The sequence below is a fragment of the Peptoniphilus koenoeneniae genome (genome assembly GCF_030812875.1).
GTDB classification, from domain to species: domain Bacteria; phylum Bacillota; class Clostridia; order Tissierellales; family Peptoniphilaceae; genus Peptoniphilus_B; species Peptoniphilus_B koenoeneniae.
Window position 1 is genome coordinate 173,015 of record NZ_JAUSTN010000002.1, and the last position, 99,989, is coordinate 273,003.

Here is a 99,989-nt window from a genome sequence, read left to right on the forward strand (position 1 = left end):
CTCCAACTAAATGAGAGCCTATTTGAGTTGCCAGTCTTATTCTCTGTGCTTCACCACCAGAAAGAGTACCTGCCATTCTTGAGAGGGTTAAATATTCAAGACCCACTTTTTGTAAAAAGCCAAGCCTTTCTTTAATTTCTTTAACTAATTGTCTTGCTATTATTTGTTCTTTTTCAGAAAGTTTTATTTCATCAAAAAATTTAAGAGCCTTGGAAATTGAAAGATCTGTGAGTTCAAAAATATTCAAACCATTAACCTTAACTGACAGTGATGCCTCTTTCAGCCTTTTTCCATGACAAGTGGGACAGGGTTCATCGCTCATAAATTCAGCTATTCTTTCAATTATCCTGTCTGAACTTGTTTCAATGTATCGTCTTTTTAAATTTCTTACTACCCCTTCCCAACTGCCTCTGAAATCTTTTAACCCTGAAAACATTGAATCAAATTTAAAAGAAATAATTTTATTAGATCCATATAAAATAGCATCAATAAGTTCTTTGGGAGCATTTTTTATAGGCTCTTTAATGGAAAAATGAAAAGCTTTAGCAAGGGCTTTAAAAGTTTCCATGTAATAAGTTCCATCATTATTTGTATAAGCAGCTATAGCTCCATCAGCGATGGATAAATCTTTGTTGGGAATAATTAAATCCGGATCAGGTTCCTTTGAAAAACCCAATCCCTTACAATCGGGACAAGCTCCTAAAGGAGAATTAAAAGAAAAAGACCTTGGCGTAATTTCTTCAATGACAATTCCGCAATCTGGACAGGCAAGTTTTGTTGAAAAAGTAAATACCTCTCCATCAAGGACTTGAACATTTACAAGACCTCCTGAAAGTCCCACTGCAAGCTCAAGAGAATCTGTAAGTCTGCTTTGGCTTCCCTCTTTTATAATAATTCTATCTACAACAACACTTATATCGTGTTTTATATTTTTATCAAGTTCAATATTTTCAGACAGCTCGTGAGTTTCTCCATCGATTACAACTCTTACATAGCCATCTTTCAAAATCTTTTCTAAAACTTTTTTATGACTGCCCTTTCTCTGTCTAATGATGGGCGCAAGGACCATAAGCCTTGTTCTTTCCGGCAATTGGCTTAAATCATCCACCATTTGATCTATTGTGTAGGAAGTTATTTCCTTGCCACATTTAGGACAATAAGGATGCCCAACCCTTGCATATAAAAGTCTCAAATAATCATAAATTTCCGTTACAGTTCCCACTGTAGAACGGGGATTTTTACTTGTAGTTTTCTGATCAATAGAAATAGACGGACTTAAACCATCAATATATTCCACATCAGGTTTGTCCATCTGTCCTAAAAATTGTCTTGCGTAAGAAGATAAGCTTTCCACATATCTCCTTTGGCCTTCAGCATAAATAGTATCAAAGGCAAGAGAAGACTTGCCACTTCCTGAAAGTCCTGTAAAAACAATAAATTTATTTCTTGGAAGAGTAAGATCAATATTTTTTAAATTATGTTGTCTTGCTCCCTTTATAACAATATTTTCGTTCAATCAATCACCATCTTTTGTAACTGGGAAATCTTATCCCTAATTTCAGCAGCTCGCTCAAAATTAAGCTCTTCTGCACATTTATACATTTCCATTTTTAAAGCTTCAATCATAGAATTCAGTTCATCAATTGAAATATCATCATCAACTTCAAAACTCTTCTTATCTTCAGCCGCTATAGTGTTAGCAATAACATCCCTTATATCTTTAACAATAGACTTTGGAGTAATGCCATGTTCAATATTATATTTATTTTGAATTTCTCTTCTTCTGTTAGTTATATCAATAGTTACTCCCATAGATTTTGTAATAGAGTCTGCATACATTATAACCTTTCCGTCAACATTTCTTGCAGCCCTTCCGGAAGTTTGAATAAGAGAAGTTTCACTTCTTAAAAATCCTTCTTTATCAGCATCTAAAATTGCAATCAAACTTACCTCCGGTAAATCCAGCCCCTCCCTAAGTAAGTTTATGCCAACTAATACATCATATACCCCAAGTCTTAAATCTCTAATAATTTTCATTCTTTCAATAGTATCAACATCCGAGTGCATATAAGTAACCTTTATTCCCAGTTCCTTAAAATATTTTGTCAGATCCTCTGCCATTCTTTTAGTTAAAGTAGTTATTAAAGTCCTCTCTTTTTTCTCAGTCCTAAGATTAATTTCCTTTATAAGGTCGTCAATTTGATTTTTAATAGGTCTCACTTCAATAATAGGGTCTAAAAGTCCCGTAGGTCTTATGATTTGTTCCACAAAATTTTCTTCATGTTCCTTTTCGTAAGGACCAGGAGTAGCAGAAACATAAATACATTGATTCATCATGCCCTCAAACTCATCAAACTTTAAAGGTCTGTTGTCAAGAGCCGAAGGAAGTCTAAAACCATAATCTACAAGAGTTTGTTTTCTTTGCCTATCTCCATTATACATACCTCTAATTTGAGGAATTGTAGCATGGGATTCATCAATAATTGTAATAAAATCCTTGGGAAAATAATCAATTAAAGTATAGGGTCTCGACCCAGGAGCACGACCAGAAAGATGCCTTGAATAATTTTCAATTCCATTACAAAAGCCCATTTCTTTTAACATTTCAAGATCATACCTTGTTCTTTGCTCCAATCTTTGAGCTTCAAGAAGTTTTTCTTGACCCTTAAGCTCCCTTAGTCTTTCTTCCAGCTCCTCTTCAATAGTAACAATGGCCCTTTCAACTTTTTCAAATCCAGTAACAAAGTGAGAAGCAGGATAAATTGCAATATGATTTCTATATCCAATAACCTGTCCAGTTAAAGCATTAATTTCAGTAATCCTGTCAACCTCATCTCCGAAAAACTCAATTCTTATAGAATTTTCAGAAGAATTTGCAGGAAAAACTTCAAGAGAATCTCCTCTGACTCTAAAAGTTCCCCTTTCAAAATTTATATCATTTCTAACATACTGAATATCTACAAGCTTTGACATAACTTCATTTCTATCTTTAATCATGCCTGGCCTTAAAGAAACAACTAAATTTTCATAATCAATAGGATCCCCAAGACCATATATACAAGACACAGAAGCAACAATAATTACATCTCGTCTTTCAAAAAGAGACATTGTAGCAGAGTGCCTAAGCTTATCTATTTCATCATTAATTGAAGCATCCTTTTCAATAAATAAATCAGAACCAGGAACATAAGCTTCCGGTTGATAATAATCATAATAACTTACAAAATATTCAACGGAATTTTCAGGAAAAAATTCCTTAAACTCGCTGCAAAGTTGATAAGCGAGAGTTTTATTGTGGGCAATAACAAGAGTCGGTCTTTGAACTTTTTCAATAATATTTGCCATAGTAAAAGTCTTACCGGAACCTGTAACTCCAAGAAGGGTTTGATGTTTATAATTTTTTTCAAGTCCCCTTACAAGACCCTCAATAGCTTGAGGCTGATCTCCTGTAGGTTTAAATTTAGAATGTATTTTAAAATCCATTTTTCCCTCCCTCTTTTTAACTCTAAGATACAATTACAATTGTATAAGAAAATGAACAAACGTTCAAGAAAATAAAAAATTTTTACAAAGATAAAATGATTTGTAAAAATTTTCTTGACTTAACCCTTCAAGTTCTTGTATAATGTACAAGTTGAATAACTTATGCACTTTTAGCTCAGATGGTAGAGCAACTGACTCTTAATCAGTGGGCCCAGGGTTCGAGTCCCTGAAAGTGCACCATGACCTTGAAATTTTATAATTTCAAGGTTTTTTTATTTTTAAATAAAAATCCCTTTTATTGAAATTTATAAAAAGCAGTTTCAAAATCGTATTTTTCTAAATCTTTTATAATATTTTCCTCTTTATCTCCATCTATTAAAAGGACTTTTCTTCCAACACTATCTTTAAAGAAAAGATTCATATCTTTTTTTTCTTTTATAAATTCCAAAACTTCTTTTTCTTCTAAGCTACAAAGTGTAAGGTCACTTTGATCGCTGATTTTGTTTTCCATACCTTTTTTTAAATTGTTTTCTTGAGAAAAATCCTTGGCTGCCTTAATAATAAAAAATTTATAATCAAAAATCCCTGAAAAATCATCAAGAGGGAGTAAGAATCTTTCTTTGCTTCCTCCTCCTAAAATTACAAGTCTTTTATATTGGGAAGATTTTAAAAACAACTTACTTGGCAAAATTATTTCTTCAATGCCAAGACCTCTTGGAGCTTCCATTCCAAATGCCGATGTAAGAATTACCGGTTCATAAACTTTAAAATCTTCAATTTTATCTTCAAGCTCTCTTGCAAAAGCAAGAGCCCTATTATCATCTATATGACCTATAAGAGAAATAAATTCTCCACCCTTTAAATTTAAAATATCTTTAAGCATATTTCCTCCTAAGTAAAATTATAACATTTTATTTAAAAAATAAATTTTTAAGCTTTGTATGTAAATTTATATCTTTAATAATAAAAAATCCCAATCTTCAATAAGTATGAAAATTGGAATTTTTTATCTTTACTTTATCTTTGATTTTTTTCTTTTCTTTGTAATATTCTTTCGTTTAAAACTTTTGCAGGATTGTAGCCAAATTGTTTTTGCTTATAAGTTTTTGCTGCAACTTCTATTATAAGAGCCGTATGACGACCAGGTTTTACGGGAATTTCATATTTTACACAATTTATTCCTAAAATATTTTCGTGCAGGTCTTCAAGACCAAGCCTTACATATTCTTTTTTTTCATCCCAGGATTCCAGATTAATAACCATCTCTATTTGAATTTTTTCCATTATGGAACCAACACCAAATAATTTTTGCACATCTATTATGCCTATTCCCCTTATTTCCATAAAGTGTTTTGTTATTTCAGGACTTCTACCTATTAAAACTCCGTCCATAGCTTTTATTATTACTGAATCATCGGAAATAAGTTTTGCCCCTTTGGATATTAAATCAAGAGCTGTTTCGCTTTTTCCAACTCCACTTTTCCCCTCTATCAATACACCTACCCCATAGACGTCTAATAAAACTCCATGAATTCTTGTTGTAGGTGCAAGCTCCATGTCTATAAAGTTGGTTATTTTATTTATTATTTTTGAAGTTTTTTCTTTTGTGCTTAAAATTGTTATGTCATATTTTTTTGCAAGGTCCAAAACCTCTTTAAATATGGAATTTCCACTTGTAAATAAAAGGGCATGAATTCCATGTTTAAAAAGTTCTTCTGTCCTTTGATATCTCAAGGAATCTGAAAATCCTTCTAAATAGTACCATTCTTGGTTACCTATTATTTGTATTCTATCCGCTTGAAATTTTTCATAAAAGCCGCTTAATTGCAGTCCAGGTCTGTTAAGTTCTCTTTCTTCCATTTGAATGTCATAAAAATCTTTTGCTTTATATATTATTTTAAGATCAATTTCTCTAACTAATTTTGACAAAGTAAAATATTCCATTATTTCCTCCAGTGCCTGTATAAATTTTCTGCTGATTTTCTGTCCATTGCCTCTACTTGTAAAAGTTCTTCAAGACTTGCCGCTTTTATTTTATCAATTGATTTAAATTTTTTCATCAATTCTTTTTTTCTTTTTGGTCCTATTCCTTTTATTCCGTCAAGTTCCGATTTAAACATATCTTTACTTCTAAGACTTCTGTGATAATTTATGGCAAATCTGTGGGCTTCTTCCTGAATTTTATAGGCTAACTTATAAATTCTCGAATCCAGTTCCACATTATATTCCCTATTTTCATAAATTATTCCCCTTGTTGTGTGAAAATCATCTTTTACAAGACCTGCAACAGGAATCTCAACTCCCAGGTCTTGTAAAACTCCCAAGGCTATGTTTACCTGACCCTTGCCTCCGTCCATAAGTATAAGGTCTGGTAAAATTGTAAAGGAATCTTTTTTATTTTCCTTTGCCCTTTTAAATCTTCTTGTTAAAACTTCTTTTAAAGATCCGTAGTCATTTATTCCTTCCACATCTCTTATTCTAAATTTTCTGTAGTCGCTTTTTTTCTTTTCTCCATCTTCAAAAACCACCATAGACCCTACTGATTCAGCTCCACTTATGTTGGAAATATCATAGGCTTCTATTCTTCTTGGATTTTCTCTTAGACCCAGCAAATCTCTTAATTCTTCAAGGGCTATTAAATTTACGTTCATTTTATTTTTATAACTTTCAGAATATTTGCTAAGCATATCCAATGCGTTTTTTTGAACCATTTGTAAAAGTTTAAGTTTTTCGCCCTTTTGAGGAACAAAAAGTTTCACCTTTCTTCCGATTTTATCTGAAAGAAATTTTTCAATAGTGGAATCTTCATCAGTTTCAAAAGGCACAACTATTTCTGAGGGAATATAGGTTGCCCCTATATAAAACTGCTTTAAAAAAGTTGAAAGGATTTCATCGTCTGATGAAACATAATAATCACTCATTAAATAATGTTCTCTGCCTATTATTTTTCCCTTTCTTATAAAAAATATTTGAACTATAATTTGGTCTGTACCCCTGGCAAAAGCTATTACATCCCTATTTTCATCAATAGCTGCCCTATCTATAATTTGTTTTTCAAGAAGAGCTTGTAAATTATTAATTTGATCCCTATAAAGGGCCGCTTTTTCAAAATCCAAATTTTTTGAAGCCATGACCATTTTTTCTTCTATTTTTGCTAAGATATTTTTACTGTGCCCCTCTAAGAAGGCACTTATTTCATCAATGGACTCTTTATATTGACCCTCATCTATATGACCCTTACAGGGGCCTTTACATTTGTCTATGAAGAAATTTAAACATGGTCTAAAGTTTAAAGGATCCTTATTTAAATTTAAATTACAATCCCTTATTTTATAAAGGTCTTTAAAAATTTCTATAGCTTCATTGACTGCCATGGCATTGGGATAGGGTCCAAAATATTTTCCCCCGTCTTTTAAAACTTTTCTAACTTTTTCAACTTTAGGAAATCTATCGTAAACTCCGATTTTTATATATGGATATTGTTTGTCATCTCTAAGAAGAATATTATATTTGGGATTGTGAGCCTTTATAAGATTTGATTCTAAAATTAAAGACTCCACTTCATTTTCCACAATTATATATTCAAAATCTTTTATGTGACTTACCATAGATTCTACTTTTCTTGTAGATTTTCCATAGGAGCCGAAATATTGGCGAACCCTTTTTTTTAAATTTTTCGCCTTGCCCACATATATTATATTGTCAAAAGAATCTTTCATAAGATAAACTCCCGGGTCATCCGGGAGCATCTTTAATTTTTCTTTTAAATCCATTTTAAATTTCACGAGTTGCTTTCTTTAAAAATTCCAGTTCTTCTCCCTCTAAGTAAGGAGAAAGTTTTTCATAAGTTTTTTTATGATATTCATTAAGTTGATCTATTTCTTCTTCAGTTAAAAGATTTTTGTCAACTGCATCAAGTTCATAGGGTAAATAACAAAGACTTTCAAACTTTAAAAATTGACCGTCATCATATTTTCCATCATCCACTACAAGAAGAATGTTTTCAATTCTTATTCCATGCTTATTTTCTTTATAAATGCCGGGCTCGTCAGAAACATACATGCCTGCAACCATAGGCTCTGTTTTCCTTGATGGACTTATGCCATGGGGGCCTTCATGAACATTTAAAAAATATCCCACACCATGGCCTGTGCCGCACTTATAGTCCATATGGTGTTGCCAAATATTATATCTGGTTATGCCGTCTAAACTTACACCGTCAGTTCCCTTTAAGAAAATTGTTCTCTGAAGCATTAAATGAGCCTTTAAAACATAGGTATAATCTCTTATTTCTTCTTGACTTAAGGGTCCCATGGCAATAGTTCTTGTAGTATCTGTTGTGCCACCGTAATATTGCCCCCCTGAATCCACAAGGAAAAATCCTTTTTTCTCAAGTTTAGTATTATTTTCTTTGCTGGCACTATAATGCATCATAGCTGCATTTTTACCATAGGCTCCTATAGTAGCAAAACTTGGATATAAAAATCCTTCTTGCTCCTGTCTAAATTTTAAAAGTTTTTCTCCTGCCTCATATTCATTTACTGGATTTTCTTTTATCCATTTTATAAATTTTGTAAGAGCCAGGCAGTCTTTTATATAAATTTCCTTTTCATTTTTAGTTTCAATTTCATTTTTTACTGCCTTTAACATTTCCGTAGGGTTGGCCTTGTTTATAATTTTATTTCCTTGTAAAGAATCATATAATTTTTTATTTATGCTTTCCTTATTTAATAAAATATTTTTATCTTTTAAAGTCTTTGCATAATTAAAAACTTCTTCATAAGGATAAACTTGTGAAAACTTTTGTGTATAATCAAGGACATTTTTTATTTTTTCCCTATCTACAAAAAGTTTTGCCCCTTCTAAATCAACAATGGCATAGGACATAAAAACCGGATTTGCCTCAATATCCTTGCCCCTTAAATTATAAAGCCAAGCAATATCATCAAGTTTAGCAAGAACAAAGGTGTCTGCCCCTTCTTTTTTCATGGCAGATCTAACTTCTTTAAGTTTTTCCTCTGCAGTTTTTCCCGTATATTTAAGTTCATGAATGAAAATTTTATCTTGAGGAAGACTTGGACGATCTTTCCAAAGGGGACCAATTAAATCTGCATCTTTAAATTTTATTTCTCCACTTAAATTTTCCTTTAAATTTTCAAAAAGAGCTTCTGTATAATATAAATAATTAAAACCTATAGTTCCATTTTTTATATTTTGAGATAGCCATTCACTTAAAGTCGGATAATCAGGATGACCCATCTTCATTAATTTAAAGCCAGGATAAAGTTGATTTTCTGCTTGTATAAAATATCTTCCATCAGTCCACAAAAGAGCATTGTCTTTTGTAATTAAAACAGTTCCCGCACTTCCTGTAAAACCTGAAATAAATTTTCTTTCAGCATAATGATCAGGCAAATATTCTGATGCATGAGGATCTAAAGTAGGAATAAGATAAACATCAACATTTTCTTCTTCCATTAATTTTCTGATTTTATCTAAATTACTCATAAAAACTCCTTTACTTTTATAATTTTAACTTTTTAATTTTCAATAACATTTTACTACAAAAATATCAGATTTGTTATTTGGGAATTAAATGATAATTTTTATTGAAATATTTTTTTAAATCTTTTATAATTTTTCTTGCAAGTAATAAAATATATCAAATTGATTTTGATATACATAAATTTTTAGGAGGAAAAATGAAAGTAAAAGTAATTTATTGGAGTGGAACAGGCCACACTGAAAAAATGGCTCAAAAAATCGCTGAAGGTGCAAAAGCAGAGGGTGCTGAAGTTGATTTATTAAATGTTGCAAATGCCAGCATTGATGATGTAAAAGAAACTGATTATCTTGCTTTCGGCTGCCCGGCAATGGGTGCGGAAGAACTTGAAGAAGAAGAAATGCGTCCCTTTATGGATGAAGCAAATCCTCTTTTAAGTGGAAAACACGTTGTTTTATTCGGTTCTTATGAATGGGCTGACGGCGAATGGATGAAAACTTGGCAAGAAGAAGTTGAAGGAACCGGTGCAAAATTAGTTGCCGATGGTTTTGCTGCATATGATGATCCAGATGAAGATGCCCTTGATGAATGTTTCCAACTTGGAAAAGAACTTGCAAGAGCTTAATCAATAAATAAAAAGGCACATTGAAATAAATTCAATGTGTTTTTTTATTTTTTATTTTTTTTACGCTTTACGTGAAGCATTTTTATTTTTTATTTTTTACGCTTTACGTGGAGCATTTTTATTTTTATATTTTTTTTAAATTTATTTAATTCGTCTTCGCCACCGGACCAATAAATTGGTCCCTACATTCGATTGTGGAGGTTTTATTTTGTTAATCCTTTTCTCATAAATAAACCCCACATTCATGCGTGGATTTAAAATTATAATAAATTTATGCGTGGGATTTTGTGGGCTGTAGGGACCGGTTTACCGGTCCGCGTGTATGGTGTGGGAGAACAAAATAAATATTTGAATTAAAATTTTTTATAAATTATTTTTTTACGCTCTACGTGAAGCATTTTTATTTTTATATTTTTTTTAAATTTATTTAATTCGTCTTCGCCGCCGGACCAATAAATTGGTCCCTACATTTAATATCCGCTTTTTATTTTGTATTCTTTAACTTGCTATTTGTATGGGGCTTTCTATTTTTCTTGTATATATTTTTTGGAGTTCTTCTTCTGTAATTTTTTTTGCTTCTACGTCTAAGACTATTTGTCCCTTGTTAAGCATAATGATTCTGTCTGCATATTCTACTGCATGGCTTAAATTGTGGGTGATCATCATTGTTGTTATATGATCTTTTTTTATTAAGTCACGAGTTTTATCCATAATAAGCTTTGAAGTTTTCGGATCAAGAGCTGCTGTGTGTTCATCAAGAAGTAAAAGTTCCGGTTTTTTTATTGTCGCCATAAGTAGGGATAGGGATTGCCTTTGTCCTCCTGAAAGAAATTTAACTTCTGTTGTAAGTTTGTCTTCAAGACCCAATTTTAATTCTTTTAATTTTTCTTTTATTTTTTTTATGTTTTCTTTTTTTACAAGTTTTCTAAGGGAAAATTTTTCGCCTTTTTTTAAAGCTAAGGAAATATTTTCAAGAATGTTTAAGCTTGGTGCAACTCCCATGGATGGATCTTGATAAACTTTTCCTATGGATGCTGCTCTTTTTTCTTCTTTTTCTTTTGTGATGTCTTTTCCATTTAAAAGAATCATACCACCATCACTTGCAAGGGATCCGCTTATTAAGTTTAAGAGGGTGCTTTTTCCGCAGCCATTTGGTCCTAAAATTGCAAGACATTTATTTTCTTCTATTGTTAAGTTAAAGCTTTCAAATATTATATTTTCTTCCGGCTGTCCTTCGTAAAAAACTTTTCTTAAATTTTTAATTTCAAGCATTTTCCATCTCCTTATTTCTTTTTAAACCCTTTAAAAATTTTCCTCCTCTTGCGAGAGAATTGTTATAAATAATAAATACTATTACTATTATTGCTGTTATTCCTTTTAAATCTTGAGGATTTACTCCGTAATCAATGGCAAGTCCATAAATAATCCTATAAATAAGAGTTCCTATTATTGCTCTTGTGGTTCTCTTTAATTTGCCAGAGCTTTTCATTATTGTGTCTCCTATAATTATTGAAGCAAGTCCTTGAACTATCATGGTTTGTCCCATTGTTGAGTCTGCAAAACCTGCGTATTGTCCTTGTAGAGATCCTGCAAGACCTATTAATGCATTTGATAAAACAAGTCCTAACATTGTATATTTGTCTGGATTTTTTCCCAGGGCTTTTACAAGACTTTCATTATCTCCTGTTACAAGTAAAAGATATCCTTTTTCAGTTTTTAAAAATAAGTCCAACAAAATTTTTGTAATAAGAACTATAGAAATCAAAATTACAATTTTAGGTACCGGTAAATCAAAGATACTTTTTTCTTTTAAAAGTGGAACGTTATTTGTGTTCATAATTCTAAGATTTACTGTTATTAGAATTGTCATTGTAAGAATACCTGCAAGGATTGCATCTACTTTTATTTTTTTATAAATTACATAGGTTAAAAATCCTGCAAGACCTCCTGCTAGGCTTGCGCTTATCATTCCAACTATGGGATTTAGTCCTGATGTTAATATTTTTGCCAAGACAAAGGCTCCTAAGGGAAATGTTCCTTCAACTGAAAGGTCGGCTATGTCTAAAATTTTAAAGCTTATCATTATTCCCAAGGCAAGGATGGAAAATATTAAGCCTGATTCAATTGATTCTAAGAGTATATTCATTATTCACCTACTGTAACTGCATTTTTTAAATATTGGTTATTTAAATCTAAACCAAGTTTTTCTGCAGTTTTTTTATTGATTTTAATTTCATGATTTTTATAAGTTTCAACGGGAAGATTTTCAATTTTTTCTCCCTTTAAAACTTTTGCTGCCATGTGGCCTGCTTGTTTTCCTAAGTCTTCATAGACAACTCCATCTGAAATTAAAAGTCCTTTACTTACTTGTCCTTCTTCTGCACTTATGGATGGCAAGTTGTATTTTAATAAATTTTCAGAAACTATTGGAGCTGCATTTGCTACTAAGTTATCTGTAAGAGCGAAAAATGCGTCAATTTTTTTACTAAGAGATGCTATACTTTGTGGAATGTCGTTTATGCTTTGCACTCCCACGACTTCTAATGTAAGTCCCAATTCTTGACAAACTTTTTTAAGTTCTTCAACTTGTACCTGTGAATTTTGTTCTGCAATATTATAAATTGTTCCAATAGTTTTTACGTCCGGAAATATTTTTAAAAATGATTCCAATTGTTCTTTAGGTGAAATATAATCACTTACTCCACTTATATTTTTTTCCGGTGCCTTTTCATTTTCCACAAGTCCTGCTCCCTTTGGATCTGTTACTGCACAAAATATTATGGGAAGATCTTCTGTGCTTGTTTGTGCTGCTTGAGCTGCTGGTGTTCCAATGGCATATATTAATTGTGCTCCGCTTTTTCTTAAACTTACTGCAGTTTGATTGGCAATGGATATATCTCCTTCTACATTTTTATAAATAAGTTCATAGTCTATGCCATCTTCTTTTAAGCCTTCTTCAAAGCCTTGTCTTGCTGCATCTAAGGAAACATGTTCCATAAATTGTAAAACTCCCACTTTTATTTTTTTATCTGAATTTTCTTCAGAAGCTTTTTCGGCCTTTTTTTCTGCACATCCACTTAAAATAGAAAGCGCCAATAAACATACTAATAATTTTTTTAACTTTTTCATTTTTTTCCCTCCAATAATTTAGAAAATATAATAAAAAAAACCTTCACCCACATAGGGCGAAGGTTCGCGGTACCACCTAATTAAATACTCATTGAAATCGTGTATTCAAATAATTTTAGAATCCATCAATTCCTATCTAAAGTTAACGGTAGAATCCGTGGCAATCTACTTAAATTTGAACTGCCAAGCTTAGAAGTGAATATTACATACTTATTTTTGTGTCGGCTTTCACCTTTTCCGACTCTCTAAGACAAACTTAGGTATCTTTCTCTTCTGCACTGCTTTATATTTTTTAATTTTATATCAGTTTAAAGCACTTTGGTTTTTTTGTCAAGTTAATTTAAAAATATTTTTAAAAAATATCCAAATTTCTTTTGTGACTAGTATTTTTATGCATTCTGTCTATTTTTTCTTTTTTATTTTTATCTGCAATTTCTCCATTTAAAATATAATTATCCAATTCTTCATAGGTAAATCCCATTTCATCTTCATCAGTCTGTCCCTTCCAAAGTCCTGCTGAAGGTTTTTTCTCAATAATTTCTTTAGGAAGATTTAAGTGTTTTGCTATTTCAAAAATATCTGTTTTTAAAATATCTATAATGGGAAAAATATCTGCCCCGCTATCCCCATGTTTTGTAAAATATCCCACATAATATTCGCTGGCATTGCTTGAACCGCAAACAAGATAATTTAAAGATTGAGCGTAATAATATAAGTTTGTCATCCTAAGCCTTGGCTTTATATTTGATTTTGCCATTTTATTTTCCGAATCAAAGCTTGCCTTTATAAGTTCATGGTATGTTTTTGAAAGATCCACATACTCAACTTTTATTCCTGTATTTTCTCCTACAAGTCTTGCATGAATTTCATCTTCTTTTATAGAATCAATGGGCATAATAATTCCCAGGCTGTCATCTTTAAAGGCTCTTTTTGCAAGTCCTGCTATTACTGCACTGTCTATACCCCCTGAAAGTCCGAATACAAGTCCTTTTGCTCCTGCTTGTTTTACGGTATCTTTTAAACTTTCTACTATTTCTTCAATTTTTTTGTCATAATCAGTAATTTTTTTTACTTTCATGTTTTTCTCCCAATTCTATTTATAAATAATTTTCCCTTCAAAAGTCGGAAGAATTATTTTTTCTCTTTCTTCAATGGTTACTTTACCAGACGTAAGATTGTTTAAATCTTTTATTATTTTACTATCTTCTTCTGCTACATCAATTATAAGTTCTATTTTTTCCATATAATTTTCTTTTAAAATTATATAGCCCTCTTTCATAAGATAATTTAAAATGGATCCGTGAAAAGTATAATCATATATAAAGGACATTTTTATAAAATCTTTCATTAAAACTTTTTTTGCAGCTTCAATTCCTAAAGATGCCCCTTTTGTATACGCTCTTACAAGGCCTCCTGCTCCTAAGAGAGTCCCACCAAAATATCTCGTCACAAGGCACAGGGCGTTTGTTATGCCCTCTTTTTTCATTACTTCGAGTATTGGTATGCCTGCTGTGCCTGAAGGCTCTCCATCGTCGCTGTAGCGTTGCAGGGACATATCTTCTTTAAGTATATAGGCCCAACAATTATGAGTTGCATCTTTAAATTCTCTTCTCTTGTCTTCTAAAATTTCAAGAGCTTCTTTTTCATCTTTTATGGGACTGCAAAAACCTATAAATCGAGATTTTTTTTCTATAAACTCATTACTTTTCCCCTCAAGAACTGAAAAATATTCAGACAATAAAATCACCGAATTCTTTCTTCTCAATCTCACTTAAAGTTGCCTTAACCAAGGTTCCTTCTTCATTGTATTCTAAAATTTCTCCCTTAAAATTATTTAAAAATTCATTTAATTTACCTGCTTGGCTAAAGGGAAATAAAAGTTTTTCTTCAGTGTAAGATAGGCCTAAATTTTTTTCTATGGCTTTTAGTAAAACTTCCATATTTTCATCTTTTTTTGCTGAAATAAAAATCTTATCTCCTGGAACTTGTGGGACTATCATTTCTTCAAATTCAGCCCTGTCCATTTTGTTAAAGACAGTAAGAATAGGTCTATCCAAAACCTCCAGTTCTTTTAAAATGTCCATGGTGGTCTTATATTGGATTTCCAAATCAGAGTTTGAGGAATCTATAACGTGGACAATTAAATCTGCATTTTTTACTTCTTCCAAGGTTGATTTAAAAGCTTCAACTAATTTTGTGGGAAGCTTTGAAACAAATCCTACTGTATCAGAAATAATAAAATCTCTGCCGTTTAAGAGTTTTGCCTGTCTTATACCAGGATCAAGAGTGGCAAAGAGCATATTTTTTACAAATACATCTCTTCCTGTATTCTCCTTGATTCTATTTAAAATTGTAGATTTTCCTGCATTGGTATAGCCTACTAAGGCAACATTTGGAAGAGGCGATTCTCTTCTTTTTTTTGCAGCATTTTCTCTATTAAGTTCCGCTTTTTTAAGTTTTTTCTTAATGGAGTTTATTTCTCTTAAAAGCCTACGTCTATCTGTTTCAATAATTTGTTCTCCTGGTCCTCTTGTTCCTATTCCTCCTCCTGTTCTTGACCAACCTTTTATTCCTAAAAGTCTTGGCAATTGATATTCTCTTTGAGCAAGTTGGACTTGGAGTTTAGCTTCATAAGTATTTGCTCTCATTGCAAAAATATCTAAAATTAAATTTGTCCTATCAACAACTTTTAATTTTAATTCTTCTTCAAGATTACGCACTTGAATTCCTGAAAGTTCATCGTTAAAAATAACTGTTTCAACTTCCATGTTTTTTGCAATCTCTTTTATTTCTTTTACTTTTCCAGTTCCTATTAAATATTTAGGATTAAATTTTTCTATATTTTGCGTAACAACTCCCACAACTTGACCCTCATCAGCCTTTACCAATTCCCTAAGCTCTTCAAGACTTGAACTTAAGGTATTTGGAAAACTTCCAAGGTCAGTTGCAACAATGATTACTTTTTCTATTTTTTTTGTTGTTTCCATACTTAGATTATACAATAAGGCTTTAAAAAGACAAAATATTGAAGAGGTGATATAATAGGGCGGGAGGCATTATGAATAGAGACCTTAACAATTTTAAAGATTTTAATTTTAAAAATGAATATGCTTCTTATAAAAAATCCTATAAAAATTTAAATAAAAATAAAAAAATAGGTTTTTGGATTTTATTTGTCCTTTTAATTTTTATAACTTTAGGAGGAATTTTTTCAGCTGCCCTTTTTGGGGTTATTAAAGATTCTCCTAAGACAAATTTAAAAAATTTAAGTAACAGTTTCAATCAAACTTCGAGTATTTATGATGAAAAGGGCAATCTTCTTGAAAAAATAGAATCCCAAGAATATAGAACTATTGTACCCATAGAAAAAGTTCCCACTTACATAAAAGATGCCTTTGTTTCCATTGAAGACCAAAGGTTTTATTCCCATGGAGGTTTAGATTTTAGAAGTGTCTTAGGTTCCATTTACACAAATCTTAAAGCTGGAGCCTATGTAAGAGGTGCCTCCACCCTTACTCAACAACTTGTAAAAAATGTTTATCTTACAAACGAAAAAACTATAAATAGAAAAATTAAAGAAGCTTATTTATCTATGCGTCTTGCAGACAATTTATCTAAAGAAGAAATTCTTGAAGCTTATTTAAACAGGATTAATTTAGGTCAAGGCTCTTATGGAGTTGAAGCTGCAAGTCAAACTTACTTTTCTAAGGATGTATGGGATTTAAATTTAGCTGAGTCCGCTTTAATTGCTGGCATTGCAAAAAATCCTGGAGAATATTCTCCTACTAAAAGAGTTCTAAAAGAAAATTATAAAAGTGATAAAAATAAAATAGTTGGAACAAGTTTAATAAATGGCGAGGAATATTATGTAATTTTCAATCCTAAAAGCTTTGAAAGACAAAAAATTGTTCTTAAAAAAATGCTGGACCTTGGAAAAATAAAGGAAGCTGAATATAAAGAGGCCTGTGATTTTGATTTGTATTCTTCCCTTAAACCAGGTGAGAAAAAACATCACAACATGAGCTCTTACTCAACGGATTTTATAAAATTAAATGCCTGCCAGGAATTGGAAAATTATTACAAAATTTCAAGAGAAGAGGCTGAATATAAATTATTTACCGGAGGCTATAAAATAATTTCCGCTATTGATGAAAATCTTCAAAAGGAGCTAGAAAATTATTACGGAAGTCTTGAAGAAGCTTTTAACAATTTTTATGCTTCCGGCGGTTCTTCCATGCTCAATTTTTCTCTTGATGACAAAGAAGATATTGTTGATGAAAATGGAAATATAATTTTTATAAAAAAAGAAACTTATTTTGACAATGATTTGAATTTTATAATACCTAAAAATGAATTTTCCGTATCTGATTCCGGCGATCTTTCTATAAATAAAAAAATTTTTTCTATAAAATCAAAAATAGATATCTTAGATGCTTATGATTTTAATGAAAGTAAAACTTTAAGAACTTATTCCCTTGGCAATTTAAATATTCCCAAGGACTTTTATGAAGAAAAACTCGACTATATAATAATTGACCATGGATTTTTAAAAGATAAAAATTTCTTTACTTACAATAGTGACGGCTCCATAAAGATTTCAAAAGATTTTTACACTTATGATAAAGAACCTGTAATTCAACCGGAGTCAGCCTCTATTATTATAGACAACAAAAATTCTTATGTCAGGGCCATTGTTGGAGGTCTCGATGTAAATAGTAAATATCAAAAGATTTTTAACAGGGCAAGTGATTCTTATAGAAGCCCTGGCTCTTTGTTAAAGCCTTTTTCAGTTTACTTAGCAAGTTTAAATGCCGGAGATACCCTAGCCACAATAACCGATGATGTTCCTTTTTACTTTGACGGAAAACTTTGGCCTGAAAATTTTTACAGAGGTTACAGAGGACTTTTAACTTCGAGATTTGCCTTAGAAAATAATTCCAATGTTGCTGCTGCAAAAATTTTAAATAGGATAGGCCTTTATAAAAGTCTTGAAACTTTAAAAACTTTAAATTTAATTAATGATAAGGATGCTTTTATAAGCAAGAATGAAAATCCTAATTTTAATGATGAAACCTTAGACGGTCTTGCCCTTGGAAATCTACACTACGGCTTTAGTCTTCTTGATATGGCAACTTCTTATGAGGTTCTTGCAAGAGATGGAAATTATTTAAAGCCTACAGCTCTTATAAAAATTATTGATTCTAGTGGAGTTACCATAGTAGACAATTCTAAGAGAGAAGGAAAGCAGATAATTGATAAAAATATAAATTTTTTACTTAGAGATGCTTTAAGAACTAATGTTACAAGGGGAGATTTAAAAGGAAACGGTTTAAATTATTTTGATCTTTGTGCTATGCAAGGTTTAAATAAATATAATTCCGACTTATGGCAAAGTGGTTTTACAAGTCAATATACCATAGCTTCTTGGTTAGGCTGCGACAGTCCCAAAATTTCTTTAAATGTAAACAGCCAAATGATTGAATCTATTTTTAAAAAAATTATGAGATTCAGTCATAAGGGTTTAAATCCTGATAAATTTCAAGCTCCTCCAGAGATAATTCAAAAATTTATTTGCCAAAAAAGTGGTCTTTTAGGAAGTAAACTTTGCGAAGAAAGCTCTGACGGATATATGGAATATTTTATTAATGGAAGCCAGCCTAAGGAATATTGCAAAGGCCACAAAAAACTTTTAATTTGTAATTCTTCCGGCCGTCTTGCAGGAGAATTTTGTCCTAAAGAAGATGTAGAATACAAAATTTTATTTGAAAGAGATCCTAAATACATTTCTTCTGAAAACGGAGGTATTTATCCTGATGATTATGAATACATTCCTAGTAAAGAATGCAATATTCACACTGAAGAATGGTATCAAAAGATAAAAGAAGAAAGAATTAAAGAAAGACAAAGAGAAAAAAGATTAAAAAAACAAAGAAGCCAAAAATATAAAAAGAAATCTCCAAGGAGAAGATAATGAAAAAATTAATTTTAAAAGCTTTAAAATTTACAGCCCTTAAAAAAATAAAAAATATAAACAAGAAAAAAAGATTAAATCCAAAATCCTACTTTAATATTTATAGGGCAACAAGACGAATTAAAAAAAGAAATAAAGAATTATCAGAAAAAAATATTTGATATTTAATTTTCTTTTTGTTATTATAAATTGGTTAGCGGAGGTGCTGGAATAGGCAGACAGGCATGTTTGAGGGGCATGTGAGCTTTGCTCGTGAGGGTTCAAGTCCCTTTCTCCGCACCATTTTGCAGAGGTGCTGGAATGGCAGACAGGCATGTCTCAGAAGCATGTGAGGAAACTCGTGAGGGTTCAAGTCCCTTTCTCTGCACCATGTATATTTAAAATTATTTATGACCTTTAAAGGTCATTTTTTTATGAAAAATTTTATTAAAAAAAGCTCCCCTAGAGGGAGCTTATTTTATTTAACATATTCATTCATATCTTTTACCATGTAAAGTGGATTTGGCATTTTATCTGTTGTTATATATCCCGGTTCTGCGTTTATTAATGCTGGAATTCTATTTACCAAGTTTGAACAAGTAAGTCTTACTGTGTCTGGATTATCCATGATAATATTTGTGTCTGGTTCTCCTTCAAAGGTCCATCTGTTCATGTCAAAATTTTCAGGTCCGTAAACATAGCCTAAGTTATGAGTTTCTAAAGTGATACCTTCTTTTGTTTCTGTTGTTACTACAAATTCAGTTCCTGTTGCATCTCCTGCTTTAACTGTCATGTTAAGAGTTGATGATTTTAAATCTTTTTTATTTGTTACAGGAATGCTCTTTTGTGTTTGAGATGTAATTGTAAGTCCCAACTTTTCACAAAGCCATCCGTTTTGATTCCACATATAAGATGGAATAACTTTTCCTTCTTCTATAGCTTTTAAGGTTTCTTCATAGGAAAGATCATTATATTTTCCAAATTTTTCTTCAAAGTCTTTTTTGTTAAGACCTGCTCCGTGACCTTCTGCAAGAGCTATTCCGTAATCTTCTACGTTGTAGCTACTTACTCCTACAATTTTATTTATCTTAAAAAGAGATCCTGCAAGAGTATCTATAAGAACTCCCCAGTACATATCAGGATAACCACTTCCTGTAAGGGTACAATTATTTTCTTTTGCAAGTTTATCTAATTCTTTTGTAAGTTCTTTACTTGAATTCCATGGATATAAAGCTTCTTCGCAAGTACTTATGGCGTTTACTCCATGCTTTGCACATAATTTATAAACTTCTGATATTTCTTCTACTGTTGACCTTGTTGCAACTATACAAACATCAGGCTTTCCTTCTTTTAAGCATTTTTCAAAATTATCTGCACCTTGAACTTTAATGCCCTTATTTTCGCTTTCTATTATTTCTCCTATATCTTTTCCTTCTAATGCAGGATTCATATCAAAAGCTCCTATTATTTCTCCACCTTTTTCCAAAGCGTATCTCATAAGATATTTTGACATTTTTCCGCAGCCGAATTGTACTATTTTCACTTTTCTGTTCATAATGTCTCCTTTCATTTTCTTCTCGACATTCTTCCTCCTTCAGTATATCATTAAAACCTATTTTTTAAAGGACGAATTGTCAAATCAAGTGCAACACCTATGGTAAGAAACCAAAAAGTTCTTCTTTAGGTGTTTTATATTTTATACACTTTCTAGGTCTATTATTCATTAAACTTAAGTTATGATTTAAATCATCTATATTTACTTCTGATAAATCCATGCCCTTAGGATAAAATTCTCTTAAAAGTCCATTACTGTTTTCATTTGTTCCCTTTTGCCAAGCGCAGTAAGGGTCACAAAAATAAGTTTTACATCCTAATTCCTTTTCTATCTTCTCGAATTCGGAAAATTCTTTACCTCTGTCAAAAGTTATTGTTTTTACTAGTTCTTTTGGTAAATCTTTCAATGCATTGATTATTGCTGGTGTTACATTTTCTGACTTTCTATTTTCAAATAGGATTGCTATATAATATATAGATTTTCTTTCTGCTAGTGTTACGAAACAATATCCACTTTTTCTTTTATGATCTAATCTGCCTGATTCTACTGTATCTGCTTCCCAGTGTCCTAGTTCTTGCCTTTTGTATATTTCTTTTGGTCTATTTTTAATAGTTCTTCCTTTATCATTGAATTTTCCTCTTTTTTCTGCTGGTCTTTTAAATTTGCCTTTTCTTCTCAAATTTTCCATGCTAGTTTTTGGAAGCTTTTTTGCATGTATGAGCCTATATATGGTGGATGTTGATGGCACTTGCTTAATATCATTTGTACTTCTATTTGATATTTGTTCAGGTGACCAATGTTCGTTAATCTTTGCTGTTAAATAGTCAATAACATCTTTTGAAATTTTACTTTTTCTATGACATTCTTTCCTTCTATTTAGATATTTGTCGTTTGCTTTTAGTGGAAAGTACTTTTTACTGTTAACTTTTATTTTAGAAGAATTTCTTTTTATTTCTCGAGATATTGTACTAGGTGACCTTCTTAGCGCTTGTGCAATTTCCCTTATGCTCATTCCTAAATTTAAAAATTGATAAATACAAGATCTTTCTTCTATGGTAAGATGGTTATAGCTCATAGTTAATCGCTCCTTTTAATATGTTTTGTTTGGTCACTTACATATTAACACAGCTGATTAGCTATGAGTTTATTTTATGTTGCACTTGTTATGATAAATTATCAACTTAAATAAATATTACATTTATATTAAATAGAAATAATTTTTCAAACTGTTGTCTGATGATGTGATAAAATTAAATTAAGAATAAGTTGAAGGGGAGGGTTTAGATATGAAAAAAATGCAAAAGATTTTAATATTTATATTTGTATTTTTGATTGTTTTGGGAACAGGCAGTGACTCTTACGCATTTTCTGCAAAGTTAGAAAAAAAGGTAAAGCTTAATAAAAGTTCATTTCTCTCAGATATGGCAGTACATAAAGGCAAGCTATACTATACAGATGTAAAGATATCTAACCAGGAAAAAGACAGTAAGGGAAACCTTTTTGGAGGAAGCTGCGACGTTAAAGTGTATGAAAGGGATTTAAAGACAGGCAAAACTACTCTAATAAATTCTTATGACTCTTATACTTTAGTAGGAAAAGATATTTCATTTAAAGTATTAAGTGATGGGAACCTCTACATGATCTATCATTTAGGCGGAGGTGTTATGGGTCACGATATTGTCTACGGACTAACTGGACCTAATAAGGGCAAAAATATTTTGTCATACAACTATGGAAATGTTGAATTTGATAAGGACAAAAAATCTATAATCATAACTCCGACAGGACCATGGGACAATGGAAATATTGTAAGAGAGATGAATGGAAAGATATATTCCCAAACAGAGGTAGAATCTTACAGTGGAGTATATTTCCTTGAATATCTAAAAGGAAAAGGTAGAGTATTTAGCTATGCTGATAAATATTCAGCCCTTAGAGGAAATACTCTCTATCTAAAAAAAGATTCAGGCAAAGAAGATAATTTTAATGGGTATGATCTTATAGCTTTTGATCTTGAAACAGAATCTGAAACCTGGATAGCTGAGAGGATCCATTCCATGTTTATGGGAAAAGATGAGATCTACTTCTTAAGGGATATTCCAACTAAAAAAGATATTGCAGAGCCTCAAAAGATGCTTTACAAATATGATTTAAAGTCAAAAGAAACGACTCTTCTAAGCAAGGGGAATAATCCTTATTATGATGTTCTACCAATTGACGGAAATGTATTTTTCACAGATTTTAATGAATTTTCTGAAGATTCTAAAAAGCCAAATCTATTTATGGCTAAGGGAGATGGAAGTGGAACGAAGAAACTATACTCAAATGTGGATGAAGTTGTGTCAGATGGTGAAAGAATAGCTGTGGTCATCAGCAATAAAAAGGGATCAAATATAGATTTTGTAGATGGTCATGGAAAAAAACTTGGTAAAATCAGTGTTCCACAAACTCACGTAAGTGTGTTTTTGTCAGGGGATGAGTGCATAGTATGGTCTTGGCAAAACCGCTCTGTAAATTATTATAAATTGAATAAATAAAGTTTTATTTTGAACAGAGAATAAAAATATAATGGCGGCATATGTCGCCATTTTTTAATGCCTTGAATTTATAATCTAAGTGCAACAAAAATGATTCATAGTTTTCTGATAAAATAGAATTTGCAAATAAAACTAAAAAATCAGGAGAAACTATGAATCACTTTAAAAATTTTAATCATTATTTTTCTTTTTCTTTCTTGATGACTTTTTATTTTGTTTATTGCTGTCATCAGATTTTATTTTATTTTTCTTTTTTTTATTTTCTCTTTTGCTATCTTCATCATTGTTTGTATTTTTCTTTGAAGTCTTTTCTCCTTCGCCTATAATGACAACACGATTTTGAGAAATATAGTTTGAATTGGAAATTTTTTCGCTTTTTAAAACTTTGCCGTCTTTTATATAGTCTTTATAAGTTTCATAGTAATATCCCTTTGAACCTCTTTTTTCAACTTCCACTTCACCTTCAGGAATTTGATCGGAATACTTTGTAATACTTTCCGGTTCACTTACAGAAATCCTAACTGGTCTTAAATTAATTTCATAGGGAAGATCTCCCTTATTTCCAAAAACTAAAAATTCAAGTATCCTTCCATCTGTTGATGCATCAATGTAAATTGGATGGGAGAGATTATTTTTAAATTTTAAATCTTTAAAGCCAGTTGCTACGGCAGCATCTGTTCCCAGGTCTACATAATTAACAGGTCTCGAATGATTTGACCTTTCTAAAATTTCTATATCAGCCCTTGCAAGGGCGTTGTATAAAGTTGTTGATACTTGGCAAATCCCTCCGCCCAGTCCTCTGTCAAATTCTCCGTTGATAATTACTCCTGCATTTTTATAGCCTTTATCTTCAGATATATCTCCAATGATGCCGTTAAAAGATATTTCCTGGCCTGGTTTTATTAAAAGTCCCTTAAGAGATGAAGATGCTAAAGAAATATTTTCTTTTCTGTTTTTTTCGCTCCTGCTATAATCTGTTGAAAATCTTGACAAAAGTCCATCAATTCCAGAAAAATAATCTTTTTTTACTTTAGGATAGATGGGAAGGCTCTTTAAAACCAATTCCTCTTTTTTGTGAACATCATTTTTTAATTTTTCCCTTGCATCTTTTGCATCTAAATATCTTCCGTCCTTTTCTCCCTCAAGGGAAAAATTTCCTTCTTTAAATGAAAGACGAGCATCAAGGGCAGGTCTATAAACTTTATCAACTAAATAATTTATTGCATTTTCAACTTTTTTATCTTCAAAAGTTTCAGCCATATTTATATTTTTTTGTAAAATTGGAAGGCTTACCACCCTAAAAAAATTTTCTATACTTGATTTGTTTCTTCCTGTTTCAAAAGCTTCTTTTAAAGCTTTTTCCATATCTCTTTTATAACCTAAATCTTCAAGGGTAACAAAATATTTTTCTCCATCAAGATCAAAAGTTATTTTATCGCTTTCAGGTTTTGTGCCCTCAGAAAGTTTTAATTTTGCTTGTTCCAAGTTTAGGTTGGAAAGACTTATTCCAGAAACTTTAACCCCAGGATAAATTTTATCCGAATGGGAAATAAAAGCAAAATAAAATAGAGAGATGCCTATAAGAGATAAGATTAAAACAATTAAAATTTTTACATTTTTAGTCATTTTTTTAATCATTTTCCGCTCCACTTACATAAATTTTTTACAGGACAAATTAAACATTGAGGCCTTCTTGCACTGCAACATCTTCTTCCATGAAAAATGAAAAGATGATGAGCTTTTGACCATCTTTCTTTTTTTATTTTTTTCATAAGGGCAAATTCCGTTTTTTCAGGACTGTCCTCAGCTACAATTCCAATTCTATTTGTAACTCTAAAAACATGAGTGTCAACTGCAATGGCCTCTTGACCAAAACAATTGCTCAATATAACATTTGCCGTTTTTCTTCCCACGCCAGGAAGTTTTATAAGTTCCTCTAAAGAACTTGGAACTATGCCCCCATAATTATTTAAAATTTCAAAACTTGCCCCATAAATATTTTTCGCCTTATTTCTATAAAAACCACAGGATTTAATTAAAGGTTCAATTTTTTCCGGTCCAAGTTTTACAAAATCCTCAGGCTTATTATAATTTTTAAACATTTCGCCCGTAACCTTATTAACTCTTTCATCAGTACATTGAGCAGAAAGAATGGTTGCTACTAAAAGTTCAAAAGGACTTTTATGCTCCAGCTGACAATGGGCGTCTGGGTAAGTTTTTTCCAAAATATCTAAAATTATATCAACATCTTTTTTGCTTAAAGTTTTCATAAAATGATTATATCATAAAAAAATTTTTACCTTAATTTGCAATAAAAAAGTTTAAAAAAATATTTGCAATAAAGTTTTAACTGTTATACAATTTAATAAAATATATAACAGTTGTGTTGGAGGTGACTATGGAAATATTTTTAAATGATACGAAGGATCCTCTTTATTTAAAAATATTTTTTGCTATTAGGGAAAAAATAATGCTTGGCCAATTAAAAAATAATGAACAACTTCCCTCCGTAAGAGAACTGTCTACTCAACTTAACGTTTCAGTTCTTACAGTTAAAAAAGCTTATGATGAATTAGAAAAAAACGGACTTGCCTTTACTATAGCTGGCAAGGGTTCTTTTGTAAAAAATATTGGAATTGATTCCATTAAAGAAAATAAACTTTTGGATATTCAAAAAATTTTAGAAAAAATATTAGAAGATGCAGAAAGTTTTGGAATTACAAAAGATGATATTGAAAATATAATTAAATATTTGTGAGGTTATTATGTTAATTATTAAAGATGTAAATAAAAAATTAGGTGACTTTAATTTAAAAAATATAAATTTGGAACTTAAACAAGGTTTTATTCTGGGACTTATAGGAGTAAACGGAGGGGGAAAAACCAGTTTAATTAAGCTTATTATGAATATAATAAGCCCAGACTCAGGAAATATAGAAATTTTCGGAATTGAAAATTTAAGAAAAAATAACAAAGAGATAAAAGATAAAATTGGCTTTGTCTTAGATGAATTTCCCTTTAAAGAGTATCCCCACTTAACTCTTAGTGATATTTGTGATTTGTTTAAAAAAGTCTATTCCAATTTTAGCGAAAAAGAATTTTTAAATTTAGTAAAAGAATTGGATTTTCCCCTCTATACAAAAGTTAAAAATATGAGTAAAGGTCAACTTTCAAAAGCTCAAATAGCCCTTGCCCTTTGCCATAAGGCAGAGCTTATTGTTATGGATGAACCTTCATCAGGTCTTGATCCCTTAGTAAGAAGAAAATTTTTGGCATTAATAAGAAAATATGTAAATGAAAATAATGCTTCCGCCATTTTTTCAACTCATATAACTGAAGACCTTGAAGGTTATGCAGATTATATAAGTATAATTGATGACGGAAGAATTATAAAAAATTTGATGATAGAAGATTTAAACGACTATAAAGTTGTAAATCTGGAAAAAAATTCTCAAAAAAATATTGAAGATTTTTCTTTAATCGGTAAGGAAGATAAGGATTTTTATATTGAAGGCCTTGCTTACAAAATAGAAGCTGATCAAAATGTAAATGTTAGAAATGCAAACTTAGTAGATTTACTTTATTACTATCACAGGAGTAATCATGAAAAATAAATTTAAATTATTTGGAAAAAATATTATATTAATTATTCTTTACTGCAACCTTATGAGCACTGTTTTTATTATTAATAACTTTTCAAAAAATTATAGGGTTCTTTTATATGCTATAGCTATATTTTCCTCAATGATGATAATATTTAACAATTTTCATAAGATCTATCCCCTTCTACCTGTAAATATAAATTTATTTAATTTTTTGAAGGGTCAAATAGGTTTTTTAAGTATTTTTTATTTTTTATCATTTGGAATGCTACTTTTAAAAGAAAATTCAAAGCTCTATTTTTTACACAACTACCTGTCAATTATGTTTTTTCTTAATTCTTTTGCAGTATGCAATCAGTCAACATTAAAAGTTCCAAAATTTTTACAGGGAAACAGCTTTCTTTTATATTTTATTCTTTACGGCCTAATTATTTATTTTTCAAATATACCCCTTCTTTATTTAACTCTAGGTCTTTTGTTTTTAAATGTAATTTTACTCTTAATCTCAAATAAGCTTTATTTAAGTAATAGGGATAGCGACTTAGAAAAAAGTCCAGGAAAATATATAATTGTGGATGACAATTTTATCTATCTTAGATCTTTTTTAGGGATAATTTTATTTATCCTAGCTTTCACTTTAATTTTAAAAAAAGATAATATAATTTTAGCTCCTATTGCAGTCTCTTCAATCCTTTTATCCATGCAAATTTATGCTTATTCAATGTATAAAATGCTTCTACCCTTTGATCAAAAGAAAATTGTTTTGAAAAAATTTTTCCTTATTAATTTTTTTGGACCCTTAATTTTTTTACTTGCCCTGGGAATAAAAAGCGAAAGTCTTCAACATATAAGTTTTTATTTAATTTTTATTGAAATTTTCTCAAATTTTACATTTTTACTTTTAAATTTAAATCTTAAAGTTAATCTTGTAACTATTATTTCCTATTTTGTCGCCTTTATTTTCTTTCCCTTAGGAAGAGATTTTATATTTAAACCTGATTTTATAATAAGTCTTTTTGTTTTAAGCCTTGTCTTTTCCCTTTGGCTTTTTTATAGAAATTTTGAAGACCTTGATTATAGCAGGGAATTTTTGCTTAAATAAAATAAAAGTTTGAATTTGTTTCATTAAAAGAAATTAAATTCAAACTTTTATTTTTTATTTGTTTTTTAATTTGTTGTAACAATTTCTGCAAAGAGGTTCATATTCATCTTGAGCACCTATAACAAGTCTTTCTTTCTCTTTTGATTTTCTATGGGATACCCAAGCATCACTTCCACATTTAACACAAACTGCATGATGCTTATAAACATAGTCGGCCTTGGGCATTAAGTCTTTAACTATTTCAAAAGGCTTGGCTTCAAAATCCATATCCAGGCCTGCAACTACAACAGTTTTTCCACGATTTAAAAGTTCCTCAATAACTTCAAGAATTTTTTGACTGGGACCCTCTAAAAATTGAATTTCGTCTATTCCCACAACATCAGCATCATTTTCTTTAAAATAATTTATAATATCTTCAATTGAAACTACAATTTCCGCATCCATTGAAGTTTTATCATGGGTTACAATTCTTTTTACATCATACCTCTTGTCCACTGCCGGCTTAAAGGCAACTGTTCTATATTTTGCAATTTTAAATCTCTTTATTTCTTTTTCAAGACTCGATGTTTTTCCTGAAAACATTGAACCTGTATGTACAATTAATTTTCCTTTATATTGATGCATAAAAAACCTCCTTTGTAATTATAACATTTTACTTATAAATTTAAACTAATGGGTATGAATAATAAGAAGTTAAATTAATATTATTTTTGAAAGGAGAAAAAATGGAATATATAAAAAGTGAATCTGGTCAAGACTTTCCTATGGTAGGTTTTGGAACTTTTAAGATGAAAGATCCTGAAATTTTAGAAAAAATGATTGATGGAGCTTATAAAATCGGATACAGATTTTTTGATACAGCTTGGGTTTATAAAAATGAAGGAATGATTGGAAATATTTTGGAAAATTTAAAAATAAGAAAAAATATTGCCCTTGCCACAAAAATTTGGCCCAAAGATTTTAAAAAAGATGATACTAAGATGAGCATTGAAAGATCTCTTAAAGATTTAAAGACCGATTATTTAGATGTAATGTATTTACATTGGCCTGGAGATTTTTCAGATCAAGCTTGGAAAGTTATGGAAGATTATTATGAACAAGGAATAATTAAAAATATTTCCGTAAGTAATTTTACGCAAAAACATTTGGAAAAATTATCTTTAAGTGCAAATATAAAACCTATGCTCGATCAAATTGAGCTTCATCCTTATTTACAATTAAATGAACTTGTTGATTATTTAAAGAAAAATAAAATTATTCCCCTTGCTTGGAGTCCCCTTTCAAGAGGAAATTCATCTTTATTAAATGACCAAGTTTTGGAAAAAATCGGAAAAAAATATAATAAAACTTCTGCACAAATAGCCCTTAAATTTAATATTGAACGTGGTGTTATTGTAATCCCTAAAACAAATCATATTGAACGTGCAAAAGAAAATTTCGATTTATTTGATTTTAGTTTAACCAAAGAAGAAATGGACCAAATTAAAAAAATTGATAAAAATGAAAGAAGCGGCGGAGATCCTAATGACGATGAATATTTAAGAAATACTCAGTATTCAGACAGGTGGAAAGAAGTTTAAAAAAAAGAGACCATAAAGGTCTCTCTTTTTTTCCCGTATTTTATGTATTATAGGTTTAGGCTTACTCTAAGTGCCTTATCAATCTTAGTCATTATTTCATCGGGGAATGAGCCGATTTTTTCTCTAAGTCTTTTTTTATCAATTGTCCTTATTTGTTCCAGTAGGACAACTGAATTTTTAGGTAAGGCAAGTCCCTTTGCCATTACGTTTATATGGGTGGGAAGTCGTGCTTTATTCAGCCTTGATGTAATTGCCGCAACAATAATTGTCGGAGAATATTTATTTCCCACATCATTTTGTAATACTACTACGGGCCTTACGCCCCCTTGCTCTGAACCGATTACCGGTGAAAGGTCTGCGTAAAATAAATCCCCTCTCTTAATTATCATAAAAACACCTAACTTAATGCCATTATAGCTTGAGGTATGTACTCCACTATGTCCGAAGCGGTCATAGATTCCTGACCAAGTTTATCCTTTGCGAAATCTCCTGCAAGTCCATGAATATAAACTCCCAGTTTTGCTGCAAAGAAGGGCTCAAATCTGGAAAGTAATGCACTTACTATTCCTGATAAAACATCACCGGAACCTGCTGTAGCCATTCCCGGGTTGCCGGTTGGATTTATGTATATATTTTTACCCTCACTTATTATTGTACCATTTCCTTTTAAAATTAAAATCAAATTATAGTCTTTTGCGAAAGATTTTACAATATTTTCTCTGTCACTTAATATTTTTTCTATTGATAAGTTTGTTAATCTTGAAAATTCTCCTAAATGTGGTGTTAAAATTTTCTGTTTTGATAGAGGTCTTAAATTTTTTGAAAAAATTGTTAAGGCATCGGCATCTATTACCATTGGTCTATTAATTTTTATAACTTTTTCAAATATTTCTTCTGCCCTTTTATCTGTTCCCATTCCAGGTCCCATGCAAATGGAGGACATTTCTTTTAAACTTTCAAAATTATAGCCCCCATAAATAGCTTCAGGAACTTTTATTTGAAGAATGTTTTTTATTTCTTCCGGGCAATAATTAAAGACCATACCTGCTCCAGATCTTAAAGCGGCTTTACTTGCAAAAAAAGCACATCCACTCATATTTTCTCTTCCGGCAACTATTCCTACCCTTCCCATGTCTCCTTTATAAGCGTCTATTGGCCTTTTAAAGACTCCTTTAAAGTCATTAGGTATAATTACATCATTATTTTTTATCTTAGCTATAGAAACGGCTGTGGCTCTCTCGTGAGATATGGAAAGTTCAAAATTTATATTTTTATATTTACCTCTTGGAAGTCCATTTTTATGGATTACCTGCAAATCTTTAAAAGTTACCTTTCCTATTCCAGTTTTCATTGCCTTTGCCATTGCTTCTTTTGCGGCAAAAATTCCCGCCATACTTTCTTGTGGATATTTTTTTTTGGAAAAATATAAGATTTCATCCTCAGTAAAAACTTTATTTGTAAAACTTTCTCCATATTTTTCCAAAAGTCTTTCAATTCTTTTTATATCGACAATATCAATTCCAATCATAATTTTAAAGCCCTTTCATAATAAGTTTTAAGCTTATCTCCTGTAGCTTCAATGCTGTTTTTTTCCACAAGTTTATAGCCTTGTTCCCTTAGAGAAGGTAAAGTTTTCTCTATAATGCCACAAATTTTTTCTTCAAAACCGTCTATATCTTTAGCCTTATAAATTTCCTCTCCATCTTTTATATCCCTATAAATTTCAATATCTCTAATAAGAGAATCCGTCTTCATGGCAAGAGCTTCAAGAAGGACTATACCCTCTGTTTCTTCATAGGTCGGGAAAAAAAATAGGTTCGCTCTTGCATAGGCACTTCTTAAAAAATTTCTGTCCACATAGCCGGGAAAATGTAAGTTTGGAAGTTCAGTCTGCACTGCATTTTTTACTTCTTTGGGAACAAGTTTAAGGTCTAAATAACCGAACCAATAAAATTCATATTGGGGCAGCCTTTTAGCAAGCTCTACAAAATCGAGAATTCCCTTTCTTTTAATGTAAAGACCCACAGAAACAATAACTTTTTTCCCGTAACTTTTAAATTTTTTATCAAATTCATCAGCATAAGCTTTTTTATTTTGCCAAAATTCCAAATCAATACCATTGGAAATAGGATAAATTTCTTTTTTTATGCCGTAACTTTCAATTAGCTTTTTAGAATAATTTGTAGGAGTTAGTATTAAAGTTGAAGTTTTATAACATTTTGTAATCCACCATTTGAAAAAACCTGCCAAAGCATTGGAAAACAAAAAGGAATTTTTAAAATCTTCTTTTGTTGAATGAGCATGATAAACAACTTTTTTTCCTTTTTTCAATGCCTTTTTAGCAAAAAAATAAGATTTTGGGAAAATTGTATTTATGTGGACAAGGTCAAAATCTTCCTTGGGATTGTCAGTGAAATCAACTCCAACTTTTTTCAGAGCAATTTCCTGATGTTTAATAGCCTTTCCAACTCCGCTTTCTTTAATTTTTTCATAATTATCCTTAAAAAGTAGTACTTTCATCTAATCACCATTTAGAATTATAACATCAATCTTATAAAAGCAATTATTAAAAATTAAATAAGTTTTTCTTAGAAAGTTTTTTGAATTTAAAAACCCCGTATAAAACGGGGTTAATTATTACATCTTAAATTTTGCAACTTCAAAATATTCGCCCTTGTCTTCAAGGATGTTTTCCCATTTGCCTTTTACTCCCATGTATTTTGCCATTTCTTCAAAATACATTTGAATAACGCCGCAATCTACAAGACTTCTTGAATCTTCAAGACCCTTTACCATGTATAAATAAACATAAGCATCTTTAATTACAAATCTCCAAGGTTGTAAATTTTTATGATTGGGAACAAATCTTATACTTGTGAAAATATCAAAAAGTCCTCTTTGTTCAAGAGTTTCCATACTTGCAGGCTTTGTAAAATCACCTTCAAAAACAATTTCATCAACTGCTTTTCTTGGGCTTGCATTGTCAGGATCAAATAATTTTTTTCCTGCTGCATAGCCAAAGCCTATAAGATAATCTATGTTTTCTCCGCCTTCGCCGAAAGCAGCCTTGGCACTTGCTTCATCTACTTGATCAACTGTTATCCAACAAGTATCAAAATCTTCATTAACTATAATTGTATTTAGTTTTTCAAGAAAATATCCTTCTTTAAGTCTTACTTCAGATGATCTGTCTTTAAGTTTAAGTCCTATATAGTGGGGTGCATTAATCATAACTCCACAATATCCTGCTTTGCCTTTAAGGGAATCGGAAATAATTTTTCCGTTTTCAAACATTACAAAGCTTAAATCTTTTTCATTTTCCATTGTTTCTTGAGCTTTTTCTTTTATTAAACTCAATTTGCTTTTTGGAATAGTATTGACTTCAAAATCCCTTACAGATTTTCTCTTCTGTAAAAAATTTGTTAATAACATAATAACCCCCTGTTTAGAAATTTACACACCAAAAAAACCACAATTAAAGCAATGACAATTCCGCCTACAACATCTGTAGGATAGTGAACTCCAAGATAAATTCTCGAAATGCTTATTAAAATTGCAAACAAAATCAAAGGTAAAAAAGCAAATTCATAAAATTTACTTACAACTAAAAATATTATCCAAGCTGCATTTGTGTGTCCTGAAGGAAATGAATAATCATAAAGTTCTATTCCAAAGGATTCCACATAATCATCAAACCAAGAAGGTCTTGGCCTTTGAGCAAGCTTTTTAAAAATTTGGACAAAAAGTTGCGAAATTACCATACAAATTGCATTTACTTTGCCTAGATTTGAATTTTTTATTAAAAATAGGCCTCCGCAAATTATAACAATTGATATTGGGTCTGCAAGACGCGTAAATAGCGGAAAAAATTTATCCATGTATTTGTTTTTTATCTTGCGGTTAATTATTGATATGAAAAAATCATCAAAATTTTTTAAAATATTTTTCATTGTCTTTATTATAATACACAGTCTATTTTTATTAAAGTGTTTTATATTCAGCCTTTTGTTATAATAAAAATGATTATGGAACTATCAAAAGAACAAAACCTTGCCGTTAATTTTTTAAAAGGCCCTGCCTTTGTTCTAGCAGTGCCCGGTGCAGGAAAGACAAGTATTTTAATTTTAAGAACTCACAATTTAATAAATATGGGCATAGATCCTAAAAAAATTTTAACTATAACTTTCTCCAAAAAATCTCAAATTGATATGGAGAAAAAATATATTGAGCTTTTTAATGACAAAAGAGCAAAGTTTTCAACCATACACAGCTTTTGTTTCAGAATTTTAAGATATAACTCCAAATTAAATTCTAAGCCTTTAAAAATTCTCGAGGGTCAAAAAATTTCAAAATCAACTATTTTAAAAAATATATATTATGAATTTAATAAGACCGGTGTAAATGATGAAAATTTGGAAAAACTCCTATCCAATATTTCCTATATTAAAAATTTACTTTTAAACCCTCATGATTTTGCCAAGGAAAATAAAAATCTATGTAAAAATTTTTTAAATATTTATTTGGCTTATGAAAAATATAAATCAGATAAGGGACTTATTGATTTTGACGATATGCTTACAAAGACCTATGAACTTTTGCTTAAGGACAAAAAACTTTTAAAAAAAGTTCAAGATTCTTTTTCTTACATTCAAATTGATGAAGGCCAAGACACTTCCCTTGTTCAATATAAAATCATAGATCTTGTAGCAAAACCCCATAATAATATTTTTTTAGTTGCTGATGATGACCAATCCATCTATGGCTTTAGGGGCGCAAAAATTTCCGAGCTTTTTAAATTTAAAGATAAAAATAATCCTCAAGTTTTTATGCTTGAGGAAAATTACAGGTCCACAAAAAATATTATAAATGCAAGTTCTTCTTTTATTGCAAAAAATAAAAAAAGGTTTGATAAAAAAATTATTGCAACAAGAGATTATCAAAAGCCAGTCCATCTTATAAAAGTTAAAAATCGCCATGAGCAATTTAAATTAATTGCAAGTTTTTTAAAGGGCAAATCCAATGCCATTTTATATAGAAATAACATAAGTGCTATAAGTCTTATAGAGTTTTTAGAAAAAAATAAAATCCCCTTTAATATTAAAGAGGGAAAAAATACTTTTTTTAACTCTACAATTCTTTTTGATCTTTTAAATATTTTAAATTTTAGCAGAGATACAGGAAATTTAAATTTACTTAAAAGTTTTTATTATAAGATCAAAGGCTATATTTCAAAAAATATGATAAATTTTTTGAAATATAAAAAAACCGATAATCTTTTTGAAGAGCTTTTAAACTATCCTAACCTTCCAAATTATTATAAAGATAATTTTCATGAGCTTATAATTGATTTTAAAGTTTTAAAAAACAAAAAAATTTACGATGCTTTGCTTTTTATATTAAATGACTTAAAATATTTGGAATTTTTAAAAAGAAGTTCTGAAAATTTCGGCATGGCTTATAAAGATGCTCTTGAATATCTTGACACGATTTTATATTGTGCAAAAGATTTGGATTCTTTAGAAGAATTTTTAGGTCGCTTAAGGCATCTCCAATATTTAATTAAAAGACCTCAAACTTCTGAAGATTCAGTTTTTCTTTCCACCATTCATGGAGCAAAGGGCCTTGAGTTCGAAAATGTATTTTTAATTGATTTAATCCAAGGAAATATTCCATCCTCTGCTTCTCTTGAAGCCTTAGAAAATATGTCTTCTGAAGCATATGAAGAAGAAAGACGACTTTTTTATGTAGGTCTTACAAGGGCAAAAAATGACTTATATCTTTTTTATCCAAAATATTATCTTGATAAGGAAATGGAAATTAGTGAATTTTTTTCGGAAATGGAAAATTTATGATTTTGTAAAAAGTTTTTTCAGTGTTATAATAAAATAAATTAGGGAAACCTAAAATATATATATAAACCGGGAGCTTGATAACAGGCTGAGAGGGAACTGAGAGTTTCGACCGTACCTGATTTGGATAATGCCAACGTAGGGAAAAATTAGAAATAATATAAAACTTTCAGCTGCATTGTTAATCTTGTTTTCTCGGTAAGGAGATATTATGAAGTTTAAAACAAGAAAATTGACATTAGCAGCTGTTTTTATTGCAATTGGAGTAGTTTTCTCCTTTGTAAACATTCCTTTAGGCCTTGCTAAGTGCTACCCCATTCAGCATATGATTAATTTATTAGGTGCTGTTTTACTTGGACCTCTTTATTCAGTCTTGGTAGCATTTTGCATTTCTCTTATTAGAAATTTATCCGGCACAGGTTCTCTATTAGCTTTTCCCGGATCCATGATAGGAGCTTTTTTGGCAGGAATTTTATACTATAAGACCAAAAAATTATCCCTTGCCTTTTTTGGCGAAGTTTTTGGAACTGGAGTTTTAGGAGCACTTGTCGCCTACCCTGTTGCAAAATTTTTATTAGGCTCACAAGCTGCCGCTTTTGCTTTTATAATTCCCTTTGGAGTAAGCACTCTTGGTGGTTCAATTGTGGCACTTTTAATAATTCTTGCTCTAAAAAAGACAAATGTTAATGAATATTTAAATTCAGAAAGGACTCATGAAAAAAATGGATTTTAAAAAAGTTAAAACCGTCCTCACCATAGCAGGATCAGATTCCAGCGGAGGCGCAGGAATACAAGCGGACTTAAAAACAATGACTTCTTACAAACTTTTTGGTATGTCCGCCATAACGGCAATAACTGCTCAAAATACAGTTGGAGTACAATCCTCTCTTACTATTGAACCGGATATGCTAAAAGCTCAACTAACTTCAGTTTGTCAAGATATATTACCTGATGCGGTTAAAATTGGGATGGTTGCAAACACTGAACAAGTTAAGGTAATAGTTGAAATTATAGATAAATATTTAAAAGAAAAACCTATAGTCCTAGACCCGGTCATTACTTCTACCAGCGGATTTACCCTTGTTCCTGAAGAAACTATTGAATTTATGAAAAAAAATCTTTTCGGAAGAAGTATTGTAATTACACCTAACTTAATTGAAGCCGGATATTTATACAAGGAAAAAATTGATAACTTGGAAAAAATGAAAGAAGCTGCAAAAGCTTTGGGCGAAGAATATAAATGCGGAGTTTTAGTTAAGGGAGGCCACCTATTAAATTCAAAAGATGACGTTCTTTACTACGATTCCAATTTATATGTAATATCAGGAGAAAATGTAAATAATCCTAACACTCACGGAACTGGTTGTACTCTTTCCAGTGCCATTGCTTGTGAACTTGCATTGGGAAAAAATTTATTAGATGCTATAAAAGGTGGAAAAAATTATTTAACTGGAGCAATTAAATATGGTCTAAACCTGGGCTCAGGCCGAGGCCCCGTTTATCATATGTATAATTTAAAGGAAATTAAAAATGCAAATTAAAACATCTTTAATAAAACTTAGAAAACAATCCCCCCTTGTTCATGCAATTACAAATAGTGTCACAAGTTCCAGGGTTGCCGATATTATTCTATCCACAGGTGCAAGGCCTATGATGAGCGATTTTTCCATAGAAGCCCAAGAAATAACAAAAAATTCTCAAGCTCTTCTAATAAATTTAGGCATGCTTAATGAAGACAAAATGAAAGCTATAAGGCTTTCTTTAAAAACTGCCAATGAAAATAATATACCTGTTGTCCTTGATCCCGTTGGAGTGGCAAGCAGCAAAGTAAGAAGAGATTTTGCAAACGAACTTCTTGAAAATTATAAGTTTAATGTCATTAGGGGAAATTACAACGAAATAAATTATCTTGTAAATAAAGTGGAATTTACAGGAGTTGACTCTCAAAATGAAGATGAAAATTTAAAAGAAAAAACCTTTAAAGACCTGGCAATTAAACTAAACGAAAAAACAAAGGCAGTCATTCTTATAAGTGGCAAATACGAAATTATAGCCGACTCTTCAAAAGTTTTCTCAATCCCAGGAGGAAACAATCTTCTAAGAAAAATAACCGGTGCAGGAGATATGGAAACGGGAATAATAGCAAGTCTTCTTGCAAAACCCATTTCATCCTTTAAAGCTGCAACCATGGCAGGGATTTTTTTAAGACAAATTGCAAGTCAATGTGAAAAAAATAAAAGTATAAATCCTCAAGATATAATTATTGCCATGGGAAAGTTAGACGAATTTGAAGGCAAAGCAACAATTTTAGAATCTCCCTATGAACTTAAAGAAGGACTTGTTTATGGACTTGATCCAGGAAATAATCTTTTAAAAATAAAAAATGCCTTAAAAGGAGGCATGGATATTTATCAAATAAGAGATAAGGAAGCTGACGATGAAACCCTTGGAAAAAAAGTCTTAAAAATTCGTGAAATAATGAAAGACTTTCCCTGTCTTTTAGTTATGAACGACAACTTAAAAGTTGCAAAAAAATATGATCTTGCAGTCCATTTAGGACAAGAAGATGAACTTATTTCAACAGCAAGAAAAGAACTTGGAAGAAATAAAATAATAGGGGCAACTGCAAAAAATCTTAAAGAAGCCATAATAGCAGAAAATATGGGAGCATCTTACATCGGATCTGGAGCATTTTTTAAAACTCAAACAAAAGATGACGCACAAATAATAAGCCTCGAGGACTTAAAAGATATTATTGACGGAGTAACAATCCCCGTATATCCCATTGGCGGAATCAACTTAAAAAATCTAAGCTACTTCAAAGAGATAAAGTTATCAGGAGTCTGTATGTCCAGTGCCATATTTTCAGAAGATCAAAATAAAATCGAAAATATAGTAAAAAATATAAGAAAAAAATTGAAAAAGTAAAATCCAGAAAAATATTTGCCATATTTTTCCCATAGAGGCAGGAACAAAATCCTGTCTCTTTTTTATTTGCTCAAAACCTTAAAAAAAATATATAAAACTTTATCTTTTTAATATTAGTGTAACTTTTAAAAAATTTTTTTAGTTTATAATAAAAATATGAAAAAGATAATTATATTTATAGTTTTAAGCCTTAGCTTAATTGCCTGTGGAAGCTCTGAACCTAAGTATTCAAACCTTGGCGATGAAAATAGTAAAGAAATACTAAGTAAACTTTTTGAAAAAAATAAACTTGATAATTTTGAAATACTTTTAAAAAATATTGAAGCTTTCAACTCAACAAATGAAAAAAATATTGTAACTTCTTGGAAAAAATTAAAGTTTGGACCCACTGACCCATCACAATTCAATGAAGATTACACAAAAACAAACAATCACTTGAATTGCAGAGAAAGTGTCGCCCTTTCAATTTTAAACTCCATTGAAGTTAAAGAAGAATCTGAAAAAGGAACCTACTTAATGTTTGACAGTCAAGAAATTAAATCCTTTCCTGAACTTAAAAATATAAATCCCTGTAAATTTTTTGGACTTTTCAATGAAATTGACGCAAAAAACATTGAAGAAAAAGATTTAAAAACTTTTTTACAAAAAGCCCTTGACTCTAAAAATATTCATTTTAAAAATACAAATGTTAAAACCGTTTTTGCCTATATTTACGACAAGTATGACCAAGTTTTATTTGTTGGCCATGCCGGTATTCTTATGGAAGATCAAAACTCAAAGGGATTTTATTTTTTTGAAAAACTTTCCTACTATGAACCCTATCAACTCACCTATTTCAAAAATAAAAGTCAACTAATAAAGCTCCTAAAATCTCGCTATACCTTTAATGATGACGTAAAAGAACCTATTATTGTAATGGATGGACAAGTTTTGGAATAAAAATAGACACACAAAATTTGTGTGTCCTTTTTTTATAAATTTAAAGTCCTATTTCAAGAAGAATCGGAGCGTGATCTTGCCTTTCTCCGGAATCCACCACTTCCGATTTTTTTATTAAATCTTTTATTTTATCGCTCACTAAAAAATAATCTATTCTCCAGCCGGAATTATTTATTTTTGAAGTTTTAACCCTTTGAGCCCACCAAGTATAAGCCCCCTCAACATCTCCGTGAAGATATCTGAAAGTATCAACAAAACCTCTATTTAAAAGATTTGTAAATCCTTCCCTTTCCTGGTCTGTAAAACCTGCAGACATATGGTTGGAATCAGGACTAGCCAAATCAATTTCCTTATGAGCCACATTAAAATCTCCACAAGCAACAATAGGCTTATTTTTATCTAAAGCCTCTAAATAATCACCGTACTTTATATCCCAAACCTGTCTTTCCTTTAGTCTTTTTAAACCATCTCCCGCATTAGGAGTATAAACTTGAGTAAAATAAAAATTTTCAAACTCTAAAGTTATTATTCTTCCTTCCAAATCCATTGTATCCGGAGCACCAATTTTGGGAAAAGATGCCTTCACCTGTAAATCTTTTTTGTAAAAAACCATATTTCCCGCATAACCCTTCCTTGCCGGAGGACAAGAAGAAACAAAATAAAAATTGTATTCAGATAATTTTTCTTCTAAAATTTCCAAATGTTTTTTAGTTGGACCCTTATCAGAAAGTTTTGTTTCCTGTATAGCAATAATATCCGGATCCTCATCTTTTATTGTTTTTAAAACTTGCCTTGAAAGTGAAGCCCTGGGGGATTCTCCCGTAAGAGCCGCATTTAAAGAATCTATATTCCAAGAAATAAATTTCATCATTCACTCCTTTTTTTATTTTTTGTTAAATATCCTTACAATTAAAAATTGTAACAAAGAAGCTTTTTTATTTCAAACCATAATAATTATCAAGAATTTTCTTTTAAGGTAAATTAAAAACATAAAAATGCATATTTAAAAAATCTTAGAAATTTTAAAAATTTTTATTTCTTTTTTTGTTTATCAAATATTTCTGTTATTCCTTTTGCATTTTTGAATTTTCTTTTAAATACTCAATTCCCTTTGATGTAATTTTTATCTCATCAAAGTCCGACAACAAAATATAATCTCCACCCCAGGCTTTTTTTACCACTAAATTTTTTATATAACCATCTTCTTGCATCATTAATAACACTTCTATGAAATATTCTTCAGAAATGTCATTAATACCTATAACTTTATCAAAAGTCATCTTTTCAAATGAAATTTTTCGTTTTAGAACAGCGTAATAGTACAAAAGAACCTTAAATACTATTACATCATAATCATCTTTAGCTATATTTGCCTCCAATAAAAAAAGCACATCTAACATTTTGTCGTCAGTGTGCTGTTAATCTTCTATAATTTCAAATTTTTCTGGATCATATAAATAATCTTCACCCGTGTCATCGATTATCCTTATAAATCCTTTTTCAAATCCTAAAGATTCATAAATTTTATTTTTTGTAAGTGAGATTCCCTCACTCTTCCCCAAATATTTAACTTTCATCTTCAAAAATCCTCTTTAATTTAATTTCTTCTCTTTGACCATTTGCCTCATACCAATGTATTTCTGCCTTTAATGATTTTCCTTTAAATTTTATTTTTGTAGTACCACTAATTTTTTACCATTTATTTTTGGGATGCTTATAAAAACTTTCTAATCTTGGAGCTTCTCTTATTGGAGTTTTTACCTATAACAATAACATTTTCAACTTTCTGACTATCAAATTTAACATGATCTGAACCAATAAATTTTATAGGATAATTTTTCCCCGAACCTTTTTTAAACCCATCTCTAGACAAGACACCTTTAATCAAAGTTTTGGGATTTTCAGAAAAATCTATCCTTTTGCTTTTAACACTTGTATTATCATCAGTCCATTTTTTAGACCAAACATCTTGCTTCTTACCATCTCCTGGTAAATAGTCAACTGTGCAGTTGCATCTCTGGTGTCTTCTATAAACGTCTTTTGGAACATTAGTGTATTCGTATACACCAACAACTTCTTTACACCAGTCACAACAACTTCCAACTTCTTTTCTTACAATTTTAGGAGTCAGACCCGAGTTATATTGAAAGTCTGCATTGGTTTTAATAGTATCATCAAAATGTTAGACTCTTTATTTAAAACGTCTTACTATTTCAATACATCTTATGTTGTTGTTCAAGTTCTGTTAATCCAAGGTTATACAATTTTACATTCCTATTTCAATACATCTTATGTTGTTGTTCAAGGTGATAGTGAGCTTGATAGCTTTCACTAAGGCTACACCATTTCAATACATCTTATGTTGTTGTTCAAGTTTAAGGCTTGTAGATACCATAGCGTTTTTAAAATCATTTCAATACATCTTATGTTGTTGTTCAAGCTGAATATACATTGCCGTCGCTGTCTACTGCTACATTTCAATACATCTTATGTTGTTGTTCAAGGCAGATCCTTTTTTGTCTATAACTTCTGCAACTATATTTCAATACATCTTATGTTGTTGTTCAAGCCATCTCCATAAATTGACCATCTTTTCCCAAAAAAAATTTCAATACATCTTATGTTGTTGTTCAAGAAATGCCATGGCAAACGCAACAGTATTAACAGTCGCATTTCAATACATCTTATGTTGTTGTTCAAGCTATGCTACTTTTAATTTTAATGCTCGCCATCGTAGGATTTCAATACATCTTATGTTGTTGTTCAAGAGAATTGAGGGTAAGAAACTATAAGAGTTTTAACTGATTTCAATACATCTTATGTTGTTGTTCAAGCTAGAACTAGAAAATATTCAGTTATTCCAAACACATTTCAATACATCTTATGTTGTTGTTCAAGTAGTAGATGCAAGCATAACTTTAACCGCGCTTGAGTATTTCAATACATCTTATGTTGTTGTTCAAGAATTAAAAGTGATTTTAGTTTAAATCAATTTATCATATTTCAATACATCTTATGTTGTTGTTCAAGCAACGTGTATATTCATCCACTCCTGTTGTTCCGTAATTTCAATACATCTTATGTTGTTGTTCAAGGAACTCAATTTCTCTACTATTCATAGTCTTCACCCGATTTCAATACATCTTATGTTGTTGTTCAAGTGCTGCTCCATACAGTCCATCAAAAATTAATCTTCCATTTCAATACATCTTATGTTGTTGTTCAAGATTTGATGATTTAAAAATTAATTTACAAGTTGGATCCATATTTCAATACATCTTATGTTGTTGTTCAAGATAGAAGAAAGTGCCAAGATTTTAAAAGCTAAGTTATTTCAATACATCTTATGTTGTTGTTCAAGCAAAAAAAGAATATCAAGAGGAAGTTGGCAATCGATATTTCAATACATCTTATGTTGTTGTTCAAGAGACGTTGTTACAGAGATGGAAATTTACAAAAGGCTATTTCAATACATCTTATGTTGTTGTTCAAGAAAAATTCTTATGATGTTTGGAATAACTTCAGAGTAATTTCAATACATCTTATGTTGTTGTTCAAGTTGAACGTCTTCGTATCTTTCAAAAAGCATTCCGTCATTTCAATACATCTTATGTTGTTGTTCAAGACCAAAATAACCAAGCAGATGTGAGATAATATAAGTGATTTCAATACATCTTATGTTGTTGTTCAAGTTTTAAGAGCATATATGTAGAAGTTTACAATCCAGATTTCAATACATCTTATGTTGTTGTTCAAGTTAGGTAAATATGCTAAAAACAAAAACATCATAATAAATTTCAATACATCTTATGTTGTTGTTCAAGACTTTCTTTTTATGTTTCTTTGGATCTAGTACGTATTTCAATACATCTTATGTTGTTGTTCAAGCTATTCTTGGTGGTTCTTGTGCCACTACACCTATTGATTTCAATACATCTTATGTTGTTGTTCAAGGATTGTAAATAAGCCTTTTTATTTTTATACTTTGTCTGCATTTGGCTTTTTTACGTTTTTTTTATTTTTTTACCAAGCTTTTTATTTTTTTTATTTTCTCTATTTTTAGGGAGTTTTTTTATTCGCCTGGTACTTTTATATTATATCATCTTTGTCAGTGTCTATTTTATTTGGTTTTCCTATATTTTCTTCTTCAAAATAATTTTTGCTGTACAATTTTATAAGTGTTACAAAATCCTCTTCTTTAATGATAGCTTTTAATTCTCTTTTTAATGCCATTATTTTTGATGGTGTGATTTCACCTTTAAAAACTGATTTCTGATGATGGTTTAAATATTTTTTGCAAATTTTAAATATTTTGCCAACTCTTTTTTCTGACACATCATAAAATAAGAAAATATAATTAAAGTTTTTTGACATTAGTATTTGCTCCTTAGAGAAAAAGGAATGAAATTTTCACCTTCTAATATAAATTTTATAAGTTTGTAGCAGTCCAGTTTAATTTGAGTTCTATAACTTACGTTTCTTTTTAGTTTTTCATTTTTAAATTTGCTCTCTATTCGTTCTTCAAAGGCTTGCAAGAAAATTTTTCTGCCTCCTTCATTAAGTAGACAATAATTTAAATTAGATTCAAAGTGTTTTTCCACTTTTATTCTTTTGTTGTTTATTAGATCGAATATGGTTTTAAATACTATTACAGGTTTAAAAACTTCACATATGTCTAAAGACAAGCTGAATCTGGATTCACTTGGTTCGTGTAAATAACTTATGCTTTGATTTAAATGGGTTCTATATATGGCTGAAATTGTCTTTGTGTATAAAATTGAGTTGCCAAAAGAAATAAGGGCGTTTATTGGGTTGTCTGGAGGTCTTTTTACTCTTTTGCTCATTACAAAATCTTGATCTAAAAAATATTTAAAATTCGAATAAAATCTTTGCCACAATTCTCCTTCGTAACTCATAAGTTCAAAGATGTTTTCAGATTTTTCTATTTTTAAAATTAATTCGTTTTTTATATAGTCTAAAAAAGGTTTCACTTCTTTTTTGTCATGTTTATAGTAATGGTAGACCACTTCATAAATATTTATTAAAATACCTTTTACTATAGGGATTGCAATTTCCAATCTTTTATTTTTATAAGCTTCAACTTGAGATATTAAAAGTCTTCCACTTATATAGGTATCTCTTGGATAATATGTTCCGCTATAATTTCCATAATAGTTAAAAAAGTGTAAAATTACTTGATTTTGCGAAAGAAAATCTAATAATTTCGTATTTATACTTGTTTCATTAAGTAGATAAATTTCTTTTACATTTTCTATTGGAATATAAATGTTTTTATTATCTTTTCTAAAGCATAGAGAGTTGTCTTTTCTCTTTATCTCTCCTTCTGAAAGAATATATTTTGTAGTTCCCATAAATCACCTAAATTTTACAATATTCATAATAGGCACATTTACTGCAACCTTTAATTTTTTTAAATTTTGGAATTTCTTTAGATTTTATCAAAAGCTCAATTTTAGATATTAAATTTAAAATTTCTTTTTCTATATCTTCACTCAGTTCAAAATATTCTATTTTCTTTCCGCAACTATTTTCTACAAATTCTAATTTACCTTTTCTTTTTATTCCCTTATTTTTTAAAACATATAGATAATAATAAAGTTGCCATTTTGCAGCTTCTTTATCTGCGTCTGATTTTTTGGTTTCTGTTATATATTTAGATGTAATTTTATCAATTGCTATGTTTTCTATTTTTATTTCTGCATTTTCATCATTGATAGCTTTATCTTCATGAATTTCTCTTCCTATTTTTACAAGTTCGCTATTATCTTCAAAGTTCAATTTGTTGGCAAATAAATAGCATTGCCTTTTACAATGAAAATAATAATTAATTATTGTTCCATTCATAAAAAATCACCGCAAAAATTTAAATTTAAACGTCCATTTTCAAGATAAGCTTCTCCATCTTCTATATAAAATATATTTCCTCTGTGTTCGTTATATTGTCCAAAATATTTTTCAAATTCCATTTTTGTAACTTTATAAAGAAAATAGGACATGTCTAATTTGAGTTCTGAAAGTTTTACTATTTTTTCACTATAATCCATTTCATTATTTTCAAGTAGTGAACAATATTCTTTCCAAATTTTTCTTCCATCAATTTTTCTTTCTTCTGTTTTCGATCCATTATTCTCTTTTTTACATTTTATTTTTTGAGCTAAAAAAACTTCAATTTTCTCATCATTGTCAATAAGCTTCATATGTTTCGAAATTTTTTCAAATTTATTATTTGTTAAAGCTTCTTCAAATTCATCGTATGATAGGCTTTCTTTTCTTTCTTTTGATTTTTCAAGTTTAATTTCAAAATAATTTGAAAAATCTTTGTCTAATAAATTTGTTCTTCTCTCAGGATTTCTTAAAGTCAATTCGTTGTCTATGTGACCATAAATTTTATTTTCATCTGCCATGTCAAAAAAATAAGCTGTTGAATTTTTCTTATGAGCTGACCTATTTATTCTACCTAAAAACTGCTCTTCATTTTCAAGCTTTGATATGTCCTTGTAGCCGATGTCCATGTCAATATCAACTCCTGCTTCTATAACTTGAGTTGCAACCAATATTATATTTTTGTCTTTTCCTATTTCTTCTATCACATCATTTTTAGTTTTTAAATTGTCTTGACCTGTTAAAATTAAAATTTCATATTCTTTAAAGTTTTCATTTTTGTTTATTTCTTTGTAAAAATCTTCTGCATCTTTTCTCTTTATAAATTCCAATAAAATTTTTTTATGATTTTTTACATGATCCTTCATATGATTAATCAAATCTGTATAAAAAATCTTGCCTTTATCTAAAAGTCCATAGTCAAGTCTTACTCTATTTTTAAATAATTTATTTTCAAAAAATTTTTTTGGATTTTCAATTAATTTTACAACTTTATTTCTTTCTTTTTCTTCTAAAAGTTTAGATAAGTCTGGTAAAGTTGCAGACATAATTATAATTCTAAAATTTAAAGTTTCAGCATATGCATCAAGCATTTCAATAATTTCATTCCAAATTTTTTCTTTATAGGCTTGAATTTCATCTAAGACAATTACAGAGTCTATAAGTTGGTACAAGCCAAAAATTGATTCTCTATTTGAGCTGAATAATGTATTAAAGAATCCTACGTTTGAAGTGACGATAAATGGTGAATGTAAAAACTGTCTGTCTAAAAGAGATTTAATATAGTATTCCCATTCTTCCATAAGTTTTTCTTGATATTTATTCCCTATAGGGGAAAGAGAATTTATGACAGCAATATTATTTTGAACTTCAGTTCCTTTATAAAATTTATCTAAGGTATTTTTATTTTGCTCTACCAATGTATTAAAAGGATATACATAAAAAATTTTATTAATATTGCCCTTTAGCATTTTAAAAGATAAATTCATGGCAATATTGCTTTTTCCTGATCCTGTTGGGCTTTCTAAAAAATAAATATTTTTGCCTATTTCGTTTTTGCTTATTTTTTCAAAGTTTTTTTCTACTTGCAAAAATATTTCCGTTCGCAAATCATTTATTTCTTGCCTTTTTTTATAAGAGCCAGATTTTTCTTTATCTCTTATGCTTTCTAATAAAGTGGAATTATTATAAATTTTTATTAGTTCATCTTTTTGAAGATTTTCTAATTTTGTTTTAAATCCTTTAATATAATTTGTAGTTGAATAAAAATCCCCTGCAACTAATAATGAGTACATTAGTTTTACATAAATATAAAAAATTTTATTTTTATCTTTTCTTATCTTATTAAATGATAAGTCATCTTCCATTTCATAAAGTAAGTCTAAGATATCTTCTATTTTTTTATCAAAGTCTTCAAAAAATTTATCTTCCAATATTTTTAAATCACTTACCTTTTTTAAGGCTTTCATAAGGGGTGATTTTTTTTCTAAAAAATTGGATATAAAATTTTTCCCTTCATAAGAAAAATTGTTTAATGGAGAATGATGCCTTGAAATTACATAAGAATTAAGAATTATAAAATAAGTTAATAGATACTTTGTTTGTTCATCAATTTTTAAATTATTTATTTTATCTCCATAGTAATAAAAATATATGGCGGAGGAAACTATTGAATGTTCGCTTTTTATTCCTAAATCAAAAGAAGAGTCATATGTTTTAAAATTATTGTTATTAAGTCTTTCCCATTGAAATTTTCCGTTAATTTTTCCTATATCATGAAAATCTACAAGACTGTCGGCTAATTCCATAAAGATATTTAGATAGTCATCAGTTTTGAAAAGGACTTTATAAATCCTTTTCAAAACTGCATTAACATTTTTAAAATCTTTTATTTTTCTATAATATTGTCCACAAAGTTTTGTGTGTTCTTGTAAAGTTTCAAACTCTTTATTTTTACCTCCTATATGACCGTAATATTTTTCAGAGTTTTTAACTAAATCTTTAATTTCCATAAAGACCTTCTTCTGAATAAAAAACTAAACTTTTATCATTTTCTTTATCAAGGTAGGTTATTTCTTCTTCAATTAATTTTTGGTCTGTAAAAATAGTTTTTTCAACGATATATCTATCTGTATCTTTTTCTAATTTAAAAGGCAAAAATTCTTGATATCTGAAAGTATTTCGTCCGGATTTAGTTTTAAAATCTCCTTCTAAAAACATAGAATTTATTGAATTTACATTTTCTTTTTTTAAATCTATATAAGCTGGGTTTAAAATATCGGCAAAATGATCATTTGTGCCAAGATATGGTATATAGCTAGCTTTATAATTTATTATTCTTTGTGACAATTTTTCAGCTTCTTCGTTGTCAATTAAAAAATATATTGTCCAGGAAACATCTTCAAGCCAAACTTGCTTTACTATTAAATTTCCTCCTTCTTCTCTTGAGGCAAAAGCTGTGGAATTATTAAACCTTTGTATTTTTCTATTAAAAATACCGTCATTTGTATTTGGAATAACAGCAATTTTTAAATCCATAAATTTTTTATAGAACTCAGGGTATTCTTTTCTATTATTTTGTGAATATCCTGAATATCCCATAATCGCTCCAAAAATTCCTAAAAGAGCGATTCTATGAATTTGTCCGTAAGAAAAATATAAATAGGTATTTACATCAGGTTGTTTAAAAAAGGCTGTTTTTCCCTTTAAATCAAATTTAAAAGCCTTCATTATTTAACCTCTATTTTTTCACCTGTGAAGATATTATAAAAATCTGCGTTTTTAGGAAAATCAATTAAATCTAAATATTTATCATTGAAGTATATTTCAATTTTCTTTATTTCTCCTCTATTTTCTAAAATATTCGAATCTGTGAAATATAATTTGTCTTTTGAATTTTCATCAACTTTTTCAAATCTTATAAGTTCAGCTAAGTTTGGTAAATATAAATCTAAATCCGTTTCTACAAACATAGCAAATTCATTTTCTGCTCCAACTTTTGAATTGGTAGCAAAACTTGTTGCTGAATCTATGGCTGCTGATTTAAATTTTTTGTAATCTTCTTCTTCATAACCTTCTGTTACTCCCAATTCTTCATAAGCGTTATAGGCAAGAGGATTTACTACAAAAGAATAATAATAATGAGCTTCTTCTGAAACTATTTTTGTCCCAAGAGTTGATGATTTTGCTTCTTCATTATTTTCAGATTTTTCTTTAGCCTTGGGATCTCTAAAAGGTGATAAAATATTTTGTTCACAAACTTTTGCTCCTTCATATTTATTTAAACCTTGAGATATTTGGACTGCTCCGGTTATGGATATATTATTTCCGGCTTCTGCAAAAGTTGCTCCGAAATTCTTAACATCGATGGCCGAAAAAAGATTTGTCAAGACTTTTTCAGATTCTCCCTTTTTAGAATTAGTAAGCTCAGTTTTAAAAATTTTTTCATATCTTTCTTTTAAAGTTCTTGGAATTAAAAATCCACTATCTGAAATTAAATAACTTTTTATATATAAAACTTTTTCTCCATTATTTTGCCATTTAACTTTCATTGGATATTTTAAAGCTTTATCTGATGCAAAAAATTGTCCATTGCTTAAACTTTTCGGATATCCTGTAAAATCTGCATTCCAGTTTGCCATAATTGCTCTAACTCCGCAAACTCCATATACTCTATAATTTAACTTACTCATTTATATTCCCCTTTTCTTCAGAATTATTTTTTTTATTATAAATATAAACTTCATCTAAAAAACCACAAATTATATACTTATCATCAACTTTTTTTCCCTTGTATTCATAGCTTAAAACTTTGCTGATTAGTCCATTTAAATTTGAATTTTTAATAACTTTTATATTATGCCCATATCTAACAATCAGTCTTTTTAACTTTTCTACTATTTTTTTGGGATTATCGTTATCTAAATATTCTCTAATAAAAGTAAGATTTTTATCTCCTATATTACTTTTGTCTAAAAGATATCTTAAAATTTGACCAATTCCGAATAAAAATTCTTCGTCGCTTTCAAATTCAAAATTTCCTCCCGACCTTATTTTTTCTTTCATATCTTTTTGTAAAGTCATAAACAAACCTCCTATATTTTTTTCAAAATAGTCTTTAAAAGAAAGATAATAATTGAATTGAGCGATGGCCTTATTAAAATAATTATTAGAAAGTGAATATTTAATAGAATCAAACATTAAGCTGTCCAAATTTTTTTCAAAATATTTTTCTTTTCCGTTTAAAATAAAATTCAAAGCATTTTGACCATGATTAATAATGATTAATTTTAAATTTCCATCTTTTATATTTAAATTTTCGAGACTATCTCTGTTTTTATAAAAATAATTATAAAAATAAACCCAATCAACATTTTTCATTACGTCTGATCTTTTTGTCATGTAAGAGTATTTACTTTTTTGTTTTTTTATATCATCTTCTTTTGCATCTTTTCCATAATTCTCTTTTATATACTCTTTAAAAGTAATATCAATATCAAATAAGTTTTTAGTATATTGTTTATACGATAAAATGGCAGCTTCATTCTTGTCCGGATATAAGAGAAGTTCATATCCCTTAAAGTCTTCATTTAAATCAAAATCATTTTCTAAAATTTTTTCTCTTTTGATGTCAAAATATACTCTATAAATTTGTCTTCTAACAAGGTTATCCAAATAATCAAAAAATGTTTTTTGAATTTCTGCATCTTCCGTACTTATTAAATATGGCTCATTTATTATTCTGTCAAAATTGCTGAGATAGGGTTTTTTTTCGTTTAGACCCATATTATTATTTGATAAGCCAAAAATTTTCCCGTCAATTTCTTTATTATACTTATTTTTATTAAAAGAGTTGCTTCTTAGATAACGCTCTTGTTCTCGCTTATATGCTCTTTTTGTTTTTTCTTTATCTTCATATACAAAAAATATTTTAAAATAAGTTTTATTGTCAGGATTTAGGTTAAATTTATCTAAATTTTTTATCAACCAATTTCTAATTTTTTCTACTTCTTCTGTATTGACAATCCCTAAAATATTCTCATTTTCTTCATATAAGACTTTTGATTCTTTATCTTTATATTTAGTGTATGGATCTTTTAAAGTATCAAAATACCTTAAAATTGAAGAAAAAAATTTTTTGAATTTTTCAACATCTTCAAAATCTAAGCCAGCATAAATTTCTTCTTTAAAAATACTTTTCTCTTCATCGATTTTATCCAAAGAGAATTTTCCCGAATCTAAAAGTTCATAAATTCGGCTTAAAATAATTTTTGCACTTTCTTCTTTAGGATAAATATTTTCTTTAAAAAAGATACTGTAATAATTGGAGCTTTGTATAAGTTTTTTGAAATCCATACTCTTATTGGAATCTAAGATGTTGGAATGGTAATCTAAATACTTTATAAAATCATAATTTAAAGAATTTTCCCCATCAATTATTTTTGTCTTTTTATCATATTTAATTGTAAGAGGTTCACTAAGAGCCCAATCTTCATTTTCTTTCATGGTAACTAATATATATTTACCATCCTTTGGCAAGTAGCTTTTTAAAATTAGATTTGGGTCTTTTTTAAGCTCCTCTTGAAAAATTTCTATGCACTCTTTAATCACCGTTAACTCCTTTCCATAAGTTTATAGCCTTCAAATCCGAACCCATAAGAATTGTTTTCACTAAAAGTAACCCCTAAAGAAAAATATGCAATTTCTTGAGAAAATTTGTCAGGCTTAATGTTAAGTTCAATTTTGTCTCCTAAAAGAGTGATATTTTTAAATTTACATGGAATTGGACCTGAATTTAAAAATTTTATACAATCATAAAAATCTTTTTCTTCGATTTCGTTTTTCGTGAAATATTTATATTTTTTAAAAATATTTTCTTTAATACGTTTCTCAAATTCATCAACACTTAAATTGTTTCTCCAATATCCCTCATCTGATTTTAAAATCAGGCTATTTAAGGTGTAAATCTTGTCAATTAAATCTTGTTTTATAACTTTAGGTTTAATAAGTAAATTTTTAAAATTATAATTTTTATAATTTTCAAAGCCATTTAACAAATAATTTACAAAATCTTTATCTATAGATCTTATTCTAAATTGGCAAAGTTTTTCCTTGACATAAAAATTTTTTATTGGATATAAACTGTCAAAGCAATATGGTTTATAATTTTTTTCTTCGTGAAAAGCTAAAAATTTTTCATTTAAAGCTAAATATCCATTGATAAGCTTCGCTAATTCTTTTTGTACATCCTCCTTTTTTAAATCTTCTAACAAAAATGTCTTTACGTTTAATTCATAAACTTTCAAATAATCACCTCCATATAATTATCATTTGCTTGATTACAAATTAATAATAAAACTTTTTATATTAAATTACAAGCACATTTTTAAAAAATTTTTTACATCTCATGTTGGCGTTCAAATTAGAATTAACTAAATATCATTTGCTATTTCAATACATCTTATGTTTTTGTTCAATTTAATCCTATTATAAACTATTTTTATAAATTTATAGCAAATTATTTTTAGTCTTATAAAATTTTAAATTTCAAATTTTTTAGGGCAATTAAATGATATAGTGTGGAAAGGAATTGCCATTTTGAAATTATTGTTTTCAAGAATTTCTCTATATTGATTGAAATTTAAGTGTGTTGGAACAATTACTTGAGACATTTTATTTTTATTTAAAAGTTTCATGGCCTTCGATTTTTTTTCCAATGTTCCTGTAGAAATTCCTCTTCCACCATTTTCAATTATTTTTATTGCTGTTTTATAGCTTTCTTTATTTTCTAATTGTGGGTCTTGTAAAAATATAAAGCCTTTCATTTTATTTTTAATGGGAAAAAGGTCTAATTTTACTTTTTCATTTTGCCAAAAGTTGTTAAATCCACAAGAGAATGCTTTTCTTATTTTTTTATCTCCATAAATTTTATAGTCAAAATTTTCTTCAAGAATTTTTAAAATTTCAAGTCCTCTTCCATATTCAGGGACTGGAAAAAATATTTTATCTGTAATTTTTAAATATTCTTTTATTTTTTTTATTAATTTTTCTTTTTGTTTTTCAAAACTATTTTCGTTAAATCCATAAGCTGCATCAATTATTGCAAAATCGGCTTTTTGATCTTCTATTAGGTCATATTTATAGACTTTTGTTTGAAAGTTTACATCTCCTGAATAAAAAATCTTTTTATTTTCAAATTCCAAATTAAAATATACCGCCCCTTTGGCATGGCCACTTCTTCCCCACTGGATTTTCATGCCGTCAACTTTTTCATCTATGTCTTCAAGATATATTGTAGGATAAACTTTTTTAAGCATTTTAAAAGTTTCATAGCTTGTTATAAGCGTACAGTTTCTATTATTTTGAAAAATTAAATCTAAAGCTCCGCTGTGATCTTTATGAATGTGGGATAAAAAAACATATTTAATTTTTTTTATCTCTTTTTTACTTAAATCAGGCAATAAGGTTTTATTTTTTATGCCTGCATCAAATAAAATTGAAAATTTTTCACCTTCAAAGTAAAAAGAATTTCTTCCGTGTTCTCCCACTCCTCCTGCAATTTTAAATTTCATATCTTTTTCCTTTCTAAGAATAATCTGACTAAAATTAAACTTGTGGTTGTTATTAAAACAGTTATCAATGCCATTGCCATTCCTAAAGATATGGATCCTTGTTCAAATTCACGAACTATAAATGTGGATATTACAAGCTTATTTGGCGGTGAAATTAATGATGCTGTGACAAGTTCTCTTAAGCCTATTATAAAGGTCATCATCCATGCTGAAAAAACTGATTTTAATATTAGGGGTAAATTTATCTTTCTAAAAATATATAGGGGACTTGCTCCGAAAACTTTTCCTGCCGCTACTAAATTTTCAGAAATTTGTGTATATCCGCTTGTTACATAGGATATTGTATATGGCAAGAATAAAATTACATAAGCTAAAACCATTATTCCCATGGTGTTGTATAGGGGTAAAATTTTATATAAACGGTTCCAAAAAATCATTATTCCTATTACTATTACTATACCTGGAAGCATTTCAGGTAAAAGTCCTATTCCTTCTATAGTTTTTCCAAGTTTATTTTTACTATAAAATATCATTGTAACTATTAAAGTTCCAAAAATTACGCAAATTGTAGCTGAGCAAAATGCCAATAAAAATGAATTTTTAATGGCCTCCATTCCCTTTTGAGATTCAAAAAAAAGTTCATGGTAGTTTGCCGTTGTGAAATTTCCCATTTTAAATCCAATTCCCCTCAATTTTATAAGAGATGATGAAATTATAGAAAAGTATGGAATTATAATTGAAATAAATATAACTAAAAAAATATACAGATAGGCTAAAAATTTTTTTCCTTTTTCAAGTTTTATAAGAGATACTTTTAAACCTTTACCTCCAACTAAATTATAGCTGGCTTTTTTTGTTATGATATTTTGCATAAGCCACATAAAAATACAAATACCCATAAGTAAGCTTGCAAGAGCTGCTGATTTTCCGAAATCCACCGGTGCAATACTTGCATATTTATGAATATCTGTGGTAAATACACTAAAGCCTATTCGCTTTCCTAATGTAGATGGAGTTCCATACTCACTTAAAGTTTTTACAAAAACTAAAAGACCTCCTATGGCAAAATTTGAGTATAAAAGTGGCAAAAAAATTTTTATCATTCTTATTTTTGAATTTGCTCCAAAAACTTTCGCCGCTTCTAAAAGAGAGTTTGGTATGTTTGCCATTGCGTTTTTTAAAATAGTAAGCATAAATGGAAATATATGCAAACTCATAACAAGAACAAGGCCTGCTAATGTGAAAAACCAATTTTCACTTCCCTTAAACATGGGAACTATCTGTTGTAAAAGTCCATTTTTTTGCATAAACAATATCCAACCCATAGAAGCGATATATGGAGGCGTCATAAAAGGTATAAGAAATAAAATTTCAAAGATTTTTTTATTTGCCAGTTCCGTTCTTGAAAACAAAAATGCTAAGGGTCCTGCAATAAGTGTGGAAACTATTACGACTAAAATTCCCAAAAGCAAAGAGTTTAAAATCATTTGCAAATTTTCATTTTTTGAAAAAACTTCAAGAGAAAAGCTTAAATTTAATTTTCCGTCAATTATTACTGCTTTTAAAAAAACAGATAAAAGAGGAGCGATAATTAAAAATATTAAAATCACTCCTATAATTATCAAATTTAAATTTTTTTTAAAAAATTTCATTACTTGGCAACAAGAGAGTTTAATTTTTTAGCTGAATCTGTTGCTATTTTCATCATATTTTCCCAATTTGTAGGAATTTGTTTTATATCTTTAAGACCTGCTCTATTGTCCATTTCAATGTCGCTTCTTCCTGGAATAAGAAAAGCTTCTGCCACCATCTTTTGAGCCTTATCTGAATAAAGAAAGTCTATAAATTTTTTAGCTCCTTCAGGATTAGGTGCTGATTTTAAAATTAAAGCTGGACGAGGATTTACAACAGTTCCGCTCTTAGGATAATAAATGTCTATGGGTTCACCCTTCTTTTTTGAAGTGTAGGCATTGTAATCAACTCCTGCAACTAAAATTCCAGTTTCCCCTGTTGTTACAGATTCAAGGGCAGCTTTATTTGCTCCTGGAACAATTAAACCGTTTTTAGCCATGTTTTCAAAATCATCCCAACCGAAATTATCTATATATGCTGCAAGAAAGTCTTTACAAGCTCCGGATTTTTCAGGGTCTGGAATTGCAATTTGGCCTTTATATTTAGGATCTGACAGTTCGCTCCAATCTGCATTTAAATCTTTAAAGGCATTTGTATTATAAATAATTCCAACTGCAGAGGCACAGTAACCGAAAAGTTCATTGTCTTCATCAATCCATCCCTCTACACTTTTATCTTTATTTTTTATTTCGTAGGACATTAACATGTCTTGAGATTTTAAGCTTAAACCGTCAGACCATGATGCAAGACCTACAACATCTGCAATAGGATTTGCCTTTTCAGCTTCCAGTCTTGCTAAAATTTCTCCTGTAGTGCCTTGGAAAACTTCAACTTCAATTCCACTTTCTTCTTTAAAGGCTTCAGTTAATTTTTCTGTAAGTTTTGCTGGAGAAGGCATATAAACGGTAATTTTTTTATTATCTGACACATTTTCACCCTTATTTTCAGAGTTAGCCTTAGAGTTTTCTTTTGAATTTCCGTTAGCACAAGCACTTAAAAGTAAAATTGAGCAAAGTAAAATTCCAATAATAGATTTTTTCATAATTCCTCCTAAATCTTAATAAAGTTTTTTTCATCAATATGAATAGTCAACTTATCCCCCACATCTAATCTTTCATTAGAAAAAATACTCCAAGTTTTTTCGTTATGATTAACGTTTAAAAGATAAGAGTTCCCTAAAAACTGCACTTTTGAAACAATTGTGTTGAAAGTTTTTGCACCTTCAAAGTCATTCAAACTTGCTACTTCAGGCCTAAACATAAGATCATCCTTAATCCAATTTCCAAGTCCTATAAAACTTGCAACAAATTCATTATTAGGATGATTGTATATATTGTAAGGAGTATCGTACTGTTCTAAGAAACCATTATGAAAAACCGCAATTTTTTCACTCATACTCATTGCCTCAGTTTGGTCATGGGTCACAAATATTCCTGTGATTGAAAGTTCATTTATAAGTTCCCTAAGTTCAAGACGCATTTGCTTTCTTAAAATTGCATCAAGAGCAGATAAGGGCTCATCAAACAAAATACATCCCGGCATTATGACTATGGCTCTTGCAAAAGAAACTCTCTGTTGTTCCCCACCAGAAAGCATTGATGGATATCTTTTTTCATATCCTTCAAGCCTTACTTTTTTCAAAGCAGATTTAACTTTTTTATCAATATTTTTAAAATCTCCTTTAACTTTTAAACCGAAGGCAACATTGTCATAAACAGTCATATGAGGCCAAAGTGAGAAATCTTGAAATACAAATCCCAACCCTCTTTTTTCCGTTGGAAGATCTATATTTTCATCTTTAGAAAAAACACAAACATCATCAAAAAATATTCTCCCTCTATCAGGTTTTTCAAGACCTGCTATAATTCTTAAAAGAGTTGTCTTGCCACAACCTGAAGGTCCTAAAAAACTTGTAAGTTTTCCGGATTCAATTTCAAGATTTATATTTTTTAAGACATCTTTTTTCCCGAAAGATTTACAAATGTTTTCAAGTTTAAGTCTCAATTCATACACACTCCTCTTTTTTTAAGTTTACAATAGAGATGTAACTTGAAATTTTATAAAATGTAAGGAAATTGTAAAAATAAAAGCGGCTTTTCACAAAAAAATCTCCTTAAAGTTATTTCCTTAAGGAGATTTTATAATTTTTTAATTTTTATTATTTTACTTGAAGATCAAGGGAATTGTCTTTTACAACTATTTCAACTTTACTTTTTTCTATTACTTTTCCTGCTATTATAAGTCTTGAAAGTTTTGTTTCAATTTGTGATTGAATATATCTTTTTACAGGTCTTGCTCCATATTGAATGTTGTAAGAATTTTTCAAAATATATTCTTTTGCTTCTTCTGTTGCTTTTAAGCTTATTTCCCTTTCTTTTAAACGGTCTTCTATTTCTTTTATTGAAGCTTCTATTATTTTAAATATTTGATCTTTCATAAGAGGCTTAAATAAAACTATTTCGTCTACTCTGTTTAAAAATTCCGGTCTAAATTCTCTTTTTAATTTTTCATTTACAGCGTCTTTTGCTTCTTGAGAAATTTCTCCGTCTTCTTTTATTCCTTCAAGTAGGTCTGATGAGCCTAAGTTACTTGTCATTATAATGACAGTATTTTTAAAGTCTACTGTCCTTCCTTGATTGTCTGTAAGTCTTCCGTCGTCTAATACTTGAAGGAGTATATTAAATACATCTGGATGGGCTTTTTCTATTTCATCAAACAAGACTACTGAATAGGGTTTACGTCTTACAGCTTCTGTAAGTTGTCCCCCTTCTTCATAGCCTACATATCCTGGTGGCGATCCTATTAGTCTTGATACTGAAAATTTTTCCATATATTCACTCATATCAAGTCTTATAAGATTTTTTTCATCGTCAAATAAGTCTTCTGTTAAGGCCTTTGCTGTTTCAGTTTTTCCTACTCCTGTGGGTCCTAAAAATATAAATGAACCTATGGGTCTATTTTGTGATTTAAGACCTGCTCTTGCTCTTAATACGGCGTCTGATACTGCTTCTACTGCTTGGTCTTGCCCTATTACTCTTTGGTGAAGTCTTTGGTCTAATTTTAAAAGTTTTTCCTTTTCAGTTTCATTTAATTTTTCAAGAGCTATTCCTGTCCAGCGGCTTATTACTTGTCTGATTTCTTCTTCTCCCACTACTTCCTTTACCATGGAATGTTCGTCTTTTGTTATTTTTTCTGCTTCTTTTAATTGTTTTTCCAGTTCAGGCAGTTGTCCATATTTTAAAACTGAAAGTTGTTCCAAATCATATTTTCTTTCGGCTTCTTCTATTTTGTGTTTTATATCTTCTATTTTTTCTTTAAGTTCTTTTACTCTGTCTAAGTCTTTCTTTTCTGCTTCCCATTTTGCCTTTTGAAGATCATAGCTTTCTTTTTCTTTAGAAAGTTCTTCTTCTATATTTTGAAGACGCTTTAAACTTTGGTCGTCTTTTTCTTTTTTTAAAGTTTCCCTTTCTATTTCCAATTGAAGAATTTTACGTCTTACTTGGTCTATTTCCGTTGGCATGGAGTCAATTTCAGTTCTTAACATGGCGCAGGCTTCATCCATTAAATCAATTGCCTTGTCCGGTAAAAATCTGTCTGAAATATATCTGTCTGAAAGAACTGCTGCAGCTATTACTGCTGAGTCGGAAATCCTTATACCATGATAAATTTCGTATTTATTTTTTATTCCACGTAAAATTGAAATGGTTTCTTCTACTGTTGGTTCGCTCACTAAGACTTTTTGAAATCTTCTTTCAAGGGCTGGGTCTTTTTCTATATATTTTCTAAATTCATCAAGGGTTGTTGCTCCTATTGCATGAAGTTCTCCCCTGGCAAGCATAGGTTTTAAAAGGTTTGATGCGTCCATAGCACCATCTGTTTTCCCTGCACCTACAATGTTGTGAATTTCATCTATAAATAATATTATTTGACCTTCGCTTTTTCTTACTTCCCCTAAAACAGCCTTTAATCTTTCTTCAAATTCTCCCCTGTATTTTGCTCCTGCTATTAATGAACCCATGTCAAGAGAGAAAATAGTCTTTGTTTTTAAACCTTCAGGAACATCTCCTGATACTATTCTTTGGGCAAGTCCTTCAACTATGGCAGTTTTACCTACACCAGGTTCTCCAATTAAAACGGGGTTGTTTTTTGTACGTCTTGATAAAATTCTTATTACATTACGAATTTCTTCATCTTTACCTATAACCGGATCTATTTTTCCGGCACGAGCTTCCATAGTTAAATCTCTACCATATTTATTTAAAGCATCAAAAGTATCTTCCGGATTATCACTGGTAACGTGTTGATTGCCTCTTATTTTTTGAAGATTTTCAAGAAAATTTTCCATATTTATGTTAAATTTTTTGAAAATTTCTTTAGACTTTCCTCCACGTTTTATCATTGCCATGTAAAGATGTTCAACGGAAGTATAAGAGTCTGCAAATTCATCTCTTATCTTATCTGCGTCCCTTATTATTACGGCAAGATCTTGGCTGGGAGATATATTTCCCCCTCTTTGCTTAGGAAGTTTTTCAATTTCCTTTTTCAAATCGTCTTTTACTAAATCTGGATTAATTCCCATATATGATAATACTTTGGAAATCAAACCTTCATTATCAGACACTAAAGCCTGATTTAAATGGATATCTTCTATTTGAGGATTTCCAAATTCATTTGCAAGATTTTGAGCTTTTTGTAAAGCTTCTACGCTTTTTTGCGTCCACTTTTCAAAATTCATATTATCACCTTTTTCTTTTTTATTTTCTTTTTTCTATTTATCTAAATCTCTTAGCTTTTCATATAAATCCTTTTGGTCTTGGCTTAAGCTTTGAGGATTTACAATGTTAAATTCTATATATAAGTCTCCTTTTTTGCCCTTTAAGTCTTTAAAACCTCTGCCTGCTACACGCATTTTGCTTCCACCCTTAAAACCTGCGGGAAGTTTTAATTTTATTTTTCCATTTAAGGTATCTACTAAAAGATCCTTTCCTAAAGCTGCATCCCACGGGAAAATATTAACCTTACTAGTTAAATTTAAGCCATCAAGGGTAAAATTGTGATTAGGTATTAATTTTATTTTAAATAAAATATCTCCATTAACTCCGTATTTTTCACCCTTAACTTTGATTTTTTTACTAGGGCCTATACCTGATGGAATTTTTAAATCAATATCCACAGATTTTGAATCTATATTAAGTTTTAATTTTTTTTCAGTTCCCTTATAAGCTTCCTCTAAAGAAAGACTAATTTCAGTTTCATAGGATTTTCTTTGAGGTTTTCTGCTTCTTGAAGAAGTCATATCGGAAAAAATATCTCCCATATTAAAACCACCAAAGCTTCCCTTACTAAAACCCCTATCCTTTGAAGAATCTCTACCGAAAATTAAATCAAAAAAGTCTGAAAAATTTCCTCCACTTCCCCCGCTCGTATAGGTGTAACCATATTGAGAGGGATCGAAGTTTGTTCCTTGACTGAAATCATAATTTGATCCGAAGGTATCGTATTTTTGTCTTTTATCTTTATCTGAAAGCACTTCATAAGCTTCGTTTATCTCTTTAAATTTTTCCTGACTTTTTTTATCACCTTGATTTAAGTCCGGATGATATTTTTTTGCAAGCTTTCTAAAGGCTGATTTAATTTCTTTATCTGATGCGCTTTTTTCAACGCCTAAAATTTTATAATAATCTTTATACTCCATATATTTCACTTCCTTGTACAGATCAAATTTGTTTTAATATTTTTTCGCTTTTATGTTTGACCTTCTTTGACCTTAGCTTTATTATAACATCTATTATTTTTTTTGCAAATATTTTTCAAAAAAATTTTTTATTTTTTTATAAGATATTTTTTACGCTTTATATAGAGCATTTTAAAATTTAATTTTTTATGCTTCACGTGAAGCATTTTTGTTTTTTATATTAAAAAAACATGGAAATAAAATTTTCCATGTTTTTAAATTTTTTATTTTTAATTTTTTTCATATTGTTTTATGCGTCTATCTGCATCTCTTTTTGCTATTGCATCTCTTTTGTCGTAAAGTTTTTTACCTCTTGCTAAGGCTATCTCAACTTTTACCCTGCCTCTTACCAAATAAACTTTTGTTGGAATTATTGTGTAACCTTTTTGAGAAATTGCCCTGTCCAATTTTCTTATTTCACTTTTATTTAAAAGAAGTTTTCTTTCTCTTATTGGATCCACATTATAAATTCCCCCTTGTTCATAGGGGCTTATGTGCATATTTTCTATAAAAACTTCTCTATTTTTTATTTGGCAGTAGGCATCTTTTATATTACATTTTCCTTTTCTTATAGATTTAACTTCCGTTCCTACTAAAACTATTCCAGCTTCGTAAGTTTCATCTAAAAAATATTCATGTCTTGCTTTTCTATTTTGTGCAAGAAAATTTTCTTGTTCTTTTGCCATTTTTACTCCAATTCAAAGTCTATTGTCCCTGCAATCAAATCTGCTCCTAGACATTTTACTTTTACCTTATCTCCCATGTGGTAGCTTTTATTACTTTGTGTACTTTTTGCACAAAATTCATTTTCATCATATTCAAAGTACTCGTCCATGGACTGATAGGACACTAAGCCTTCAATTAAATTTTGAAGTTGGACAAATATTCCGAAGTTTGTAACAGATGAGATTATACCTTCAAAAGATTCTCCTATGTGATCTTTCATGTATTCAGCCATTTTAACTGCATCCACTTTTCTTTCGGCGCTTTGAGCAACTCTTTCCATCATTGAAGTTTTATCTGCTATTAAAGGCATTAGGGCTTCAAGACTTTTTATTCTTTTTTCAGAAAGTCTTCCATGAATTATATCTTTTATTACTCTATGAATTGTAAGGTCCGCATATCTTCTTATAGGTGATGTGAAGTGACAATAATATTTTGATGCAAGTCCAAAGTGTTTATCATTTACTTCCGAATATCTTGCCTTTTGCAAACTTCTAAGGGCAAGAGTTGAAACAAAAAGCTCTTCCGGACTTCCTTCCACTTTTTTTATAAGCTTTTGTATTTCTATAGGTTGCAGTTCTTGTGAAACTTTTACTTTTAAATCTAAATGTCTTATAGCTGCATTTAGGGTATCGATTTTTTCTTCTTCCGGTTCTTCGTGAATTCTGTATAAAAAGGGAACTTGCATCCAATAATAGGTTTCTGCAACTGTTTCATTGGCAAGTATCATAAATTCTTCTATAAGCTTATTGCCTATTCTTCTTTCGCTTATTTTTACTTCAAGAGGGTGGCCTTCCTCGTTAATGACAAACTCATTTTCTGGAAAGTCAAAATCTATAGCTCCCCTGTCTTCTCTTTTTTTCATTAAAATTTCAGCAAGTTCTTTTCCTAAATCCAGACTTTCATAAAGGCCTTCAAGACTTTCATGTTTTATTCCTTTTTCAAGATAGTCACTTACATTATCGTATACCAGTCTTCTTTTAGATTTTATTACAGATTCTTTTATTTCCGATTTTATTACTTTTCCTTTTTGATCCACTGTCATTAGACAAGATAAGGTGAGCCTTTCAACTCCTTCATTTAAAGAACAAATGCCATTGGAAAGTTCAACTGGAAGCATAGGAATTACTTTGTCTATAAGGTAATAGGAATTTCCTCTTTTAAAAGCTTCCTTATCAATATAAGAGGCTTCTTTTACATATTGACTTACATCTGCTATATGAACTCCCAAAAAATATGTCCCGTCTGTGTTTTTACAAACTTCTATAGCATCATCAAAGTCTTTTGAATCTTTTCCGTCTATTGTATAAATTGTATGGTCCCTAAAATCTGCCCTATCCTTTAAAGATTTTTCAGAAATTTCTTGGGGTATATATTTTGCTTCATTTAAAACTTTTTTCGGAAATTTTAAAGGTATATCAAAGCTTTGAGCTATGGAAAGTATATCTACTCCCGGCTCCCCCACATAACCTAAGATGCCCTTTATTTTTCCTTCAGGGTTTTTATTTTTTTCGGCCCATTTTGTTATTTTTACTACTACTTTTTGTCCGTCTTGAGCGCCATTTATTTCTTCTTTTGGTATATAAATATCACTACTATATTTAGGATCATCAGGTATTACAAAACCATAGTCTTTTGAGGCTTGAAGTACTCCTATTATTTTTTCTTCCCCTCTTTTTATTATTTTTAAAACTTTTCCTTCTGGTTTTTTATCTTTCTGATCCTTTTTTATTTTTACAAGGACAATATCCTTATTCATGGCAGAATTCATATCTTCTTTTGCAATATAAATGTCCTTTGCCATGTCAGATATTAAAAAGCCAAAACCTTTTTCGTTTCCCTGTATTTTTCCTCTTACATATTTAACTCCGTCTACTAAAAAAATCTTTTCATGCTTATCTATAAAAATCTTTCCATCTTTTTCAAGACCATCAATCATTTTTATAAATTCTTTTCTATTGTATTTATCTACTTGAAAGATTTTAGGAAGTTTTCCCAAACCAACGCCAGGATTTTCTTTAATATATTCTAAAATTTTATCTTCAATCATTATAATTTCGCCCCATAAGTGGTTTTATTAAATAGATCTGAATCATAAGAATAAATGTTTTTATTTCTTTGTCCATTTCTTTTCTTTCCAAACTCAATAAGTTTTGTTATGAGGTCTGTCATTTTTATTCCCATAGGTTCAAAAAGATAAAAAGAAATTGATCCAGGCAGGGTATTGATTTCATTTACATAAACCTTATCCTTATCAACTAAAAAATCTACTCTTGCAACGCCATTTCCGTCTATAGCACAAAATGCTTTTTTAGCAAGATTTTCTATTTCTTCCTTCATCTCTTGAGAAATTTTAGCCGGTAGATTTTTTTCTTGATTTTTCATTCCTCCACCGCTTTTAGTTTTTCCAGATCCCATATATTTATCTTGATAAGATAAAAAGTCCTTCCATCCTAAGGGTTCTTCACAAAGGGAAGTTATAAGGTCATTTTCATAACCTAAAACAGCACAGTTTATTTCTCTTGGGCTTTCTACAGCTTTTTCAACTAAGATTTTTCTATCATAATTTTTGGCAACTTCTATAGCTTCTATAAAAGAAGTTCTGTCCTTTGCCTTTGAAATTCCTACACTTGAGCCTAAGTTTGCAGGCTTTACAAAAAGAGGATAGCCTATTTTTTCAGCTTTTTCTATGATTTGGTCTTCATTAAAACCATCTCTGTAAAAATAAAAATAATCAGTCATTGGAATATTAAAAGAGCCGAAAACTTTTTTCATAAGAACCTTGTCCATACCCACTGCAGCTGCTGAAACTCCACAACCTATATAGGGTATTCCAATAAGTTCAAAAAGTCCTTGGATGCATCCATCTTCTCCAAAAGTTCCGTGAAGGGCAATAAATACTCCGTCTATTTTTTTATAAATTTGAGTCGATTCAGTCTTTTTACTGAAAAGTCCTCCCTTTTCTTCCACTTGGGTATAAAGATTAAAATCTTTATAAATGGGCTTAAAAAATACTTCTTGAGTATTTTCAAATCTCTTATGTTTTATATTTCCGAAATCTTTAAGACCCTCTCCACTTAAGAATTTTCCGTCTTTTGTAATCAAAATAGGAATTGGATTAAATTTTGTCCTATCCATATTTTCCACAACTTGCATCCCCGTTATTACGGAAACTTCATGTTCTACGCTTCTTCCCCCAAAAATAACTGCAATATTTTCCATTTTTTACTCCTCATAAGTATCCGGCAAATCATTTTCAAAAAGCACAACATCATTTGGTCTTGTGATTTTTGAAAGCTCAGACATTGCTTGATTTAAATTCTTTACAACTATAATTTTATCACTTTCAACTCCCATTTCCTCGAGACCTCTTTTAATAGGAGCTGTTCTTTTTATACCAACAAGAATGGAATAGTCGCAGACATCAGCCATAACTTTTCCTATCTTATAATTTTCCTCTTCTTCCATATCTCCCAGTTCAACCATACCGGGAGTTATAATTATCTTTCGTCCATTTTTAAAGGCACCTAAGACTTTTAAAGCGGCACGAAAACCTACAGGGTTTGAATTAAAAGCATCATCTATAACTATTACTCCATTTCCTCCCCCTTCAATTAAATTAAGTCTATGTTCAACGGGTTCTACTTTTTTTATTCCATTCACAACTTCTTCAAGGCTCATTCCTAAAGTAAGAGCGGCTCCTGCAGCTCCCAGTAAATTTTGAATTGAATGTTCTCCCAAAAGTTTTGTTGTGCAAGGAAGAGATTTACCTTCATAGCTTAAATCAAAGCTTGAACCCCTTTCATCCAGGACTATATTTTCAGCCTTTAAACTTAATTTTTCATTGTCTTTTAAACCGTATCTTATAGTCTTTTTTAAAGTTTTATCTGCAAGAGGCTTTACATAGTCGTTGTCATAATTAAAAATTGCAGTCCCATCTTCCGGAAGATTTTCAATTAATTCATACTTTGTCTTTTGTATATTTTCAATGGTCTTGAAAGATTGCATGTGAGTAGGCCCTACTGCAGTTAAAATTCCAATATCAGGCATAACAAGTTTTGCACACTCATCTATTTCTCCAGGTTTATAGGCTCCCATTTCAGCAATAAAAATCTGACTTTCCTCTTCTAGGTCATTATTTATAACCTTTGAAAGTCCCATGGGGGTGTTGTAAGAAGAAGGTGAATTTTGTACCTTAAACTTTTCCCTTAAAATTGTTTCCAAATAAAATTTTACACTGGTCTTTCCAAAAGAACCTGTGATGCCCACTACTTTAAGACCATTTTTTTTATATTTTATTATTTTTTCCTGAGCGGATTTATAAAATCCCATATTAATTTTCTTTTCTAAAGGACTTCTTATTCCATTGGCAATTAAAAGAATTAAGGGTTGAATAAGAGCTATCAATAAAACAAGAACAATTATTACAAGACCTAAGTCATTGAATTTTGCAAATAAAAGACCCAAAACTCCTGCAAAAAGAACTGAATTTATAAATAAAAATAGTTTATATAACCTCTTTGCCCTGTCAGTCATCACAAGGGGAGTTTTTGCATCTGTAGTATTTGTAAAAGAAAAAACCTTATTTAAATTTTCTTTAAGCCATATAGCAAATTTAGAATTGTTATATTCTTCAATTTGCAACATATTAAGCATGTATCTTCCCCTTGCCAGGCATAATAAATAACCTAAAAAAACATATACCAAGTAAAGAGTAAGACGTAATATATCTAAAATTCCAAAATTCATTTAATTTCTCCTAAATAAGATCTAAGAACAGGACCGAAAGAATTAAAATCATCAAGATAAGAGTAGTGCCCCCCATCTAAAACCACAAGTCCTGAATTTTTTATTTTTTTATTAAAAACCTCCCCCATATAAAGAGGAGTTGCATCGTCATTTTTGCCCCATATTAAAAGAGTATCTGCCTTAATTTTTTCAAAATAAGACTCCGTAGACTCATTTACAACTTTTACAAAAATTTTTCTCATTATTCCCTGAGCCGCATTATAATCATCGGAACCGCGAGATTTTTTAAAACTTTCCAGTTTTTTTTCTCCAATAAAGGGTTTAAAAATCCTGTAAATATTTTTCATAAGCTTATAGGAATAAACTTTAAAATAATAGTCAAAAGTTCTCTTAGGTAAAACCCCTGAAGCATCAATTAAAACCAGCCCCTTAACTTTTTCCGGATACTTTGCGGCAAAAATGCTTAAAGTTTTTCCGCCAAAGGAATGACCTATAAAACTTGCAGATTTTAAATTTAACTTATCTAAAATTTTTTTTAAAAATTCACTATATTCATAAGTGCCCCAGACTTCATTAGGCGCATCAGAAGCCCCAAATCCAGGTGCATCATAAGCAAAGACATATCTATCTTCAATTAAATTAAAAATTGGCATTATAGACTCGATATAGGCGCCCCAGCCATGTAAAATTATAAGGGCATCATCTTTATTTTTATCTCCCTTATCAATATAGGCAATATTTATATCATCTATTTTTAAATTTTTCTTAATCATTTCAAATCTTCTTCATCAATGTAGATGTAGCTTTCTCTTTTATTTTCCTTATTGTAATTTTCTTCAAAGTGTTTGGAATTAACATCTAAGTTGTCGTCACTTATATCTGATTCCTGCATTGCCAATTTTAAAGAATTTTCAAGAGCCATTATTCTCGCAAGAATAGGTTCAATTTTAAGGGCAAGACCATCAAGATCAACTTCTTTATTATTATAAAACTTATCATAATAAAGTCTTCCCAATTCTTCATATGTATCTTTCAGTTTTTTTTCTTCTTTAACAATTTCCAAACGAATTTTACCGGTTTTCTTTATTTTTTTTGCATTATTTTTTAAATTCACACTTATTCCTTGAAGACTTTCAGTGATATCTCCCAAATTGTTAAAAAGTTCATCTAATAAACCCATAATTCACCTCTCTATCATTATATCAAAAATAAAACTTTTTAAAAATATTTAAGATGGGTATCATTAATTTAGGAGGTAATTATGGAAAATTTAAGATTATATGTAAGAACAGTTTGTCCTTTTTGCAGAAAGGTAGAAAAATTTCTTGAAGAAAAAAATATAAGTGCAGTTGAAATAATAAACATTGATGAAGATAAGGAAGCTGAAAAGTTTTTAGTTGAAAAGGGTGGCAAACGCCAAGTGCCTTGTCTTTTCATTGGAGATAAGCCCATGTATGAATCCATGGACATTATAAATTATTTAAAAGAAACTTTTGCTTAATTAAAAAACCCTAAAATCTAAAAAAATTTTAGGGTTTTTTTTAATTACTTTTTATTATGGGAGAATAAAATTTTACATCTAATTTTTCTGGGATTATCTCATTTAATTTTGCCAAGGTGTGGGCTGAATATTTTATTAAAATCGTGTCATTATAAGTTATTAATCCTACATGGGAAAAATTGTTCCAATATACAACTGAACCTTCCACTGCAAGAGATCTGTTTTTTATTAGGCCATGAATATTATTTTTTTCAAGATATTTAACCAAGCCTGTTTTTTCTCTTCCATAACCTGTAGAAATATAATTTATATGTTGAGGTTTAAAATCCTCATTTTCTTTAAGGCCTCCTGCAACTAAACATTGGGACACAAAATTTGCACAATCATTTTGGTATTGTGGCTCTCTATTCCAATTTTCTCTACAATATTTTACCGACTTATCCAAATTAAAGACTGGTTTTTTAAAATAAGCAAAGGATTTTACCGCCCTTTGACCCCTTTTATACAAAATATCATCATCTATTTTCAGATTTGTTATGGGCAGATAATCTTTATTTTTCTTAAGTTTTAAATCTTCCACCTTATTTTTTCCATAGGGCAAAAAGAAATTTATACTTGTTTCTTGATTTTTATTATAATTTTTATTTGCTAAGCTCAGAAGGTATTTTTTATATTTTAAAAACTGGGGATCTTTTATTTTGCTGTCCTCTAAAGCTTTAAAAAATGGTAAGTCTTCCGGCTTTTTATTAAGGGTCATTTTAAAGTTTCCAGTAAAACTTATCCCTCCATCTTCTTCTTTTATTTTTTTTATTTTTATATTTTTAAGGTCATAATAAGCCTTATAATTTTCTTTTAAATACTTTTCAAGAGGCTCTTTTAAATCTTTAAGGACTTTATGATTTTCTTTTCCTATATGTAAAAAATTTAAATTTCCTCTTTGTAAAAATCTTCCAGCATTTAAAATGAGAAAAATTAAAAATATTAAAAAGATTAATCTTATTATTGTTTTAAATATAAATTTTATAAATTTCATATTTTCCCTCCACAAATAATATAACTTAGAGAATTTAAATATTTGTGAATTAAATCTTAAGAAAATATAAAATCTTATTAAAAAAAAAGAAGGCTTTAAAAAACCTTCTTTTAAAAAATTATATTAATTATTAACTATTGTTGTTCCTGTCTTGCCAGCAATTCCGTCTTTTGCAGATTCAAGGCTTGTGATTAGTGCCTTGTTTCCTTTTTTAGAGTTTACAAAGCTTAGTGCTGCTTCTACTTTTGGAAGCATTGAACCAGGTGCAAATTCTCCTGCTTCAATATATTTGTGTGCATCTGCTATTGTAAGTTCGTTTAACCATTCTTGATCTGGCTTTCCAAATCTTATGGCAACTTTTTCTACTGCTGTTAAAATTACAAGCATATCAGCATCTACAAGTTCTGCAAGTTTTGCTGATGTGAAGTCTTTGTCTATTACTGCTGCTACTCCTTCAAGTTGTCCGTCTTTTTTAATAACGGGGATTCCTCCTCCGCCACCGGCTATTACTACTTGATTTGCTTTTAAAATTGCATTTATTGATGCTTTTTCTACTATATCAACAGGCTTTGGTGATGCTACAACTCTTCTGTAACCTCTTCCTGCGTCTTCTTTAAAGGTATATCCTTTTTCAGCTACTATTTTATCAGCTTCTTCTTTTGAGTAGAATGATCCTATTGGTTTTGTAGGATTTGAAAAAGCAGGATCCTTTTCATCTACTAAAACTTGTGTTACTAAAGTTACTACAGATTTATCAACTTTTCTTTTTGCAAGTTCATTTTCAATTGCATTTTGAAGATGATAGCCAATGTATCCTTGACTCATTGCTCCACATTCAGGGAAAGGCATAGCAGGTGTTTTTGCTGCTGATTCGCTTGCTGCTGTCATTGCAAGATTAATCATACCTACTTGAGGACCGTTTCCATGTCCTATTACAACTTCATTTCCTGCTTCAATTAAATCTACTATTGATTCAGCAGTTATTTTTACTGCTTCTTTTTGTTCTTCAGGCGTATTTCCAAGTGCATTTCCGCCAAGTGCAAGTACTATTCTTTTGCCCATTTTATTCACCTCATATTATTTTTTAAAATGTAATAAACCGATTGAATTATTAATCGGTTTATTTTTATGAAAACATTTTAATTATCTTTTTTACATTTATATTATATTAAAAATATTAAAATTTTTCTTTCTTATTCTTTAAAATACTTATTGTTTGCAATTTTTTGGTATTAAATACAAAAATATTTTATGTTTTTCTCTGATTTTTTATTTTTTCCTAATTTTATTCTTAGGAAATCGTCTTTTTATTTTGTTTTAATTTTTTATTTTTGGATAAATTTATTACGAAAGGAGTTTTTATGAAAGATTTAATAATTTTACTTGCAGAAGGTTTTGAGGAAGTGGAAGCTCTCACTGTTTTAGACATGGCAAGAAGAGCAAATCTTATTTGTGATTTAGTTTCAACGGAAAAGGAACTTCTTGTTTTAAGCTCCCATAATGTTAAAATTAAGGCTGATAAGTTGTTGGAAGATATAAATCCCAATCATTACAGGGCTCTTTATATTCCTGGCGGTCTTCCTGGAGCTGTGAATTTATCAGAAAATAAAAAGGTCCTTAACTTAATAAAAGACTTTTATGAAGACGGAAAACTTGTTTGTGCAATTTGTGCCGGCCCTATTGCTTTAGATAAGGCAGGACTTTTAAAAGACAAAAGTTTTACATGTTTTCCCGGATTTCAAGAAAATTTAAGTATTAAAAATCCAAAAGATCTTCCAATCTGCATTGATGATAATATGGTAACTGCCATGGGCCCCGGTCTTGCAATTGCCATGGGAATGAAAATTGTTGAGCTTTTAAAAAATAAAGCTGAAATGGAAACGATGGCTCAGGGATTTTTAATTCCAAAGCTCCGTCAATTTATAAAAGACGATTTAATTTAAATTTAAAAAAATAATGCTTCAAATGAAGCATTATTTTATTTGGTTTTTATTTTTTAAATTTGCAAGGATAGCAAATTTTAAATTTTCTTTATTTAATTTTAAATTAAATTCTCTATCTTTTAAAAGCTCTCCATCAATATTTAAATTAATTTCTTCTGGGAGTTCAATTTTTACATTTTCCGCCTTAAAGATTTTAATTTTATCTTCATTAAAAATTTGACCTTTTTTATATTTAGGTATAAGTCTTATAATTTCAGGAACTTTTAAAAATTCCGCTAAGACTATTTCCATTTTACCGTCATTTAAAATACTATTAGGCGCAGGATTAAATCCTCCTCCATAATAAGATCCGTTACAAAAAGCACAAAGAGTATATGTCCCCTCAATTATTTTTTCATCTATAAACATTTTTATTTTTTGTCCCCTATTGTTAAACAATACTTTTAAAGTTGCAAGGTCATAAATCCTTTTTCCTAAAAATTTATATTTTTTTGCATATTCCCTTGCATATTCTAAAACTCTTGTATCCAGGCCCGTTGATGCAATATTTATAGATGTATGAGTTTTATTTATTTCTATTGTGTCTATTTTTTTTATTTGCGGATTTATTAAGTCGTCTAAGGTGAATTTTTCATAATCAAATATTTTCGAAAAATCATTTGCCGTTCCCATTGGTATAAGTCCCAAGGCTATATTTGTATTTTTTAAAACATTTGCTATTTCAGATAGGGTTCCATCTCCGCCGCAAGCATAAACTATTCCCTCTTTATTTTCAAGGGCAAATTTTTTTGCCGCCCTTCTTCCATGATTTTCATCTTCTGTAAAAACAAATTGGCAATTTTCTATTAAAGACTTTTTTATAAAAAAATCTTTAATTTCTCTATGGAACTTATTAAAATCATTTTTCCCGGCTTTTGTACTATATATAAATAAATATTTCATAACATTTTTGGAGCTGATGGGGGGACTCGAACCCCCGACCTGTGCATTACGAGTGCACTGCTCTACCATCTGAGCCACATCAGCATGTTCTAATTATAACATAAATGGGAGCTTTTATTTATTTTTATTTAAATATAACTTTTTGATTGAAATTTACACGTTTCTTTATTTTCTTATAATTTATCATATTTAATCATAATTAGGTTTCGGACAACAAATGGACAACAAAAACTAAAACTTTTTTCTATTAAAATACCTATCTTTTTTATCTAAGGATTTAAATTCTTCTTCAGTTAAAAGTCTTTTGACTGCAATTTTATAATTTTTATTATAAGGATATACCCAGCGATCAATTAAATTTCTGACTTTTAAAGCTTCTTGTTTTGTTCTCAAATGTGCATGTTGTTTATATTCTCCATCTTCACGGGCGATTAACCAAGGTCTTTCGTCACAACGAGGTTTAAACTTAATTATTAGATTCATTTTCTTTGGCGCGTTTTAATGCAATTTCTCGTCTAAACATTTAAAAGCCTTATATGGTGATTTAGGGCCCTTACAGACGATATCAGCTTTTTGCCGCCAAAAGTCATCTGTGTTGAGCCTCCACCGTCTAAATTTATCAACCCATCAAAAGCAATTCGACTATTTAGCAAGCCTTTTCTAAAGTCATCTAATGTAAGACTTTTATCACTTTCTATTAAGTAGACCTTATTTCCTTTAAAGCCTATAGCGGTATGTTTCGTCGCTCTTAGTACATCGGCATATGCTCCGACAAACCCCTCCGACTTAGGATTATAGAATGGATAAAGTGAAATCCCACTTATTCCCCATTTGATTGGGTCTTTGATTTCAGTTTTTGCGTTATAGACCATGGCATGGTGTAAAGACTTCCGCATTAAAATATTTTGCATCAAATATTGCTGGCATATTATTCCTCCTTAAATTTTAGCACCTGGATTCTTTTCTAAGTATTCCATCATTTGTGAATAAGTCATATCTTTAACATTAGGTTCATTTACAGAACCAGCACCACCTACTGAGCTTCCTTCAACTTCAAATAAATAATCATCTGATTTCTTGAGATTATTAATTTGAGTTTCTAAATCTGAATCAAAATTTTTGGAATTCTTTAAAACTTCCATATCCAATAGTGCTTTAGCCGCTTTAGGATTCTTAACTTTAGATTTCATTAGAGAATTTTCAATAGAATGATTAAGCTTTAAATCAGAAATTTCATTTTTATATTTTTCTATTTCAGATTTGATTTCATCAACATTAATTTTTTCAAAATCAGAAATTTTATTATTTGCAACTTCAAGTTCAGACTTTAAGTTGTCTCTTTCTGACTTAATAGAATTAATATCTTGACCATTTAATTTGAAAACTCCTTGAATCTGTTCTTCATTTAATCCTAATTCCAATAGTTCTTCTTTTTTCATTATTTCCTCCTCAGGTTAATTTTAAGTATCACCAATACTAATAGAGTTATGTAGGTTTAGGTCCCACAACCAAAATGGCGGGAATAATAGGATTTGAACCTGTGTCTCATTAATAAAAATTAATTGCTCTACCTAACTGAGCTATATTCCCACACAAAAAAGACCTTTTAAAGTCTTGTCCAGGACTAAAACAAAAGAGATTTTAAACAGTTTTACGACTTATTCAGGTCGCTTAATTTTTTCTTATTGTCGTAACCAAATTTTTCCATTCCAATGGTTAATCGTTTTATTTCGTCTCCTGCTATAGAATCAGGTAAACTACAAAAATATTTTTCTTCTTCTTTTGATTTAAAATCAACATCATCACAAAATCTCGAATCAGCTAATTCCTCATTTGTTGCTTCAAATGGAGATTTTACACTTAATTTAGCTCTTTCTATTAAGCTCATATTCTTTTTATCCATTGTTTACCTCCTCAATTAATATTTTTAATATTAAATTATCATTTTCACACTTAGCTTCTCTTAAATTAAATTTTACTCCAGTATTAAATATAATTTCACTTTCATAGTCATTAGGTGTTGCATAACAATGAGTTCCTTTTGGAACGTATAATTCTATTTTAATAGGTCTATCTGTAAACACGTTGTCTGTAGGTGTAACACTCGCAGAAATAAATCCTTTTTGTTGTTGTACATAACCAACATTCTTATTCAATTCTTCAGCAATATCCTCAAAAGCAATATTAGAATCAATACTTGAATCTGAAATAAAATTTTTGAGCCAATTTCCATCTACATATCTATCACAAATAAAATCTTTGTGAGTTGTATTAGAATTGATAACGTTCTTTAAAGTATTTATTGTTTTTAAATATTCTTCATCATTACCTTCAAATACAGATAAATCATCTGTTCTAAGATATTGATTCATTCTAAATGATCTCCAAGTACCAACATATCTAAATTCAGCATCATTAATTATAAAAGATTCCTCTGCCGAACATTGACCAAAATATTTCTGAGCTTCTTGAATCCCATTTTCAAGGTACTCATACTTATTTATATCATAATTCTTTTAAATTTATTAAAAAAATACCGGAGATACAAGTCTCCGGAATTTTTTATTTGTTTTCTTCTATTATTGTTTCAAGAGCTATTTCTATTGATTTTACAATATCTTCTTTGTTCATGAAAGGTGTTCCTGCAGGTTTATCTATTACTTGTTCTGCAATAAAAGGAACATGAATAAAGCCGCTCTTTAAACCCTTAAATTTTCTTTGACCCAAATATCTTACAGAATATAAAACGTCATTACATACATAAGCTCCTGCTGTGAAAGATACATAGGCAGGAAGTCCTGCTTTTTTTATATTTTCAACAATTTTAGGAACTGGTAGATTTGAAATATATCCGTCTTCTCCATCTTCATGTATCTTTTCATACATAGGTTCGTTTCCTTCGTTGTCAGGTATTCTTGCAACTCTTACGTTTACTCCTACATATTCAACGCTTACACAAGATCTGTTTCCTGCTTGTCCTATGGATAAAACAACATCCGGATTTATTTCTTCTATCTTTTCTTCTATTTTTTTAGGTCCTTTACCAAATACTGTAGGTATTTGAAGTTTTACTATTTCAGATCCATTTATTTCATCTTTTACTTTTTTTACAGCTTCCCATGCAGGATTAATTTTTTCTCCTCCAAAAGGATCAAAGCCTGTTAATAATATTTTCATTCTTTTCTCCTTAACTAAACATTATCATATAAATAATTTGTACCGTCAGCATAATTAATGCAGGTACAACTTGATTTTTTATTACGCCGTTTTTATCTTTCATTTCAAGTATTGCAACTGGAACTATATTAAAGTTTGCAGCCATAGGTGTCATAAGTGTTCCGCAGTATCCGCAAGTTAGTGCCAACATTCCTATAAGAGTCGGGTCTGCTCCTTGAGCAAGTACAAAGGGAGCTCCTATTCCTACTGTCATAACTGTTATTGCAGCAAAAGCATTTCCCATTACCATTGTGAATAGTGCCATTCCTATTGCATATACAATTATTCCCACTACTATATTTCCTTCAGGAATTATATTTCCAACTATATCTGATACAACTTGTCCTACTCCAGCTTGAGTAAATACTGCTCCTAAAGATGCTAAAAACATAGGAAGCATACTTAAAGGTCCTACAAGGTCCAAAAATCTTTTTGAGTCTTTTAAATAAATGTTAAGAGTATTGTCTTTGTTCATAAAATACAAAGTTATCATTGCTAAAGCAACTCCAAGTCCAACTCCTACTAGGGCTCCAAGTTTTGTCATTGTTGCAAATATTACTGCTGTAAGTCCAATCATAAAAGCTGGAATAAATATCTTATATCCAAGTTTATCGCTCACTGCCTTTGTATATTCTTTTGTAGGTATGTCGTTTGTCTTGTATGAAACTTGATTAAATATTGCAGGAAGAGCCATTAATACTACTAAAACACCTACAACTTTTGCCGGTATCCATCTTCCTAGAGCTATTACTATTCCAAGTATTATCCAAAATATGGCTGTACCTATTCTTTTTTCATTTGCCTTGTCATTTAAATTTCTTATTCCTGTATTTAGAAGCAAAAGTCCAGTTATTATATAAAGGATTTCAAGAAGTTTTGCTCCTGTTGTTACTTCAGTTGATGTGAAAAAACTCATTTAATTTCCCCCTTTGCTCCGTTTTTTGAAAGTTTTTTATCTTTCAAAATATAATAAATTATTCCTACAATTGTAGCTATTAAAGCTACTGGTATTTCTACTTTTGCAAGATCTATAAGTTCTACATTATATCCAAGTTCTTTTAAAGTTCCTTGAACTAAAAGTCCTCCTGATCCACCAACGAAGAGTACTTGTCCGAAGAACCATGTTATGTTTTCCATACCTGCTGCCATTCCCTTTACTTCTTCAATGTGTTCTTCATGGTTGTCTGCAGGAACTTCTCTTACTGCCGCTTCAGCCATTGGCATTACTACAGGGCGAATAAAACCTGCAACTCCTCCGAAACCTGCGTTAAATGCTGCAAATATTACTCTCATTATTCCGTAAGATGCTATAATTTTTCCTGCACTTGCATTTTTTATTCTCGAAATAAATTTTGCAGCTGATTCTCTTAAGCCATTCCTTTCAAGAGTTCCCGTTACAAGCATTACTATTACAAATATCATCATAGCTCTGTTATTTACAAAGCTGGTACCCAAGGTTTCCAAAAAACCTTCTATACCCAAACCTCCTACAATTGCAGTTGCAATCATGGAAACAAATATTATAGCAATTGAGTTAAATTTTAGGGCAAAACCTATAATAAGAATTGCTATACCTATTAGTTTTATCATTGTGTCCTCCTCCTATTGCGGTAAATTCTTCCTCCGCTTTTTGTGTTAATTTTTCTATCATATAAAATTTCCTTTTGAGAAATGAATTTTATTGTGTCTAAATTATGAGCTGTATGAGCTTTTGAACATAATTTTAAAAATTCTCCGTCGGCAGATTCATCTATTACTTCACTGGTAAAACCTACCTTAGTTATTTCCGGATATCTTATAGAAAGATATCTGTGAGCCCTATTAGTGTCAAAACCTATCCAGTAAAAAATTATATCCTTGTAATAACCTGTAGGGAACATCTTTGGCATAAGGGCGTGAGCATATTTTTCAAATCTGTCCTGCATATCTAAATTCATTTTATGCATTAAATCATCTTTGTTTATAGAATCTGCAATTACGTCTTGAAGTTCTTCACAAAGCTTAAAGTTTTCCTTATACTCTTCTTCTTTAGGATACCAAAAATATCCATATATAAGAGATCTTGGAAGCCAAAAACCCTTATAGGCAGGAGCTGTATATCCTGAAAATGGTTGAGCCCATTCATGATGAGGTACTCCATGATTATCACAGTATATATCTGGAAGATGTCTATAAAACATTTGCACCATAGCCTCGGCTTCCGTATGAATAGAACCCTCCTTAAAATATTCCTGAGCAAACTCTTTTCCAAGAGCATTAAATCTTGCAATGTGGAATATCCAATTGGGATGCTCTTTTATAAGAAGGCTGTGAATATAAGAACCATCAGGATTTTCCATAGGTATTAAAACAACATTTACTTTTTTAAGAAGTTCTTTATCTTTCAAAAGCTTTTCAGTAAGTTCATAACATGAATTGGATGAAGAAACCTCATTTGCATGATGCCTTTCATTAATATACATAGTAGGCTTTTTCATTGTCCTTTTAAAAGTCGGAGTGAAATCTTCATCTACATTAAACTCTATAGACTCAATATCTCTTCCCATAAAACTTTTAGTAATATAATTTATTTTTAAATTTTTATTGGACCTTAAAGAATCATTTAAAGCACAAATATCTTCGTGATTTAAAACTTTCTCATCAAAAGCTGGTGCCTTTTCATGAAGCTTATATTTTTCTGCCACTTCATACTCTTTACCATTTATTATAAGAGCCTTAATATTTAAATCAGAAAATTTACTTAAACCCCTTTTTAAAATCTTAGAATAAATTTCAAGTTCTTCCCTATTTAAATCACATTCAATAATTAATTTTTGACCCTTATCATACCTGTAACCCAATAATTTATAGTTAAGATTCATGTCAAGGTATTCTTTTTTTGAATCCCTTATTATAAAAGGTTTGGTATCTAAAAAGTTTCTAAGTTCAACTTCAAATTTAACATTACCCTTTCTATTATGGATAAATGGTAAAATCAGTCCAGGACTGTCAAAAGTTCCGCCCTTCATTTTTTGACCCAAGGCCTTAAAATAATCAAGACCTACAAAATATAAATCTTCATGGAAGTGATCAATTGATGAAATCCTATCTTGCCTTACATTTAAATTTTTATCAGTTTCAGAAAGACTTATGTCCATAAAAAGTTCTGCAAAAAATGGTTGCGAATCTTCTTTAAGATTTTTGCCTTCAATGTCTTTTCCAATTTCAGATAAAATATTTTGATAAGTATCCCAAACATTTTCTAAGTCAGTTTTAAAAGTTTCTACAATCTTTTTGTCTCCACTGGTAATTTCAAAATATCCTGTTTGAGGATGAACAAGACCCATACCCTTAAAATCATCTAAGTAAGGTCTTTCAGATAAAATAACCTTATAAGTATCTCTTAAAACTTCCTTGCCCTTTGATTTTGCAATAATTTCATAAGAATCTTCCATATCCTTGTTGATAAATTTAATTTTGTCCCTATTAATAGAAAGCTCTTTTGCTAAAATGTCATCAATGGGATAAAGCTCTTGTAAATATCTTATAGGAAGATCTAAAAATTTATTTTCATCTCCAGCACCTTGATTGCTATAGCTGGGAACTGCACCGGCTTCATCGGAAATATCCGCCCCCTTCATATAGGACCAATAAATTTCTATTTCATCAACTTCTTTTCCAATAAGGTCTGGTAAAATGTAATCCTCTATCCAAGAAAAACCGCTTTTATAGGAATCTATAACTTGAACTTTTCCCTTTACTGATTTTTTAAGCTCTTTTTCAAGCTCCTTTCTTACTTCAAGAGGTTCACTTATAGCACATCTTATAGAATCGATGTCTTTATAATTTTTTAATTTTTCCAGTAAAACATCTTTTTCCCAGGGAAATTCATATTCTTCTCTTTTAAAGACTTCCTTATTCTTAAAGCTTTCTATTTTTAAATCTTTAAACAAATCTTTATAAGCCTTTAAATTTGAATCATAAGTTGAATCTATATAAATTTCCTTTGACCTTGAAACTCCCTTTGTAAGCTGCATTTCATAGGAATTTTCTCTAAAAACTCTATTTGTAATAAATTCAGCTCTTTCTAAATTTTCATCTGTTAAAAGCTTAAAGAAAGTGTCAAAGTCCTTATAAAAAACTTTTGTCTTTTCTTCAAATAAAATTTCATCAAAATCAGCCTTTTCAAATTCAAAATCATTAGAAGCAAAACTTATATCAAGAGCATTAGTATCCATAGCTTTTCTTCTTACTATCTCACATAGGATTTTAAATTCTTCAAAACTTAAATCACTTGGATTGCAATTAATCCTTGTATATCTTTTAAGAAATTCATCTCTGTAGATAGTCTTATCTAAAAACATGGACTCTTCTTTTAAGACTTCTTTTTCTTCAATTTCAAAATCTTCATCTTGGTATGAAAAAATATCCATAATAATCTTATTAAATGCCCTATCATAATCGCCCTCACTAATGGATATTTCTATTTTTTCCTTATTTTTATTAATGTTAAATTCTCCGTCTTCTAAGGAAAATTCCTCACAACTTTCAGTAGAAGTAATTATAGGATTTTTAATTGAATCTTCCTCAAGGCCTATAAAAGCTGCAAGTTTAAGGGCAAGTTTTCTAAGATGAATTTTATCTTCTTTAAGTCTTATTTGCATATTTCCTCCAAAGCATCTTCAACTGGTTTTTTGTCATAAGACATTTGCTCAAAGCCATCTAAAACTCTTTTTACATAAAAATCTTCCGGAGCTTTTTTAATGTCCTTAAACTCATCAGTCATAACATAAACCATGCCTTCTTCTATGCCCTTATCACCTAAAACTAAAATATTCTTTTTAACGTAATAAGAAGGATATTCTTCATAATTATCAAGGGCCCTTTCATTTTCTTGACTTATGTTCCAAATGCTTACAGGAACTTTTCCATATCCCGGTCCCAGGACAAGATTTAAATAACCCTTACCTCTAAATAATAGCTTTGCATTTAATATATAACCGCTGCCTAATAATTCTGAACCAGGACAAGTTTCCTTCATCCATTCCACATTGATGTTTGAGCCGTAAGCTATATATTTTTTCATTTAAAAACCTCCAATCTTGCTTCTTTAATAATTACGTCCTCTTGAGGTCTGTCCATAGAATTTGTAGGAAGAGAACTTATTTCATCAACAACTTCCATTCCTTCAAAAACTTGACCAAAAACCGTATGCTTTCCATCAAGCCAGTAAGTACCTCCTAAATTTTCATAAGCATCAACAACTTCATCTGGATAGCCCTTTTCTTTTCCCAAACTTCTCATTTCTTTTATAATTTTTTCTCCAACAGGACCTGCTTGAACTATAAAAAATTGTGAGCCATTTGTATTTGGACCTGCATTTGCCATGGATAAAGCTCCTCTGAAATTTCGAAAATCTAAGCTGAACTCATCTTCAAAAGACTTATCCCAAATGGATTTCCCCCCACGACCGGTTCCTGTAGGATCTCCTCCTTGAATCATAAAATTGTCAATTACTCTATGAAAAATCGTGTTATCATAATAGCCCTTTTTGCAAAGTTCCTTAAAATTTTTTCCTGCCTTTGGGGCAACATCTTCAAAAATTCTAAGTTTAATTTGTCCGTGGTTTGTATATAAGACTACTATCTCTTCGCCAACTTTAGGCATTTCAAATTGTTCTAACATAGCACCTCCTAATGTTTGCTGACATACTTTTCCATATTGTTTCTAAAACCGTCAGTTTTCTTACATAAATATTTATACCCAATTGTAATAATACTTCCTTTTAAAATTGAAGATAAACTCATTGCCATCCAAATTCCGTTTACTGCAAAAATTGGCATAAAAATTTTTGCAAAGGGTATTCTTAAAACATTTAATATTAATCCGTTATAGGCAGGAAGTCTTGTAAGACCTAAACCATTTAGCATACCAGTAGTTCCTATTTCCATAGTCATAAAAATTTCTGAAGGCCCTATTATTAAAAGATAATACATACCCCATTCAATTAGCTTTTCGTCACCTGGAACAAAAATTTTAAATAATTGCCTTGAAAAAACCATTAAAAATATCGTAGCAAAAAGTCCTATGGAATTTATAATTCTCATGCCGGATTTTCTTGCTTCTTCTATTCTTTCAAATCTTTTAGCTCCATAATTTTGTCCGAAAAAAGTTGTAAAAGCACTGGAAAAACCTTCAGCGCTCATCCAGGATATGCTTTCAATTTGAGATCCTATAGAATAAACTGCTATGGCAACACTTCCGAAACTTGCAGTATATTTATTTAAAATAAGTCCTACAAAAGCATGAACAAGAGCCTGAATAGAAGTAGGCACTCCCAAATTCAATATGCCCTTTATACTTTTTAATTTTACTTCTTTAAAATAATTTACACTTACAAATAACTCCTTGGCCTTTATTCCCGTTATTATTGAAAGTAAAGTTTGAACTCCCTGAGCTATAACAGTTGCAAGGGCAGCTCCCCTTATGCCCATTTTAGGAAAAATCCAAAATCCAAATATTAATAGAGGGTCTAAAATTATATTTGTAAAAAGAGCAATAATTGCAATTTTAAAAGGGGTTACACTGTTACCCCTTGATAGAAAAGTTACAGATAAAATAGGATTTAAAAATGTAAAAACTAAACCTATGCCTACAATTTTAAAATAGGCCTTTGCCATGACAAATACTTCTTCTTCAAGCCTAAAAAATCCTAAAATGTTATTCATAAAAGTTAAGTATATAAAAATAAGGAGAGCACAAATAGTAAAATTAACTATTACTCCTGCTCTCATTACTTCTTTAAGCATAATCTTATCATTTTTACCATAGGCCTGGGAAAGCCCCACTCCAACCCCTGTCTTTCCTATAAGACAAAGGCCTTGGGCTATCCATATGAAAAATCCTACTGAGCCTACTGCTGCAACAGCTTCCGTTGAAAGTTTTCCAAGCCAAATTAAATCTACAAGCTGATAAGCTATTTGAACAAAGGCAGTGCCCATTAAGGGCATGCTCATTGTTATCAAGGTTTTCTTTATGGGACCATCAAGCAAATTATATTCTTTTTTCATTTTTACCATCCTAAACAATAAGTAAAAAGAAGACCCAAGTATTGTAAAACTGCCCCTGCTAAAACAAATAAATGCCAAATCCCATGATTAAAGGGAATTTTTTTTATTGCATAAAATATTGAACCTAAAGAGTATGCTAAGCCGCCTAAAACTAAAAATAAAATTAAAATGTGAGAAGTATTAAAATAAAGGTGCTTAAGTAAAAATAAAGAAAGCCAACCAAAGCAGAGATAAAAGGCTAAGGAAAGTTTTTTGTACTTTTCAAATTTTCCATAAGTAAAGATTTTAAAAAGTATTCCACCTAAGACCAAAGCTCCCACTAAAAAGATTAAAATTATTCTCTCTCTTCCATCAAAAGAAAGCATTATTATTGGCACATAAGTGCCTCCTATAAAAAGGAAAATCGAAGAGTGATCAAATACCCTTAAAATTGATTTAGCCTTTTTATTTTGAATGGTGTGATAGAGGGCTGAAGATAAAAACATAGCAATAAAACATCCCCCATAAATAGAAAGAGAAGACATTTTTAAAGCCCCCTTTCCAAGACTTAAAACAATTAAAAATACAAGACCAACTATTCCTGCAACGACTCCAATCCAATGGCTTATTGAATTCATAAGTTCTTCTGCAAAAGAATATTTAATAATTTCACCATTCTTCATTATTATCACCTTGATCGGTTATTATTATTGGACCGTCTTTTGTAATTGCAAGTTGATGCTCATATTGAGCACTCAATGAACCATCTTTAGTCCTTGCAGTCCATCCATTTTTATCAAGGGTAAGCTCATATCCTCCAACATTTATCATAGGTTCAATAGTAAATACCATTCCCTCTTGAATTCTAAGACCCCTTCCTGGTTTACCAAAATGTAAAACTTGAGGATCTTCGTGCATTTCTTTTCCTATTCCATGACCTACAAAATCACGAACAACAGAATAGCCTTTAGACTCTGCATAAGTTTGAATAGCATTACCTATATCTCCCAATCTGTTCCCGATTTTTGCTTCTTTTATTCCAAGATATAGACATTTTTTTGTAACATCCATAAGTTCCTGAGCTTCTTTTGAAATCTCTCCAACCTTATAAGTCCATGCACTATCTGCAAGCCAACCCTTATAATTTACAACCATGTCAATTGTAATAATATCTCCCTCTTTTAAAACATATTCAGAAGGGAAACCATGACAAATTTCATCATTAACCGATGCACAAATAGAATAGGGAAAACCCTCGTAACCCTTTTGCTCAGGGCTTGCATCATGGTCCTTTAAAAATTTTTCAACAAATCTATCCAAATCAATTGTTTTTACTCCAGGCTTAACTTGGTCCCTAAGAGCGTGATGGACAGCCGATAAAATTTTTCCAGCTTCAATCATTTTATTTATTTCTTCTTTTGTTTTTATAATTACCATTTTTCCTCCAATACAAGTTTTTTTAAATCTTTATCTTTTTTTGCCCATAAAAGAGCATCTTTATTTAACTTTATAGCTTCCCTTAAATGTTTCTTAGCATCTTGCCGTCTATTTAAATTTTCAAAAGTACAGGCAAGATTGTAGTGAAGATTTACAGAATTTGGATTTTCGCTTATCCCTTCAAGAAGAATATCAGCAGATTTTTCAAAGTCCTTATTTTCAATATAAATTACGGAAATATTTAAGTAAATATCCTGGTCGTTAGAATTATCCAAAGCAAGATAATAAGCCTTTAAGGCTTCTTTTTTATTTTTCATCTTTGAGAATACAACTCCCTTGTTATAGAGGGCTCTTCCATAAGAATTTGCAATTTCAAGACTTTTATTTATATAGAAAAGAGCTTTTTCATATTCTTTAGATTCTTCGTAAAAAGCTCCCAAGTCGCTATAAGAAACATAATCGTAAGGATCCAGTTCAATACATATTTTAAGCTCCCTTATAGCCTCTTCTCTCATGTTTAAACGATCATAATCACAAGCTAAATAATAATGAGCCCTGTCATAAAAATAATCTATTTCTATAGCCTTTTTAAAATTTTCAATAGCGGAATTTAAATCATTTTTATAATCAAAACAAATGGCCTTTCCATAATATGCCCCTGTTTCCTTTTCATTAAGTTTAATGATTTGACAATATATTTCATAAGCCCTTTGGTATTCTGAATCCATAAGACATATATCAGCAACTTCATAAAGGGCGTCTATTTTTTCTTTATCAGTAAGAGCATAAAAATATGCCTTTTCAAATGACTTTTGTGCAGAATCGTATTTTCCTTTATACAAAAAATCATTTGCCATTATTAGATAATTATTATACTTGCGGTTCATTTTATCACCAAAACTATTATAACACAGTTAAATTTGTTACAATAGTTTTGGTGAAATATATGAAACGTTATTTATCCTCTGATAATTTTTTTAAAAAAACTTTCGGAAAAAAGACAATTAGACTCTCCCTTTCTTCAGGCCTGTCCTGTCCCAATAGAGATGGAAAGCTTTCCTATGAGGGCTGCATTTTTTGCGGTAAGGCAGGAAGCGGAGAATTTGCTGCAGACAAAAATTTATCCATCAAAAAACAAATTAAAGAACAAATTAAATTTTTAAGCCCAAAATGGAAAACAGATTCTTATATAGCTTATTTTCAAAATTTTACAAACACTTATGCAGATCCCTCTTATCTTAAAAAAATTTTTGACCAGGCTATAGCCTATGATGGAGTTAAAGGTCTTGCCATTGCTACCAGGTGCGACTGCTTAAGTCCAGAAATTATTGAACTTTTAAAAGAATATGATAAAAAAACTTTTTTATTTCTTGAGTTGGGACTTCAATCTGTAAATGAAAATACAATAAATTTTATAAATAGAGGCTATAGTCAAAAATTTTTTGATGAAAAAGTTAATATTCTTAAAAATGAGGGTATAAGGTTTTTAACCCATATAATATTCGGCCTTCCTTACGAAAATAGAGAGGATTTTTTAAACACTGTAAACTATGTTTCAAAGATTCACCCTTTTGGAGTGAAGTTTCATTCTTTTTATATTCAAAAAGATACTAAAATTTACAAAGAATTTCTTAAAAAACCCTTTCCATTATTGACCAAGGATGAGTATACTGATATTATATGTGACGCTTTGGAGATCTTGCCAAAAGATATTGTGATTCATCGTCTTACAGGTGATCCTAAAAAAGATCTTTTGTTAGCTCCAAAATGGACGTTAGATAAAGCGAAAGTTCTCTCTGGTATTGATCATGAACTTAAAATGAGAGATCTTCCGCTAATTAAGGAGGAAAAATGAAAACAAAAAAATTTTTAGTTGCAGCTCTTGCTTTAAGTTTGTTGACTGCTTGTGGTAACAGTGGAGATAAAAAAACTGCTGCAACTGAAAGTGACACTGTGCGCTTAGCAATGTATACGGAAATTGATTCACTGAGTCCTTTTAAAATGACTGCTGGTGATACTGAAACCGTAATGGACCAAGTTTTTGATGGTCTTTTTGATGCAGATGAAAAAGGAAATTTAGTTCCCGATCTTGCAGAATCTTACACCGTTTCCGATGATGGTACAGTTTACACTTTTAAATTAAAAGAAGGTGTAAAATTTCACAATGGAAAAGATTTTAAGGCTGAAGACGTGGCTTGGACTTATTCCAAACTTGCTGGTTTAGACGGAGAAGATGCTAAAAGCTCAAAATTTGAAATAATTAAATCTGTAAAAGCTATTGACGATTACACTGTTGAAGTTACTTTAAAGGAACGTAAAAATGAATTTATTTATTTAACTTTAAAGCCTATTATGCCTAAAGATTATGATAAACAAGAAGAAGCACCCGTTGGTACAGGTCCTTTTAAATTTGTTTCTTATAGTCCAGGAGAAAAACTTGTTCTTGAAAGAAACGACGACTATCATAAAAAAGATCACACTCCTAAGTATAAAAACTTAGAAGTTATAAGAATCAAAGATACTCAAACAGTTCTTCTTGCAATAAAATCTGGAGAAATTGACATTGCTCCAAGACTTGCAGCTCAAGATGCAGAACAAATTAAAGACAATGCAAGTTTTATTTCAGGACCTCAAAACCTTGTTCAAACTTTCGGTCTTAATAATAACTATGGCCCTTTAAAAGACATAAGAGTAAGACAGGCTATTAACTATGCTATTGACAGAAATGCTCTAGTAAGTTCCTGTGCAAATGGAAAAGCTACAGTTTTGTATTCAAATTTCAGTCCCGCTCTTAAAGAATACTTTGCAGATTTAGGCGAATTTTATCCTCACGACATTGAGAAGGCAAAGGCTCTTTTGAAAGAAGCAGGCTTTGAAAAAGGTTTTGATTTAACTGTTACAGTTCCTTCAGATTACAAATACCACATGGATACTGCAGAAGTTTTGGAATCTCAATTAAAAGAAGTGGGAATAAATTTATCTATTGAACCCATTGAATTTTCAACTTGGCTTTCAAAAGTTTATACAGATAGAGATTTCCAATCAACTATTGTAGGTTTTATAGGCTATCTTGATCCCAACCAAATTTTAGGAAGATACACAAGTGACAACAAGAGAGACTATATTAACTACAAAAATCCTAAATTTGATGAAGCTATAAAAAAAGCTTCTTCTTCAGCAAGTAAAGAAGAACAAATCTCTTACTATAAAGAAGCACAAAAACTTCTTGCAGAGGATGCAGCCTCAGCATTTTTAGTTGATCCAGACACTATAACCGCTATGAGAAATGGAGTTGAAGGATTAAAGTTATATCCTATACAAAAATTAAATCTTGAGGATGTTACTTTTACCAAATAACTATGAAAGCTTTATTAAGTAAATTATTATCAGTCATACTCACCTTAATTTTGGTGAGTATGATGATATTTTTGGTTTTTCAAATTTTGCCGGGTAATCCCGCTCAAATAATCCTTGGCTCAGAAGCCGATGAAAAACAAGTTAAACAATTGGAAACGGAACTTGGAATTGATAAGCCCATGCCCGAAAGATATTTAAATTGGATGAAAGATCTTTTAAAGGGTGACATGGGAAAAAGTTTAAAATATAACGTAAATGTAAAAGACTTATTTATGGACAGGCTTCCTGTCACTCTTTTTTTAACTTCTTATTCTTTAATTCTTACTGTTTTAATAGGCATACCCCTTGGAATTTGGATTGCTTCAAAAGATGACAAATGGTATTCCACCATAATTGCAGGGATCACTCAACTTGGTATCTCCATACCCTCTTTTTGGCTTGCCTTTATTTTAATCTTAATTTTTTCCGTAAAGCTCAACATTTTTCCAACCTTTGGCTACAACGTTATGTCAGGAAACTTGTTGAATAAGCTCTACAAATTTTTTATACCTGCTTTTGCAATTTCCCTTTCAAACATTGCAACAATAGTAAGGTATTTACGTACGGCAATCTTAGACCAAATAAGAAAAAATTATGTAAGAACGGCAAGAGTAAAAGGTCTTGATATAAACAAAATCCTATACAGACATGTCCTTAGAAATGCACTTATACCTGTAATAACTATACTGGGAATTATACTTACATCAAGTATAGGGGGAAGTATTATTATTGAAAATGTCTTTGCCCTTCCGGGAATAGGCTCTCTTATTGTACAAAGTGTATCAAGTAGAGATTTTCCCCTTATTCAATCGGTTGTAGTAGTAATTGCGGCTATGGTTATTTTTATTAATTTTATAATAGACATCTGTTATAGAATAATTGACCCGAGAATAAGAGGTGGTGAATAATGAGAGTTAGAACAGTTTCCATGAAAATCGGAAAAATAATCATCTTTTTATTTCTTTTGATTTTTATTGTAAGTTTTTTTTGGACTCCCTATGATCCAAACCTTATGAACGAATCTATAAAATTTCAAGCTCCATCAGCAGCCCATTTATTTGGAACGGACAACTTCGGTCGAGATATACTCTCTCGCCTCATGGTAGGCTCTCAGACCGCCTTTATTCTATCAATTGGTAGTGTTGGTCTTGCCTTTGGTTTAGGCCTTATTATAGGGGGGCTGGCAGGCTATAGAGGAGGTCTTGTTGATGAAGTCTTTATGCGTATTATAGATGCCCTTATGGCATTTCCCGGAGTTTTATTTGCCATTATGCTTGTATCTGTTTTCGGACCGGGAATAAAAAATACAATACTTGCCCTGGGAGTTATGGGCGTTCCCTATTTCTCAAGGGTAACAAGATCAGGATTTTTGCAAGTGAAAAAAAATGACTTTGTAAGAAGTGCCCTTACAAAAGGTGCTGGAGGTCTACACATTGCAATTCACCATATTATTCCAAATATAAAAAATCAACTTATTGTAGCCATCACCCTCTCCATATCCACAACTATTCTTTCTGAGGCTGGTCTTTCCTATTTAGGCTTAGGCGTAAGACCTCCAAGACCAAGTTGGGGAAGAATGTTAAAAGAAGCCCAAGGATATTTTGTAAATGCACCCTGGTACTTTTTTTCAACAGGTATTGTCCTTTCCCTTATGGTGTTTGGCTTTACCCTATACGGTGACGGTTTAAGAGATAGACGTGTAAAGGAAACAGGACGATGAAAAAATTACTTGAAGTAAATGATTTAACTGTAAGCTTTAGCTTTAATGGTCAAAGAAAAAATGCCGTAAATCACATAAGTTTTGATATATTTGAAAGAGATTTCGTAGGCCTTGTAGGAGAATCAGGCTGCGGAAAAAGTGTGTGTGCTCAAACAATACTGGGAATTGAAAATCCCAATGCAAATGTAGAATCTGGGTCTGTAAAATTGGTAGGAAAAGAAATGATCCACCTAAAAGAAAAAGAATGGATAAAATTCAGAGGAAGAAATATTTCCATGGTTTTTCAAGAACCTATGAGCGCACTTAACCCTCTTATGAAAGTGGGCAAGCAAATAGAAGAGGTGCTTAAAATACACTATAACTTTCCCAAGGAAAAAAATAGGCATTTAGTTCTTGAAACCATGAAAAAGTGTGGACTTAAAGACGTAGAAAATCTATATGAAAGGTATCCCTATGAACTGTCAGGAGGAATGCAGCAAAGAATAGTAATATGTCTTGCCCTTATTGCAAACCCCAGAGTTTTAATAGCGGACGAACCTACCACAGCCCTTGACGCCACTATTCAAATGCAAATTCTATCTCTATTTAAAGAAATTGAAACAATTTATGACGGAGGCATACTCTTTATAACCCACGACCTTACCCTTGTAAGCAGGATATGTAAGAGAATAATAGTTATGTATGCAGGTCGTATTGTTGAAGAAGGACCCGCCGATGAACTTGTGGAAAATCCCAAGCATCCCTACACTGTGGGACTTTTAAAAGCAATACCCTCCTATAAAAAACGTGGAGAAAAACTTTACAACATACCTGGTCATGTTCCGCCCCTTAAAATTCGTTCAAACCAAGGCTGTCCCTTTTTTGACAGATGCCAATACACAAAAGAAATTTGTAAAAAAACCTTTCCCTCAGGAAAAATGATTGAAAACAGGCTCGTTTACTGCCATCTTTACGATGATTCAGGTGATCTTAAAAATGAATGATATTTTAAAAATAGAAAATGTATCTAAAAAATTTTATACAAAGCAAAAAAAACTTTTTGCCCCTAAAAAAGAATTCACCGCCCTTGATAATGTGAGCTTTTCAGTAAAACAAGGAGAAATTTTCGGCCTCGTAGGAGAATCAGGAAGCGGCAAATCAACCCTGGGAAAAATTATTTTAAAACTTTTAAAACCCACTGAAGGAAAAGTTTTTTATAAAGACATGGATATTTCCAAATTTACAAAAGATCAGCTTAACGACTATAGAAAACAAGTGCAAATGGTCTTTCAAGACCCCTACTCCTCATTAAATCCTCATAAAAAAATTGGCTGGTCCCTAATGGAAATAATGATGATCCAAAAAGTTTGCACAAAAGAAGAAAGACTTAAAAGAGCAAAAGATATTTTAAACGATGTAGAAATGACTGAAGACGTCCTTGAACAATTTCCCAGTGAACTTTCAGGAGGTCAAAGACAAAGAATAAGCATAGCCTCTGCCCTTATAATAAATCCACAACTTGTAATAATAGACGAAGGAGTCTCAGCCCTTGATGTTTCCATTCAAGCGCAAATTTTAAATCTTTTAAACGAATTGCAAGAAAAATATAACTTTACATCAATTTTTATTTCCCACGATTTAAATGTTATAGAATATCTTTGCGACAGGATTGCAGTCCTTCACAATGGAGTCCTTCAAGAGGTATTTAAGGCTGAAGACCTCTACCAAGAAGGCAGAAAAGAATATACTAAAAAATTATTTAAAAGCGTAAAAGAAAAACTTAGATAAATAAGTTTTAAAATTTAGTGAAAAAATAAAATCAAAAAAATAATTTACCCTAGAGAGCATAAGCTCTCTATTTTTTTTATAAAATCAGACCAATTTTTGCAAAAATCACTTGATTTTATAAATTTAAAAAAGTTTTAGAGCCATATTTTTTGTAAAATCAGACCAATTTGACAAGCTTTGATGAATTTTATAAATTTAAAAAACAAAAAAAAGAGAGACTTAATATTAAGTCTCTCTAAAATTTAAGATAACTATAAACTATCTTAAAGTCCTTTGAAATTTGCTTTGAAGAATTTCAAGTCCATCAATATTAACATTGAAAGTTACCTTATCATCCTTGATTCCATGAGCTCTGTAGTTTTTCTTGTCATGGATAAATGTGTTGCTTGCACAAAGAATATCTTGGTAAGCCCACATTGAAGGATTGATGTCCTTATAGTTAGTAAGATTCTTATCATTTCTACTTATATAAACTCTATCGCAAACTCTGTTAAAAGCCCTATTACTTACAGCGGCAACTTCTTGTCTCGGAATGAACTCGTCAGCCTTAAAGTTTGCAAGACCGTCAGTATAGATCTTTAACCAACCTTCTTTATAAGCTCCCTCAATTTCTGCTAAAGCCCAATGGTCATTTCTCAAATTCATGTGATTTCCATTAACCTTGTCAATATTTTGGAATCTTCTTAAAGTTGCAATCCATTCAGCCCTTGTTATCTTGTCATAAGGTCTGAAGTAACCGTCGCTATATCCCATAAATACATTAGCTTGAGTGGTTATCTTAACAGCTTCGGTGTACCATTCATTTCCAATATCCTTGTAATTTATCTTATAAGACAAATCATACTTATATCCGTCTTCCTTTAAAGCATTGGCAAGAATTTGAGCAGCTTCACATCTTCTTAGACCGTCCTTAGGTCTGAAATATCCTTGGAAGCCTTGCATATATCTTACTTCTTTAAAGAAATTGATTTTTGTAGGAACTTCAACAATCTTTTCCTTGTAGATGGTTTCATATCTTACTCCGCCACCAGACCAAATTGGTGGTTGCGGTTCTGGTTGTGGTTCATATTTTGCTTGTACAAATACGGTAAAACCTACAACATCTTTTTTGCCATCATCATAAGTTATTTCTACTGTTGCATCTGTAATGCCTGGTTTATCTACATTAGGTTTTTTGATAACTTTAATATCTTGAATTGTCTTTCCTTGAGGAACAGTAATTCTATCTTTATAATCTTCAGGTCTTGGATAAACTCCAACATCTGTCATTATAAGACCTGTACCTGGTGCCCTGTCGAAGTCTGCTACAATTATTGTTTCAGTTTGAGTAAACTTATAAGGTTCTCCATTATATTCAGGTCTTGTTCCTTCTTCAATGTGCCATGCAATAAATTTTGCTCCATTTTGCGGATTTATAGCTGGTAAAGGAATTCCAATTTCCACTTCAGGATTTACATAGTAAATCCTTATTTGAGGATCGGCATTTAAAACTGTTGGATTAACTATTACTCTTACATAATTTGCCGGTGTTTCAGAAGTTCTTCTTCCGTCAGTATCTGCCGGATAGATATTAGGATTAACTTTAACAGGAACTTTTATAGTTTTTTTAGTTCCGTTTTTAAATTCTATTGTAACTTCAGCTTCACTCATTCCTGGTGTACTTACATCAGGCTTCTTTGTAATTTCAAATTTTGAAACATTGTTTTTAAAAGTTATTTCATCTTGTCCCAGTTGCATTTTTATAGCATTTTCATAATCTGAAGGTTCTGGTTGTCTTCCTGCATAGGTTTCAACAACTTTTGCATCAATTTTAGGTTCTGGTACCTTGCTTTCATATTTTGCCGTAATTATAGTTTCATCTTGGCTGAATGAATCAGTTAAAGGACTTGTCCAGCCCGTAAATACCCATTTTACTTCCTTACCGGAAGCATCTGTAACAGGATTTCCATTTTCATCTTTTACAACATCACCTGTTGGCGGATTAACTGGTATAGTTACTTGAGTATTTTTCTTAACCCAGAATGTCTTTTCAAATTTTGTAGCATCAGTTGCTTTTTCAATGCCTTCTTCTGTTGTTTTTACAATAACTTTTACGAAGTCATCTGGAACTTTTGGTTTTGTGTTTGGCTCTGTTTGTTCAACTATATTTGATACATATTGAGCAACAAGGGTAATATCTTTTGTAACCTTAGAAGTAGTTGGATCGAAGTCTTGTCCATCAACTTGCCAGCCTGTGAAAGTATAATTTACTTTTTCTGGATTTGTTACTGCTCCAATTGTTTCATTATGCTTTATTTTCTTTGGTCCTATATAGGTACCACCGTCTGTATTGAAATCTACATTGTGATAATCAGTTTCCCATACAGCTATTGCTTTTGTGTTTCCATTGATGGTAAATTTTGCACCTGGAGCATATTCTGTGCCATCTATATTCCATCCTTTTAAAACATAATTATCTTTTTTAAGATCATTTCCACCAGCTAAAGTAACTTCTGTTCCAATGTCATAGGATAATGCTGCTGGAACTGTTCCTTTCGTTGCATCATTAGCCTCATAAGTTAAAGTAACCTTAGATAGTTTGAATTGTGCAATATATGTCCTATCGCTTGTAACAGGATTTGTTTTGTCAATATCTGTAAACCATTTTTCAAACACATAGTTTGTATTCGCACTAGTTTCAGGAATTGCTAGGTCATTTGAACCTACTGTGATATTTTTATTAGGATTTACATAGTAAGTCTTGTTGCCGCCAACAATTTGACCATTTTCTCCCGCTATAAATTCAACTTTAACATATCCTGGGTGATTTGTTGTATCAACAGATGGCAATTCTTTGAAATTATATTTAAAGGTTGTATCTTCTGAAAAAGTATCATTTAAGTTTTTATTCTTATCGTTTGACCAGTTTCCACCCATTTCTGTATAACCTAGATTAGGATTCTTGAAAATAGCTTCTGCTTTAGATGTTAAGTCAACAGGTTTAGTTGGATTTACATAGTAAGATCTAGTTCCTATAATATCGCCATTACCGTCGCTTACAAATTCTACTTTTACATAACCATTAGGTTTAATTTTGTCACCTTCAATGATATCTTCTAAAGCTTTGTATTCAGCCTTTATTGTATAAGTTGGTGAATTTGCAGGTAAGTTGACAGTTAATGAGTTATTCCAATTATTAAACTCATATCCTGTACTTGGATTTACTGTAGGAGCTGGCACTGTAACATCAACACCTGGTCTAACCCAGTAAGTTTGCGTTCCAGATAAATTGCCATGGTCTCCTTTATCAAATACAACTTTTACATATCCTGTGACTTCTGTAACGCTAATATTATTCTTGTCATAATATTGTGCTGTAATTCTGTCCCCATCTTTGAAAAATGTTTCTTTTTCTAAGTTTACATCCCAACGAGCAAATACATTGTTAGTTGTTGGTGTAACCTTTGGTTCATAATCTTTTAATATAACTGGTTTTTTGGGATTAACATATACAATTTTTTCTTTATTCGTTGTTCCTTCAATAACTCCCTTATCTGTTGTATCAAAAGTAACTGTTGCGTATCCTTCTGGTTTAGTAACGCCAGGTCCAGGTACTATTACAGGGTCAAGCTCTTTGTATTTAGCTGTAACGGTCTTGTCAGCTTTTATTTGGAAATTATCTTCTGTATCCCAGCCAGTAATCTTATATCCTGTGTCAGGAGTTACATTTGGCTTTGTAATTTCAGCTAAAGTTTTAGCTGGGTCAGCTGCTGGATTTACATAGTAAATAGTTTGACCTGTTATAGTTTTTCCGCCATTACCTTTTTCAAAGGTTAAGGTTACATAGCCATCTGGCTTTGTATTTCCATCTGCAGGAATTATATCTTTAAGTTTATTGAAAGTTCCTTCAATAGTTGTTGGTTCTGTATATTTTTTCTTTGTCGCTGGATCTGGTGACCATGAATTAAATTCATAACCTACATCAGCACTTGTTACAGGTGCATTTAGAGTTACTTTTCTGTTTGGATCAACGTAGTAAGTTTTAGTTTGTCCATCTAATATTGAGCCACCTTTGCCTTTAATTACGAAGTCAACCCTTACATAACCAGGTTTTTCTACCAATGACACTTCACCTATTTGATTAAATTTGGCTGTAATTGTTGTGTCTTTCTTGTAATTTGTATTTTGTGCAGAGTTTTGTGACCATGATGCAAATTCATATCCAGTGTCTCCAATTGCTTCTGGTGGATTAAATGCAACATATTTTGTTGGATTTACATAGTACTGTTTAACACCCTTAAGACTACCATTAGCTTCTGCTACAAAAGTAACTGTTACATAGCCATCAGGCTTTTTATTTCCATCTGCAGGTATAAATGGGTCGAGTTCTTTAGCCTTTGCTGTTACAACTATGTCTGTGTCTGTAATTTCAGTTGCGTCGTCCTGATCCCATTTAACAAATTCGTAACCCGTTTCAGCTTTTACTTCTGGTTTTACAAGTGCAGTATTTCCAAGTTTTATTCCTGCATTTTTCTTTACATAGTAGTGTTTTACATTATCTAAGTTTAATCCTTTTTCCGCTACAAATGTTACCCTTACATATCCATCTGGTCTTGTTGTTGGATCTTTAACAGGATCATAAGGGATAATATTTTGTACTTCAGTATACTCTGCTGTAATAGTTGTGTCTTTTGTAAATTGTCCCTTTATTCCACTTGTCCAAGTTCTTGGAGGTGCTTCTTCTGACTTCCAATCTTTGAAAGTGTAAGCTTTAGCTGGTTCAGTTTGTGTCTTTTCAATAGTCTTTCCTGTTGGATTTGTAACTGGTATTGTTACTTCCTTAGTAGGATTAACCCAGAATGTTTTTGTAAATTCACTTGTAGCCTTGTCCGTTGTCTTAACTATAACTTTTACATAGCTGTTTGGTACATCTGGTTTCTTATTTGGATCAGTTTGTTCTACTACATCTCCAGCACCTACTGGCTGAATGATTGTAGCTGTGGTAAATTTATGACGCTTTCCAAAGTCAAAGTTGCCATTTCCTTTTCCGTCATCATTTTGACCAACTTGATCTGCTGTCCAATTGATAAATGTTGATGAACCGTCAGGTTTAACCTCTGGTATCACTACCCAAGCGTTTTTATTAACATAATAAACCTTGTTGTCCTTGGAGTTCATATCACCAGTAGGAGCAACTGTAACTTTTACATATTCTCCAGTAATGTCCTTAAGGTCGCCTTTTTCTGCTTCACTTAGGAATAATGGTTTTTCTCCTGTTGTTAAAGCTTCGTATACGTTTTTGTAAACCTTAATCGGTATATCTAATTCTTGCGGCTCTTTGCCGTCTTTGAAAGTAACTTTAGCCTTAACATTTACTGTGCGAACAAGCTGTTCTTTATCGGCTTTTCCTTTTTCATTTACTAAAGCATATACTTGATCGTCTGTTGTTAAGTCATTTCCAGCTTCGTCATATAATTTTATTGTTACTCCTGCTGGAAGTGGTTTTTCTACATCTTTTTCTTTCCAAACAAGTTGTGCTTTTAATTGTTCAATAGTTGGAGCAAAGTTATTTGTCCAATCTTTTGGTTTAATAGTTGGATCAGTTGGATTTTCTTTTATAGGATTAGGATCTTTAAAGGCTTCTGTTCTTACTAAGCCGGTTGCACTTAGGCCTTCCCAGTTAAAGTATGCTGTGAAGGTGTAGTTCCTGTTGATTTCAGTTTCTTCATTTAGCCAGTTTTCGTTTTTCCATTCTTTGAAGGCCTTGCCTGTATCTGGTGTGATATAGTATCTGTTTTCTTCTTTTACTAATGGTTTTCCCTCTGAGTCTTTGCCATCTTTCCATATAATTGGATGTGGAAGTCGGTCTGATTTTAGACCTTTAATTACGTCGTAGTGAAGTTCTGTTACAGAATTTCCGTTCTTATCCTTAAAAACTCCGCCTTTGTCTTTATCATCAATCTTAAAGGTAACTCTTACATAACCATCTGGAACTGGGTCTTTAGGGTCTTTTACTTCAATGACTCTTACGTCCTTATAATAGAAGGTAATTTCATCTTTACCTGTTCCATTAATTCCTAAGAACTCATTTGTATCTTCATTTACATCAAAGAATAATTGTTGTTGTGGTGCGCTTGTTAGTTTCCAACCTGGTATTGGTCTATAATTTCTTGCATCAAAGTGACGGTTACCATTGGAAACTAATTCTTGGTCAATAATCTTTCCATTTGCTGGATCGTTTTTAAATCGTTCATCGATATAGTTGACCTTGTATTCACGGGTTCTAAATTTTTTGTAGAAGAATTTAAATACATTGTTTTCTACATCAGGATTTGGAATTAATTTTCCAGAGCCATCATCAATTTTTTCTGGCTCTACCTTGAATGTTTGGAAGAAGGAGTTGTTTAATTTAACTCTATCATTATATTCCTTGTAGATGCTATAAACGTCTGAAGTATCTTTATGGTCTTCAAGCTCTTTATGTTGAACAAGTGTCCATGTATCATCTTGCTTGTCACCTGTTGTAGCAACTAGGTAGCCCGCTCTCTTGTCTGCAAGTGTATTTTTTTTAGGGTTTGGACTTACGCTTGTATCTATGTTAAAGTCCTTATCCAAGAAATAATGTTCTACTTTTACTTTCACTCTGTTGTTTGGAGTCCAAATTGCCTTTAAATAGATTGGAGCTACAACATCGTTGCCAAAGGAGTATAATTCTGGAACTTTATAAGTTTCTCTATAAGAGTTGTCGATTTCATCTGTATAGTCGCCTTTAGCATTTTTCTTATAGCGAATTACTTCCCAGCCCATAAAGTCATAGCCATTCCTTGTAGGCTTCTTAGGCTCTACAAGTTTTTGTCTTTGAATAACTGTAAAGACTTGCTTGTCGCCTTCATTGGCTTCTTTTTTCGCATAGGTATTTATTTTTTCTTGACCAATGTCGCCTTCTTGGATTTTCTTGCGTTCTCGAGTTAAATTTTCTTCTTTAATATTTCTTAGTACTCCACCGTTGGGGTCGAAAGTTACCTTCCACTTGTAGTCAGGTTCGCCCCACTTAGCATATAGGTTTACTGGGTGGTTAGGCATGATTTCGCCTGGGTTCTCCCAAATAAGCTTAGTGCCTGCAGGGTCTAGTGCCCAGCCCTTAAAGACCATTTGGTTTGAAAGGTTGTCGGGACGCCTAACTTTTAATTTGTTATTGTCATTTGGGTCCTTAAAGACAAGGTCTGTAAGTTTTAATTTTAGTAAATTTTCTGGATTATCCAATAAGTTGGCTGGATTATCCTTAAAGTATTCTCTATCTGCTTTTGGTGTTTTATTATCAACTAAGTCGGGGCTTAGAACCTTTAGTGGAAATTCATAGAAGGTATCTAATGAGTTGGTTTTTCCAAACTCATTATCACCCTTAATCTTTGATGGGTCGTAGTTAAATCTTAGTGGGTACTTATTACGCTCGTATTCAAATTTAAGGTAGCCATTTGTGCCAAATCCGTCCCAGCCGTCAGGGTCGCCCCATTCATCGCCATTATTAAAGAAGGCCTTAATAAATGGCATCTTACCTAAAGGGCGTTCTCCATAAATGTCTGTATTTGTCTTAGCAGGGAATGGAGTTACATCTTTACGCTCATCGTTTTTAGCATCTATGCCATCTGAATCAAGATATTCCGGTGTTTCATTACCTCTCTTGCCAGTAAAGCCTTGAACCCTGGGGTATACAGGCGCATAAGTGTCAGAATTGGTATCTGCCTTATACCTGTATAGGTCGTAGCGGATAATTGTTTCGTCATTCTTAAAGCCATCCATCCAAAAGTCCATGTGGTGAGGCATAGAGTCTACGTCCTGCTTTATGCCAAAGGAAAGAATTTTATAATCGTACCACTTTAAATCTATCCTCGATCCATCACCCTTATCTATATTTTTCGTATAGCCGCCCCATTTATCGTAATTTTTTGGCAAGTCTAAGAATTGGTCGGCATTTAATCTATAAGGAGGTGTGTCCAAGTGAAACGGCCAATTTGGACTATTATAGTTTGATCCCCAGCCAAAGGATTGCATGTCTTTGCTAAAGCCTTTGGTTTGCATGGCATCGTTTGGCCAGTCTAACATTAGCTGGTTGAACCTTGCCTTGTAATGGTAAGGATTGCCAGGGCCGCCCTTCTTCACTAACTTGCCTTGACCATCATATCCCCAAATTTCAGGGTAGAAAGTATTTTCTTTAGGTAGGGCATTCGACTTAGTGAAGTAGAGCTCGTATTCTTGTCTGTCGTAGTAGATATTGTAGACAGTCTTACCTGTTGAATCAACAGGCTTAACTAGGTTTGCATTATCAGGGTCCTTGTTTTGCTCATGAGTTAGTTTTTGGTTATATACATAGAATTTATTTAGATAAAGATCTTTTCCACGATTAAATCTATCGCCCTTCCATATCTTGGCTAGACGATCTGGGTCTAAGTCTGGGAAGACTATGTCTTTTACAGGTTCATTATCTATGTCTGGTCTTGAGCCTGTCATTTGATCCTTATAGACACGAGTACCTATATAGTCATACTCACCTGCATGGTCTGCCTTTTCTGCCCAAAATTGGACAGCGTAGCCTGCCTTGTCCTTGTCCTTCCACACAGCTGTGAAAGTAAGATTATTTGCTGGCATAAGCAAATTAGCAGCAAGATTTTTGATAGCTTGACCGGTTCCAACTTTAATTATTTCATTTGCATTATATGTTTTTCCATCCTTTGTACTTAAATCAACCGATGGCTTCCAGCCTTGGAATTCGCCGCCGACTTTTGTAGGAATATCTGCATCGGCAATTTTAGGAATCACTTGTCCATAATAAAGTGTACGAGCCGGAAGGGCTGTGCCACCTGCAGTGTCAAATGTCACATCGTAATGGGCACGGTTGTAACGGTATTCCAATATAAAGTTCGTGGCATTTTCTGGAACTTGCATTGTGATAGATTCAGCTTCTGGAACAAAGCCTTTTCTATTTGGATGACCTTCAGTTAAAGGACTGACTTCCATGGTAGACCCAGTATTACCTTGTTGGGTGGTAATAAGCTCTCCTTCTTCTCCAACGCTTCCGTTCGGATTTGTATACTTAGTAAAATCTTCTAAGTCTTGGAAGACGTGTTTGATTTTAATGCTATTACTTTTAGCAGCGTATTTAAACTCTTGCTCGGCACTGTATCTGTCACCATTAATTTTGTCCTCAGATTTAATGCCTGCTTTTGCCTTATTCACAATTGTGTCATAGTCAATTGTAAAATTATCTTGCGGCTCGTCATAACCAGCAAGTTTTGGCATGTCAATAGTCTTATTGACCTTATCTTTTTCTGCTTGTGTTGCATCTGCACCTACACTTGCGATATAAGGCTGGTAGCTTATATCGTACTTTTCACCCTTTTGGGTTTTAAAGTCTGTGTGCAGGGTGTAGATGTCCGGCTGAACCGGATTTTTTATAAAATCTGTCGCACTTTGTCCACTGTCCAGTTTTACCGGATTTATGGGTATTTTTTCATTGTTGATGAATTTTGCCTTGCTCTCTGATAGGTCATCATGGTTAACTGAAGCAAAAACCTCCAAAGGACCTGATAATAACATGGTTAAAATTAACATCCAAACACATAATTTTTTAAAGCAATCTCTCATATTTTTTTCTCCTTACCCCACTTTACTGTTTTATTTCAAGTTTTAAGTCTTCATTTTTTAATTACTAAGTTTATACTCTATAAATTTGGTAAAATTTACATAAGACCGTTAATTTTCATACTTCATTATACCATAATAAGTTTGCAAAATCAGCTTAAATAATAATTTAGAGCCCTTTCTATTATTATATTTTTTTAATTATTATTTATATTTATTCTATTTTTATTTTTTATTTTATTTATTTCGACTCAGCCTCCGGACCAATAAATTGGTCCCTAGATTGGGTTGTGTTTTCAATTAAAATTTTATTTTTGCAATAAAAAAAGCTCTCATAAAATGAGAGCTTTTATTTTATTTTTAGTCAAGTAATTTTGATACAACGCCTGATGCTACTGTTCTTCCACCTTCTCTTATGGCGAATCTTAATCCTTCATCCATTGCGATTGGTGTTATTAGTTCTACTGTGAATGTTGCGTTGTCTCCTGGCATTACCATTTCTACTCCTTCTGGTAGTTCAATGTTGCCTGTTACGTCTGTTGTTCTGAAGTAGAATTGTGGTCTGTATCCGTTAAAAAATGGGGTGTGTCTTCCGCCTTCTTCTTTTGTTAATACGTATACTTCTCCTTGGAATTTCTTGTGAGGATGTATTGTGCCTGGTTTTGCTAATACTTGGCCTCTTTCGATTTCGTTTCTTTGTACTCCTCTTAGTAGTAAGCCTATGTTGTCTCCTGCTACTGCTTCGTCTAATAGCTTCTTGAACATTTCTACGCCTGTTACTACTACTTGTCTTTT

At 30.8% G+C, this 99,989-nt stretch carries 86 protein-coding genes, 5 tRNA genes, 1 CRISPR repeat array, 1 riboswitch and 1 other annotated feature (1 of these 94 cut by a window edge); of the genes, 24 read left to right on the forward strand and 67 right to left on the reverse strand.

Annotated elements, in window-relative coordinates:
* Together uvrA and uvrB are read right to left on the reverse strand one after the other, a co-directional pair.
* Positions 1–1,516: the 5' portion of an excinuclease ABC subunit UvrA gene (uvrA, locus tag J2S72_RS02400; RefSeq protein ID WP_023055598.1), read on the reverse strand. It extends 1,313 nt beyond the left edge of the window; only the first 1,516 of its 2,829 coding nucleotides appear in the window; the start codon lies at positions 1,514–1,516; its stop codon lies off the left edge, out of view.
* On the reverse strand, positions 1,513–3,483 hold the full coding sequence (gene uvrB / locus J2S72_RS02405; protein WP_023055547.1) for an excinuclease ABC subunit UvrB: 1,971 nt from the start codon (positions 3,481–3,483) through the stop codon (positions 1,513–1,515). Before uvrB ends, uvrA begins: the two co-directional genes overlap by 4 nt.
* Before the next feature lie 164 nt (positions 3,484–3,647).
* On the opposite strand from uvrB, the gene J2S72_RS02410 reads away from it, so the two are divergent.
* Positions 3,648–3,723, forward strand: a tRNA-Lys gene (locus J2S72_RS02410).
* 55 nt (positions 3,724–3,778) lie between these two features.
* Here J2S72_RS02410 and J2S72_RS02415 read toward each other — a convergent pair.
* From J2S72_RS02415 to J2S72_RS02430, 4 genes are all read right to left on the reverse strand, one after another.
* Positions 3,779–4,366 (reverse strand): hypothetical protein, encoded by a 588-nt coding sequence (locus J2S72_RS02415; RefSeq protein ID WP_307494915.1) that lies wholly within the window; start codon positions 4,364–4,366, stop codon positions 3,779–3,781.
* A gap of 134 nt (positions 4,367–4,500) precedes the next feature.
* Positions 4,501–5,427 (reverse strand): HPr(Ser) kinase/phosphatase, encoded by a 927-nt coding sequence (gene hprK, locus J2S72_RS02420; protein WP_023055484.1) that lies wholly within the window; start codon positions 5,425–5,427, stop codon positions 4,501–4,503.
* Complete coding sequence (gene uvrC, locus J2S72_RS02425; RefSeq protein WP_023055585.1) at positions 5,427–7,256, reverse strand: excinuclease ABC subunit UvrC; 1,830 nt, start codon at positions 7,254–7,256, stop codon at positions 5,427–5,429. The genes hprK and uvrC overlap by 1 nt, the downstream gene beginning before the upstream one ends.
* Position 7,257: 1 nt before the next feature.
* Positions 7,258–8,991: an aminopeptidase P family protein gene (locus tag J2S72_RS02430; protein WP_023055503.1), complete on the reverse strand. Its 1,734-nt coding sequence runs from the start codon at positions 8,989–8,991 to the stop codon at positions 7,258–7,260.
* Between the two features lie 194 nt (positions 8,992–9,185).
* On the opposite strand from J2S72_RS02430, the gene J2S72_RS02435 reads away from it, so the two are divergent.
* Positions 9,186–9,611, forward strand: coding sequence for a flavodoxin (locus J2S72_RS02435; protein ID WP_023055609.1), 426 nt, complete (start codon positions 9,186–9,188; stop codon positions 9,609–9,611).
* Between the two features lie 498 nt (positions 9,612–10,109).
* Here the strand turns inward: J2S72_RS02435 and J2S72_RS02440 are convergent, their stop codons facing one another.
* The 6 genes from J2S72_RS02440 to hflX form a co-directional block, all read right to left on the reverse strand.
* Complete coding sequence (locus J2S72_RS02440; protein WP_023055554.1) at positions 10,110–10,883, reverse strand: ABC transporter ATP-binding protein; 774 nt, start codon at positions 10,881–10,883, stop codon at positions 10,110–10,112.
* Positions 10,876–11,760, reverse strand: coding sequence for an ABC transporter permease (locus J2S72_RS02445; RefSeq protein ID WP_036739409.1), 885 nt, complete (start codon positions 11,758–11,760; stop codon positions 10,876–10,878). Before J2S72_RS02445 ends, J2S72_RS02440 begins: the two co-directional genes overlap by 8 nt.
* The gene (locus tag J2S72_RS02450; RefSeq protein ID WP_023055480.1) at positions 11,757–12,740 is read right to left on the reverse strand and encodes an ABC transporter substrate-binding protein; all 984 of its coding nucleotides are present in this window, start codon (positions 12,738–12,740) and stop codon (positions 11,757–11,759) included. Before J2S72_RS02450 ends, J2S72_RS02445 begins: the two co-directional genes overlap by 4 nt.
* A gap of 49 nt (positions 12,741–12,789) precedes the next feature.
* Positions 12,790–13,028: a binding site (T-box leader), on the reverse strand.
* 64 nt (positions 13,029–13,092) lie between these two features.
* Positions 13,093–13,818: an NAD(+) synthase gene (gene nadE / locus J2S72_RS02455; protein ID WP_023055575.1), complete on the reverse strand. Its 726-nt coding sequence runs from the start codon at positions 13,816–13,818 to the stop codon at positions 13,093–13,095.
* A gap of 15 nt (positions 13,819–13,833) precedes the next feature.
* Entirely contained in the window at positions 13,834–14,478 is a 645-nt protein-coding gene (locus J2S72_RS02460) for a YigZ family protein (RefSeq protein WP_023055602.1), read from the reverse strand.
* Positions 14,471–15,727, reverse strand: a complete 1,257-nt coding sequence (gene hflX, locus J2S72_RS02465) for a GTPase HflX (protein ID WP_023055500.1) — start codon at positions 15,725–15,727, stop codon at positions 14,471–14,473. The genes J2S72_RS02460 and hflX overlap by 8 nt, the downstream gene beginning before the upstream one ends.
* Positions 15,728–15,798: 71 nt before the next feature.
* Between hflX and J2S72_RS02470 the strand changes: the two genes are divergently transcribed.
* The 4 genes from J2S72_RS02470 to J2S72_RS02485 all read left to right on the forward strand — a co-directional run bounded on the left by J2S72_RS02470 (position 15,799) and on the right by J2S72_RS02485 (position 19,081).
* A complete protein-coding gene (locus J2S72_RS02470) occupies positions 15,799–18,711 on the forward strand; it encodes a transglycosylase domain-containing protein (RefSeq protein WP_307494916.1) in 2,913 nt (970 codons plus the stop codon).
* A complete protein-coding gene (locus tag J2S72_RS02475; protein ID WP_023055488.1) occupies positions 18,711–18,872 on the forward strand; it encodes a hypothetical protein in 162 nt (53 codons plus the stop codon). The genes J2S72_RS02470 and J2S72_RS02475 overlap by 1 nt, the downstream gene beginning before the upstream one ends.
* A 35-nt stretch (positions 18,873–18,907) precedes the next feature.
* A tRNA-Leu gene (locus J2S72_RS02480) sits at positions 18,908–18,993 on the forward strand.
* Between the two features lie 4 nt (positions 18,994–18,997).
* Positions 18,998–19,081 (forward strand) — tRNA-Leu (locus J2S72_RS02485).
* Positions 19,082–19,168: 87 nt separating this feature from the next.
* Here J2S72_RS02485 and J2S72_RS02490 read toward each other — a convergent pair.
* Together J2S72_RS02490 and J2S72_RS02495 are read right to left on the reverse strand one after the other, a co-directional pair.
* Positions 19,169–20,245 carry an NAD(P)H-dependent amine dehydrogenase family protein gene (locus tag J2S72_RS02490; protein ID WP_023055524.1) on the reverse strand — a complete coding sequence of 359 codons (1,077 nt, stop codon included), beginning with the start codon at positions 20,243–20,245 and terminating at the stop codon, positions 19,169–19,171.
* 97 nt (positions 20,246–20,342) lie between these two features.
* Positions 20,343–21,320, reverse strand: coding sequence for an IS30 family transposase (locus tag J2S72_RS02495; protein WP_307494917.1), 978 nt, complete (start codon positions 21,318–21,320; stop codon positions 20,343–20,345).
* 211 nt (positions 21,321–21,531) lie between these two features.
* Here J2S72_RS02495 and J2S72_RS02500 point away from each other — a divergent pair, with 211 nt between their 5' ends.
* A complete protein-coding gene (locus J2S72_RS02500) occupies positions 21,532–22,782 on the forward strand; it encodes a hypothetical protein (protein ID WP_307494918.1) in 1,251 nt (416 codons plus the stop codon).
* 171 nt (positions 22,783–22,953) lie between these two features.
* On the opposite strand, the gene J2S72_RS02505 is transcribed toward J2S72_RS02500, so the two are convergent.
* Complete coding sequence (locus tag J2S72_RS02505; protein WP_307494919.1) at positions 22,954–24,420, reverse strand: VanW family protein; 1,467 nt, start codon at positions 24,418–24,420, stop codon at positions 22,954–22,956.
* Positions 24,417–25,052 (reverse strand): endonuclease III, encoded by a 636-nt coding sequence (nth, locus tag J2S72_RS02510; RefSeq protein WP_307494920.1) that lies wholly within the window; start codon positions 25,050–25,052, stop codon positions 24,417–24,419. The genes J2S72_RS02505 and nth overlap by 4 nt, the downstream gene beginning before the upstream one ends.
* Positions 25,053–25,180: 128 nt before the next feature.
* On the opposite strand from nth, the gene J2S72_RS02515 reads away from it, so the two are divergent.
* The 3 genes from J2S72_RS02515 to J2S72_RS02525 are packed head-to-tail and all read left to right on the forward strand — an operon-like array spanning position 25,181 to position 27,486.
* On the forward strand, positions 25,181–25,540 hold the full coding sequence (locus J2S72_RS02515) for a GntR family transcriptional regulator (protein ID WP_023055591.1): 360 nt from the start codon (positions 25,181–25,183) through the stop codon (positions 25,538–25,540).
* 7 nt (positions 25,541–25,547) lie between these two features.
* Positions 25,548–26,396, forward strand: a complete 849-nt coding sequence (locus tag J2S72_RS02520) for an ABC transporter ATP-binding protein (protein ID WP_023055496.1) — start codon at positions 25,548–25,550, stop codon at positions 26,394–26,396.
* Positions 26,386–27,486 (forward strand): hypothetical protein, encoded by a 1,101-nt coding sequence (locus tag J2S72_RS02525; protein ID WP_307494921.1) that lies wholly within the window; start codon positions 26,386–26,388, stop codon positions 27,484–27,486. The genes J2S72_RS02520 and J2S72_RS02525 overlap by 11 nt, the downstream gene beginning before the upstream one ends.
* Before the next feature lie 54 nt (positions 27,487–27,540).
* Here J2S72_RS02525 and J2S72_RS02530 read toward each other — a convergent pair whose 3' ends face one another.
* On the reverse strand, positions 27,541–28,110 hold the full coding sequence (locus tag J2S72_RS02530) for a thymidine kinase (RefSeq protein WP_023055495.1): 570 nt from the start codon (positions 28,108–28,110) through the stop codon (positions 27,541–27,543).
* Positions 28,111–28,211: 101 nt separating this feature from the next.
* Between J2S72_RS02530 and J2S72_RS02535 the strand changes: the two genes are divergently transcribed.
* Positions 28,212–29,066: an aldo/keto reductase gene (locus J2S72_RS02535; RefSeq protein WP_307494923.1), complete on the forward strand. Its 855-nt coding sequence runs from the start codon at positions 28,212–28,214 to the stop codon at positions 29,064–29,066.
* A gap of 47 nt (positions 29,067–29,113) precedes the next feature.
* Here the strand turns inward: J2S72_RS02535 and J2S72_RS02540 are convergent, their stop codons facing one another.
* The 5 genes from J2S72_RS02540 to J2S72_RS02560 form a co-directional block, all read right to left on the reverse strand.
* On the reverse strand, positions 29,114–29,455 hold the full coding sequence (locus J2S72_RS02540; RefSeq protein ID WP_023055530.1) for a type II toxin-antitoxin system PemK/MazF family toxin: 342 nt from the start codon (positions 29,453–29,455) through the stop codon (positions 29,114–29,116).
* Between the two features lie 8 nt (positions 29,456–29,463).
* A complete protein-coding gene (locus tag J2S72_RS02545; protein ID WP_307494924.1) occupies positions 29,464–30,594 on the reverse strand; it encodes an NAD(P)H-hydrate dehydratase in 1,131 nt (376 codons plus the stop codon).
* Complete coding sequence (locus tag J2S72_RS02550) at positions 30,591–31,586, reverse strand: LTA glycolipid anchor biosynthesis glycosyltransferase, IagA/BgsA family (RefSeq protein WP_023055579.1); 996 nt, start codon at positions 31,584–31,586, stop codon at positions 30,591–30,593. Before J2S72_RS02550 ends, J2S72_RS02545 begins: the two co-directional genes overlap by 4 nt.
* 117 nt (positions 31,587–31,703) lie before the next feature.
* On the reverse strand, positions 31,704–32,498 hold the full coding sequence (locus J2S72_RS02555; RefSeq protein WP_307494925.1) for a nitroreductase family protein: 795 nt from the start codon (positions 32,496–32,498) through the stop codon (positions 31,704–31,706).
* Positions 32,489–33,016, reverse strand: a complete 528-nt coding sequence (locus J2S72_RS02560) for a phosphatase PAP2 family protein (RefSeq protein ID WP_307494926.1) — start codon at positions 33,014–33,016, stop codon at positions 32,489–32,491. The genes J2S72_RS02555 and J2S72_RS02560 overlap by 10 nt, the downstream gene beginning before the upstream one ends.
* A gap of 75 nt (positions 33,017–33,091) precedes the next feature.
* Here J2S72_RS02560 and J2S72_RS02565 point away from each other — a divergent pair, with 75 nt between their 5' ends.
* The 5 genes from J2S72_RS02565 (at position 33,092) to J2S72_RS02585 (ending at position 38,782) form a co-directional block, all read left to right on the forward strand.
* Positions 33,092–34,918 carry an ATP-dependent helicase gene (locus J2S72_RS02565; RefSeq protein WP_307494927.1) on the forward strand — a complete coding sequence of 609 codons (1,827 nt, stop codon included), beginning with the start codon at positions 33,092–33,094 and terminating at the stop codon, positions 34,916–34,918.
* 56 nt (positions 34,919–34,974) lie between these two features.
* Positions 34,975–35,077, forward strand: a riboswitch (TPP riboswitch).
* 49 nt (positions 35,078–35,126) lie between these two features.
* Positions 35,127–35,648: an energy coupling factor transporter S component ThiW gene (gene thiW, locus J2S72_RS02570; protein WP_307494928.1), complete on the forward strand. Its 522-nt coding sequence runs from the start codon at positions 35,127–35,129 to the stop codon at positions 35,646–35,648.
* Positions 35,629–36,456, forward strand: a complete 828-nt coding sequence (thiD, locus tag J2S72_RS02575) for a bifunctional hydroxymethylpyrimidine kinase/phosphomethylpyrimidine kinase (protein WP_307494929.1) — start codon at positions 35,629–35,631, stop codon at positions 36,454–36,456. The genes thiW and thiD overlap by 20 nt, the downstream gene beginning before the upstream one ends.
* Positions 36,446–37,843, forward strand: coding sequence for a hydroxyethylthiazole kinase (thiM, locus tag J2S72_RS02580; RefSeq protein ID WP_307494930.1), 1,398 nt, complete (start codon positions 36,446–36,448; stop codon positions 37,841–37,843). The genes thiD and thiM overlap by 11 nt, the downstream gene beginning before the upstream one ends.
* Before the next feature lie 156 nt (positions 37,844–37,999).
* A complete protein-coding gene (locus tag J2S72_RS02585; RefSeq protein ID WP_023055516.1) occupies positions 38,000–38,782 on the forward strand; it encodes a DUF4300 family protein in 783 nt (260 codons plus the stop codon).
* A gap of 40 nt (positions 38,783–38,822) precedes the next feature.
* Here the strand turns inward: J2S72_RS02585 and J2S72_RS02590 are convergent, their stop codons facing one another.
* The 23 genes from J2S72_RS02590 to J2S72_RS02700 form a co-directional block, all read right to left on the reverse strand.
* Positions 38,823–39,650, reverse strand: a complete 828-nt coding sequence (locus tag J2S72_RS02590) for an exodeoxyribonuclease III (protein WP_023055623.1) — start codon at positions 39,648–39,650, stop codon at positions 38,823–38,825.
* Between the two features lie 196 nt (positions 39,651–39,846).
* On the reverse strand, positions 39,847–40,182 hold the full coding sequence (locus J2S72_RS02595; protein ID WP_023055479.1) for a YjcQ family protein: 336 nt from the start codon (positions 40,180–40,182) through the stop codon (positions 39,847–39,849).
* Positions 40,183–40,200: 18 nt separating this feature from the next.
* On the reverse strand, positions 40,201–40,365 hold the full coding sequence (locus J2S72_RS02600) for a hypothetical protein (protein ID WP_155803731.1): 165 nt from the start codon (positions 40,363–40,365) through the stop codon (positions 40,201–40,203).
* A 627-nt stretch (positions 40,366–40,992) separates the two neighbouring features.
* A CRISPR array of direct repeats spans positions 40,993–42,736; the repeat unit is 30 nt; unit sequence ATTTCAATACATCTTATGTTGTTGTTCAAG.
* A gap of 135 nt (positions 42,737–42,871) precedes the next feature.
* The gene (cas2, locus tag J2S72_RS02605; protein ID WP_023055566.1) at positions 42,872–43,156 is read right to left on the reverse strand and encodes a CRISPR-associated endonuclease Cas2; all 285 of its coding nucleotides are present in this window, start codon (positions 43,154–43,156) and stop codon (positions 42,872–42,874) included.
* On the reverse strand, positions 43,156–44,154 hold the full coding sequence (gene cas1b / locus J2S72_RS02610; protein WP_023055492.1) for a type I-B CRISPR-associated endonuclease Cas1b: 999 nt from the start codon (positions 44,152–44,154) through the stop codon (positions 43,156–43,158). Before cas1b ends, cas2 begins: the two co-directional genes overlap by 1 nt.
* Before the next feature lie 7 nt (positions 44,155–44,161).
* Positions 44,162–44,647 (reverse strand): CRISPR-associated protein Cas4, encoded by a 486-nt coding sequence (gene cas4, locus J2S72_RS02615; protein ID WP_023055565.1) that lies wholly within the window; start codon positions 44,645–44,647, stop codon positions 44,162–44,164.
* Entirely contained in the window at positions 44,644–47,196 is a 2,553-nt protein-coding gene (locus J2S72_RS02620) for a CRISPR-associated helicase/endonuclease Cas3 (protein WP_023055555.1), read from the reverse strand. The genes cas4 and J2S72_RS02620 overlap by 4 nt, the downstream gene beginning before the upstream one ends.
* A complete protein-coding gene (gene cas5b, locus J2S72_RS02625; RefSeq protein ID WP_023055608.1) occupies positions 47,186–47,914 on the reverse strand; it encodes a type I-B CRISPR-associated protein Cas5b in 729 nt (242 codons plus the stop codon). Before cas5b ends, J2S72_RS02620 begins: the two co-directional genes overlap by 11 nt.
* On the reverse strand, positions 47,914–48,876 hold the full coding sequence (locus J2S72_RS02630; protein WP_023055490.1) for a type I CRISPR-associated protein Cas7: 963 nt from the start codon (positions 48,874–48,876) through the stop codon (positions 47,914–47,916). The genes cas5b and J2S72_RS02630 overlap by 1 nt, the downstream gene beginning before the upstream one ends.
* Entirely contained in the window at positions 48,869–50,794 is a 1,926-nt protein-coding gene (locus tag J2S72_RS02635) for a hypothetical protein (protein ID WP_307494931.1), read from the reverse strand. Before J2S72_RS02635 ends, J2S72_RS02630 begins: the two co-directional genes overlap by 8 nt.
* A 2-nt stretch (positions 50,795–50,796) precedes the next feature.
* Positions 50,797–51,489: a CRISPR-associated endoribonuclease Cas6 gene (locus J2S72_RS02640; RefSeq protein WP_023055580.1), complete on the reverse strand. Its 693-nt coding sequence runs from the start codon at positions 51,487–51,489 to the stop codon at positions 50,797–50,799.
* 234 nt (positions 51,490–51,723) lie between these two features.
* On the reverse strand, positions 51,724–52,755 hold the full coding sequence (locus J2S72_RS02645) for an MBL fold metallo-hydrolase (RefSeq protein WP_023055582.1): 1,032 nt from the start codon (positions 52,753–52,755) through the stop codon (positions 51,724–51,726).
* Positions 52,752–54,407, reverse strand: coding sequence for an ABC transporter permease (locus J2S72_RS02650; RefSeq protein WP_307494932.1), 1,656 nt, complete (start codon positions 54,405–54,407; stop codon positions 52,752–52,754). The genes J2S72_RS02645 and J2S72_RS02650 overlap by 4 nt, the downstream gene beginning before the upstream one ends.
* Positions 54,407–55,429, reverse strand: coding sequence for an ABC transporter substrate-binding protein (locus J2S72_RS02655; protein ID WP_023055528.1), 1,023 nt, complete (start codon positions 55,427–55,429; stop codon positions 54,407–54,409). The genes J2S72_RS02650 and J2S72_RS02655 overlap by 1 nt, the downstream gene beginning before the upstream one ends.
* Before the next feature lie 8 nt (positions 55,430–55,437).
* A complete protein-coding gene (locus J2S72_RS02660; RefSeq protein ID WP_023055586.1) occupies positions 55,438–56,391 on the reverse strand; it encodes an ABC transporter ATP-binding protein in 954 nt (317 codons plus the stop codon).
* 154 nt (positions 56,392–56,545) lie between these two features.
* A complete protein-coding gene (gene clpB / locus J2S72_RS02665) occupies positions 56,546–59,122 on the reverse strand; it encodes an ATP-dependent chaperone ClpB (protein ID WP_023055527.1) in 2,577 nt (858 codons plus the stop codon).
* A 33-nt stretch (positions 59,123–59,155) separates the two neighbouring features.
* A complete protein-coding gene (locus J2S72_RS02670; protein WP_307494933.1) occupies positions 59,156–60,082 on the reverse strand; it encodes a DnaJ C-terminal domain-containing protein in 927 nt (308 codons plus the stop codon).
* A 269-nt stretch (positions 60,083–60,351) separates the two neighbouring features.
* The gene (smpB, locus tag J2S72_RS02675; protein ID WP_023055601.1) at positions 60,352–60,807 is read right to left on the reverse strand and encodes an SsrA-binding protein SmpB; all 456 of its coding nucleotides are present in this window, start codon (positions 60,805–60,807) and stop codon (positions 60,352–60,354) included.
* 2 nt (positions 60,808–60,809) lie between these two features.
* Positions 60,810–62,894 carry a ribonuclease R gene (gene rnr, locus J2S72_RS02680; RefSeq protein WP_023055559.1) on the reverse strand — a complete coding sequence of 695 codons (2,085 nt, stop codon included), beginning with the start codon at positions 62,892–62,894 and terminating at the stop codon, positions 60,810–60,812.
* The gene (locus J2S72_RS02685; protein ID WP_307494934.1) at positions 62,894–64,066 is read right to left on the reverse strand and encodes a D-alanine--D-alanine ligase family protein; all 1,173 of its coding nucleotides are present in this window, start codon (positions 64,064–64,066) and stop codon (positions 62,894–62,896) included. The genes rnr and J2S72_RS02685 overlap by 1 nt, the downstream gene beginning before the upstream one ends.
* Positions 64,067–64,069: 3 nt before the next feature.
* Positions 64,070–65,593, reverse strand: a complete 1,524-nt coding sequence (locus tag J2S72_RS02690; RefSeq protein WP_023055576.1) for a UDP-N-acetylmuramoyl-tripeptide--D-alanyl-D-alanine ligase — start codon at positions 65,591–65,593, stop codon at positions 64,070–64,072.
* On the reverse strand, positions 65,590–66,366 hold the full coding sequence (locus J2S72_RS02695; RefSeq protein WP_023055539.1) for an alpha/beta fold hydrolase: 777 nt from the start codon (positions 66,364–66,366) through the stop codon (positions 65,590–65,592). The genes J2S72_RS02690 and J2S72_RS02695 overlap by 4 nt, the downstream gene beginning before the upstream one ends.
* Positions 66,363–66,773 carry a hypothetical protein gene (locus J2S72_RS02700; protein WP_023055567.1) on the reverse strand — a complete coding sequence of 137 codons (411 nt, stop codon included), beginning with the start codon at positions 66,771–66,773 and terminating at the stop codon, positions 66,363–66,365. The genes J2S72_RS02695 and J2S72_RS02700 overlap by 4 nt, the downstream gene beginning before the upstream one ends.
* A gap of 81 nt (positions 66,774–66,854) precedes the next feature.
* On the opposite strand from J2S72_RS02700, the gene J2S72_RS02705 reads away from it, so the two are divergent.
* The gene (locus J2S72_RS02705) at positions 66,855–67,094 is read left to right on the forward strand and encodes a glutaredoxin family protein (RefSeq protein ID WP_023055507.1); all 240 of its coding nucleotides are present in this window, start codon (positions 66,855–66,857) and stop codon (positions 67,092–67,094) included.
* 40 nt (positions 67,095–67,134) lie between these two features.
* Here J2S72_RS02705 and J2S72_RS02710 read toward each other — a convergent pair whose 3' ends face one another.
* Both J2S72_RS02710 and arcC read right to left on the reverse strand, forming a co-directional pair.
* On the reverse strand, positions 67,135–68,127 hold the full coding sequence (locus J2S72_RS02710; protein WP_307494935.1) for an amidase domain-containing protein: 993 nt from the start codon (positions 68,125–68,127) through the stop codon (positions 67,135–67,137).
* Between the two features lie 123 nt (positions 68,128–68,250).
* Positions 68,251–69,189 carry a carbamate kinase gene (gene arcC / locus J2S72_RS02715; protein ID WP_023055616.1) on the reverse strand — a complete coding sequence of 313 codons (939 nt, stop codon included), beginning with the start codon at positions 69,187–69,189 and terminating at the stop codon, positions 68,251–68,253.
* A gap of 299 nt (positions 69,190–69,488) precedes the next feature.
* Here arcC and J2S72_RS02720 point away from each other — a divergent pair, with 299 nt between their 5' ends.
* Positions 69,489–70,070 carry a DJ-1 family glyoxalase III gene (locus J2S72_RS02720; RefSeq protein ID WP_023055482.1) on the forward strand — a complete coding sequence of 194 codons (582 nt, stop codon included), beginning with the start codon at positions 69,489–69,491 and terminating at the stop codon, positions 70,068–70,070.
* 30 nt (positions 70,071–70,100) lie between these two features.
* Here the strand turns inward: J2S72_RS02720 and J2S72_RS02725 are convergent, their stop codons facing one another.
* The 18 genes from J2S72_RS02725 to J2S72_RS02810 form a co-directional block, all read right to left on the reverse strand.
* Positions 70,101–71,012 carry a diacylglycerol/lipid kinase family protein gene (locus J2S72_RS02725; protein ID WP_023055526.1) on the reverse strand — a complete coding sequence of 304 codons (912 nt, stop codon included), beginning with the start codon at positions 71,010–71,012 and terminating at the stop codon, positions 70,101–70,103.
* An 8-nt stretch (positions 71,013–71,020) separates the two neighbouring features.
* Positions 71,021–71,096 (reverse strand) — tRNA-Thr (locus tag J2S72_RS02730).
* 147 nt (positions 71,097–71,243) lie between these two features.
* Positions 71,244–71,495: a hypothetical protein gene (locus J2S72_RS02735; protein ID WP_307494936.1), complete on the reverse strand. Its 252-nt coding sequence runs from the start codon at positions 71,493–71,495 to the stop codon at positions 71,244–71,246.
* A 32-nt stretch (positions 71,496–71,527) separates the two neighbouring features.
* Positions 71,528–71,923, reverse strand: coding sequence for a phosphodiester glycosidase family protein (locus J2S72_RS02740; RefSeq protein ID WP_307494937.1), 396 nt, complete (start codon positions 71,921–71,923; stop codon positions 71,528–71,530).
* A gap of 27 nt (positions 71,924–71,950) precedes the next feature.
* Positions 71,951–72,451 (reverse strand): phage scaffolding protein, encoded by a 501-nt coding sequence (locus tag J2S72_RS02745; RefSeq protein WP_307494938.1) that lies wholly within the window; start codon positions 72,449–72,451, stop codon positions 71,951–71,953.
* Positions 72,452–72,526: 75 nt separating this feature from the next.
* A tRNA-OTHER gene (locus tag J2S72_RS02750) sits at positions 72,527–72,602 on the reverse strand.
* A gap of 61 nt (positions 72,603–72,663) precedes the next feature.
* Positions 72,664–72,915, reverse strand: coding sequence for a hypothetical protein (locus J2S72_RS02755; protein ID WP_307494939.1), 252 nt, complete (start codon positions 72,913–72,915; stop codon positions 72,664–72,666).
* The gene (locus tag J2S72_RS02760; RefSeq protein WP_307494940.1) at positions 72,908–73,384 is read right to left on the reverse strand and encodes an ADP-ribosyltransferase; all 477 of its coding nucleotides are present in this window, start codon (positions 73,382–73,384) and stop codon (positions 72,908–72,910) included. The genes J2S72_RS02755 and J2S72_RS02760 overlap by 8 nt, the downstream gene beginning before the upstream one ends.
* Before the next feature lie 190 nt (positions 73,385–73,574).
* Positions 73,575–74,189 (reverse strand): pyroglutamyl-peptidase I, encoded by a 615-nt coding sequence (locus J2S72_RS02765; protein WP_307494941.1) that lies wholly within the window; start codon positions 74,187–74,189, stop codon positions 73,575–73,577.
* Positions 74,190–74,199: 10 nt separating this feature from the next.
* A complete protein-coding gene (locus J2S72_RS02770; RefSeq protein ID WP_307494942.1) occupies positions 74,200–75,144 on the reverse strand; it encodes a DUF979 domain-containing protein in 945 nt (314 codons plus the stop codon).
* Entirely contained in the window at positions 75,141–75,818 is a 678-nt protein-coding gene (locus J2S72_RS02775) for a 5-oxoproline transporter, DUF969 family subunit (RefSeq protein ID WP_023055522.1), read from the reverse strand. Before J2S72_RS02775 ends, J2S72_RS02770 begins: the two co-directional genes overlap by 4 nt.
* Positions 75,815–78,871, reverse strand: a complete 3,057-nt coding sequence (locus J2S72_RS02780; RefSeq protein ID WP_307494943.1) for a M14 family metallopeptidase — start codon at positions 78,869–78,871, stop codon at positions 75,815–75,817. The genes J2S72_RS02775 and J2S72_RS02780 overlap by 4 nt, the downstream gene beginning before the upstream one ends.
* Complete coding sequence (locus tag J2S72_RS02785; RefSeq protein ID WP_307494944.1) at positions 78,862–79,293, reverse strand: gamma-glutamylcyclotransferase family protein; 432 nt, start codon at positions 79,291–79,293, stop codon at positions 78,862–78,864. The genes J2S72_RS02780 and J2S72_RS02785 overlap by 10 nt, the downstream gene beginning before the upstream one ends.
* On the reverse strand, positions 79,290–79,892 hold the full coding sequence (locus J2S72_RS02790; RefSeq protein WP_307494945.1) for a peptidylprolyl isomerase: 603 nt from the start codon (positions 79,890–79,892) through the stop codon (positions 79,290–79,292). The genes J2S72_RS02785 and J2S72_RS02790 overlap by 4 nt, the downstream gene beginning before the upstream one ends.
* An 8-nt stretch (positions 79,893–79,900) precedes the next feature.
* Positions 79,901–81,277 carry an MATE family efflux transporter gene (locus J2S72_RS02795; protein WP_307494946.1) on the reverse strand — a complete coding sequence of 459 codons (1,377 nt, stop codon included), beginning with the start codon at positions 81,275–81,277 and terminating at the stop codon, positions 79,901–79,903.
* Between the two features lie 2 nt (positions 81,278–81,279).
* Positions 81,280–81,939, reverse strand: a complete 660-nt coding sequence (gene trhA / locus J2S72_RS02800) for a PAQR family membrane homeostasis protein TrhA (RefSeq protein WP_307494947.1) — start codon at positions 81,937–81,939, stop codon at positions 81,280–81,282.
* On the reverse strand, positions 81,926–82,693 hold the full coding sequence (gene map, locus J2S72_RS02805; protein WP_023055493.1) for a type I methionyl aminopeptidase: 768 nt from the start codon (positions 82,691–82,693) through the stop codon (positions 81,926–81,928). Before map ends, trhA begins: the two co-directional genes overlap by 14 nt.
* Entirely contained in the window at positions 82,687–83,580 is an 894-nt protein-coding gene (locus J2S72_RS02810) for a tetratricopeptide repeat protein (RefSeq protein ID WP_307494948.1), read from the reverse strand. The genes map and J2S72_RS02810 overlap by 7 nt, the downstream gene beginning before the upstream one ends.
* A gap of 59 nt (positions 83,581–83,639) precedes the next feature.
* Here J2S72_RS02810 and mnmL point away from each other — a divergent pair, with 59 nt between their 5' ends.
* From mnmL to J2S72_RS02840, 6 genes are read left to right on the forward strand one after another with little or no spacing between them, the layout of a single operon-like run.
* Entirely contained in the window at positions 83,640–84,548 is a 909-nt protein-coding gene (gene mnmL / locus J2S72_RS02815; protein WP_307494949.1) for a tRNA modification radical SAM protein MnmL/YtqA, read from the forward strand.
* A complete protein-coding gene (locus J2S72_RS02820) occupies positions 84,545–86,050 on the forward strand; it encodes an ABC transporter substrate-binding protein (RefSeq protein ID WP_307494950.1) in 1,506 nt (501 codons plus the stop codon). The genes mnmL and J2S72_RS02820 overlap by 4 nt, the downstream gene beginning before the upstream one ends.
* Before the next feature lie 2 nt (positions 86,051–86,052).
* Positions 86,053–86,997, forward strand: a complete 945-nt coding sequence (locus tag J2S72_RS02825; protein WP_307494951.1) for an ABC transporter permease — start codon at positions 86,053–86,055, stop codon at positions 86,995–86,997.
* Positions 86,997–87,809, forward strand: coding sequence for an ABC transporter permease (locus J2S72_RS02830; RefSeq protein WP_023055557.1), 813 nt, complete (start codon positions 86,997–86,999; stop codon positions 87,807–87,809). The genes J2S72_RS02825 and J2S72_RS02830 overlap by 1 nt, the downstream gene beginning before the upstream one ends.
* Positions 87,806–88,792, forward strand: coding sequence for an ABC transporter ATP-binding protein (locus J2S72_RS02835; protein ID WP_307494952.1), 987 nt, complete (start codon positions 87,806–87,808; stop codon positions 88,790–88,792). Before J2S72_RS02830 ends, J2S72_RS02835 begins: the two co-directional genes overlap by 4 nt.
* The gene (locus tag J2S72_RS02840; RefSeq protein WP_307494953.1) at positions 88,785–89,576 is read left to right on the forward strand and encodes an ABC transporter ATP-binding protein; all 792 of its coding nucleotides are present in this window, start codon (positions 88,785–88,787) and stop codon (positions 89,574–89,576) included. Before J2S72_RS02835 ends, J2S72_RS02840 begins: the two co-directional genes overlap by 8 nt.
* A gap of 258 nt (positions 89,577–89,834) precedes the next feature.
* Here the strand turns inward: J2S72_RS02840 and J2S72_RS02845 are convergent, their stop codons facing one another.
* Entirely contained in the window at positions 89,835–99,197 is a 9,363-nt protein-coding gene (locus tag J2S72_RS02845; protein ID WP_307494954.1) for an InlB B-repeat-containing protein, read from the reverse strand.
* Between the two features lie 357 nt (positions 99,198–99,554).
* Positions 99,555–99,989: EF-Tu C-terminal domain-related protein (locus tag J2S72_RS02850; protein ID WP_307494955.1), on the reverse strand; the 435-nt coding region annotated here is incomplete at its 5' end.

Excerpts from the sequence above, each read along its gene's own strand:
- J2S72_RS02710 (WP_307494935.1), bottom strand. The coding sequence starts at position 68,127 with ATGAAATTTATAAAATTTATATTTAAAACAATAATAAGATTAATCTTT.
- cas2 (WP_023055566.1), bottom strand. The coding sequence starts at position 43,156 with ATGTCAAAAAACTTTAATTATATTTTCTTATTTTATGATGTGTCAGAA.
- J2S72_RS02720 (WP_023055482.1), top strand. The coding sequence starts at position 69,489 with ATGAAAGATTTAATAATTTTACTTGCAGAAGGTTTTGAGGAAGTGGAA.
- thiD (WP_307494929.1), top strand. The coding sequence starts at position 35,629 with ATGAAAAAAATGGATTTTAAAAAAGTTAAAACCGTCCTCACCATAGCA.
- J2S72_RS02540 (WP_023055530.1), bottom strand. The coding sequence starts at position 29,455 with ATGATAATTAAGAGAGGGGATTTATTTTACGCAGACCTTTCACCGGTA.
- J2S72_RS02535 (WP_307494923.1), top strand. The coding sequence starts at position 28,212 with ATGGAATATATAAAAAGTGAATCTGGTCAAGACTTTCCTATGGTAGGT.
- rnr (WP_023055559.1), bottom strand. The coding sequence starts at position 62,894 with ATGATTGAAGATAAAATTTTAGAATATATTAAAGAAAATCCTGGCGTT.
- J2S72_RS02670 (WP_307494933.1), bottom strand. The coding sequence starts at position 60,082 with ATGGAGTATAAAGATTATTATAAAATTTTAGGCGTTGAAAAAAGCGCA.
- J2S72_RS02515 (WP_023055591.1), top strand. The coding sequence starts at position 25,181 with ATGGAAATATTTTTAAATGATACGAAGGATCCTCTTTATTTAAAAATA.
- J2S72_RS02550 (WP_023055579.1), bottom strand. The coding sequence starts at position 31,586 with ATGAAAGTACTACTTTTTAAGGATAATTATGAAAAAATTAAAGAAAGC.
- J2S72_RS02735 (WP_307494936.1), bottom strand. The coding sequence starts at position 71,495 with ATGAATCTAATAATTAAGTTTAAACCTCGTTGTGACGAAAGACCTTGG.
- J2S72_RS02765 (WP_307494941.1), bottom strand. The coding sequence starts at position 74,189 with ATGAAAATATTATTAACAGGCTTTGATCCTTTTGGAGGAGAAAAAATT.
- nadE (WP_023055575.1), bottom strand. The coding sequence starts at position 13,818 with ATGAAAGTAAAAAAAATTACTGATTATGACAAAAAAATTGAAGAAATA.
- J2S72_RS02525 (WP_307494921.1), top strand. The coding sequence starts at position 26,386 with ATGAAAAATAAATTTAAATTATTTGGAAAAAATATTATATTAATTATT.
- J2S72_RS02745 (WP_307494938.1), bottom strand. The coding sequence starts at position 72,451 with ATGAAAAAAGAAGAACTATTGGAATTAGGATTAAATGAAGAACAGATT.
- J2S72_RS02520 (WP_023055496.1), top strand. The coding sequence starts at position 25,548 with ATGTTAATTATTAAAGATGTAAATAAAAAATTAGGTGACTTTAATTTA.
- mnmL (WP_307494949.1), top strand. The coding sequence starts at position 83,640 with ATGAAACGTTATTTATCCTCTGATAATTTTTTTAAAAAAACTTTCGGA.
- map (WP_023055493.1), bottom strand. The coding sequence starts at position 82,693 with ATGGTAATTATAAAAACAAAAGAAGAAATAAATAAAATGATTGAAGCT.
- clpB (WP_023055527.1), bottom strand. The coding sequence starts at position 59,122 with ATGAATTTTGAAAAGTGGACGCAAAAAAGCGTAGAAGCTTTACAAAAA.
- J2S72_RS02435 (WP_023055609.1), top strand. The coding sequence starts at position 9,186 with ATGAAAGTAAAAGTAATTTATTGGAGTGGAACAGGCCACACTGAAAAA.
- uvrC (WP_023055585.1), bottom strand. The coding sequence starts at position 7,256 with ATGGATTTAAAAGAAAAATTAAAGATGCTCCCGGATGACCCGGGAGTT.
- J2S72_RS02770 (WP_307494942.1), bottom strand. The coding sequence starts at position 75,144 with ATGAGTTTTTTCACATCAACTGAAGTAACAACAGGAGCAAAACTTCTT.
- J2S72_RS02620 (WP_023055555.1), bottom strand. The coding sequence starts at position 47,196 with ATGGAAATTAAAGATTTAGTTAAAAACTCTGAAAAATATTACGGTCAT.
- J2S72_RS02700 (WP_023055567.1), bottom strand. The coding sequence starts at position 66,773 with ATGGGTTTATTAGATGAACTTTTTAACAATTTGGGAGATATCACTGAA.
- arcC (WP_023055616.1), bottom strand. The coding sequence starts at position 69,189 with ATGGGCAAAAGAATAGTACTTGCACTTGGCGGAAATGCACTTGGAAAT.
- J2S72_RS02825 (WP_307494951.1), top strand. The coding sequence starts at position 86,053 with ATGAAAGCTTTATTAAGTAAATTATTATCAGTCATACTCACCTTAATT.
- J2S72_RS02450 (WP_023055480.1), bottom strand. The coding sequence starts at position 12,740 with ATGAAAAAGTTAAAAAAATTATTAGTATGTTTATTGGCGCTTTCTATT.
- J2S72_RS02655 (WP_023055528.1), bottom strand. The coding sequence starts at position 55,429 with ATGAAAAAATCTATTATTGGAATTTTACTTTGCTCAATTTTACTTTTA.
- nth (WP_307494920.1), bottom strand. The coding sequence starts at position 25,052 with ATGAAAACTTTAAGCAAAAAAGATGTTGATATAATTTTAGATATTTTG.
- J2S72_RS02585 (WP_023055516.1), top strand. The coding sequence starts at position 38,000 with ATGAAAAAGATAATTATATTTATAGTTTTAAGCCTTAGCTTAATTGCC.
- J2S72_RS02500 (WP_307494918.1), top strand. The coding sequence starts at position 21,532 with ATGAAAAAAATGCAAAAGATTTTAATATTTATATTTGTATTTTTGATT.
- J2S72_RS02590 (WP_023055623.1), bottom strand. The coding sequence starts at position 39,650 with ATGAAATTTATTTCTTGGAATATAGATTCTTTAAATGCGGCTCTTACG.
- J2S72_RS02725 (WP_023055526.1), bottom strand. The coding sequence starts at position 71,012 with ATGAAATATTTATTTATATATAGTACAAAAGCCGGGAAAAATGATTTT.
- J2S72_RS02530 (WP_023055495.1), bottom strand. The coding sequence starts at position 28,110 with ATGCATCAATATAAAGGAAAATTAATTGTACATACAGGTTCAATGTTT.
- J2S72_RS02785 (WP_307494944.1), bottom strand. The coding sequence starts at position 79,293 with ATGAAAAAATATATAGCTTACGGCTCAAACATCAATGTGGAATGGATG.
- J2S72_RS02415 (WP_307494915.1), bottom strand. The coding sequence starts at position 4,366 with ATGCTTAAAGATATTTTAAATTTAAAGGGTGGAGAATTTATTTCTCTT.
- J2S72_RS02790 (WP_307494945.1), bottom strand. The coding sequence starts at position 79,892 with ATGTTAGAACAATTTGAAATGCCTAAAGTTGGCGAAGAGATAGTAGTC.
- cas4 (WP_023055565.1), bottom strand. The coding sequence starts at position 44,647 with ATGAATGGAACAATAATTAATTATTATTTTCATTGTAAAAGGCAATGC.
- J2S72_RS02830 (WP_023055557.1), top strand. The coding sequence starts at position 86,997 with ATGAGAGTTAGAACAGTTTCCATGAAAATCGGAAAAATAATCATCTTT.
- J2S72_RS02555 (WP_307494925.1), bottom strand. The coding sequence starts at position 32,498 with ATGTTATTAACAAATTTTTTACAGAAGAGAAAATCTGTAAGGGATTTT.
- J2S72_RS02630 (WP_023055490.1), bottom strand. The coding sequence starts at position 48,876 with ATGAGTAAGTTAAATTATAGAGTATATGGAGTTTGCGGAGTTAGAGCA.
- J2S72_RS02795 (WP_307494946.1), bottom strand. The coding sequence starts at position 81,277 with ATGAAAAAAGAATATAATTTGCTTGATGGTCCCATAAAGAAAACCTTG.
- J2S72_RS02780 (WP_307494943.1), bottom strand. The coding sequence starts at position 78,871 with ATGCAAATAAGACTTAAAGAAGATAAAATTCATCTTAGAAAACTTGCC.
- J2S72_RS02645 (WP_023055582.1), bottom strand. The coding sequence starts at position 52,755 with ATGAAATTTAAAATTGCAGGAGGAGTGGGAGAACACGGAAGAAATTCT.
- J2S72_RS02650 (WP_307494932.1), bottom strand. The coding sequence starts at position 54,407 with ATGAAATTTTTTAAAAAAAATTTAAATTTGATAATTATAGGAGTGATT.
- J2S72_RS02505 (WP_307494919.1), bottom strand. The coding sequence starts at position 24,420 with ATGATTAAAAAAATGACTAAAAATGTAAAAATTTTAATTGTTTTAATC.
- J2S72_RS02775 (WP_023055522.1), bottom strand. The coding sequence starts at position 75,818 with ATGATAAAACTAATAGGTATAGCAATTCTTATTATAGGTTTTGCCCTA.
- thiM (WP_307494930.1), top strand. The coding sequence starts at position 36,446 with ATGCAAATTAAAACATCTTTAATAAAACTTAGAAAACAATCCCCCCTT.
- J2S72_RS02695 (WP_023055539.1), bottom strand. The coding sequence starts at position 66,366 with ATGATTAAGAAAAATTTAAAAATAGATGATATAAATATTGCCTATATT.
- J2S72_RS02685 (WP_307494934.1), bottom strand. The coding sequence starts at position 64,066 with ATGGAAAATATTGCAGTTATTTTTGGGGGAAGAAGCGTAGAACATGAA.
- J2S72_RS02430 (WP_023055503.1), bottom strand. The coding sequence starts at position 8,991 with ATGAGTAATTTAGATAAAATCAGAAAATTAATGGAAGAAGAAAATGTT.
- J2S72_RS02560 (WP_307494926.1), bottom strand. The coding sequence starts at position 33,016 with ATGAAAAATATTTTAAAAAATTTTGATGATTTTTTCATATCAATAATT.
- J2S72_RS02705 (WP_023055507.1), top strand. The coding sequence starts at position 66,855 with ATGGAAAATTTAAGATTATATGTAAGAACAGTTTGTCCTTTTTGCAGA.
- J2S72_RS02755 (WP_307494939.1), bottom strand. The coding sequence starts at position 72,915 with ATGGATAAAAAGAATATGAGCTTAATAGAAAGAGCTAAATTAAGTGTA.
- trhA (WP_307494947.1), bottom strand. The coding sequence starts at position 81,939 with ATGAAGAATGGTGAAATTATTAAATATTCTTTTGCAGAAGAACTTATG.
- J2S72_RS02810 (WP_307494948.1), bottom strand. The coding sequence starts at position 83,580 with ATGAACCGCAAGTATAATAATTATCTAATAATGGCAAATGATTTTTTG.
- J2S72_RS02470 (WP_307494916.1), top strand. The coding sequence starts at position 15,799 with ATGAATAGAGACCTTAACAATTTTAAAGATTTTAATTTTAAAAATGAA.
- J2S72_RS02840 (WP_307494953.1), top strand. The coding sequence starts at position 88,785 with ATGAATGATATTTTAAAAATAGAAAATGTATCTAAAAAATTTTATACA.
- J2S72_RS02845 (WP_307494954.1), bottom strand. The coding sequence starts at position 99,197 with ATGAGAGATTGCTTTAAAAAATTATGTGTTTGGATGTTAATTTTAACC.
- uvrB (WP_023055547.1), bottom strand. The coding sequence starts at position 3,483 with ATGGATTTTAAAATACATTCTAAATTTAAACCTACAGGAGATCAGCCT.
- J2S72_RS02835 (WP_307494952.1), top strand. The coding sequence starts at position 87,806 with ATGAAAAAATTACTTGAAGTAAATGATTTAACTGTAAGCTTTAGCTTT.
- J2S72_RS02595 (WP_023055479.1), bottom strand. The coding sequence starts at position 40,182 with ATGTTAGATGTGCTTTTTTTATTGGAGGCAAATATAGCTAAAGATGAT.
- J2S72_RS02740 (WP_307494937.1), bottom strand. The coding sequence starts at position 71,923 with ATGCAAAATATTTTAATGCGGAAGTCTTTACACCATGCCATGGTCTAT.
- smpB (WP_023055601.1), bottom strand. The coding sequence starts at position 60,807 with ATGGCAAAAGAACAAGAAAATTTTCTTGCACAAAATAGAAAAGCAAGA.
- thiW (WP_307494928.1), top strand. The coding sequence starts at position 35,127 with ATGAAGTTTAAAACAAGAAAATTGACATTAGCAGCTGTTTTTATTGCA.
- hprK (WP_023055484.1), bottom strand. The coding sequence starts at position 5,427 with ATGGAATATTTTACTTTGTCAAAATTAGTTAGAGAAATTGATCTTAAA.
- J2S72_RS02565 (WP_307494927.1), top strand. The coding sequence starts at position 33,092 with ATGGAACTATCAAAAGAACAAAACCTTGCCGTTAATTTTTTAAAAGGC.
- J2S72_RS02690 (WP_023055576.1), bottom strand. The coding sequence starts at position 65,593 with ATGAATTTTGGAATTTTAGATATATTACGTCTTACTCTTTACTTGGTA.
- hflX (WP_023055500.1), bottom strand. The coding sequence starts at position 15,727 with ATGGAAACAACAAAAAAAATAGAAAAAGTAATCATTGTTGCAACTGAC.
- cas5b (WP_023055608.1), bottom strand. The coding sequence starts at position 47,914 with ATGAAGGCTTTTAAATTTGATTTAAAGGGAAAAACAGCCTTTTTTAAA.
- cas1b (WP_023055492.1), bottom strand. The coding sequence starts at position 44,154 with ATGGGAACTACAAAATATATTCTTTCAGAAGGAGAGATAAAGAGAAAA.
- J2S72_RS02495 (WP_307494917.1), bottom strand. The coding sequence starts at position 21,320 with ATGAGCTATAACCATCTTACCATAGAAGAAAGATCTTGTATTTATCAA.
- J2S72_RS02475 (WP_023055488.1), top strand. The coding sequence starts at position 18,711 with ATGAAAAAATTAATTTTAAAAGCTTTAAAATTTACAGCCCTTAAAAAA.
- J2S72_RS02820 (WP_307494950.1), top strand. The coding sequence starts at position 84,545 with ATGAAAACAAAAAAATTTTTAGTTGCAGCTCTTGCTTTAAGTTTGTTG.
- J2S72_RS02490 (WP_023055524.1), bottom strand. The coding sequence starts at position 20,245 with ATGAACAGAAAAGTGAAAATAGTACAATTCGGCTGCGGAAAAATGTCA.
- J2S72_RS02545 (WP_307494924.1), bottom strand. The coding sequence starts at position 30,594 with ATGATTGGAATTGATATTGTCGATATAAAAAGAATTGAAAGACTTTTG.
- J2S72_RS02760 (WP_307494940.1), bottom strand. The coding sequence starts at position 73,384 with ATGAATCAATATCTTAGAACAGATGATTTATCTGTATTTGAAGGTAAT.
- J2S72_RS02440 (WP_023055554.1), bottom strand. The coding sequence starts at position 10,883 with ATGCTTGAAATTAAAAATTTAAGAAAAGTTTTTTACGAAGGACAGCCG.